We start from the raw sequence: 109,493 nt of genomic DNA on the forward strand, positions 1-109,493 counted from the left end.
CGCCACGGTCCAGCACCGCCGCCTCGACCTCGCTCAGCGCCCAGCAGCTCGCGTAACGCGGCTCGCCGTCGAACATCGACATCTCGCCCAGCACCGCGCCCGTGCGCAACACCGCCAGCCGCGTGTTGTCGCCGCGGACCTCGCGTTCGGCTTCCGGCCCGACGCGCTTGCCCACGTCCACCGTGCCGCGCAGCAGCAGCATCATCCAGTCGTCGGCGGCGCCCTCGACGATCAGCATCTGGCCCGGCTTGGCACGCACGTGCAGCATCAGCGCACCGAGCGCGTCGACTTCGGCGGCCGCGAAGTCCTGCAGCAGCACGCTGTGCTCCACCAGCCCTTGCCATTGCGACAGGCGCTCGCAGTGGCCCAGCACCTCGAGGCCGGCGGCCTGCATGCGTTCCTCGAGGGTGCCGCTGTGCATGGCGCGCTCAGCGTCCGCGCAACCACGCGGCGAGTTCCTGCGCCAGGGCGTCGGAGGCCGCGGCCATCGCCCGCACGCCGCCCGCTGCATCGGGCGTGGGCGCGGGCCGCTCGACCTGGAAACTGCGCTGCGCCACCAGCCGCTCGCCGCCCCCGGTGCTTTCCAGCAGCGTGCAGCGCACGCGCACCACGCCGCGGCTGGCCGTCGGCGAATCGAACACCTGGCTGAATTCCTCCAGCTCCACGCGCAGCACCGGCGGCGGCGTTGCGCCGCGGCGCGTGAGCGCTGCGGATGCCGCGGAATCCAGCACGGGCCGGTCGCGGCCCAGCACGTCGCGCAGGCGCTGGCGCAGCAGCTCGCCCGGCTCCGCCGACCAGCGCGCGAAGGCATAGGGCCGCAGCCGGTTCACGTCCTCGTAGGCCAGGCGATACAGCAGCGCCGAGGTTTCGAGGATGCCGGTGACCTGCACGTCGGGCAGCTGCAGCGGCAAGCCGGTGGCCGCACCCGACACGGGCGTCGTGGTCGCCGGCCCGAAGTCGTACATGGTCTGCTCCGTCGGCTTGTCCGGCAGCGACTGGCAGCCGGCCACGGCCATCGCAGCGGCGAGCAGGGTGAGGCGCAGCGCGTTCACCGGCGCACCCCCGGCGCGCGGAAGCCCGGCTCACCGGGGCCCGGAGAGATGCCGCCCTCGCCGTAGATCAGCATCTGCGGGTTGTCCAGCAGTTCGGTGAAGGCGCGGTCGACGGTGCGCATGGTGCGGTTGGTGGTGTCCATCGCGCGGTTGAAGCGCGGCAGGGCGGTGGCGTTCAGGTTCTCGGCAGCGGCAGCGAAGGCATCGGTGCCCTCGCCGACGCGGTCCAGCGCGCCGCCCGGGCCATTGAGGCGCTGCGCGGTCAGGCTGAACTGGTTGGCGGCGGCACCCACCTGATCGGCGGCGCGCTGCGCGCTCTTCATCGTGACGGTCACTTCGGCGATCGCCGGGTCGATGCGTTGCGTGACCGTGTGGTCGATGCGCTTCGCGAGCTGGCTGGTGCTGCCGGCGGCCTCGCCGATGTTGTCCAGGGCGGTCGCCAGGCGGCGCTGGTTCTCGTCGCTCAGGAGCTTGTTGACGCGCTCGGCGACCTGCTGCACCTGGTCGATGATGACCTCGCCCTTCTCCTCCAGGCGCGACAGCAGGCCGGGACGCAGCGGGATGCGCGGCGGGACTTCGTCGTTCGGGGCCAGGCGCGGTGCCGGCTTGCCGTCGTCGGCCAGCTGGATGAAGGCCAGCCCGGTCACGCCCTGGTAGCTGAGGGTCGCGAAGGTGTCGCGGGTGAGCGGCGTGTCGCGGTCGATCTCCATGCGCACCAGCACGCTGCCCTGCGCCTTGGGATCGAAGCCGATGCCGGACACCTTGCCGACGTCGACGCCGCGAAAGCGCACCGGCGCCTGCTCCTGCAGGCCGGTGACGGTTTCCTTCGTCGAGATCTCGTAGGTGTCGCGCACGCCGGTGTCGCGCGTCAGCCAGGCGGCCAGCGCCAGCACCAGGGCCGTGATCAGCGCGACGAAGATGCCGGCGGCCAGGGCATGGGACTTGTTTTCCATGTGGTGTTTGTACCCTCTCTAGATCGCGAAGGGATATTCACGGAGCAGCTCCATTGCGCGCTGCCCCCGCTCGCCGAGGAAGAAGTCCTCGATGAAGGGATGGCGGAAGGCGATGACCTCCCGCGGCTTGTCGTTGACGATCACGCGCTGGTCGGCCAGCACCGCGATGCGCGTGGACAGTTCGAACAGCGTGTCCAGGTCGTGCGTGACCATGATCACGGTCAGCTGCAGGTCGCGGTGCAGCGAGCGCAGCAGGTTGACGAAGCCGTCGGAGCTGTCCGGGTCCAGCCCGGCGGTGGGCTCGTCGAGCAGCAGCAGCGGCGGGTCCATGATGAGGGCGCGCGCCAGCGCCGCGCGCTTGACCATGCCACCCGACAGCTCGGACGGCATCTTGTCGGCGTCGCCCGGCTTCAGTCCCACCATCTGCAGCTTGACCATCGCGGCTTCGAGGACCACCCGCGACGGCAGCGTCTTGAGCTCGCGCAGCGGGAAGGCGATGTTCTCCAGCACGGTGAACGCGGAGAACAGCGCGCCGTGCTGGAACAGCATGCCCACGCGGCTGGAGGCACCGCGGCGCGACAGCGCCTGCAACGGCTGCCCCATCAGCCGCACTTCGCCGGCGGCGGGCTGCTCCAGGCCGAGGATCTGCCGCAGCAGCACGGTCTTGCCCGAGCCGGAGCCGCCCACGATGGACTGCACCTCGCCGGGCCGCACGGTGAGGTCGAGGTCCTTGTGGATCACCACGCGCCGGTCCGGCATGTCGAAGGCGGACCACAGCTTGCGGATGTCGACCACGGGTTCGTCGGGCCGCACGACCGGCACGGCAGCTTCCCCCATCACATGCCCACCTGGCTGAACAGGATCGCGAACAGCGCGTCCACCAGGATCACGACCGTGATCGCCGTGACCACGGAAGCGGTGGTGCCCTGCCCCAGGCTCTGCGTGTTCGGCTGCACGCGCAGGCCGAAATGGCAGCCGATCAGCGCGATGAGGATGCCGAACACCACCGACTTGCTCATGCCGAGGACCAGGTTGGGCAGGCTCACCGCACCGGGCAAGGCGTTGAGGAAGAAGGTGGGGCTGATGCCCAGCGACAGGTCGGCGGCGACCATGCCGCCGGCGAGGCCCGCGACCGTGGTCCAGCCGGCGATCAGGGGCATGGCGATGGACAGCGCCATGGCGCGAGGCATCACCAGCCGGTAGGTGTGCGAGATGCCCATCACGCGCATGGCATCGAGTTCGTCGGTCACGCGCATCACGCCGATCTGCGCCGTGATCGCGGAACCGGAGCGGCCGGCGATCAGGATCGCGGCGAGCATCGGGCCGAGCTCGCGCACCAGCGCGATGCCGAGGATGTCGACGATGTACGCGTCGGCGCCGAACTGCCGCAGCTGCTGCGCGGTGAGATAGGCCAGCACCACGCCGATCAGGCTGCCGACCAGCGCGGTGATCGGCAAGGCGGTCGCGCCGATGCGATACAGGTGCCCCGAGAAGTCGCGCCACGGCCCATGGTGCGGCGCCCGGGCCAGTTCGCGCAGGTCCAGCGTGAGCTGGCCCACCAGGCGCAGGAAGCCCCCCAGGTTGGCCATGAAGCGCAGCAGGGCCGCGCCGAAGCCGAGGTAAAGCGTCCACAGGCTGCCGCGCGGTCGTGCCGGCCGCTGGCTGGTGAACTGCGCGACGCGCTCGAGGATGGTGCGCTGCGTCGGCAGCAACTCCACGTTCTCGGGCCAGCGCTGGCCCCAGTGGTCCCACAGCACCTGCGCGCCCACGTGGTCCAGGACGGCCGTGCGCAGGTCCCAGGGCCGGTGTGACTCCGCCGGAGGCAGGCGCTGCAGCAGTTCGCGGAACAGGCGCGGGCGGCCGAACTGCGCCGCCGTCCACTCGCCCAGCAGGCGGACGGCGTGGCCGGGCGGCGCGGGCGCTTGTTCGAAGCGGGGCGTGGCGTCGGTCATGGGGCGGATTTCGGGGCCGCCCATCGTAACGGTTGAGCCTGCTGCTGTCGTGTAGGAGAAGGGGCCATGGCCGGCCGCGGCGGTATAACGGGCGCCAAGGAGACACCCATGAGCAGCACGACGCCCGGCCGCACGATCCGCATCGGCGGCGCCTCGGGTTTCTGGGGCGACAGCAGCGTGGGCGCGCCCCAGCTGGTGAGCGAGCGCAACCTCGACTTCCTGGTGTTCGACTATCTGGCCGAACTCACGATGTCGATCCTGGCGGCCGCGCGGGCCAGGGACCCCCAGATGGGGTATGCGACCGATTTCGTGGCGGTCACCATGAAATCGGTGTTGCACGACGTCGCCGCCAAGGGCATCCGCGTGATCAGCAACGCCGGTGGCGTGAACCCGCAGGCCTGCGCCCGCGCGCTGGAGGCGCTGGCCGCCGAGCAGGGCGTCCACCTGAAGATCGCCGTGGTCACCGGGGACGACGTGCTGCCGCTGCTGCCGCAATTGCGCGAACAGGGCGTGCGCGAGCTGCAGACGGGGGCGCCGCTGCCCGAACGCCTGCTCACCGCGAATGCCTACCTTGGCGCGCTGCCGATCCGGGCTGCGCTGGACGCGGGCGCCGACGTCGTCATCACCGGCCGCTGCGTCGACAGCGCGGTCACGCTGGGTGCCTTGATGCACGCCTTCGGCTGGGCAGCGGACGACTACGACCGGCTGGCGCAGGGCAGCCTGGCCGGCCACATCATCGAATGCGGTTGCCAGGCCACCGGCGGGCTGCACACCGACTGGGAATCCGTGCCCGGCTGGGCGCACATCGGCTACCCGGTCATCGAGTGCCAGGCCGACGGCAGCTTCGTCGTGACCAAGCCGGAGGGCACGGGGGGCCTCGTGAACCCCGCGGTGGTCGCCGAGCAGGTGCTCTACGAGATCGGCGATCCGCGCCGCTACCTGCTGCCGGACGTGACGTGCGACTTCACGGACGTACGGCTGGAGCCCCTGGGCACGCATCGGGTCGGCGTCACCGGCGCGCGGGGCCTGCCGCCCGGCCCCGCGTACAAGGTCTCGGCCACGTACATGGACGGCTACCGCTGCACCGCGCAGCTCACCGTGATCGGCGTGGACGCGGCGCGCAAGGCGCGGCGCACCGGCGAGGCGATCCTGGAGCGCACCCGTGCGCTGCTGGTGCAGAAGCGCTGGCTGCCGTTTTCCCGCACGAACATCGAGGTGCTCGGTTCCGAGCAGGCATATTTCGGGCCGCAGGCACGCACGGCCGCCGTGCGCGAGGCCGTGCTGCAGGTCGCCGTGATGCATCCGCAGAAGGAGGCGCTGGAACTGTTCGCGCGGGAGATCGCGCCGGCCGGTACCAGCTGGTCACCGGGAACCACGGGCGCGGCCGGCCGGCCCAGCCCCGCGCCCGCCGTCCGCCAGTTCGCCTTCCTGGTCGAGAAGTCGCGGCTCGCACCGCAGGTGAACTTCGGCGACGCGGTGCTGCCGGTGACCGTGCCCGCCGGCCAGTCGCCGGTGCCGCCGCCGGACCCGACGCCGGCGGTGGATGAGCAGATGCCGGCCGGCGATCTCGTCGAAGTCCCGCTGGTGGAACTGGCCTGGGCCCGCAGCGGCGACAAGGGCGACCATTCCAACATCGGCGTCATCGCGCGCCGCCCCGAGTGGCTGCCCTGGCTGCGGGCGCAGGTCACGGAGCAGCGGGTGAAGGCCTGGCTGTCGCACCTGGTCGCCGGCCAGGTCACGCGCTACGACCTGCCGGGCCTGAACGCGATGAACTTCCTCTGCACCGAGGCGCTGGACGGCGGCGGCATGGCCTCCCTGCGCAACGACCCGCTGGGCAAGGGCATGGCGCAGATCCTCCTCGCCATGCCCGTCCAGGTGCCCCGCGACTGGCGGCGGTAGACTGCCGTTTCATCCCGGAGCATTTGCCATGAACGCACCCGACAAGAACCGTCCGGCCGCCGCGCTGTCGTCCATCGAACACTGGATCAACGGCAAGGTCGTGCCTGGCCAGAGCGGCCGCCGCGCCGACGTCTTCAACCCCGCCACCGGCCAGGTCAGCGGGCAGGTCGCTATGGCCAATACGGCCGAAGTGGCACAGGCCGTGGCCGCCGCGCAGGCGGCCTTCCCGGCCTGGGCCGACACGCCGCCGATCCGGCGTGCGCGCGTGATGTTCAAGTTCCTCGAGCTGCTGAACCAGCACCGCGACGCGCTGGCGCACATGATCACCGCCGAGCACGGCAAGGTCTTCACCGACGCCCAGGGCGAGGTCACGCGCGGCATCGACATCGTCGAATTCGCCTGCGGCATCCCTCAGCTGCTGAAAGGCGACTACACCGACCAGGTGTCCACCGGCATCGACAACTGGACGCTGCGCCAGCCGCTCGGCGTGGTGGCGGGCATCACGCCCTTCAACTTCCCGGTGATGGTGCCGATGTGGATGTACCCGGTGGCGATCGCCGCGGGCAACTGCTTCATCCTCAAGCCGAGCCCGATCGACCCGAGCGCGTCCATCCGCATGGCCGAACTGCTGAAGGAAGCGGGCCTGCCCGACGGCGTGTTCAACGTCGTGCAGGGCGACAAGGACGCCGTCGATGCGCTGCTGGAGCATCCGGACGTGAAGGCGGTCTCGTTCGTCGGCTCCACGCCCATCGCGCAGAAGATCTACGAGACGGGCGCGAAGCACGGCAAGCGGGTGCAGGCACTCGGCGGCGCCAAGAACCACATGGTGGTGATGCCCGATGCCGACCTCGACCAGGCGGTCGACGCCCTCATCGGTTCCGCCTTCGGTTCCGCCGGCGAACGCTGCATGGCGATCTCGGTCGGCATCCTGGTGGGCGACGCCGCGGACCAGATCGTTCCGATGCTGGCCAAGCGCACCCAGGAACTGAAGGTCAAGAACGGCGTCGAGCTGGACGCCGAGATGGGCCCGATCGTCAGCAGGGTGGCGCAGGACCGCATCACCGGCTACATCGGCCACGGCGAGACCGAGGGCGCGAAGCTGGTCGTGGACGGCCGCAAGTTCCAGGGCGCCAGGGCGGGCGCCGGCTGCGACAACGGCTTCTGGATCGGCGGCACGCTGTTCGACGACGTGAAGCCGGACATGAAGATCTACAAGGAAGAGATCTTCGGCCCGGTGCTCGGGTGCGTGCGCGTGAAGGACCTCAAGGAAGCCGTGGACCTGGTCAATGCGCACGAGTTCGGCAACGGCGTGTCGCTCTTCACCCGCGACGGCAACACCGCACGCGAGTTCTCCCGCCGCGTGCAGGTCGGCATGGTGGGCGTGAACGTGCCGATCCCGGTGCCGATGGCATGGCACGGCTTCGGCGGCTGGAAGAAGAGCCTGTTCGGCGACATGCACGCGTATGGCGAGGAAGGCGTGCGCTTCTACACCAAGCAGAAATCGATCATGCAGCGCTGGCCGGAGTCGATCGGCAAGGGCGCCGAGTTCGTGATGCCCACGGCCAAGTGAGCGACACCACCTTCGACTACGTGATCATCGGCGCGGGCACCGCGGGGTGCCTCCTCGCCAACCGCCTCTCGAAGGATCCATCGAAACGCGTGCTGCTGATCGAGGCGGGACGGCGCGACGACTACCACTGGATCCACATCCCGGTGGGCTACCTGTACTGCATCGGCAACGCGCGAACCGACTGGCTGTACTACACCGAGGAAGACGCCGGCCTCAACGGGCGCAAGCTGCGCTACCCGCGCGGCAAGACGCTGGGCGGCTGCTCCAGCATCAACGGCATGATCTACATGCGCGGGCAGGCACGCGACTACGACGGCTGGGCGCGCGCGGTCGGCGACGCGTCCTGGAGCTGGGAGAACTGCCTGCCCTACTTCAAAAAGCACGAGGATTACTACAAGGGCGCCGATGCCGTCCACGGCAGCGGCGGCGAATGGCGCGTGGAACGCCAGCGCCTGCGCTGGGACGTGCTGGATGCGTTCGCCAAGGCGGCCCAGGAAGCCGGCATCCCGCACAGCGAGGACTTCAACCGCGGCGACAACGAAGGCGTCGGCTACTTCCAGGTGAACCAGAAGGACGGCTGGCGCTGGAATACCGCCAAGGCCTTCCTGCGGCCGATCTGCTACGGGCGCCCGAATTTCGAGCTGTGGACGAACGCGCACGTCTCGCGGCTGCTGTTCGAGACGCGCCCCGACGGATCCCGCCGCTGCACCGGCGCGGAAGTGTGGACGGGCGAACAGATGGTGCAGGTGGAGGCCACCCGCGAGACGCTGCTGTGCGCCGGCAGCATCGGCTCCCCGCAGATCCTGCAGCTTTCGGGCATCGGGCCGGCGGACCTGCTGCGGCAGCACGGCATCGACGTCGTGCAGGACCTGCCGGGCGTCGGCGCCAACCTGCAGGACCACCTGCAGATCCGCGCCGTCTTCAAGGTCGACGGCGTGGCCACGCTCAACACGCTGGCCAACAGCTGGTGGGGCAAGCTGAAGATCGGCATGGAATACGCGTTGAGGCGCAGCGGGCCCATGAGCATGGCCCCGTCGCAGCTGGGCGCCTTCACGCGCAGCTCGCCGGAGCAGCCGTATCCGAATATCGAGTACCACGTGCAGCCGCTCAGCCTGGATGCTTTCGGCGAGCCCCTGCACAGCTTCAACGCCTTCACGGCCAGCGTCTGCAACCTGAACCCCACGAGCCGGGGCTGGGTGCGCATCCGCAGCAACCGCTTCGGCGATGCGCCGGCGATCGCGACGAACTACCTGTGCACGCCGGAAGACCGGCAGGTCGCGGCGGATTCGCTGCGCGTCACGCGCCGCATCGCGGCGCAGCCCGCCCTGGCCGCGTACCAACCGCAGGAGTGGCGGCCGGGCACGCAGTACCAGAGCGACGAGGACCTGGCGCGGCTGGCGGGCGACATCGCCACCACCATCTTCCATCCGGTCGGCACCACGAAGATGGGGGCCGATGACGACCCCCTGGCGGTGCTGGATGCGCGCCTGCGCGTGCGCGGCATCGCGGGCCTGCGCGTCGTCGACGCGGGGGCCATGCCCACCATCACCAGCGGCAACACGAACTCGCCGACGCTGATGATGGCGGAGAAGGCCGCCGAGTGGATCGTGCAGGAGGCGCGGGGCTAGTCCCCGCGCCCTGGGCTTCAGAAGAACACGAAGACGTTCAGGAACAGGTCGTCACGCGTGAGCCCCTCGACCGTGTCGTCGATGGTGCCGTCGCCCTTGTCGTCGCGCTGCAGCTTGAAAAGGCCTTCATTGGCGACGGTGATGATCAGCGTGGTGCTGGCCGCACCGACGATCTTGTACTGGCCGGCGGTGTATTCGCCCGTCTCGCGGTCGTACTTCAGCGGCTGGGTCGTGGCCACGTAGTAGATCGCGGTTTCGCCGAACTGGTCCGTTTCGACCGTGGCCTGGTTGGTGATCTCGTAGTAGTAGGTGTCTTCGTTGCTCGCGATCGCCTGGCGATAGTCGATCAGCGTGAACGTCCGCGGCTTCGCCGCGGCATCCACCTCCTCCGGGCCTTCGCCTTCCAGCGCCTCGCCGAAGCCCGTCACGCTGAACCGCTTGCCGGTCACGATCAGGCCTTCCTCATTGCTGTCCATGTGCATGTCACCGTCCAGGCCGAACTCGTACTGCTCCGTCTTGACCGAATAGGCCGTGGCCAGGATGTCGACCGTCAACGTGTTGGTTTCCTCGGCCTCGTCGGTGCGCTCGACCCAGGTGTACTCGAGCTTGCCGTTGAGCAGGGCGGCGGCGTCGCGCAGGTCGGTCTGGCAGTTCTGCAGGTTTGCGACCACCTTGCGCGAGTAGAAGTTGTCTTCCTCCGTGTACGTGGTGGTCACGGTGCCGGTCCCGGAGGTGCACTCCACGTTGTACGTCTCGGTCTCGGTGGCGGCGGGCACGGCCGCGGCCCGCAGGCGGGAAGGCGCCTTCGGCGGCAGGAACTTGCGCACCGATTCGGCGAGCGCGGCGGCCGGCGTGTCCACCGGGGCGGCGGCCTTCGGCGCCGCGGAGCGCTGCGCCAGTTCGATCCGCGGCTCCGGGATCATGATCTGCGTGAACAGGTAGGCGACGGGCCCCATGAGGGACGCGGCCGCGCCTGCTTGCGCGGCAACTTCCGCCTGGTTCTCGGCGGTGATCACCACGCGCTTGACCGCGGGCGGCGGGTTCTCGACCGGGGGCGGCTGCTCGCCCGGCGATTGCGAGATCGTGTCGACGCCGCCACCGCCGCAGGCAGCAAGGAGAAGGGCGGACGACAAGGCGAGCACGCGCAGCGCGCCGACGCGGGGAACAGGAAACTGGTAATGCATGGCTGGGTGGATGTGGGACAAGGGGGCGGGATCGCCGTACGTACGACTCATCGGAACGATGGCGGACGCGCGGATGATCGATTTGCCCCCCGGCAGCCACAAGTGACCGAGGTCATGCAGGGAGGTGCGGAACCCCCCGCCGGCGTGACAGACTTCCTGGCAAGCCGGAAAACCTTCGTGAAGAGGGCGCGGGGCGAGGCCCGCGCTTCTCCTCAGAAGATGAAGAACAGGTTCAGGCCGAGGTCTTCGTCCGAGAGGCCGGTGACGGTGGCCTCGACGGAACCGTCGCCCTTCTCGTCGCGTTCGAGCTTGAACGTGCCTTCGCCGTCGGCGGTGATGGTCAGCGTGGTGTTGCCCGCGCCGACGATCTTGTACTGGCCGGACAGGACGTTGCCGCTTTCGAAGTCGTACTTCAGCGTCTGCGTCGTCGCGACCTCGTAGATCGCCAATTCACCGAACTGGTTGGTCTCGATCACGGCGCGGCTGGTGATCTCGTAGCCCGTTTCCACGTGCTTGATCTCCTGGTGGAAGTCGATCATCGTGACCGTCTGGGCCTGCGCGGGGGCTTCTTCTTCCTCTCCCATGACGGCGGCGAGGCCGGTCAGGCTGAAGCGCGCGCCGGAGGAGATGTAGCTGCCGTCGTCGAAAGCCATGTGCAGGTCGCCGTCCATGCCGACTTCGAACCCTTCCACCTTGACCGTGTACTTCACGGCCAGGATGTCGGCGGTCTGGGTGCCGGTGTCCGTTTGCGGGTCGTAGGTCTCGGCCATCGTGAAGTCGAGCTTGCCGTCGATCAGCGCCGTGCTTTCCTGCAACTGGGTCTGGCAGTTCTGCAGGTTGGCCGATGCCTTGCGGATGTACGAGTTTTCCGTCTCGGTGTACGTCCACGTCACGGTGCCCGTGCCGGAGCTGCACTCGACGTTGTACGTCTCGGACTCGGACGGGGCCGCCGCCGACAGCAGGTTGGAAGGGGCCTTCGGCGGCACGAACTTGCGCAGGGACTCGGCCAGGGCCGCGGCGGGGCTGCCCACCGGACCGGCGACGCGCGGCGTGGCGGAACCCTGGAGGTTCATGACCGGCGGCTGCGGGATCAGGATCTGCCCGAAGAAGATGGCCACCGGCCCGATGCCGGACATCGAGGCGCCGGCTTGCGCGGCGACTTCCAGCTGGTTGTCGGCCGTGATCGTGACGCGCTTCTGTTCGGGAGGCGCCACCACCACCGGGTCGGGCTGCTGGGTCACGGGCACCGTGTCGCTGCCGCCACCGCCGCACGCCGCAAGGACGAGGGCCGAAGACAGGGTCAGCAGGCGCAAGGCGCGGGCGCCGGGGGCGCAGGACAGATCGAGCATGGACATCACCAATCAAGCAAAGGAAGAGCTGATCGTAACTGTTTGCGTTCGTCGTTACGAGACGTCTAATGGGCTAATGCTGAAGTGCTAGCACCGTGCGGACGCGCCGCGTCGGGGCGCATGCCCGGCAGCCGGGAAATCCCCGATGCACCAGCTCGGCGCATCCCGTTACAGTGGCCCCACTCGCGTCGGCCCCCGGGCTGGCAGGACGAGGGACCGAGGAGACAAACCCCGTACAGAATTCAAAGACCCGTTGACCGGCCATGCCGGGCCTCTCGAGCGCCGCCGATGCGGCGCTTTTTTCTGGGCGGGCGGATTGCGGCCGAGCTGTCGCGCCGCGATGCCACAATCGCCCCGATGGAGTTGCTGCTGGTGTCGCTGGCCTCGGTGCTGGCCGGGTTCGTCGATGCGATCGTGGGGGGCGGAGGCCTCATCCTGGTGCCGGCGCTGTTCGCGGTCTTTCCCACCACCCACCCCGCCACCCTCTTCGGCATCAACAAGAGCGCCTCGGTCTGGGGCACGGCCATCGCCGCCGCGCAGTACAGCCGGCGGGTCGACCTGGCGTGGCGGACCTTGCTGCCGGCCGCGGCCGCCGGCTTCACCGGCAGTTTCGTCGGCGCCTGGGCGGTGACCATCCTGCCATCGGAATTCCTGCGCAAGCTGCTGCCCATCGTGCTGGTGGGTGTCCTGGCGTACACGCTGGCCCGCAAGGAACTCGGCCGCGAGCATGCGCCCAGGCTGCACGGACGCACCCAGGTGCTCGTCGCCAGCACCATCGGCCTGGTGCTCGGCTTCTACGACGGCTTCTTCGGGCCCGGCACGGGCAGCTTCTTCGTCTTCCTGTTCGTCCGCGTGCTGGGCTACGACTTCCTGAACGCCTCCGCGTCGGCGAAGCTGTTGAACACCGCCACCAACCTGGCCGCGCTGATCCTGTTCGCGCTGAAGGGGCACGTGTGGTGGCACTACGCCCTGACCCTCGCGGTGGCCAACATCGTGGGCAGCCTGCTGGGCACGCACCTGGCGCTGAAGCACGGCGCGTCGTTCGTGCGCGTCGTGTTCATCCTCGTGGTGAGCGCGCTGATCCTGAAGACGGGCTACGACGCCTTCCTGCGCTGAGCCCCGCCGCCGGCGTCCGCGGCCGATAATGGCCGGGATGGACGACATCGTTCGGCAGGCGATGGCCAAGTGGCCCAACGTCCCCCACTGCTACGGCTGGCTGGGGCTGGACGAGCGCGGCAACTGGTTCATGCGCGACGACCGCGTGCAGGCCGCGGGCCCCTTCCCCCAGGCCAAGGGCTCGCTGCTGAAGCACGAGAAGCTGGTCGACTTCATCCACCGCAACTACGACCGCGACGCGCAGGGCCAGTGGTACTTCCAGAACGGGCCGCAGCGCGTGTACGTGGAGCTGCAGGCGACGCCCTGGATCTGGCGCGTGGCGTCGGCCGACCAGGTCGCGAGCCACACGGGACGGCCCGCGCAAGCCGAGGCCGCCTTCACCGACGAAGCCGGGCGCCTCTACCTGCAGACCGACCTGGGTTTCGGCCTCGTGCACACGCAGGACATCGTGCAGGCTTCCGACGCCGTCGAATCCGGCCGCTGGACGCCGCAGGAACTGCAGGCGGCGGACCTGCCGCGGCGCTTCGGCTACGTGATGAGCCCGGCGCGGCTGGCGCAGGCGCAGCCGCACTGAGGCCGGACGGCCGGGTCAGGGCGGCAGCAGCAGCTTGCCGGTGCGCACGCGCTGGGGATGGTTGCCCACCGGCACGCTGGCGATCTCGCGGCCTTCGGCGAAGGAGATGACCGAGACCCGGTCCTGCTCGCTCACCGACACGTAGCAGTGCCTGCCGTCGGCGCTCTCGGTGGCCCAGTACGGCTTGGCCTCCAGCGGGTTGTCCGACAGCTTGATGATCGAAGGCCTGAAGGTGGCGCGGTCGACGATCGCGGCGTACCCCGACATGGTGGCCGCCACGCACAGCTTGGTGCCTTCGGCGTTGATCGCGAGGCCATGGTGCGCCGAGTTGAGCAGGTACTTGCGGTGCGGCAGCTTCGCGATCGCGTCCGGCACGGGCAGTTCGGCGATGCGCGTGACCTTGTCCTTCTCCAGGTCGTACTCGACGAAGCCGTGGAACAGGGACACCTGCATGTAGACCTGCTTCTCGTCCGGCGCCACGGCCATCGGGCGGATCGCCTTGTCCACCCAGGGGCGGCCGAACTCCTCCAGCTTGCGGCCCATGTCGACGCGCTTGAGGACCGCCCAGCTCTTCGCGTCCACCACCTGGAACCAGCGGTCGCCCTTGACCCAGTCGAGCCAGCTGGCGCTGGTCGGCACGAACACGCGGCCGATGCTCGCGTGGTAGATGCGCCCGCCATCCTTCGAATAGTTGTTCTCGTGCGGCTGGTCGCCGGAGGGGAAGCCGCCGACGATGCGGCCCGTCGCCGTGTCGATCGCATGCACCTTGCGCGCGGTGGAGGCGGAGACGAGGAAGGTCTTCCCGTCCGGGGACAGCGCGGCGTGGTCCGCGCGCACGCCTTCGACGGGGGTGCGCCACACGATGGCGCCCGACTGCACGTCGATCGCCACCACGTCGGCGAAACTCGGGCGCGACAGGTAGAGGAAGCGGCCGTCCTTCGAAGGGAACAGGTCGTCGACCAGCTGGTCGTTGCCCTCGCCGATCAGGTGCCGGATCGCATGGAACATCACGCGCCGCACGACGCCCGCGCCCTCGATCTCCTTCATGCGCTCGGCGCGGTCCGGCACGACGTTGATGCGCTTGAGGACCTTGAAGGTCTGGGCGTCGAAGATCTCCGCGGTGCCCTCCCAGTTGCTGCCGACCACGACGACGTCGCGCAGCACGGCCGCCTGCGCCGCGGCGCTGGTCGGCCACGAGGCGACGCAGGCCAGCGCCAGTGCCGCGAGAAGGTGGGTGGCGGATGCGGGAATGGTCGGGCTTCGCATGGGGCGCATTGTCACTCCAGTCGCGGCATGAAAAAAGCCGGCACGTGGCCGGCTCTTCTGGACTGCGCGAAGCGCTTACTTCGACGCGTTCACCATGTACTGCACCGCGGCGGCCACTTCGCTGTCGGGCGCGGCGCTGCCGCCCTTGGGCGGCATGGCGCCCTTGCCCTTGATGGCGCTATTCACCAGCACCGGCAGGCCCTGGGCGATGCGCGGGGCCCAGGCGGCCTTGTCGCCGACCTTCGGCGCACCGGCGACGCCGGCGGCGTGGCAGGCCAGGCACGCCTGCTTGTACAGGGCCTCGCCGTTGCCGGATGCGGCGACTTGCGTGGCGGGCGCAGCGGCAGCAGCCGCGGCCGGCGCGGGAGCCGGGGTTGCGGCGGCAGCGGCGGCGGGGGCAGCAGCAGGAGCAGCCGCGGCGGCGGGAGCGGCGGGAGCGACACCGGCGGCCGGAGTGGCGGCGGTGGTGGCCGGCGCCGCGGGGGCCGCCGGCTCGGCGAACTTGCCGCCGCCGGAGTTGGCCAGGAAGGCGACGGCGCGGGCGATCTCGGTGTCGCTGAAGTCACCGCCGGCCTGCGGCGGCATGGCGCCCTTGCCCTTCAGCGCGGAATTCACCAGGGCATCGAAGCCTTGCGCCAGGCGGTTGGCCCAGGCGGCGGTGTCGCCCTGCTTGGGCGCGCCGGCGGCACCGGTGGTGTGGCAGGCGGCGCACTGCGCATTGAAGACGGTCTGGCCGTTGGCCAGCGGGCGATTGGCGTCGCGGATCTCGACGACGCCCACCTTGCGGATGCGCTCGGCCACGCCACGCTCGAGGTCCTGCGCTGTCACGCCGCCCAGGACGTACTTCTCGATGTCGTTGGAGCCGGCCGGCTTGCTGTCCGACGCGACGTACATCACGAGGGCAATGATCGCGAAGACGGGGACCACGAAGGAGAACAGCACCGCGATCAGCAGTTGCTTGGGGGTCTTGATCGGGCCGGTGTGGGCTTCTTCCAGCGGGCTGTCGCTCATGGCGTCCTCAATGAATGCGCGTTTTTCGAATCAACCGGCGATTATATCCAGCGGTCCGTGGCCGCCCTGGCGCGGCGCTGGCGGCAGGGCAGGAGCCGACAATCGCCCCATGTCCAACCCGCCCCTCCTGTCCTGGCTGCTGATCGGCGTGGAGGCCGGCGCCACCCTCGCCTTCGCCCTGTCCGGCCTGCTGGAGGCCGCGCGCAAGAAGCTCGACCCGGTCGGTGTCTGCCTGGTCGCCGGCCTCGCGGCCTTCGGCGGCGGCACCCTGCGCGACGTGCTGCTCGACCGGCGGCCCCTGGTCTGGGTCGCCAACCCGGAGTGGCTGTGGGCACTGCTCGCGCTGTGCATCGCCGCCATGGCCTTCCTGCGCGCGCGCCACTTCGCGCCAACCGAGAAAGCCATGCAGTGGCCGGATGCCCTGGGCCTGGGCCTCTTCAGCGCCAGCGGCACGCAGCTGGCGCTGGCACAGGACCTGCCGGCGCTCGTCGCCGTTCTGATGGGCGTGATCACCGCCACCTTCGGCGGCGTGCTGCGCGACATCGTGTGCAACGAGATCCCGACCGCGTTGCGCGACCACCGCCCGTACGCGGTCTGCGCCTTCGCCGGCGGCTGGGTGATGGTGCTGGCCCAGCTGGGCGGCGTGCCGGACGCGCTCTCGCTGGTGCTGGCCGCCGCTTGCGCCACCGGCTTGCGCGTGCTGGCGCTGGTGACCGGCTTCACCTTGCCGCGCTGGTCTTCGTGAGTTCACGCGCCGTACGCGCCGGCGCGGCGAGGTGGCCCGGTACAATGGCGGCACGCGGCTGTAGCTCAGTGGATAGAGTATTGGCCTCCGAAGCCAAGGGTCGTGGGTTCGATCCCCGCCAGCCGCGCCACTTTCCGGCCGCCGTTCAGGTCGGCCGCCCCTCCGCCAGCAACACGCGCCGCAGGAATGCGGCCTGGTCCGCTGCCACCTCTTCGAACCGCGCGCCGTGGTACAGGTCGAAGTGCCCGCCCGGGTACTCGCGGACTTCGCTGCGCGGCGATTCCGCGGCCACGTCCCGGATGAAGGCCGCGGACACCTCGACGTCGTCGTCCGCCAGCGTGAACAGGACAGGCGCCGCCATCCGGCCCAGCGTGCCGGCGCGGTAGCGCGGCGCCTGCAGCAGGAAGCGCGCGGCCACCCGGTTGCGCCAGGTCGGCGCGCCTGCCTCCGCCGCGCGGAAGCGCTCCGCCAGCGCCGGATCGGTGAAGAACGCGCGGCCCGGGTCCCCGTACACCGCCAGGTAACGCGGCGCCGCGTCGTAGGCGCCGCGCACCGCGTCCCACAGTGCCGCCGCCAGGAGGCGCAGGCTCGTCCGCGCCAGCGGCGCGCGGCCCATTCCCGCGCGCGCCAGCTTGGCCTGGACGTTCGCGCCGCGCAGCGCATCCAGCGCGGGCATGTTGCAGACCACCGCGGCGATGCCGCTGTCCGCCGCGGCCACTTCCACCACGTGGCTTCCGCCCAGCGAGGTGCCCCACAGCGCGATGCGGCCGGGATCCAGCGCGGGATGGCGGCGGCAGAAGGCAATGGCGGCGCGCAAGTCCTCGCGCTGCCGGCGCACGTCGACCAGCTGGCGCGGTTCGCCGGGGCTCTGCCCCAGGTGCCGGTAGTCGAACACCAGGGCGGCGATGCCGGCGTCCGCGAAGCGCGCGGCGAAATCCGGGACGATCCAGTCCATGGTGCCGGAGAAGCCGTTGGCGAGGACGACGCAGGGCAGGTTTCGGGACGCGAGGGAAGGCAGGAAGAGGCGGGCCGCGCAGAAGGCATCGCCCGAGGGAAAAGTCAGCAGCGGGGCTGCATCGGCAAGGGCATCGGCCATCGCGCCGAGCTTAGCGCGCGCCCCGCTGGTGAGCGCTTCGGCACGGAAGTTGGGCTGGAACGGCACTCAAATGCATCAGAACGGCGCCTAGACTTCCACATCCACACCCCGAAAGGAGAGAAAGTGTTCAACCACGTCATGCTCGGGACCAACGACATCGAGCGCTCCCGCAGGTTCTACGATGCGCTGCTGCGCGTGCTCGGCGCCGATGCCGCGGCGGCGACGAGCACCGCGGCCTCCGGCCACCAGCGCCTTTTCTACCGCCACGGGGGCAACACCCTGGCCCTCAGCCAACCCATCAACGACGAACCCGCCACGCCCGGCAACGGCAGCACGCTCGCCTTCCTCTGCGACTCACCGGAGCGCGTGCATGCCTTCCACGACGCGGCGCTCGCCCACGGCGGCGTCTCCATCGAGAACCCGCCCGGCCTGCGCACGCTGGGTGCCCGCGCCTACTACCTCGCATACGTTCGCGACCCGGACGGGAACAAGCTTTGCGCCCTGCATCGCGTCCCGCAGTAGCGCCGCGGGCATCCGCCCGCACCGCCGCGCCGGCGGCCACGCGGTCGCTGGAGGCGCGCACCGGCGTGGGCTTCACCGCGAACGTGGTCCAGCACACCACCCTGCGCATCAGCCAGGTGGCCGTCGAACGCGCCGCGCTCATCTCGCTGCGGCAAGGCCGGAAGACGCTGAAGTCGGGCTCGCGGCGGTGGACGGCGCACGGCGGCGATGTCGTCGTCGTGGCCGGCGGCCAGGTGCTCGACGTCCTCAACGAACGGTCGCCGGAGGGCCTCTTCGAGGCCCTCTGGGTGGTCTGGGACGACGCGGTCCTCCGGCAGGCGGGCACCGCTGCTCGCACGAAAGCCATCGAGGGCGTCGCCGTGCTCAAGGAGGTCGGCGACGGCTTCCGCTGCGCCCTGGAGCGCGCCGTGCATGCCATCCACGCTGCCGCCGACGTGCCCGAGGCCGTTGCCCGGCACCGGCTGGCCGAACTGCTCGTGTGGCTCGCGGAACATGGACTGGCTTTTCCGGCACAGCGCGAGCCGACCTTGGTGGCCAGGCTGCGGAACCTCTGCGCCGGCGCCCTCTCGGAACCCTGGACGGCCGCGCTGGCGGCCGAGCGCCTCGCGATGAGCGAAGCGACCCTGCGCCGCCGCCTGGGCGTGGAAGGAACGACCTTCGGCCAGGTGCTGGCGGATGCGCGGATGGCGCAGGCCATGACGCTGCTGCAGTCGACCGATCGCGCGGTTTCCCACATCGCCTGGGACGTCGGGTACGCCTCGGCCTCCCGGTTCTCGGTGCGGCTCCGCGACCGGTTCGGCTTCGCGCCCTCGGCCGTGCGCGGCCATCGCCGCTAGCCGCGATGCCGGGCGGACTGCCATCCAGCGCAAGGCCTCCGAGCCGCAGGGAAGCCGATCTTCGAGTACACATCGACGCGGAGTGAGCGCCGCGCGGCTATGCTGCGGTCATCGCCGAAGGGGAACCCCGATGACCGCTCGCATGCCCGCCGCCTTCGTGGGCCATGGCACGCCCATGAACACGCTGGAGGTGAACCGCTTCACCCGCCAGTGGCGCGACCTGGGGCAGCGCCTGCCCCGCCCCCGCGCCATCCTCTGCATCTCCGCCCACTGGTACATCCACGGCAGCGCGGTCACCGCCATGCCGCAGCCGCGGGTGATCCACGACTTCTACGGCTTCCCGCGCGAACTGTTCACGTACGACTATCCGGCGCCCGGCAGCCCCGAGGTGGCGGCGGAAGTCGCGGAGGTCGTGAAGCCCTCGTACGTGGGCCTCGACAAGGACAGCTGGGGCCTGGACCACGGCACGTGGTCGGTGCTCGCGCACCTGTTCCCCGCCGCGGACATCCCCGTGCTGCAGTTGTCCATCAACGGCGGGGAGCCGATGGAATACCACGTCGAACTCGGCGCCGCGCTCGCGCCGCTGCGCGAGCGCGGCGTGTTCATCCTGGGCAGCGGCAACGTGGTGCACAACCTGCGCCTGATGGACCGCGCGCGGGCGGACAGCGCCTACGATTGGGGCGACAGCTTCGACGCCGAGGTGCGGCGCGTGATGACCACCGAGCCCGGCGCGCTGCCGACCGTGCAGCGGCACGCCGCCTATGCGATGGCCGTGCCGACCCCCGAGCACTTCCTGCCGCTCGCCTACCTCGCGGGCCTGTGCCAGGCCGCGGGCCAGCCGGCGCAACCGTTCGCCGAGGGCGGCACCATGGGATCCCTCACCATGACCAGCTACACGCTGGGGCTCGATGCGCCGCAAGAGCGCGCGGGCAACGGCAGCGACGGCAGCTCCATGCCGGACCCGGCGCGCGTACCGCCGGAACAGACCAACATCTAGCGCCCTTCGATGCAGACCTTCGACGCCTTGGCGACCGAGGCCGCGCTGCCGTTCGACCGGCTCGTGCCCGCGCTCCAGGCGCTGTTCGCACGCGGCTGCGAGGTGCCGACGCGGCACGTGCACGAACTGCCCGTGCCCGGCGGCCCTTCCATCACGTCGCTGGTCATGCCCGCGTGGATCCCGGGGAGCTACTACGGGCTGAAGACGATCAACATCGCGCCCGGCAACGCGGCGCGCGGCCTGCCGGGGCTGCATGCCACCTACACGCTCTTCGACGGCGCCACCGGCGTGCCGCTCGCCGGCATGGAGGGCAATGCGATCACGGCCCGCCGCACGGCCGCCGCTTCGGCGCTCGCCGCGGGCTGGCTGGCCCGCAAGGATGCACGGCACCTGCTGGTGGTGGGCGCCGGACGCATCGCCGCCCTGCTGCCCGAGGCCTACCGGGTGGTGCGCGACATCGACCGTGTCAGCGTGTGGGCGCGCTCGCCGGAGAAGGCCGAAGCACTGGCCGCGCGGTGGCGCGCGGGCGGCTGGGCCGCGCAGGCCGTCGGCGACCTGGCCGCGGCCTGCGGCCAGGCGGACATCGTGAGCTGCGCCACGCTCGCGACGCAGCCGGTCGTGCGGGGCCGCTGGCTGCGCCCCGGCACGCACCTCGACCTGATCGGCAGCTTCACGCCCGCCATGCGCGAAGCCGACGACGACTGCTTCGCGGGCGCCTCGCTCTACGTCGACACCGAGGAGGCGTTGAAGAAGAGCGGCGAACTGCTCGGGCCGATGGAGCGCGGCGTGTTCCGGCCGGCGGACGTGCGCGGCACCCTGGCGGGCCTGTCGCGCGGCACGTCGGCGGGGCGCGGAAGCGCGCAGGAGCGCACCGTCTTCAAGTCCGTGGGCACCGCGCTGGAGGATCTCGCCGCCGCCATCCTGGTCTACGAGCACCGTGGGCGGACCACCGCCCCGGCATAGGACGCGTCCTATGCCCCCTCGGGCGGGAACCGTCCCTGCGACAGGATTGCGGCCGAGCCTGGCTGGCTGTGCCGGCCTATGCCGCCGGGCGGGCGCGTCGCCCATAGTGGAACCAAGGCAGAAGGCCAGTGCTTCCACCGCATCCAGGAGACGCGCCATGAACCAGTCCAACCCCTCCCGCGACCACCAGCTGTGCTTCCGCTCGCTGTTCCACAGCGGGCGCGGTTACGCCTTCCCCTGCGACCCGCAAGGCCAGGTCGACCTGGATGGCATGAGCGAGCAGGCCCGCAACAATTACTTCTATGCGCGCGCCATGGTCGGCCGCGAACTGTCCGCCCCGGCCGTCGAGCCCACCCTGCACTGACCCCCACCCGCATCCCCCTGCCCGCCGGCGGCAGCGTCTCCGCGCTGCTCGACGGCCACGCAGGCGCCCGCGCCGGCTTTGTGCTGGCCCACGGCGCCGGCGCCGGCATGGACCACCCGTTCCTCGCGGCCATCGCCGAGGGCCTTGCGCAGCGCGGCATCGCGGTGCTGCGCTTCCAGTTCCCGTACGTCGAGCAGGGCAGCCGCCGTCCGGACCCGCCCGCGGTGGCACAGGCGGCCGTCCGCGCCGCCGTCGCGCATGCCGCCGCCCTCTGGCCGGGCCTGCCGCTGTTCGCCGGGGGCAAGTCCTTCGGCGGCCGCATGACCTCGCAGGCCCAGGCCGTGCAAGCCCTGCCCGGCGTGCGCGGCCTCGCCTTCCTCGGCTTCCCGCTGCACCTCGCCGGCAAGCCGTCGATCACGCGGGCCGCGCATCTGGCGGACGTGGACCTTCCGATGCTGTTCCTGCAGGGCACGCGCGACGCGCTGGCCGAGCTGCCGCTGGTGCGCGACGCGATCGCGCGGCTGGGCGGACGTGCCACGCTGCACGTGGTCGACGGCGCCGACCACGCGTTCCATGTCCTCGTGCGCTCCGGCCGCACCGATGCGCACGTCCGCGCCGAGCTGCTGCACACGCTGGCGGCGTGGATCGCCGATCGGGCCTGACGCTAGATGTAGGGCACGGCCGGTGCCGGCACCTTGCGCAGGTGCAGCGACACGTCGAGCGCCGCCATGTGGTTGGCGTTGCGCCCGAGGATCGCGTTGGCGAGGGGAAGGAACTCCTGTTCCTCGAACGCGGCGTGTCCCGCATAGGCCTCCGCCAGCGCCTGCACCTGCGCGTCGAAGGCGGGGTCGTTCTGCGGCTTGCCGGCGGCCACGAGCACCACGGCCGGGCGCAGGCGCGCCCACATGGCCTCGATGCGGCGGTGGTCGGCCAGCAGGCGGTCCACGAGGCTGCGCAACCGGTGCGCCTCCTGCGCGTTGCCGCAGCTGCGCTGCACGGACGTGAAGAGCTCCTGCTCCTCTTCCGCGTGGTGTTCGCGCACCCGCAGGTCGAACAGCACCAGCGTCGCCGCCGCCGCCTCCCGCGCCCGGGCGAGCAGCTCGGCGAGCGCGGGCAGCTCGCGCAGCTGCACGAGGCCGTCGGTGATGCCGGCATGCGCGCCATGGAAGTGGCGGATCGGCTCCTGCAACGGGGCGCGGACGGGCTGGTTCATGGCGGCCTCCTGGGCGGATCAGGCCCCCAGTCTCGCCGCGCGGGCCGGCGCCGCGTTGATCCGCGTCAAGCCTCGTGCGCCTACGCGGCCGCGCCCTGCTGCTCGCACCAGGCGACCAGGCTTTCCATCTCGAAGGCCTTGTCGAACACCGCGTCCGCGCCGGCCAGGCGAGCGTGCTCGCGGACGGGGTCGCGGGTGTAGTTCGACAGCACGACCGCCCGCTGTCCCGGCTGCCGCTGGCGGCAGTACCGCAGCACCTCGAAGCCATGGCCGGCGGCGAGGAACAGGTCGATCACGGCGACATCCCAGGCATCGGGGTTCGCGCTGAGCCAGGCGCGCGCGTCCTCGGCCGTGGCAACCACCCGCACGATCTCCAGTTCGGGAACGGCTTCCAGCGCATCCCTCAGGTTCTGCAGTGCGCGGGCGTTGTCTTCGACGACGAACAACTTCATTTGCGGGGTCCTTGCCTCGTCCGCATTGTCCGGCTGCTGCGCGCCTCGCCTTGTAGGAACGCGCTGATTGCGGTGCGCACGCGCGCCGCGGACGGCGCGCAGCACCGTGCACGAGCGTTCACCGTCGCCGGAGCGGCTCCAGCAGGTGCTTCAGGCCGTTGTGGTCGATCTCGTGGGCCAGCGCCAGCAGCCGACCGAGCTCGCCGCGGGGAAAGCCCTCCCGGGCGAACCAGTTCAGGTAGTTGCCCGGCAGGTCGGCGATCGGCGTGCCCTGGTACTTGCCGTAGGGCATCTCGACCTCGAGCAGCCGCAGCAGCGGGTCCGCCTCGTTCGTCATGGCGCCATTGTCGGTCCGCGGCGCTTCGTCGGCGGCGCTGCGACAATCCCGGCATGCAGCTGGACGACGCCTTGCGCGAGCAGGTCCGCGCCCGTCTCGCCGGCTTCGCCGTGCAGCGCGCGCCGCACGGACCCGAGCACGCGGCGGCCGTGGCGGTGGCGCTCGCCGAGGAAGGCGACGGCGCCGAGGTCGACGGCCTGGCGCGACCGGCCGCATGGAGCCCTGCCGCGGCGCTGCTGCTCACGCGCCGGTCCGCCCACCTGAACAACCATGCGGGCCAATGGGCACTGCCCGGCGGCCGCATCGATGCCGGCGAGACGGCGGAAGCGGCGGCGCTGCGCGAACTGCAAGAAGAGATCGGGCTGCAGCTCGGCGCCGACAGCGTGCTGGGCACGCTCGACGACTTCGTCACGCGTTCCGGCTTCGTGATCACGCCGGTGGTGGTGTGGGCCGGCGCGGCCCGCGGGCTGGTGCCGAACCCGGACGAGGTCGCGGCAGTGCACCGCATCCGCGTCGAGGAATTCATGCGCACGGACGCGCCGCTGCTGGAACCCTCCGAAGACCCGGGCCGCGAGATCCTGCGCATGCCGGTCGGCCGCAGCTGGATCGCCGCGCCGACGGCCGCCGTCCTCTACCAGTTCCGCGAGGTCTGCATCGCCGGCCGCGCCACGCGGGTCGCCCACTTCGACCAGCCGCTGTTCGCGCGGCGCTGAAGCCCTGGACTACGATCGCCGCATGAAACGAAGCGCATTCACCCTGCTGGCGGGCCTGCTGTTCGCCGGCGCGCCGCACGCGCAGCCGACCGAGGAGGTCCCCTTCATCACCTCGCCGGACAACGTCACGCTGGAAATGCTGGGTCTGGCCAGGGTCGGTCCGAGCGACCACGTGATCGACCTCGGCTCGGGCGACGGCCGCATCGTGATCACCGCGGCGCGGCGCTTCGGCGCCTCCGGCCTCGGCGTGGAGATCGTGCCCGACCTCGTGCAGCAGAGCCAGCGCAACGCGCGCGAGGCGGGCGTCGCGGACCGCGTGGCGTTCCGCGAGCAGGACCTCTTCCGGACCGACCTCGCGCCGGCCACCGTCATCACGATGTACCTGCTGCCCGAGGTGAACCTGCAGTTGCGGCCCGCGCTGCTGGCGCTCAAGCCCGGCACCCGCGTCGTCTCGCACGACTGGGACATGGGCGACTGGAAACCGGACCGGACGACGGTGGTGCCGGTGCCGGACAAGAAGGTGGGGCTGGAGAAATCGAGCAAGGTGCACCTGTGGGTGGTGCCCGCGCGCGTCGACGGCCTCTGGTGCGCGCCGCCGCTGCTGGGAGGCGGCTCGCTGGAGTTCACGCAGTCGTTCCAGCAGGTGCAGGGACGCCTGGCGCGGCGCGGCCGCGTGCGCGAAGGCACCGGCCGGCTGGATGGCACGCTGCTGCACCTGGAAACCACCGGCGACCGCGCCATGCTGCTGGAGGTGGCCGGCGACACGCTGCGGCTGGCCGACACATCGCAGCCGCTGCCCGCCGGGACCGTGCTTTTCACACGCGCGCGCAGCGGCAGTTGCTGAATGCGCCGCCGCGGATGTAACGCCTGCGCACGGACCCTTGCAGACGCGGCACGCGCTACCAAGTAGGCTGCGCACGGGCCGCTGGGGTGCCCGTTCGTGAAGGAAGTGCCATGTTCAAACGCCTCGCCCTGCTCTGGACCGTCGTTCGCGGGGACGCACGGCAGCTGTGGTTCGCGCTGCGGCACCCGGCCGCGCCCGGCTGGCTGAAGCTGGGCACGGCGCTGATCGCGCTCTACCTCTTCTCGCCGATCGACCTGCTGCCGGACTTCATCCCGGGCATCGGCATCGTGGACGACATCGTGCTGGTGCCCCTGGCCATCCGCTGGCTGCTCAAGCGGCTGCCCGCCGAGATCACGCGCTCCGCGTCGGCGCGGCGCTGATCGTCACGGCCGCCGCCGGGCGGCCGCATCCACCTCTTCCTGCTGGCGCCGGATCTCGCGCGGCCACTGCGCCTTGATCCAGGACAGCACCGCGACGATCTCGGTGTCGCTCAGCACGCCTTCGTAGGCGGGCATCGCGGACACGTGGTCCTTCAGGTTGGCGGCACGCGCGACGCCGTACTTCGTGATGCGGAACAGCACCTCGTCCGGGTGGTGCCAGGTGTGGCCGCTCGCGTCGTGCGGCGGCGCCGGCAACCGGCCGGTGGCGTCGCGCTCGCGCCAGTTCGGCTGGCCCTCGAGCTTCGCTCCATGGCAGGCAGCGCAATGCGTCGCGTAGATCCGCGCACCGGCCGCGGTGACCGGGGCGTCGTCGGGGCGCAGCGCGTGCGGTGACGGCGGAGGTCCGGGGTCGCAGCCGGCGAGCAGCAGTGCGGAGAGCGGCAGGGCGAGGTGGGAGGGACGCATGGCGGCTGTGCGCCACCTTACCGCATCGCGCTCACGAGGCCAGCAGGCCGGGCGTCGTGGGTGCGTAGCCGATGGCCGGCAGGGGTCCGTCCGCAGCCGTCGCCGCCGGTTCGAACGCTGCCGCCGTGGCGCCGTGCAGCCGGAAGCGCTCCACCAGGCGCAGCAGGGCGCCCGCTTCGTCCTTCATCGACTGCGTCGCCGCGCTCGCCTCTTCCACCAGCGCCGCATTCTGCTGCACCACCTGCCCCATCTGCGCGACGGCACTGTTCACCTGGCGCAGGCCGGCGCTCTGTTCGCGGCTGGCGCTGGCGATCTCCGCGATCAGCGCGTTCACGCGCTGCACCGATGCGACCACCCTGCGCATCGTGGCGCCGGCGTCCCCGGCGATGGTGTGTCCCGCATCCACGCGGTGCACGGAATCTTCCACCAGGTCCTTCACCTGGCGCGCCGCGGCGGCGCTGCGCTGGGCCAGCGCGCGCACTTCGGAGGCGACGACGGCGAAGCCACGGCCCTGCTCGCCGGCACGCGCGGCCTCCACCGCCGCGTTCAGTGCAAGGATGTTGGTCTGGAAGGCGATGCCGTCGATGACGGCGATGATCTCGCCGATGCGGCGCGCGGCGGCGGCGATGCCATCCATGGTCTGCACCATCCGGCCCACCGCCGCCGCGCCCTGCTCCGCCACGCCGGACGCCTCGGTGGCGAGGCCGCTCGCCTGCATCGCGTTCTGCGCGTTCTGCTCCACCGTCTGCGACAGCTGCAGCATCGCGCCGGCGGTTTCCTCCAGCGTGCTCGCCTGCTCCTCGGTGCGCTGCGACAGGTCCAGGTTGCCTTGCGCGATCTGGGCGCTGGTGTCGGCCACCGCATGGGCGCCGGTCGCCACGTCGCCGACCAGCGCGCGCAGCTGGCGCGACATGTGGTCGAGCGCGCGGAGCAGGTCCGCCGTCTCGTCGCGGCCCGTCACGCGCACGTCCGCCGTGAGGTCGCCCTCGGCGATGCGGCCCGCGCTGGCGATCGCGCTGCGCAGCGGCCGCACGATCCGGCGGCTGGCCAGGACGGCGGCGGCGAGCGAGACGAGCACCGCCACCAGCGTGATCGCCAGCAGCAGGTTGGCGGCCTGCTGCGCGGCCTCCAGCGTGGCCTCCTGGCTCGCCTCGGTCAGTTGCTTTTCGAGGGCGACGAGGGCCTGCAATTCGCGGCCGATCGCGGCGTGGGTGGCGTCGGCGCCCTGCATGAGGGAGGCCGCCGTGGCGGCGTCGGTGCTCTGCTCGATCGCCTGCTGCAGTTCACCGCGATAGCGCGACAGCCGCGGCAGCACCGCATCGATGTGCGCGCGCTCGGCCGCGCTCACCTGCGGTTGCGCGCGCATGCCCTGCAGCAAGCCCGCAAGCAGGTCCAGCTGGTCCAGCAGTTCTCCCGAGGTCTTCTTCACCTGTTCTTCGCTGATGGCGGAACGCCAGGTGAACAGGCGGTAGGCGCCGGATTGCACCGCGCCGACGGACTGCAGCGCGCCGGTGGCCGCTTCCACGGCGGACTGCCGCGCGCCCGCGAGTTCGCCGATGGCCTGCTTCTGCTGCTCCATCACCACGTACGCGATGCCGCCGAAGGCAAGCAGGAACACGATGGCGAGCGCGGGCGCGCACAGGACCTTGGCCAGGATCTTCATGGAGGTTCCCTCGACGACTCGTTCTTGCGGGCGGGCCCGTACGGCCCGCGCACGGCATGCACGCAGGAATTGTGCCGGAAGGCCCGGGGTGCTCAGCGCCCGCGCAGGCGGGACAACAGGCCGGCCGTCGAGGCGTCGAGTCCCTCGATGTCACCGTTCTCCAGCCGCCGGGCCAGGTCGCCCGCGAGGACCTTGCCGAGCTCCACGCCCCACTGGTCGAAGCTGTCGATGCCCCACAACGCGCCGCTGGTGAACACCCGATGCTCGTACAGCGCCAGCAAGGCGCCCAGCGCCGCGGGCGTCAACGCCTCCAGGACGAAGAAGGTGGAAGGACGGTTGCCGCCGAAGTGGCGGTGCCCGCCGGCGTCCGCCTTGCCCTGCATCAGGGCCTGCGCCTGCGCCAGTGCGTTGGCGAGCAGCAGCGCGTGGTGCCCCGGCAGGTCGTGCGCGGGCTGCCGCACGGCGATGAACTCCACCGGCACGCGTTCGGTGCCCTGGTGCAGCATCTGGAAGTACGCGTGCTGGCCGTTGGTGCCCGGCTCGCCCCACAGCACCGGCGAGGTGGCGAAGGGCAGCGGCTGTCCCTGCGCATCGACGCCCTTCCCGTTGCTCTCCATCTCCAGCTGCTGCAGGTAGGCCGGCAGGCGCCGCAAGGCGCTGTGGTACGGCGCGATGCTGCGGCTGCCGAACCCGTGGAAGTTGCGGTACCAGACGTCGAGGAGGCCCAGCCGGGCGGGCAGGTTGCGTTCGAGCGGCGCTTCGCGGAAGTGCCGGTCCATCGCATGCGCGCCCGCCAGCAGCTCGCGGAAGCCTTCCGGCCCGATCGCGATGGCCAGCGGCAGTCCGATGGCCGACCAGAGCGAGTAGCGGCCGCCGACCCAGTCCCAGAAGCCGAAGGTCGTCGCGATGCCGAACCCGCGCGCGGCCTCGACGTTGGTGGTGAGCGCGGCGAAATGGCGCGCGATGTCGCGGCCGCCCTGCTGTTCGAACCACGCTTTCGCCGAGCGCGCGTTGGTCATCGTCTCCAGCGTGGTGAAGGTCTTGGACGCGACCAGGAACAGCGTGGATTCCGGGCGCAGCCGCTGCAGCACCGCCGCGAGTTCATGGCCGTCGACGTTGGAGACGAAGTGGAAGCGCTTGCCGGCGATGCACGCGCTTTCCAGCGCCGCCACGGCCATCTGCGGGCCGAGGTCGGAGCCGCCGATCCCGATGTTCACGACGTCGGTGATCGCCGCGTCGTCCCGCACGCGTTGCGCGAAGGACAGCATCGCGTCCAGCGTCTCGTGGACGGCGACGGAGTCCGGGTCCCGCGCATCGCGGGGAGCACGCAGCAGCCAGTGCTTGACGGCGCGGTCTTCGGTGTTGTTGATGCGCTCGCCGGCGAACATCGCGTCGCGGTACGCCTCGAGGCCGCATTCGCGCGCCAGCGCGAAGAGCTCGCCCTGCACCTCGGCGTCGATGAGGTTCTTCGACAGGTCCGCGAAGACGTGCGGCGCGTCCTGGCTGAAGGCTTCGGCGCGCTTGAGGTCGTGCACGAAGGCCTGGCACAGGTCGAAGCCCGCGCCGACGGTGCGGTGGCGTTCCTGCAGGCGCCGCCACGCGGCGGCCTGGTCGCAGCGGATCCTGGCCATCCGCTCAGGCCGCCTGCATCAGTTTCTCGAGCTTCACCGCATCCACGGCGAAGGCGCGGATGCCCTCGGCGAGCTTCTCGGTGGCCATGGCGTCCTCGTTGAGCGCCCAGCGGAACTGCGCCTCGTCGTAGTTCACGGCGGCGATGTCCGCGCCCTTCGCCTGCGCCGGGTCCAGGGCGCGCGGCACCTCGCCCTGTTTCGCGGCCAGTTCGCCGAGCAGTTCCGGACTGATGGTGAGCAGGTCGCAGCCGGCCAGCGCGAGGATCTGGCCGGTGTTGCGGAAGCTCGCGCCCATCACCTCCGTCGCGATGCCGAAGTGCTTGTAGTACTGGTAGATCTGGCGCACCGACTTCACGCCGGGGTCGTTGGCGCCGGAACTCGCCGCCTCGTCCCACGCGCCGCCGGCGCTCTTCTTGTACCAGTCGTAGATGCGGCCGACGAAGGGCGAGATCAGCTTGACCTTCGCCTGGCCGCAGGCCACCGCCTGGCAGAACGAGAACAGCAGCGTCAGGTTGGTGTTGATGCCGCGCTGCTGCAGGCGCGCGGCCGCCTGGATGCCTTCCCAGGTGCTGGCCACCTTGATCAGCACGCGGTCCGCCGGCACGCCTTCGGCCTGGTACAGCTCGATCAGGCGTTCGCCGCGCGTGAAGGTCGCGTCCGCGTCGAAGCTCAGGCGCGCATCGACCTCGGTGGAAACGCGGCCCGGGATGGTGCGCAGGATCTCGGTGCCGAAGCGCACCAGCAGCCGGTCGATCTGCTCGTCCAGCGGCTTCGCGCGGAAGCGTTGCACCGTTTCCTTGAGCAAGGGCGCGTAGTCCGCCTTCTGCACCGCCTTCAGGATCAGCGACGGGTTGGTGGTGGCGTCCTGCGGCTGGTACTGCGCCAGCTGGCGGAAGTCGCCGGTGTCGGCGACGACGGTGGTGTACTGCTTGAGCGCTTCCAGTTGGTTCATGGCCCGGATTATCCGGCGTCGGGGACGTCCGCGGAGGGCCGCCTCCTGCCGCGCCGAAACTAAGTTACAGTGATCCGAAGCCCCCCAGAACAAGACCATGAGCTTCGACCTCGTCCTTTTCGGCGGTACCGGCGACCTCGCATGGCGCAAGCTGATGCCGGCGCTGTTCCAGGCCTTCCGCCACGGCAGCCTCCCGTCGGGGGGCCGCATCATCGGCATCGCGCGCGACGACCTTTCCGATGCCGCGTACCGCGAGCTGATCCGCTCGCGCTTCGACGACGTCGAGCTGGCCAAGCGCCCCAGCCCGGAGGAGTTCGACCGCTTCGCCGGCCTGCTGCACTACCTGCGCGTCGACCTGTCGCAGCCGGCCGACTACCGCCGGCTGGCGGAGATGCTGCGCGAACGCCATGCCGAGACCGTGGTGATGTACCTCGCCACGGCACCGAACCTGTTCACCGTGGCATGCCAGCAGCTGGCGGCCGCGGGACTGAACCGGCCGAACACGCGGCTGGTGCTGGAGAAGCCGCTCGGCCACGACCTCGCCTCCAACCGGGACATCAACGAAGCCGTCGGCAAGGTGTTCCAGGAACGGCAGATCTTCCGCATCGACCACTACCTCGGCAAGCCCGCGGTGCAGAACCTGTTCGCGATGCGCTTCGGCAATGCGCTGTTCGAGCCGGTCTGGCGCCGCGAGCACATCTCCAACATCCAGATCACGATCGCCGAGGACATCGGCGTGGAGAAGCGGGGCGCGTTCTACGACCAGACCGGCGCGCTGCGCGACATGGTGCAGAACCACGCGCTGCAGCTGCTGTGCGCGCTGGCGATGGAGCCGCCCATCAACGCGCACGCCGACGCGATCCGCGACGAGAAGCTGAAGGTGCTGCGCTCGCTGCAGCGGTGGACGCCGCGCACGCTGGACCAGCACGTGGTGCGCGGGCAATACGCGGGCGGCGCCGCCAACGGCCGCGAGGTGCCCGGCTATCGCGAGGAGCCGGGGGTCGACCCGCACAGCCGCACCGAGACCTTCGTCGCCCTGCGGGCCGAGATCGCCAGCTGGCGCTGGGCCGGGGTGCCCTTCTACATCCGCACCGGCAAGCGGCTGGCGGCGCGCGAGGCCCACATCGTCGTCAACTTCCACGAGGCGCCGCATGCGATCTACGAAGCACCGCCCGGCAGCTGGAACCGCCTGGTGATCAACCTGCAGCCGCGCGACGGGCTGCAGATGCACCTGCTGGCCCAGGGGCAGGAGAACCGCCGCGACGCACCCGTGCTCGCGCCCGTGCACCTGGACCTGGATTTCGACAAGCGCTTCGGCTCCGAGCGCGTGGGCGCCTATGAACGCCTGCTGCTCGACGTCATCGCCGGCCGGCTGAACCTGTTCGTGCGCAGCGACGAACAGGAAGCGGCCTGGCGCTGGATCGAGCCGCTGATCGACTACGCGCGCAACGACGAGCGCGGCCCGCGTCCCTACGCCGCGGGCAGCTGGGGCCCGAGCGCCTCCAGCGCCATGATCGCCCGCGACGGCTTCTGCTGGTCCGAGGAATGCTAGCCCCCACGCTTGACTCCTTCGGTGCGGCGCTGCCCCCCGAGGGGGCGGTCGCCTCTTGGGGCGGCCCGGCGAGGCTCCAATGCTAGACCGCATCAAGGCGTCCATGCCCTCGCTCGCTCCCGCGGAGCAGCGGGTGGCGAAGCTGGTGCTGGCGGACCCGCGCGCGTTCGCGAACCTGCCGGTGAGTGAACTCGCCGACCGGTCGCACGTGAGCAAGCCGACGGTCGTGCGCTTCTGCCGCAGCATGGGCTACGACGGCCTCTCGGACTTCAAGCTGAAGCTCGCCGGCAGCGTGAGCGAAGGCGTGCCCTTCATCCACCGCAGCGTGGACGCCGACGACAAGACCGGCGACGTGCTGGTGAAGGTGATCGACAACGCCGTCGCGGCCTTCCTCAAGTACCGCAACGATGCCTCGACGTACGCGATCGAGCGCGCGGTCGAAGTGCTGGCGGGAACGTACAAGACGGGCCGCCGCATCGAGTTCTACGGCGTCGGCAACTCGGGCGTCGTGGCGCTCGACGCGCAGCACAAGTTCTTCCGCCTGGGCGTGCACACCATCGCCCACAGCGACGGCCACATGCAGGTGATGAGCGCCACGCTGCTCGGTCCGGGCGACTGCGTGGTGGTGATCTCCAACTCCGGCCGCACCCGCGACCTGATGGACGCCTGCGACATCGCCCGGCGCAACGGCGCGACCACCATCGTCATCACCGCCACCGGCTCGCCGCTGGCCTCCGCCGGGCAGATCCACCTGGCCGCCGACCACCCGGAGGGCTACGACCGCTACAGCCCCATGGTGTCCCGGCTGCTGCACCTGATGATCATCGACGTGCTGGCGACCGCCGTGGCGCTGCGCATCGGCGGCGGGCGGCTGCAGCCGCTGCTCCGCGAGATGAAGAACAACCTGCGGACCAAGCGCTACGCCTGAAGCGGAAGGCGTCATTCCCGCGCAGGCGGGAATCCGGGGCGTCCGGCCCAGAAGAAAGGCCCGCGGTGCGGCGGGCCTTCTAGGGAAGCTCTGGATCCCCTGCGCGGGGATGACGGGATGCGTTCAGATCCGCCCCTCCTCCACCGCGTGGCAGGCCACGCGGGCGCCGTCGAACTCCAGCAAGGCCGGCCGCTCGACGCGGCAACGCTCGTTCGCGAACGGGCAGCGCGGGTTGAAGGCGCAGCCGGTCGGCGGGTTCAGCGGGTTGGGCACTTCGCCCTGCACCGGCGTGCGGGCGCGGCCGGTGTCGTGCATCTTCGGGATCGCGTCCAGCAGCATGCGCGTGTACGGATGCCGCGGCTGCGAGAACAGCTGGTTCTTGCCCGCCACCTCCACCAGGCGCCCGAGGTACATCACGCCGACCTGGTCGCTCACGTGGCGCACGACCGCGAGGTTGTGCGAGATGAACAGGTAGGTCAGGCCCTGCTTGCGCTGCAGGTCCTTCATGATGTTGAGCACCTGCGCCTGCACGCTCACGTCGAGCGCCGAGGTGGGTTCGTCGCAGACCAGGAACTCGGGCTGGGTCGCGAGCGCCCGCGCGATCGAGATGCGCTGGCGCTGGCCGCCGGAGAACTGGTGCGGGTACTTGACCATGTCCAGCGGGCTCAGGCCCACGGACTGCAGCAGTTCGCCCACGCGGTCCTTCAGCTGCTTCGCGTCCGTGATGAGGCCGTGCTCGCGCAGCGGCTCGCCGACGATGTCCTCCACCTTCCAGCGCGGGTTCAGGCTGGCATAGGGGTCCTGGAAGATCATCTGGATGCGGCGGCGCAGCTTGCGGCCTTCGGCGGTCTTGAAGGCGGCGTGCGCGTCCTCCCCGTCGAAGGTGAATCCGCCGCGCGTGGGGTGGTACAGGCCCACCAGCAGCCGCGCGACCGTGCTCTTGCCGCAGCCCGATTCGCCCACCAGCGCCAGCGTCTGGCCTTTCTCGATGGAGAAGCTCACGCCGTCGACCGCATGCAGCAGCTGGCGCGGGCGGCGTTCGATCACGCGGTTCAGCCAGGGCACGGAGACGTCGAAGGTCTTGGCCAGGTCGTGGGCCTGCACCAGGGGTGCGGCGCCGGACGCGGCCGGCGTGCGCACCACCGCGCGCTCGCCGCCCGGCATCGCCATCGGCACATCGAGGGATTGGGTCAGGACAGTGCTCATGCCAGGGCCTCCGCGTTGGCGTCGTGCAGCCAGCATGCGGCGCGGGTGGCGCCGGCATGCAGCAGGTCCGGCCGCTCGCGCAGGCAGCGGTCGAAGGCGCGCGGGCAGCGCGGGTTGTAGGCGCAGCCCGGCGGGATGGCGTTCAGGCGCGGCATGGCGCCGTCGATCTGGTTCAGGCGCTCGCGGTCCACGGCGATGTCCGGGATCGCAGCCATGAGGCCCATCGTGTAGGGGTGCGCCGGCTGGTGGATCACTTCGTGCACCGGCCCGATCTCGGCGATGCGGCCCGCGTACATCACGGCGACGCGGTCGCAGGTCTCGGCGATCACGCCCATGTCGTGCGTGATCAGCATGACGGCGGCGCCGCGGTCCTTGCAGATGCGCTTGAGCAGCTGGATGATCTGCGCCTGGATCGACACGTCGAGCGCGGTGGTCGGCTCGTCGGCGACGATCAGCTTCGGTTCGGCGGCCAACGCCAGCGCGATCACCACGCGTTGGCGCATGCCGCCGGAGAACTGGTGCGGGAAGTGGTCGATGCGTTCGGCCGCCGCCGGGATGCCGGTGTCCTCGAGCAGCTTGATGGCGCGCAGCCGCGCTTCTTCCGCGTTGACCGGCAGGTGCGCCTGGATCGTCTCGGTCAGCTGGCGGCCGATGGTGTACAGCGGGTTCAGCGACGTCAGCGGGTCCTGGAAGATCGCGCCGATCTTGCGGCCGCGGATGTGCCGCATGCGGTCGAACGGCAGGTTGTCGATGCGCTCGCCTTCCAGCAGGATGCGGCCCGAGGCGATGCGCCCGGGCGGCTCCAGCAGGCCGATGATGGCCGCGCCGGTCAGCGACTTGCCGGCGCCGGACTCGCCGACCACGCCGAGGATCTCGCCCGGCGCGATCTCGAAGGAGATGTTGTCCAGCGCGCGCAGCGTGCCCCGCCGCGTGGGGAATTCCACGACGAGGTCTTGGACTTGGAGGAGGCTCATGTTGGTCCGATCAGCGCAGGCGCGGGTTGAGCGCATCGCGCAGCCAGTCGCCCAGCAGGTTCACCGACAGGGCGATCAGGATCAGCATCAGGCCCGGGAAGATGGTGATCCACCATTCGCCCGAGAAGAGGTAGTCGTTGCCCACGCGGATCAGCGTGCCCAGCGACGGCGAGGTCGGCGGCACGCCGACGCCCAGGAAGGACAGCGTGGCCTCCGTGATGATGGCGGTTGCCACGTGGATGGTGGCCAGCACCAGCACCGGCCCCATCACGTTGGGCAGCACGTGCCGCCGCATGATGCGGAACGGCGCGACGCCGGTCACGCGCGCGGCCTGCACGTATTCCTTGTTGCGCTCCACCATCGTGGAGCCGCGCACCGTGCGCGCGTACTGCACCCAGCCGGTCAGCGTGATGGAGAGGATCAGCACGCCGAAGGCGACGGTGTCGTGCGCGTTCGGGAACAGGGCGCGGCCGACGCCCGCGATCAGCAGCGCCACCAGGATCGGCGGAAAGCTGAGCATCACGTCGCACACGCGCATCAGGAAGCCGTCGACCCAGCCGCCGCGGAAGCCGGCGAGCAGGCCGAGGCCGACGCCGATCAACATGGACAGCAGCACGGACACCACGCCCACGACGAGCGAGATGCGCGCGCCGTAGATCAGGGCGGACAGGATGTCGCGCCCCTGGTCGTCGGTGCCCAGCAGGTACTTGGACGTGCCTTCGGTGTCCCACGCCGGGGGCTTGCGCGCGTCGCTCAGTTCCAGGGTGGTGAGGTCGAAGGGGTTGTGCGGCGCCACGAGGCCGGCGAAGACGGCGCAGAAGATGCAGACGGCCGCGATCGCCGCCGCGACGATCGCCGTCGGCGAATGGCGGAAGCTGTAGCCGATGTCGCTGTCGATCCAGCGCAGGAGGGCTTGTTTCATGGAGGAGGCAGGTGGCGGCCGCGGGGCACGGGCCCCGCGGCGCTCAGGCGCTTACTTCTTGACGGTGATCCACTTGAAGAACATGAAGTTGTCGGCCAGCTGGGCGACGTCCACGTTCTTCGAGATGCCCCAGGCGAGCGACTGCTGGTGCAGCGGCACGTGGCCGATGTCGGCGCTGTGCACTTCGAACGCTTCCTTGATCATGGCATTGCGCTTGGCCTTGTCGGTTTCCGACTGGATGCTGCGCGTGAGCTGGTCCACCTTCGGGTTGCAGTAGCTGCCCAGGTTGAACTGGCCCGTGCCCTTGTCGTCGGGGCAGGCCATCAGCGCGTTCAGCGCGTTGTGCGCGTCGTAGGTGCCGGGGGTCCAGCCCAGCATGTAGAAGCTGGTGTCGCGGCGCAGGATCTTGGGGAAGTAGGTGCCCTTGGTCTCCGCGGCCAGGTTGATCTTGACGCCGATGCGCGAGAGGTTCGCCGCCACGGTCTGGCAGATCCGCGCGTCGTTGACGTAGCGGTCGTTGGGGCAGTTCATCGTGACTTCGAAGCCCTGCGGATAGCCGGCGTCGGCCAGCAGCTTCTTGGCGCCTTCCGGGTCGTAGGGCAGGCGCTTGTTCTGGCCGGCATCGAAGCCGTTGATGCCGGGGCCGACCATCAGGGCCGTCGGCTTGGAGGCGCCGCGCATCACCGTCTTCTGGATGCCCTCGATGTCGATGGCCTGGTAGAAGGCCTGGCGCACGCGCTTGTCCTTGAAGGGGTTCTTGCCCTTCACGCTGGAATACAGCAGTTCGTTGCGCGACTGGTCCATGCCCAGGAAGATGGTGCGCAGCTCGGGGCCGACCATCACCTTGGCATTGGCGGAGCCGTTGACGCGGTCGATGTCCTGCACCGGCACCGGTTCCATCAGGTCCACTTCACCGGACAGCAGGGCGGCCACGCGGGTGGCGTCATTGCCGATCGGCGTGAACACGACTTCCTGCACGTTCCCTTCGATCTTGCCCCAGTAGTTGCCGTTGCGCACGAAGGTCGAGCGCACGTTCGGCTGGCGCTCGCGCAGGCGGTACGGGCCCGTGCCGTTGGCGCGGAACGAAGCCGCGTTCTCGATGCCCTTGCGGCGGTCGACGGGGCGCGTGGCCTGGTTCGTTTCCGCCCACTTCTTGCTCATCACGTACACGAGGGAGATCACGTCCGGCAGGATGGGGAACGGTGCCTTCGTCTCGATCTCGACCGCGTGGTCGTTGATCTTGCGCACTTCCTTGACGTCGTTGGTGTAGCTCTTCATGTCGGAGCCGTCCACCTGCGTGCGGGCGAAGGAGAAGAGCACGTCGTCCGCCGTGAACGGGGTGCCGTCGTGGAACTGCACGCCCTTGCGCAGTTCGAAGCGCCACACCGTCGGGGACGTCTGCCGCCAGGACGTGGCCAGCAGCGGCGTGAGCGAGAGGTCCTTGTTGCGGCCGACCAGGCCTTCGTAGATGTTGCCCGTGACGGACAGCTGCAGCGACTCATTGAGCGAGTGCGGGTCCATCGACAGCGAATCGCCCTGGTTGGCGATGCGCACGGTCTGGGCCTGGACGCCGGCGGCGGCCGCGCACAGCACGGCGGCGGCGATCAGGTGGGTCTTGAGTTGCATGGTCGGAACTCCTTTTGGAAGTGATGTCCTCGGGGACTCGGCGTCAGCCCGCGGCCTGGTGGCCCGCGAGCGGCATGGCTTGCTCCACCAGGCTGGCGTGCAATGCCGAGCCGAGCGGAAGGATCTCGTCGTTGAAGTCGTAGCGGCTCATGTGCAGCATGCAGCTGCCTTCGCCGCCCTGGCCGATGCGCATGTACGCGCCCGGCTTGGCCTGCAGCATGAAGGAGAAGTCCTCCGCGCCCATGCTCGGCTCCATGTTGCGCACCACGTTCTCGGAGCCGACCAGCGCCTCGGCCACGTCGGCCGCGAACTCGGTTTCGCGCGGCGTGTTGATGGTGGCGGGATAGATGCGCTCGTAGTGGACCGTCGCGGTGGCGCCGAAGCCCAGGGCGACCGCGCTGCACAACTCGTTCAGGCGGCGCTCGATCATGTCCTGCACTTCCGGCCGGAAGGTGCGCACGGTGCCCACCAAGGTCGCCTTGCCGGGGATGACGCTCATCGCGTGCAGGTCGCCGGCGTGCATCGCGCACAGGCTGATGACCGCGCCGTCCACGGCCTTGGTGTTGCGCGAGACGATGCTCTGCACCGCGGTGATGATGTGCGCGGCGACCAGCACCGGGTCCACCGCCAGGTAGGGGTGCGCGCCGTGCCCGCCCTTGCCGGTGATCTCGATCGTCACGCGGTCGGCCGAGGCCATCATGGCCTGGTGGCGGATGCCGAAGCAGCCGGGCTTGAGGCCCGGCCAGTTGTGCATGGCGTACACGGCGTCGACCGGGAAGCGCTGGAACAGGCCGTCCTCGATCATCGCCTTGGCGCCGGCGAAGCCTTCCTCGCCGGGCTGGAAGATCAGCACCGCGGTGCCGTCGAAGTTGCGCGTCTCGGCGAGGTAGCGGGCGGCCCCCACCAGCATGGCGGTGTGGCCGTCGTGGCCGCAGCCGTGCATCATCCCCGAGCGCGTCGACTTCCAGGGGAACTCGTTGCTCTCGGTCATCGTGAGCGCGTCCATGTCGGCGCGCAGGCCCAGCATGCGGCCCGAGGTGTTGGCCCGGCCGCGGACGATGCCGACGACGCCGGTCTTGCCGATGCCGGCGTGCACTTCGTCCACGCCGCACAGCTTCAGCGCTTCCTGCACGCGGCCGGCGGTGTAGACCTCCTCGAAGCCGAGTTCGGGGTGGGCGTGCAGGTCGCGGCGGAAGGCGGTGAGCTCCGGGTGGTACTGCGCGATGTGCGTGAAGGCACGGCCGTGCGCGTTCAGCCGCCGGGCGGCTTCCGCGGTGAGCATCAGTGGCCTCCCACCGTGCCCACGCGCAGCCGGGGATCGACCGCGAAGTACAGCAGGTCGACCACCAGGTTGATCACGACGAAGATCAAGGCGATCAGGCACAGGTAGGCGGCCATGACGGGGATGTCCGCGAAGGTGACCGCCTGGATGAACAGGAGGCCCATGCCGGGCCACTGGAACACCGTCTCGGTGATGATGGCGAAGGCGATCAGGCCGCCGAGCTGCAGGCCGGTGATGGTCATCACCGGCACCAGCGTGTTCTTCAGCGCATGGCCGAAGTGGATCGCACGGTTGGACAGGCCGCGGGCCCGCGCGAACTTGATGTAGTCGGTGCGCAGCACCTCCAGCATCTCGGCCCGCACCAGCCGCATGATCAGCGTGAGCTGGAAGATGGCGAGCGTCAGCGCCGGCAGCACGATGTGGTGCCAGCCCTTGGGCGTGAGCAGGCCGCTGCTCCACCAGCCGACCTGCACGGTCTCCCCGCGCCCGAAGCTCGGGAACCAGCCGAGCGTGACGGCGAAGATCAGGATCAGCAGGATGCCGATGAAGAAGGTGGGCAGCGACACGCCCAGCAGCGACACGGTCATGAAGACCTGGCTGAGGAAGTTGCCGCGGCGCAGCGCCGCATAGACACCCATCGGGATGCCGAGCGCCAGTGCGAGGAAGGCGGCGACGAAGGCGAGTTCGAGCGTGGCCGGGAAGCGTTCCGCGATGAGCCTCGAAACCTTGGCGCCCTGGCGCAGGCTGAGGCCGAATTCCCCTTGCGCGGCGTTCGCGAGGAAGTGCCAGAACTGGACGAAGAACGGCTTGTCGAGCCCCAGGTCGGCGCGCAGTTCGCGGATCTGTTCGGGGGTGGCGTCCTGCCCGAGCAGGAAGACGACGGGATCGCCCACGTACTGGAACAGCAGGAAGGCGATGAAGGCGACCGTGACCATGACCACCATGGCCTGGATCAGGCGGCGCAGGATGAAGGCGAACATTCGGTGTAGCGCAGAGGGGGTGCCGATGCTAGCAGAGCAAGGTACGTGCCGGCACCGGGGTTTCCTTTAGGCCTAAACAATTGGGGCGGCCTCTCCAAAGAGAGGCCGCCCCTCGGGCAAGGCGTCAGTTCACCTTGATCAGGCGCCAGTCGAGCCGGTTGTCCGGGCGGTGCACCACGTCGATGTTCTTCTTCATCGCCCACGGGATCACCTGGTTGTGCAGCGGCAGGTGCGACACGTCCTCGTTGCTGATCTTCCAGGCGTCGGTGAGCAGGCGGTTGCGCACCAGCAGGTCGGTCTCGACCTTGGCGCGGTCGATCACGGCGTCCAGCTTCGGGTTGCTGTAGCGGCCGACGTTGTAGTTGCCGTCACCGTCGGTGCCGGTGGTGCGGACCAGCGACTGCAGGCTGTACATGGAGTCGAAGGTCGGGACGCCCCAGCCCAGCATGTAGATGCTGGCCTCGAAGCGCTGGATCATCGGGAAGTACGTGACCAGCGGCAGCGTGCGCAGCTTGGCCTTCACGCCGACGCGCGACCACATGGCGGTCACGGCCTGGCAGATCTCCTCGTCGTTGATGTAGCGGTTGTTCGGGCAGGCGAAGTCGACTTCGAAGCCTTGCGGATAGCCGGCGTCGGCCAGCAGCTTCTTCGCGGCGTCCTGGCTGTAGGGGAAGCGCTTGTGGATCTCTTCCGTCCAGCCGGTGACCTGCGGGGCCACCAGCGCGCCGGTGGGCTGGCCCAGGCCGCGCATGGTGACCTTCATCAGGGTCTCGATGTCGATCGCCTGGTACAGCGCCTTGCGCACGCGCTGGTCCTTCAGCGGGTTCTTGCCCTTCACGTTGGAGCCGGGCAGTTCGTCGCGGTGCTGGTCCATGCCGAAGAAGATCGTGCGGCTTTCCACGCCGTCGACGACCTTCAGGTTCGGGTTGGCGCGCAGGCGGCCCAGGTCCTGCGGGCTGGGGTCAAGCACGAAGTCGACTTCACCCGAGAGCATGGCGGCCACGCGGGTGGCTTCGGACTTGATCGGGGTGTAGATGATCTCGGTGACGTTGCCTTCGAGCTTGCCCCACCACGCCGGGTTGGCGGCCAGGTGCAGGCGCTGGTCGGGCACCCACTGCTTCATGGTGAACGGGCCCGTCCCCATGGCATTGCGGTTGGCGAACGTCTCCTGGGTGACGTTCTTGATGTCCTTGGGGTCGACGGAGTTGTTCTTCTCGGCCCAGGCCTTGCTCATCATGCGCAGCTCGGTCAGCTGGTTCAGCAACACCGGGTTGGGGCGCTTGGTGATGATGTCGATGGTGTTCGCGTTCACCTTCACGACGCGGTCGATGCCGGCCGTGTACGGGGTGAAGTTGGAGGTGGGCTTCATCGCACGGGTGAGCGAGTACACCGCGTCGTCCGCCGTGAAGTCGGTGCCGTCGTGGAACTTCACGCCCTGGCGCAGGTTGACGCGCAGCTGGGTCGGGGACACCTGGGTCCAGGACGTCGCCAGCACGGGCTCGATCTTGAAGGTGCGGCTGTTGTAGTAGACCAGCGACTCGTACACGGCGGCGTGGATGCCGTTCTGCAGCGCATTGTTCTGCGAGTGGATGTCCCAGGTGGCGATGTCCGACGCGCTGGCCCAGCGGAATGTCTTCGCGTGCACCGGCGAACCGGCGGCGGCAAACACGGCGGCCGCAAGCAATGCGTACTTGATCCTCATTCGACTCTCTCCAATTTTGAAAGTGCAGACTATGCAGCAGTCGTGCCAGCCCGGTCAAAAGGGGTTTCCCGGGAGGGCGTGACGCCGGTCACGCGGCGCCTCACCGGCTGGCGGGCAGGAAGCGCACCGGGCCGTACCAGGCTTCGGCCAGGCTTTGCGTGTTGTCCGTGTCCGTCATCAGGGCGACCCCCACCAGTGCGCCGGGCGGTTCGCCGAAGGCCCGCTCGTAGTCGGCGCGGATGTCGCGCTCGTAATCCAGCCACCGGTTTAGGCTCCCGGGGCCGCTCTCGACCACCAGCTTGCGGATGCGGTCCGTGCGCGTGTTGCGGATCACGGTGCCGGGCGCGCGCTGGTTGCACCAAACGTACATCAGCGTCGCATAGGGCATCTCTTCCCCGGTGAGGGCGCGCACCAGTTCCGACAGGGCGGCATCGCGGGGCGAGAAGCGGGAACGGTCGCCTTCGAAGGCGAGGACGATGCGCACGGGTGCGTCGGCCTTGTCGCGGGAGGCCAGGTCGGCACCGGCGATCAGCGCGGACACCTTCCACGAGAAGCGCACCTGTCCGAGCTGCTGCGGTTCGATGCGCAGGCTTTGCCGCAACAGGCTCGCCGAAGCGTCGGCCTGCACGGCGACGGCGTCGCGCCCGAGGTGGCGTTCGTACTGGAAACGGGTCGCGGCCTTGCCTGGCAGCGGCTTGTGCGTCCAGGGGCCCGCATCGGAGGCCGCCGTCCCGGACTGGATGGCCCACGGCGAGTCCGAGATGCCGGGGGGCACCGGCGCGGAAGCGCATCCCGCGAGCAGCAGGGCGAAGCCGGCGGCAAGCAGCCGCGGGGAGCGGGGTGATGTGACTGGCGTCATGGCGTGGCCTGCACAAAAAAAGGCCGCCCGAAGGCGGCCTTTTCAAGTTTCTTTTTTTCTGCACCGGCCTCGCGGCCGGTTCGAAAATTAGAAGCTGTGGCGGATGCCGATGTCGTAGCCGGTGGAGGAACCGTTGACGGTACCAGCGGCGAAGGACGAGGCGCCCAGGGCGAAGCGCGGGCCACCCACGAAGCCATCGCTGTTGCGAATGCGGGCGATGGTCGCGTACACGGCGGTGCGCTTGGACAGGTTGTGCACGTAGCCAACCGCGAACTTGCGAGCGCGGGGTTCCGGAGCGCCGGCGACGTTGAAGTCGAAACGGTACTCGCTGTAGGACGCGCGCACTTCGCCGGCGCCGACCGGCACCAGGGCACCGATCAGCCAGCCGCGGCCGTCGACGCCGGTGGCGCCGCCAGCGGCGCCTTCGTCACGACCGTACTGGGCCATGACCTTGGCCATGCCGAAGTCCCACTGGCCACCCAGGTTCCAGCTACGGAAGTCGTCCAGACCGGCGCCTTCGTAGTTGGTACGCTGCCAGCCCAGGGCCACGTTGAACGGGCCTTGGCCGTAGCCGATGCGCAGGCCGAAGCCGGAGCCGTTGTCTTCGCCAACGCCCAGGGCGTCGTCGTTCTCACCCATCCAGTACTGGGCTTGGCCGTAGAAGCCGCCCAGGTTCGGGGGCAGGAAGTAGCCGATGGTGTTGGAAGCGCGGACGGCAACGCCGGAGGTGCCCGACGGAGCCAGGGTCGCGGCGCCCAGCAGCATGGTGTTGGTGCCAACGCCGTTCGTGCCGAACGGATCGAACACGGTCAGGTTCCAGAAGGAGGCGGTGTAGTCACGGCCCAGGCGCAGTTCACCCCAGCCGCCCGCGAGGGAGACCGTGGAACGGCGGTTGAAGTTCAGGCCGGTGTTGCCGGCGACCGTCGTGGCTTGGTTGCCCGCGGGGATGCCACCGCCAGCACGACCGTCGTCGTTGCTGATGCCGGCTTCCAGCCAGAAGGAAGCGGACATGCCGCCACCCAGGTCTTCCGTGCCACGGAAGCCGAGGCGCGAGCTGTTGTAGCCGGAGTTGGTCAGCTGGGTCACGCGGCTGCCACCATCGGCACGGCCGTGGTTGAAGGTCGCGTCGACGATGCCGAACAGCGTGACCGACGACTGGGCGGAAGCCGCACCAGCAGCGGCCATCACAGCCAGCGCAATCAGGGACTTTTTCATGCAAGTTTCTCCAAGGTTAAACATAGGGCTCCGGTTACGCATGGGACGCAAATGCAGGCACGTTCGCGTCTCACCGGATCCCCGGGCCAACCTCCTTTTGGGAAGTTGACGCTATTCCACCAGACGGTCTTTTCCGACGCAAAGTATTTAGCCGTCCTGACTGCGTTTCGTTGTGGACCGGCAACAAGGATTCCAAGGCCGAGTACACCTGGCACAACACCTGGCGCCAGCTTTTCGCATCCCGGAAAAACGAGCGGTCGGCCGTCGCGGACGAAGGGTCGCCGCCGTGCGATTTTTTCGGGGCGTACACTGCCGCCATGGACCGGATCCTCGGCGCCCTCGACCAGGCCTTGCGCACCCTTTTCGCCACCCCGCGCGGCACCCGGCCCTGCCCCGTGGTGCCGGCGGAATCGACCCACCTCGGCGCCCAGGAACGGCAGCATGCCGGCGCCCTGATGCGCGTCAACCATGTCGGCGAGGTCTGCGCCCAGGCGCTTTACACGGCGCAGGCCCTGGCCACGCGGGACGACGCCCTGCGCGCGCAGCTGGAACAGGCGGCGCGCGAGGAAACCGACCACCTGGCCTGGACCCAGCAGCGGCTGGAGGAGCTGGGCTCGCGGCCGTCGCTGCTCAATCCGCTCTGGTACGCGGGCGCCTTCGGCCTGGGGCTGGTCGCGGGCCGCATCGGCGACCGGGTGAGCCTGGGCTTCATCGTCGAGACCGAACGCCAGGTCGAAGCCCACCTGCAGGGGCACCTGGACCGGCTGCCGCAGGGCGACCATGCGTCGCGCGCCATCGTGGCGCAGATGAAGGCCGACGAAATGGCGCATGCCAACCATGCGCAAAGCATGGGCGCGGCCGAACTGCCGGAGGCGGTGAAGCTCGCGATGCGAACGGCGGCCAAGGTGATGACCACCACCGCGCACTACATCTGAGCGCCTCAGGCGGCCGCGTCGTCCTCGACGATCTCGAAGCTGGTCGTCATCTCCGCGGTCTTCGCCAGCATCGCGCTCGCCGAGCAGTACTTCTCGTGGCTCATGGCGATGGCGCGCTCCACCGCCTGCGCCGGCAGCTTGCGCCCGCGCACCGTGAAATGCATGTGGATCTTCGTGAACACCTTGGGGTCGGCCGGCGCGCGGTGCGCCTCCAGCTTCACCGAGCAGCCGCGCACGTCGTGGCGGCCGCGCTTGAGGATCAGCACCACGTCATAGGCCGTGCAGCCGCCGGTGCCGGCCAGGACGGTTTCCATCGGACGCGGCGCCAGGTTGCGCCCGCCGTTCTCGGGCCGCGCCTCGTCGGGCGCGCCGTCCATCACCAGCACGTGGCCGCTGCCGGTTTCCGCGAGGAAACCCATCCCCGAACGGGCGCCCGTCGCGCCCGTCCATGTCACCGTGCATTCCATGTTCTTCCTCCTGCGGGCCGGGCAAGTGCCAAAAAGTTGCGGCGGCCCCGATGCGCGCGCGAGACACTCTTGTGCATCGCAGCAAAGTTGTGGCTATACTGAACCCACAGCATAGCGATTCCGCTAAGCCCGCCCGGCGAAGCAGCCCGCGCGAACCTGGTTCCCGCCCCTGCGCCGCCGGCGTCCCGGTTGTCTCCTCCACCCTCCGAAAAGGTGGATTCAGCCCCCGGACCGCAAGGCCCGGGGGCTTTTTTCCGCCTGCGGCGCCCCTGCCGTGCCGCCTTATGATTTCCGGCTCATGAAGAAACACCTGCAGCCGGAGGACTACCTCAAGAAGATCCTCACGGCGCGCGTCTACGACGTGGCCGTCGAGACGCCGCTCGAGCCCGCGCGCAACCTGTCCCGGCGCCTCCACAACAAGGTGCTGCTCAAGCGCGAGGACCAGCAGCCGGTCTTCAGCTTCAAGCTGCGCGGCGCCTACAACAAGATGGCGCACCTGGCGCCGGAGCAGCTCAAGCGCGGGGTGATCTGCGCCTCCGCCGGCAACCACGCGCAGGGCGTGGCGCTGGCGGCGCACAAGCTCGGGTCGCGTGCGGTGATCGTCATGCCGGTGACCACGCCGCAGCTCAAGGTCGAGGCCGTCAAGGCGCTGGGCGGCGAGGTCGTGCTGCACGGCGACAGCTACTCGGACGCTGCCACGCACGCCTACGCGCTGTGCGAGCAGGAGCAGCTCACCTTCGTGCACCCTTTCGACGACCCGGACGTGATCGCCGGCCAGGGCACCATCGCGATGGAGATCCTGCGCCAGCACCAGGGGCCGCTCGACGCCGTGTTCGTCGCCATCGGCGGCGGCGGCCTGATCTCCGGGGTGGCCAGCTACATCAAGGCCGTGCGGCCCGAGGTGAAGGTGATCGGCGTGCAGATGAGCGATTCGGACGCCATGGCGCGTTCGGTCGCCGCGAGCAAGCGCGTGACGCTCGCGGACGTCGGCCTGTTTTCCGACGGCACCGCGGTGAAGCTGGTGGGCGAGGAGACGTTCCGGCTGGCGAGCCAGCTGGTGGACGAGTTCATGCTGGTCGACACCGACGCCGTCTGCGCGGCCATCAAGGACGTGTTCGTCGACACGCGCAGCATCGTGGAGCCGGCCGGCGCGCTGGCCGTCGCCGCCATCAAGCAGTACGTCGCCGGGCACAAGCGGCGCGGCGAGACCTACGCGGCGATCCTCTGCGGCGCCAACATGAACTTCGACCGCCTGCGCTTCGTGGCCGAGCGGGCGGAGGTCGGTGAGGAGCGCGAGGCGCTGTTCGCCGTGACCATCCCGGAGGAACGCGGCAGCTTCCGCCGCTTCTGCGAGGTGATCGGCACCCTGCCCGGCGGCGCGCGCAACGTCACGGAATTCAACTACCGCATCGGCGACGCCGAGCAGGCGCACGTCTTCGTCGGGCTGACCACGCACGGCAAGGGCGAGTCGGGACGCATCGCCGCGAACTTCACGCGGCATGGCTTCGAAGCGCTCGACCTCACCCACGACGAACTCGCCAAGGAGCACGTGCGGCACATGGTGGGCGGGCCCTCGCCGCTGGCCGGCGACGAGCGCCTGCTGCGGTTCATCTTCCCGGAGCGGCCCGGCGCCCTGATGAAGTTCCTGTCGCAGATGCGCCCCGGCTGGAACATCTCCCTGTTCCATTACCGCAACCAGGGCGCCGACTACGGCCGCATCCTGGTCGGCCTGCAGGTGCCGCGCAGCGACGAGAAGACCTTCCAGGCCTTCCTCGAGGAACTGGGCTATCCGTACGTGGACGAGACCGCCAATCCGGTCTACCGCCTGTTCCTGCGCAGCCGGGCCCCCGGAAACGCCACGGCTGGGTAGCATCGGCGGGTGCCAGGCTTTCGCGACACCCTCCACCTCTTCGGCCGCCGCTTCGCGCTGGCGCTGCAATCCTCCACCCGCGTGCGGGCACCCGTGGAGGCGCCCGTCGAGGACGACCTGCTGCAATCCAGCACCGGCCACATCCCCGGCGCGGGCTGGCTCGTCGGGCTGGCCGCCTGCCTCGTTTTCGCCCTGACCTCGCTGCTGGTCGGGCAGGCGACCGCCGCGGCGATCGCCTGCACCGTGGCGACCGTGCTGCTCACCGGTGCCCAGAACGAAAGCGGGCTGTTCCGCTTCGCCGACCGCATGGGCCGGCGCGACGCGGGCTGGGGCGCGCTGGCCCTGTTTCTGGTGCTGGGGGGCAAGCTCGCCCTGCTCGCGGCCCTGGCCGACCGGGCGGAAGCGGCGGTGATCACGGCCCTGTTCGCCGGCCAGGTGGTCTCGCGGTTCGCGCCGCTGGTGGCGGCGCACTGGCTGGACACCCGCGAGGCGGCGCTGCGCACGCTGCGCGTGGGAGCCCTGTGGTGCGTGGTCCCGCTGGCGCTGCTGGCCTTCGCGGGCGGGGTGGCCTTCCTCGTGGCGGCCCTGCTGGCGTGCGCGCTGGCGGGCTTCGCGCTGGTGCGCTTCACCGCCCCGCCCGAAGGGGCGCGTGCCGAGCGGACCGGCGCCGTGCAGCAGGTCTGCGAAGTCGCCTTCTACTTCGGCGCGGCCATCGCCGCCTGATTCACTGCTGCCGCAGCGGCGGCAGTTCCAGCACCAGCAGCGGCGGGCCATCGCGCTGCGCGGCGATGGTGGCCTTGCGGCCCTGGACCGATTGCAGCACGAGCCCTTCGTCGAGCGACGTGCCGACACGGTAGGGCCGCGCGGGCTTGCCGTCGACGGAGATGACGGCGGCACCCGCGCCGGACGTGGCGCCGGCGGCGACGCCCACCAGCTGGAAACGGCTGGCCAGCGTGGCGACAGGGGCCGGCGCGGCCGCGGTCGCGGGCGTGCTGCCCAGCAGCCGCGCGATGGCGGCGGGATCGGCGGCGGCCACCGCGCGCGGCGGCGCGACGCGGGCGCTGGCCGGCGGCGTCCCGCCCGCCACTTTCAGCGCCCAGTACAACGCGCTCAGCCCGACCAGAGCCCACAGGCCGAAGGTCGTGCCGCGAACCGTCCAGGAAGCGGGGGCCGTGGTCAACATGGCGCGATTATCATTGAACGGATGCGTTCCTCCCCTGCATTCCACCGCCGCGCCGCCCTGCGCGCGAAGCAGCTGGCCTCGGCCGGCTTCACCCTCATCGAGCTGATGGTGGTGCTGGTCATCATCGGCGTGCTCGCCGCGCTGATCGTGCCGAACGTGCTGGACCGCGCGGACGACGCCCGGGTCACCGCTGCGCGCACCGACGTCAACAACCTCATGCAGGCGCTCAAGCTGTACCGGCTGGACAACCAGCGCTATCCCACCGGCGAACAGGGCCTGCAGGCGCTCATCGCGCGGCCGACCGCGGCGCCGGTGCCGCCCAACTGGAAGCCCTACCTGGAAAAGCTGCCCAACGACCCGTGGGGCCGGCCGTACCAGTACCTCAATCCCGGCGTCAAAGGCGAGATCGACGTGATGTCCTTCGGCGCCGACGGCCAGCCGGGCGGCGAGGGCAAGAATGCCGACGTCGGCTCCTGGTAGGGAGCGCGCGGTCCCGCGCCGGCACGCCGCCGGCTTCACCCTGCTCGAACTGCTGGTGGTGATCTCCATCATCGCCATCGCTTCCGCAGGGGTCTCCTTCGCCCTGCGCGACGCCGCCGGCGCACCGCTGGAACGCGACGCGCAGCGGCTGGCCGCCCTGCTGGAGTCGGCCCGCGCGCGTTCGCGGCTGACCGGCCAGCCCGTGCGCTGGGTCGCGACCGAGCAGGGGTTCCGCTTCGAGGGGCTCCCCGCGGGCACGCTGCCGGAGCAGTGGCTCAGCGCCGACACGCGCGTCGCCTCGCGCGGCGTGCTGGTGCTGGGCCCCGAACCGGTGATCGGCCCGCAGGCGGTGGACCTCGCGAGCGCGGACCAGCCCGGGCAGAACATCCGCGTCGCCACCGACGGCCTGCGGCCTTTCGCCATCGCGGCGCCGCAGCCGTGAGGCGCCTGCACGGCTTCACGCTGATCGAGGTGCTGGTCGCCCTCGGCATCGTGTCGATCGCGCTGGTCGCGGGCCTGCAGGCCACCGCCGCGCTTACCAACAATGCCCAGCGCCAATCCGACGTGCTGCTCGCCCACCTGTGCGCCGAGAACGAATTGGGCCGGCTCCGGTTGGCGCGCCAGTTGCCCGCGGTGGGCGACGCCGAGGTCGCCTGCGAGCAGGCCGGCCAGGCCTTCAGCGTGCGCGTGAAGGTCTCGCCCACGCCGAACCCGAGCTTCCGCCGCGTGGACGCCCAGGTCCTTGCCGGCGGAACGCCCATCCTGCGGATCTCCACCGTGCAGGGGCGCTACTGACATGCGGCAGCGCGGCTTCACCCTGGTCGAACTGCTGGTGTCGCTGTTCGCGCTGGCGCTGCTCGCCGCCCTGAGCTGGCGGGGCCTCGACGGCATGGTGCGGACGCGGCAGATGACGGAAGCGCGTGCCGACGAGGTCCTCGCTCTGCAGACCGGCCTGGCGCAATGGACCGCGGACCTGGAGGCGATCGCCGAATTCCCGCCGGCGGCGGCCCTCGAATGGAACGGGCGCGTGCTGCGCCTCACGCGCCGCAGCAGCCTGTCGCCCGCCGACGGCGTGCGGGTGGTGGCCTGGACGCACCGTGAAGGCCAGTGGCTGCGCTGGGAGTCGCCGCCGGTGGCCACCAAGGGCGACCTCGAGACGGCGTGGCTGCAGGCGGAGCTGTGGGCCCAGAACCCGAGCGACGCCATGCGCCAGCAGCAGGTGGCGATCACGCCGCTGCAGGACTGGCGCATCTTCTACTACCGCGAGGACAGCTGGACCAACCCGCAGTCGAGCGCCGCGAGCAACGAGGCGACGCGCCGTTCGCCCTTCGGCGACCGCAGCGGGGGCGGAGGCGGTGCCGCAACTTCGCGCTCGACCCTGCCCGATGGCGTGCGGCTGGTGCTGCAACTGCCGGAAGGCCGCGCCATCAGCGGGCAACTGGTGCGCGACTGGGTCCGCCCCACCGTCGGCGGGAGCACGCCATGAAGCGCGCGGCGCAGGCGGGCGCGGCGCTCCTGGCCGCCATGCTCACGGTCACCCTGGTGGCGACCTTCGCCGCCGCGGCCCTGTGGCAGCAGTGGCGCAGCGTCGAAGTGGAGGCCGCCGACCGCACGCGCGTGCAGTCGTCCTGGATCCTCACGGGGGCGCTCGACTGGGCCCGGCTGATCCTGCGCGAGGACCGCAACCGCTTCGACCACCTGGGGGAGCCCTGGGCCGTTCCGCTGCAGGAGGCGCGCCTCTCGACCTTCCTGGCGGCGGACGCGGCCAACAACGCGGACACCGGCGATGCGGACCAGGTCTTCCTCTCCGGCGAGATCACCGACCTGCAGTCGCGGCTGAACCTGGGCAACCTGGTGCGGGCCGGCAACCTGGACAAGGACTGGGTGGAGGTCGCCCGCCGCCTGTTCGAGGTGCTCGGGCTGCCGCCGTCGCAACTGGCGAACATGGCGGAGAACCTGCGCTTCGCCTCCGACATCGCCGTCGACAACCGCAACGCCTCGCGTGCCGCGCTGACGCCACAACGCCTGGAACAGCTCGCGTGGCTCGGACTGCCGCCGCAGACCATCGCCGTGCTGGAGCCGTACGTCACGCTGCTGCCGACCACCGGCCAGCCCGGAACCGTCCCGACCGTCAACGTGAACACAGCGCCGGCGCAGGTGATCTACGCCGCCGTCCCCGGCATCAGCCTGGCGGACGCGCAGCGCCTCGTCGCCGAACGTGAACGCAAGCCCTTCCAGGCCCTGGCCGACGTCAAGGCCCTGCTGCCGGAAGGCGCCGAGCTCGCCGCCTCCAGGGTCTACGTGGCCACGTCCTTCTTCGAGGTGCGCGGCCGCCTGCGCATGGACGACGTGACCATCGAGGAGCGGTCCATCGTGCAGCGGGTGACGCTGGGGCAGGAGGTCCGCACGCTCCAACGCGAACGGGTGGCACCCTCGCCGCCGACGGCGCCGGCCACGCGCCGCAATCCGTAGTCGTCCTTCGGGCGTTCCCCAAACGCGGTATTGCCGCGGCCCATCGCTACATCTATCGTCGTCAACTTACAACTTCTCACGAGGACGCACGAAATGAAGCAATGGCACAAGGTTCTGGTTTCCCTGGTGGCGGTCGCGGCGCTGGCCGCCTGCGGCGGCGGCGGGGACGACGAGGGCACCGCCGGCACGGACACCGGGACCGGCACCGGCACGGGGACGGGGACCGGCACCGCCGCGGCGGCCGACAAGTACGTGGGCACCTGGGTCCTGGCGTGCAGCGCCTTCAACGCGACCGAGTCCGAAAAGGAAACGCTGGTCGTAACCAAGGCCGGCGACACGTCCCTGAACGTCGCCTTCGCCCTGACGTCCTACGCCAACACCACCTGCGCCGGCGCCGGTACCGTGCAGAACTTCACCGGCACGGCCACGATCGACAGCCAGACCAGCGTGACGTACCAGGGCAACGCCGAGACCTTCGACCGCATCACGGCCAACATCGCGGGCGAAGGCACCCTCAAGTGGCTGGGCACCGTGCGCGCCAACGGCACCCAGATGGTCATCGACTTCGAGGACAACGGCGTCGATTCCGCCGTGATGTACCCGACGAACCCGAACGAGGGCGAATCGGTCTACACCAAGCAATAAGGCCTGCCGCCCGCCAGGATCGCCCGCCTCGCGCGGGCGATCTTCCTTGTGCGCGTGACCCCGCGCCCGGTGCGCCGCGGGAGCCGCCACCTACAATGCGCCCGAATCATGAGTTCCCTGATCGTTTCGCTCCCCCTCGAACCGGCCACGGGCGCGACCGAATGGGCTTATGCGCTGACGCCGGACGGCCGCACGCTCGGCGACCATGGGCACGTGCCCGCGGCGCTGCTGCCGCTGCCCCGGGGGGCCGGTGCCGAGATCGTCGCCGTCGTCCCGGCGCAGGCCATGGGCTGGCACCGGGTGACGCTCCCCAAGGGAATGCAGCCCGGCACCCCGCGCCTGCGCGCCGCGCTCGAGGGCGTGCTCGAGGAAGAACTCCTCGACGAAACGGAAGCCGTGCACCTGGCCCTGCAACCCGGGGCGAAGGCCGGCGAGCCGGCCTGGGTGGCCACCTGCGACCGCGCTTGGCTGCGCCACGCGCTGCAGTTGCTGGAGAACGCCGGGCGCCCGGTCACGCGGATCGTGCCCGAGTTCGCGCCGGAGGGCGCCTCGGCGCTGGTCGTCCTCGGCGATCCGCAGCAGGCCTGGGTGGTGGCGAGCGGCGAACAGGGCGTGCTGGCCTTGCCGCTGACGAACGCCGCGGCCGCGCTGTTGCCCGCGCTGCCGGAGGATGCACCGCGGCTGGCGGAACCCGCCGTCGCCGCCCTGGCGGAGCAGATGCTCCAGCACAAGTTCAGCCTGCAGCAGGCGCCGCAGCGCTGGCTCCAGGCGGCGCGCACGCGCTGGGACCTGGCGCAGTTCGAGTTCGCCAGTTCCTCCCGCACGCGCGCGTTCAAGAAGCTCTCGACGGGCTGGGGCGACGTGCTGCGCAGTCCTTCGTGGCGGCCGGCACGCTGGGCGGCCGCGCTGGTGATCGGGATCAACCTTGCCGGCCTGAACGCGTGGGCCTGGAAGGAACGCGCCAGCCTGGAAGACAAGCGGGACATCGTGCAGCAGACGCTGCGCGAGACCTTCCCGCAGGTGCGCGTGGTCGTCGATGCGCCCGTGCAGATGGAGCGCGAGGTGTCCCTCCTGCGCCAGCAGGCCGGGGTGGCCTCCGCGCGCGACCTGGATGCGCTGCTCGGCGCGCTGGCGACGGTGCTGCCCGCGGGGCGCACGCCTTCGGCCCTGGACTACACCGCAGGCGAACTGCGCGCGCGCGGCCTGGCCTTGTCCGCCGAGGACGTGCGGCGCGTCGCGACGCAGCTGAAGGGCCTGGGCTATTCCGCCGCCGCGTCGGGCGACGTGCTGGTCGTCACCGCGGAGGGCTCCCTGTGAACGTGCAAGACCTGCGCACGCGCTGGGCGGGACTGGCGCCGCGCGAACAGGCGCTCGTGACGGCGGCCGCCGGCCTGGTCGTGCTCGCCCTGCTCTGGTGGATCCTGCTGGGCCCGGCCCTCGCCACCCTCCGGTCCGCCGAGGCGCAACACCGGGTGCTGGACCAGCAGGTGCTGCAGATGCGCCGCTTGCAGGCGCAGGCCCGCACGATGCAGGCCCAGCCGAAGCAGAATCCCGACGAAGCCATGCGCCAGCTGGAAGCGGCGATCCGGCAGCAGCTGGGCGTGAGCGCGCGCTACAGCATCGCCGGCGAACGCGTGACCGTCACGCTGGCCAATGTGCCGGCACCGGCGCTCGCCCAGTGGCTCACGCAGGTGCGCTCCAACGCGCGCGCCATCCCCGGCGAAGCGAAGCTCGCGCGCAACCCTGCCGGCGGCTGGGACGGCACGCTGGTGCTGACGCTGCCGGCGGCGCGCTGACGGCGAACGTGGCGCGCGCACCGCGAGTCCCCCGCGAGATTCCCTGGGCCTGGGCCGCCGGCGGCGCGGCGCTGGGCGTCGTGCTGGCGCTGGTCCTCTTTGCCCCCGCCCGCTGGCTGGCCGCCGGCGTCGAACGCGCGACCGGCGGACAGGTGCTGCTGGCCGACACGCGCGGCACGCTCTGGGGCGGATCCGCGCAGGTGGTGCTGACCGGCGGCCCCGGCAGCTCGGACGCCGCCACGCTGCCCGGCCGCCTGGCCTGGGAACTGCAACCCCGCTGGAACGGCGTCGCCGCCCGCGTGCTCGCGGATTGCTGCATGACCACGCCGGTCGACGCCCGGGCACGCCTGCGCGTCGGCGGGCTCGCCGTGCAGGTCGGCGACAGCACGTCGCACTGGCCCGCCGCCCTGCTCGCCGGCCTCGGCACGCCCTGGAACACTTTGCAATTCGACGGCGACCTGCAGCTGGCGACGCAGGGCCTTTCAGTAGAATGGGCCGAAGGCCGGCCGGTGATCGCCGGGCGGGCCGAGTTGGTGGCGCAGCGCCTCGCGTCGCGCCTGTCTACGCTGAGGCCCATGGGCAGCTACCGCATCACCTTGCAAGGGGGCGCTCCGGCCACGCTGCGGCTGGAAACCCTCGAGGGCAGCCTGCAGCTGTCCGGGACCGGCCAGTGGGTGGGCCGCCGGCTGCGTTTCCGCGGCGAAGCCACCGCCGCGCCCGAACGCGAGGCGGCGCTGGCCAACCTGTTGAACATCATCGGCCGCCGCAGCGGCCCCCGATCCCTCATTTCGATCGGCTGAAAGACTCCATGAATTTCCGTCTTGCCTTCGCCGCATGCACCGCCGCCCTGCTGTTGGGGGGCGCGCCCGGCCTGCTGCACGCCCAGCGCACCGCCGAGCCCATCACGCTGAACTTCGTGAACGCCGAGATCGAGGCGGTGGCCCGCACGATGGCCGCCATCACCGGGCGCAACATCGTGGTCGATCCGCGCGTGAAGGGCACCATCACGCTGGCGACCGACCGCCCGGTGCCGCCGGCCGCGGCCTTCAACCAGTTCGTCGCGACGCTGCGCCTGTCCGGCTATACCGTGGTGGAGTCGGGCGGGCTGTTGAAGGTGGTGCCGGAGGCGGAGGCCAAGCTGCAGGGCGGCGCCGTCTCGGTCGACGGCAGCGTGAGCGGCAGCCAGATCGTGACGCAGATCTTCCGCCTGAATTTCGAGAACGCCGCCAACCTGGTGCCGATCCTGCGGCCGCTGATCAGCCCCAACAACACGATCAACGTGAACCCCGGCAACAACTCGCTGGTGATCACGGACTACGCCGACAACCTGCAGCGCCTCGGCCGCATCATCGCTGCCCTCGACGTCTCCAACGCCACCGACGTGGAGGTGATCAACCTGCGCCACGCCCTCGCCGTGGACTTGGCGCCCGTGGTGCAGCGGCTGGTGGACTCCTCCGGCGGCCCGGCGACCGGCGCCGCGCCCGCGGCGCAGGGCCAGGCGGACAACGCCTTCCGCACCACCGTGATCGCCGAGCCGCGGAGCAATTCGCTGGTCGTGCGCGCCGCGAACCCCGCGCGCCTCGGCCTGGTGCGCTCGGTGGTGGGCCGCCTGGACGTGCCCGGTGCCGGCGGCGCGGCGGGCAACATCCACGTCGTCTACCTGCGCAACGCCGAAGCCACGAAACTGGCAGTGGTCCTGCGTGCCGCGCTGGCCAGCATGGCCCCGCAAGGCGCGCCGGGCGCGGTGGGTGCGCCGGCCGCCGTCAATCAGCAGTCGCCCGTGGTGACCAGCGGCCTGAGCGGCGCCGGCAACGCCACCGGCACCAGCGCGGCCAACGCGCCCATCGCGCCGTCGGCGCAGCCGTCCACCGGCGGCCAGATCCAGGCGGACCCCGCCACCAATTCCCTGATCATCACCGCGCCGGAGCCGCAGTACCGCCAGTTGCGCGCCGTGATCGACCAGCTCGATGGCCGCCGCGCGCAGGTGCTGGTGGAAAGCCTGATCGTCGAAGTGAACGCCGAGAAGGCGGCGGAGTTCGGCATCCAGTGGCAGAACATCCTGGGCAACACCAACAGCAGCACGATCGGATTCCTGGGCTCCAATTTCCGCACCGGCACGAGCACCAACATCATCGACCTGGCGATCGGCGCGGCCACCGGCGCTGCGATCCCGTCCACCGGCTTCAACATCGGCGCGGTGCGCAACATCGACGGCAACTACGTGCTGGGCCTGCTGGCGCGCTTCCTCGAGAGCAAGACCGACGCGAACATCCTGTCGACGCCCAACCTGCTGACGCTGGACAACGAGGAAGCGAAGATCGTCATCGGCGAGAACGTGCCCTTCATCACTGGCCAGTACACCAACGCCAGCTCCGGCAACAGCAACGGCAGCGTGAACCCGTTCCAGACCATCGAGCGCAAGGACGTCGGCCTGACGCTGCGCGTGAAGCCGCAGATCGCCGAGAACGGCACCGTGCGCCTGACGATCTACCAGGAGGTCTCCAGCGTCGACCCCGCCACGCGCAACGCGCTCAACGGCCCGACCACGCGCAAGCGCACCATCGAGTCGAACGTCGTGGTGGACGACGGCTCGGTGATCGTGCTCGGCGGCCTGCTCGAGGACCGCTACGGCGGCACGGCCGACAAGGTGCCGGGCGCCGGCGACGTGCCGCTGTTCGGCAACCTGTTCCGCAGCGAGGCGCGCAGCCGCGCCAAGAACAACCTGATGGTGTTCCTGCGCCCGGTGGTGATCCGCGACACGACGCAGACCGAGGCGCTGTCGATCGACCGCTACGACCTGATGCGCACCAAGCAGCAGAACGCGCAGCCGACGCCCAGCGTGCTGGCGCCGGTGAACGACGCGCCCATCCTGCCGGAAGTGACGCGTCCCGCCCCGCCGATCGACACCTGGCGGCCGCTGTCGCCGCCGCCCGCGACCTCCGCGCCTTCCGCGCGCTGACCGCCATGCGCTACCCGCTGCCCTACGGCTTCGCGCGCAGCCAGCAGCTGCTGCTGGAGGACGACGGCGACCAGTTGGTGCTGTGGCACGCCGGCACCCCCGCGCCGGCGTGGACGGAAGTCCTGCGCAAGTACCGCGTGGGCGCGCTGCAGCGGCTGGAGGCCGAGGCGCTGGCCCAGCGCATCAGCGCGGCGTATGCGCAGGGCGAATCGAGCGCCGCCACCGTGGTGAGCGAAGTGCAGAACGACGCCGACCTGTCGCGCATCATGCAGGAGCTGCCGGCGGTGGAAGACCTGCTGGAAGCCAGCGACGACGCGCCCATCATCCGCATGCTCAACGCGCTGCTCACGCAGGCGGCGCGCGACGGCGCGAGCGACATCCACATCGAGCCCTACGAGCGCCATTCCAGCGTGCGCTTCCGCGTCGACGGCGCGCTGCGCGAAGTGGTGCAGCCCAATCGCGCACTGCACGCGGCGCTGATCTCGCGCCTGAAGATCATGGCGGAGCTGGACATCGCCGAGAAGCGCCTGCCGCAGGACGGCCGGATCTCGCTGCGCATCGGCACCCGCGCGGTCGACGTGCGCGTGTCGACGCTGCCCAGCGCGCACGGCGAACGCGCGGTGCTGCGGCTGCTGGACAAGTCCGAGAGCCGCATCAGCCTGGAGTCGGTGGGCATGACCGGCGACACGCTGCGCCGCCTGGTCGAGCTGATCGGGCAGCCGCACGGGATCATCCTGGTGACCGGCCCGACCGGCTCGGGCAAGACGACGACGCTGTACGCGGCGCTCAGCCGGCTGGACGCCACCACCAGCAACATCATGACGGTGGAAGACCCGATCGAGTACGAGCTGCCCGGCATCGGCCAGACGCAGGTCAACGCCAAGATCGACCTCGACTTCGCCAAGGCGCTGCGCGCGATCCTGCGGCAGGACCCCGACGTCATCATGATCGGCGAGATCCGCGACTACGAGACCGCGCAGATCGCGATCCAGGCCTCGCTGACCGGCCACCTCGTGCTCGCGACGCTGCACACGAACGACGCAGCCAGCGCGGTGACCCGCCTGACCGACATGGGCGTGGAGCCATTCCTCCTGAGTTCCTCCCTGCTGGGCGTGCTGGCGCAGCGCCTGGTGCGCAAGTTGTGCGAGTACTGCAAGGTCGAAGTGGAAGGCGTGGCGCGCGGGTGCCAGCACTGCGGCTACACCGGCTACCACGGCCGCACCGGCATCTTCGAGCTGATGACGGCCGACGAGCGCATGCGCGCCCTGATCCACAACCGGGCATCGGAAGCGGAGATCCGGGAGGCGGCGCTTTCCGCGGGCATGCGCCTGATGCGGGACGACGGCGAGCGCCTGGTGCGCGAGGGGGTCACCTCGCGCGAGGAAGTGCTGCGCGTGACGCGCGACTAGGCGAGCTCGCGCACGCGCTCCGGCGGGTTCGCCGGACCGGGTTCCTTGATCGGGTATTGCGGCCCGCGTTCCTTTTCGATCGGGGGCGCCTCCGGCTCGTCCTGGCGGGGATGCGGCGGCACCGGCTGGGGCTGCTGCTGTTGCTGCGCCGCGCGCGGCTTGTCGCCCGACGGCTTGTCGTTCGCCGATGGCTTGTCGCCGCCCGCCGCCATCGGCCTGAACTTCGCCTTGAACATCACCATGACGGGTCCTTCAATCCGGCTGCTGGACGAAGTCGTCCTTGCCACCGACGCCGGGCTGCGGCTTCTGGTCGGTGGTGCGGTGCGGCACCAGCTCGCGCGGATCCTCGTCCGCCTGGGGCTTCGGTTGCGGGATCTGCCCGCGCTCCGGCTGCGGATGCGCGAGCCCGTGGTCGATGGGGGTGCGATCTTCAGGCATGGGCTTTCCTCGGTTCATTGCATGGTGCGGCGGACCGTGGCGCGCCCGCCTAGGCCAAGCGCGTGCCGGCGTTTCGGCCAAGCCCGCGCGGAACTGTCGGTGCCTGACTACGCGGCCGTAGGGCCGTCGATTCAGCAGCCGAGCTGGTCGGCGAGGTCGAGCAGATCGCGGCTGTGCAGGTCATTGCCCGGCTGGGGCGACACGTCCTTCGGCCGCCGCGCGCCGAATTCGATCTCCCGCTCCACGTAGGCCGTCCGCAAACCGCACGCACGCGCGCCGGCCAGGTCATCATGGTGCGCCGCGACCAGCATCACGCGCTGCGGCGGCAAGTCGAACACCTTCGCCACGCCGAGGTAGGTCGCGGGATCCGGCTTGTAGGCACGGAAGACCTCGGCGGACAGCACGCAGTCCCAGGGCAGGCCCGCGCGCTTGGCCATGTTCGTGAGCAGGCCGAGATTGCCGTTGGAGAGCGTGCAGATCGTGTACCTGCGCTTGAGCCGCTGCAGGCCCTCGACCACATCCGGCCACGGGGCGAGCCGGTGCCACGCGCGATTGAGCTGCCGCCGCGCGGCTTCGTCGAGATGCCCGAGACCGAAGCGCGGCAGGATCGCATCCAGGATCATGCGGTGCAGGTCGTCGATCAGCGTCCAGCCCAGTTCGCCGGACATCACGCGCGCCATCGCCGGGCGGTAGCCCTCGCGCCAGGCGAGCGCGAAGGCATCGGCGTCGACCTGCGGATGCAGCGCCGCGATCTCGCGGGCGATGCTGCCGTGCCAGTCGACGACGGTGCCGAAGATGTCGAAGGCGAGGACGTCGACCTCGCCGGCGAGGCGGTGCGCGGAGGTGGAAGGCATGCGCGCCAGTGTAGGCGCGGCGGGCCCTTCGCCGGCTAGGCCTGCGCGACGCCTTGCGGCTGCCGCCAGAGCGCCGCCAGCAGCAGGGCCACGGAAACCAGCAACCCGAGCGATGAGGTGATCGCCACCACCTTCAGCGCACCGGCCAGCGCCGATGCGCCCCCTGCGCTCCGCAGCGCGACCAGCATCCCGGCGAGAGCCAGCAGGCTCGCGGGCATCGCGACGTTGTAGATCCAGACGAAGCCGCGGAAACGCCAGTCGCGTTGCAGGTAGGGATAGACGCGCAGGATCAGCGCCGCCACCGCGAGCACGGCCCATCCCAGCAGGTTGACGTGCGCATGCACGGGGCGCAGCGTGAAGTCGCCGGAGGCGCCCATGCCGACGCCCAGGAGCATGCCGGCGAGCAGGTAGACGAAGGAAAGGCGCAGGAGGTTCAGGTGCATGGGGGTCTCGTTCAGGGAGCGGCGGAGTCTGCGGCAGGGGCCGCGGCTTGTCTTGCATCGGGACGACATCCGGGCTCGCCGGTGGCTTCGACGCGGAACACGGTGCTGCGTCCGCCCACGACGAGGCGCGCCTGCGCCTCGCACTCGCCCGGTGCGAGACGCACGCGCATGCGCACCACGGAGCCGGGCCACACCATGCCGGCAGCCGCCGTGAACGGCCGGCCGTTGATCGAGTACTCGCCGTTGACACCGACGATCTGCTGCACGCGTGCGCTGTGCAGCAGGGTCACGGGCTCGGAGATGGCGTGCGTTGCGCCGCGCGGCACGGCCTTGGGCTGGAAGCGCGCCGGACGCGCGATGCCCAGGAGGTCCGCGGGGACCGCGTCAGGCGCATCGAGCGAAAGCGTCGAGAGCCAGCCGACCGAAGCCCAGAGGACGGCGGTGACGAGGATCGCGATCCACAGGGGTGCCGCGAGCCAGGGGATGTCGGCGGACCGGACCGCCGGGGCCGGTTCCACGTGCAGGCCGTGGACCATGGAGACGTTGCGGGAGAAAGCCATTGCAGGGAAGCGCGGAGGTGGACCCGCCCGGAAGGCAAGCGAATCTCGCGCGCAGGTTCGTTTCGGAGGCGGTGATGTTCCGTTCCGCGACCCTGCAGGGTCTTGCATGGCTGCGACAAGATCGTGAGCGCATGCTTCAGCGAGCAGGCGCCCGCGCCGCTACGCTGGCGCGTGGCAGACCGCCTCGATGTTGTGCCCGTCCGGGTCGCGCACGAACGCGCCGTAGTAGTCCGGGTGGTAGTGCGGCCGCAGCCCCGGCTTGCCGTTGTCGGTGCCGCCTGCGGCCATGGCGGCGGCGTAGAAGGCGTCGACGAGCGCGCGTGTCGGCACGCGGAAGGCGATGTGCACCGGGGGCTGGTTGGGCGTTCCGCTGTGGATCCAGAAATCGGGCTTGGGCGGTTCGCCGAAGCCCGCGACGTCGGTGTGGCCCGTCACCGAAGCGGGGATCTCCGCCATCAACACATAGCCGATCGGCGCCAGGGCCCGGACGTAGAACGCCTTGCTCTTGCCGAAATCGCTGACGACGATGCCTGTGTGGTCGATCATTGCTCGCCTTTCGTGCCGGCCAATGAAAAAGGGGCCCGCGAGGAGCCCCTTCTTGCACGAGTCCCCGGAGAACAGGGAACCCGTTTGACTGGTGGCCTGGGGCGGAATCGAACCACCGACACGCGGATTTTCAATCCGCTGCTCTACCAACTGAGCTACCGGGCCGTGAGCCGGAAATTATATCAGAGGGGAAAGCCCCCTCTCTCTTCGCGCCGCGCGTCAGGCGGCGTTGCTGCTGCTGTTGCGCTTGCCGCGCGACAAGTCCACGCCCAGCTGCTTGAGCTTGCGGTACAGGTGGGTGCGCTCCAGGCCCGTCTTCTCGGCCACGCGCGTCATCGAGCCGCCTTCCTTGGCCAGGTGGAACTCGAAGTAGCACTTCTCGAATTCGTCGCGCGCATCGCGCAGCGGCTTGTCCAGTTCGAACATCTGGCGCGCCTGCGGGCCCATCTCCACCACCGCCGGGATCGCCTGGCCGCCGGTCATGGCGGCTTCGACGGTGAGCTCGGTCACCTGCATCGGCATCACGCCCGCCATGCCCGGCTTGCGCATCGGCACGGCCGCTGCCGCACCCGCCGGCGCGTTGCGGGCCAGGCCGGCTTCGACCGCCTTCAACAGCTTCTGCATGGTGATCGGCTTCTCGAGGAACGAGTGGGCGCCGATCTTGGTGGCCTCCACGGCCGTCTCGATGGTCGCGTGGCCGGACATCATCACCACCGGCATGCTGAGCAAGCCGGTCGTGGACCATTCCTTCAGCAGCGTGACGCCGTCCGTGTCCGGCATCCAGATATCGAGCAGCACGAGATCCGGCCGCATGCGCTGGCGCGCCGCCCGGGCCTGCGCCGCGTTCTCCGCGAGTTCGACGGTGTGTCCTTCGTCGTTGAGGATCTCGGACAGGAGGTCCCGGATCCCGAGCTCGTCGTCCACCACCAGAATGTTTGCCATCGGATCTCTTTGTCGGCGTTGCTAACTCGCAACTCCAAATGATAACGACACTTGGGCCCCCTGGATGACACCCCCATCGACCCGGTTCTTCAGATCGATGCGGGCGCCATGCTCATCCGCGATTTTTTTCACGACGGCCAATCCGAGGCCCGTGCCCTTGGCCTTGGTCGTGACGTAGGGCTCGAACGCGCGCTTGAGGATGTGGTCCGGAAAGCCGCTGCCGGTGTCCTGGACCACGAGGCGGACGCGCCGGGATGCTTCGTTGTACTGGGTGCGCAGGAGCACCTCGCGCAGCTCGCGGCCCTCCGTGGCGTCCTGGGCGTTCTGCAGCAGGTTGTGGATCACCTGGCGCAGCTGCTGGGCGTCGCCCAGGATGCGCGGGCAGGCCGGATCCAGTTCCACCCGCACCGGCACCTGCGACGCGCTGCGCGCCGGATCGCCTTCGCGCGCGTACAGGTGCAGCACGTCGTTCACCAGCCCGTTGAGATCGACGGGCTTCAGCTCGGCCGCCGGCAGCCGGGCGTAGTCGCGGAATTCGTTGACCAGCCGCTGCATGGCGTCGACCTGGTCGACGATGGTGTGCACCGACTTGGCCAGGATCGCGCGGTCGGCGTCTTCCAGCTTGGCGGAGAGCCTGCGCTCCAGGCGCTCGGCCGACAGCTGGATCGGCGTCAGCGGGTTCTTGATCTCGTGCGCCAGCCGCCGCGCGACCTCGCCCCAGGCCTGCGCGCGCTGGGCCGAGACGATCTCGGAGATGTCGTCCAGCACCAGCAGGCGCGATTCGCCGGGCAACTGCGCGCCGCGGGCCACGAGGGTGATGACGTTCGCCCGCGTGTCGCCCGGCCGTTCCGGGTTCAGCTCGAAGGGCTGCTGCCAATGGTCCACCACCTGCGTCTCGGTCATGAACTCGTCGAAACGCTGCTGCACCGCCGACCCGAACTCTTCGAGGCCCGGCACCTCCGCCAGCGGCCGTCCCTGGTGTTCGAACAGCGCCTGCTGCAGGATGCGGGCCGCGCCCGGGTTGGAGGTCTGGATGCGGCCCTGCGCGTCCAGCACGATGACACCCGCGGTGAGGTTGTCCAGGATGGTCTGCAGGTTGGCGCGCGCCGCGCTCACCTCGTACATGCTCTTTTCCACCGCCGCGCGGGCGTCGAAGAGCTGCTGCGTCATGGCGGCGAAGGACCGCGTCAGGCCGCCGAGTTCGTCCTTGCCTTGCAGCGCGGGCTTGGGCGAGAGGTCGCCGGCCGCTACCTCGCTCACGCCGGCGGCCAGCAACAGCAGCGGCCGCGCGAGCTGGTTGCCCAGGATCACCGCCAGCAGGATCGATCCGAACACCGCGAGGAACAGGCTCAGGGTCAGCGTGCCGATGTACATGCGCCGCAGGCCGTCGCGTGCCAGCGCGCGCTCCTGGTACTCGCGGTTGGCTTCCTGCACTGCGATCGCGTTGGCGACGAGCGCTGGCGGGATGGTGACCGTCGCCTGCAGGAAGCGCGTGTCGCTGAGCAGGCCCACCGACGGTTGCGGCACCAGCACGATCGCCTTGATGCGCGCGCCGCTCGTCGACGCCGTGGCGGGATCGTCCAGCCCCTCGACCATGGTGAACGCCCTTTGCGTCCGTACCGTGCGCAGCTGCTGCGTCGTGGGACGTTCGGGATTGAGCTGGAAGCGCGACTGGCCGGAGCTGGCGATCATCTGCCCGTTGCCGCCCCACAGGACGACGTCGACGGCGTCGAGCTGTTCCCGGATGCGCTCCAGCGCGAGGCCTGCCGACGCGTCGCCGACCTGCGCCAGCTGGCCGGCGGCGCCGCGGGTCTTGCTCGCGAGATCCGAAGAGAGCGCGTCGAGCGTGGTCCGCCCCAGGTTCAGCCCCGCATCCAGCGCGCCTTCTACCTTCACGTCGAACCAGCTCTCGATGGAGCGCGCGACGAACTGGTACGACACCACGTAGATCAGGAGGCCCGGCACGAAGCCGACCAGCGCGAAGATCATCGCCAGCTTGATCAGCAGGCGGCTGCCGAACTTGCCGCGCCGCAGGCGCGAGGCCAGCCGCACGAACACCCAGAGGATCACGGCGAGCAGCACGCCGGCCACCACCATGTTCAGCGCGAACAGGCGGCCGTAGTTGCGTTCGTAGAGCTCGCGGTTGTTCGTGGCCTGCGTCAGCAGGAACATCAGCACGATGCCGATGGCGATGGCCACGGCGATGCCCACGGCCAGGGCCCAGCGCCAGGCGCGCGAACCTTGCACCAGCCGGCGCGCGGGTCCCTCGGGCGCGCGCGGGCGGTTCATCGCGCCACGTCCTGCGGCAGCCGCTGGTTGCGGATGGCGATGATGTTCCATTCGCTCTGGCCGACGGCGCCGATCTGGAACGGCCGGGGCAGCTGCGAGACGTCCAGCCGGAAGCGGAAGTCGACGTTGTGCTCCGACGCCGGGTCGATCTCGCCGGGTTCGGCGATGCGCCAGCGCGAGAGGCGCTGCACCGCGGCAAGCGCCTCCTCGCGCGTGTCGAAGCTCTGCCCCAGCGCCAGCCCCGACTGGCCCACGGGACCGGACGACACCTGCAGGCGCCAGCGGCGCGTGAGCGGCTGGTAGGACAGGCGCATGTGGCGCGTGGCCGTGGTCACGCGCTTGTCGTACCAGTACCAGCGGTCACGGTAGATGGAGGCCTCCGCCACGAAGAACATGGGGATGCCCTTGGCCAGCGCGTCCTCCACCGCGTGCGGCAGCTCGAAGCGCACGGTCGCGCTGAGCAGGACGCCCTCCTCGGTGCGCTCCACCTGCATCTGGGTGACTTCGGCGGCCGAAGGCTGCGCCCAGGCGCTCACGCCGGCGCAGAGGAGGAAGAAGGCGCAGAGCCAGGACCAGGCGCTGCGCTCAAGCATCCTGGCGGGCCGGTGCATCCAGTGCACTCTTTTGCAGCACCGCGTAGAAGAAGCCGTCGTGGTCACTCGGCTGATTGTCCGGGAGCCCCTCGGCCCGGGCCCGGTTGCGGGGCAATAAATGGCCAGGGCCGGGCCGCAAAACGGCTTCGCTGTTGTGTGCAAGAAACGCCGCCACCTGCGCGTCACCCTCCGCCCGGAACACGGAACAGGTGCAATAGACGAGGCGACCCCCAGGTTTCAGCAGGGGCCAGAGCGCAGTGAGCAGACGCTTCTGTTGCGCGGCGAGCTGCGCGACGTCGCTCTCGCGGCGCAACCATCGCACATCCGGGTGGCGCCGGACGATGCCGGAAGCGGTACACGGCGCATCCAGCAGGATGGCGTCGAACAGGGTGCCGTCCCACCACGTGGCCGGCTCGGCGGCGTCGGCGGCCCGGACCTGCGCCGGCAGGCCGAGCCGCTGCAGGTTCTGGTGGATGCGCTCGCAGCGCGTGGGGTCGACGTCCAGTGCCAGGACCTCGGCCCGGGAGAGCTCGCACAGGTGCGCCGTCTTGCCGCCCGGGGCCGCGCAGGCGTCGAGGATCCGCAGGCCGGCACCGTCGGCCAAGCCGTCGAGCACCAGCGGCGCAGCGAGCTGGGCTCCGGCGTCCTGCACGGACAGCAGCCCGTCGCCGAAACCGGAGATCGCATCGACGGGCAGCGGCTGCGCGAGCACGAGACCGTGCTCGGCGATGGGTTCGGCCGCGATACCGGCCGCGGCAAGTCGGTCCTGCATCTCGGCCACCGTCGCCTTGCGCGTGTTCACGCGCAATGTCATGGGCGCCGGGGCGTTGTTGGCTCCCAGAATCTGCTCCCACTGCGCGGGGTGGTCCTGCCGCAGGCGGGCGATCCACCACTTCGGGTGGTTCCAGCGGGCGACCGGGTCCGCGTCGGTCGCGGCCACCAGCGCCTCGCGTTCGCGCAGGAAGCGGCGCAGGCAGGCGTTGACGAACGCCTGTTGCGCGCGAGTCTCGGGTGCGCGCTTGGCGGCTTCGACCGCCTGGTCCACCAGCGTGAAGGCAGGGTACGGCGCGCCCTCTTCCCGCCATGCGAGCGCCAGCGCGGTGCAAAGCAGCGCGTCGGTTTCGGGCGGCGGCGGCCGTTTGGCCAGTTGCTTGCGCAGGGCCTCCGCGCGGCCGAGATGGCGCAGCGCGTGGTACGCCAGCGCCTGGGCGGCCGGCCGCAGCTCGGAAGGGACGCGCGCCAGGCCCGTGCTGGTGGACTCGCCGCGCCGCACCCCCGCCAAAACGGAAGCGGCAGCCTGAAGCTGCCGCCAGAGGGGTGGGGCCGGACTCGTCATCCGGCCATTTTGGCACCCGTTCAGGCCAGGCTGTCGGCCCAGATGTTCTGGGCCCAGTTCCAGGCGTACACGCCTTCGGTCTCGTTCGGCGCCGGGCTCAGGCCGCCGGAGCCCGCCACCGTCTTGAAGGTCTTCTCCGCCGCCACGTACTCGTGCACGCTCGCGACGTGGATCACGTTGCGGTTGTCGACGTAGCTGTAGCAGGTGTTGGTGAGCATGGGCGCCGGGTTCACCGCCCAGCCCGCCAGTTGCGCCACCACCGCGGCCGCCGCGACCTTGCCATGCGCATTGGCCATGTGGCCGCTCTTGGGCATGGCGGGCGCGATCTGGATCGAGTCGCCGATCACGTGCACGTCGCGAGCGGCGGTCGATTCGAAGGTCTGGTAGTCGACCCCGCACCAGCGGTTGTTGGCGACGTTGGACAGGCCGGCCTGCTGCGCGATGGTGCCGGCACGCATGGGCGGCAGCACGTTGAGCACCTGGGCCTTCACGTCCTCCTGCACCTCGAACTTGATGAGGCCGTCGCGCGGGTCGACCGCCAGCACCTTGTGCTGCGGCCGGTATTCGACGATGCCGCCGTACTGCTCGGCCCACACCTTCTTGAACAGCGCGCCCTTCGACGTGACGTCGGGGTTGGCATCGAGCACCAGCACCTTGCTGCGCGGCTTCGCGGTCTTGAAGTACCAGGCGACCTGGCAGGCGCGCTCGTACGGGCCGGGCGGGCAACGGTAGGGCTGCTCGGGGATGGTGATCGCGTAGACGCCGCCGTCCGGCATCGCTTCGAGCTGCCGGCGCAGCGCCACGGTTTCGGAGCCGGCCTTCCAGGCCTGCAGGATACGCCCGGAGGCGTTGGCGGCCTGCAGGTTCTCGATGGCGCCGAACTGCAGGTCAACCCCGGGCGACACGATCAGCTTGTCGTAGCCGATGGTGCCGCCGCGCGCGAGCGTGACGACCTTGCGCTGGGTGTCCACCGACGCCGCCATGTCGCGCACCACCTGGACGCCATGGGTGCGGGCGAGACCGGTGTAGGGCGTGGTGATCTCGGCGATCTGGCGGCTGCCGCCGATCACCAGGTTCGACATCGGGCAGGATACGAAGGCTTCGTTCGGCTCGATGAGCACGACGTTGACCTTGTGGTCCGACAGCAGCCGCACGTACTTCGCGGCGGTGGCGCCGCCGTAGCCGCCGCCGATCACGACGACCTGTGCCCGCGAAGGGACGCCGGTAGTGGCGCAGCCGGCCAGGCCCAGGAGGCCGAGAGCGGAGGAAGACTGGAGGAAGGATCGTCTTTGCATGGTCGTCCTCACTTGGGCTGGGCGGCGAAGTAGCCGGCGATCTGCTGCAGCTGCGCCGGCGTGAAGCCCTTCGTGATCTGGTGCATCACGGTGGCGGGACGGGTGCCGTCGCGGAAGGCCTGCAGCTGCTGCAGCATGTAGTCGCGCGGCATGCCGGCCAGCCCGGGAACGGCCGACCCCTCGGCCGTGCGGCCGTTGGTGCCATGGCAATTGGAGCAGTTGGCGGCCAGGCTGCGCACGTAGAGCGCGTCGGCCGATTGCGCCTGCGCGCCCAGCGATGCGATGGCCGCGGCGGCCATCAGGACGTTCTTCATCTTCACGGTTGCCTCCTCGTTCTCAGCCGCGACTATACGAAGCATCGGCGCCGCCCGCAAAGAACTTGCGGCTATGACGTCATGGGCGGGTGCGCAGCCCGCGGGCCGGCTCGAAGCCGAACAGCCAGGCGAGCAGGATCGCGGGGAACTGCCCGATGCCCTCGTTGTAGCGGGTGACCGCCTGGTTGAACTGCTCCGTGGCGGCCTGCGCCATGCGCACCAGCTGGACCCGTTCGCTGCTCGTGTTCTCCGGCAGCCGCGGGCCGGCCAGGTCATGGGCGTCGTCGCGCTCGGCACGTTCCCATGCGGTGCCCAGCACTTCCTGCGCCGCCCCGAGCGCGGCGATCCGCTCGGGGTCGAGCGGCTTGACCTTGGCCGCCGCCAGCGATGCGGCGAGCTGCGCGCCGGCGCCCTGCAGACCGCCCCAGAAGGCGCTGCCGCCCGAGAACTGCGAGTCCTGCTGCTCGTCCTCGGGCGGGATGCAGGCCTGCACCAGCTGCACCTGCTTCAGCAGCTCGGTCTCGAGTGCGCCGAAGGCGGACTTCGCCTCGGAGCGCAGCCGCACCAGCCGGTTGTACGCGCCCACCGCCCAGAACAGGGCGACGGCCGCGACGATCCAGGGAAGGAAGGTGGACGAGGACATCGGTCGTGGAAAAGAAAAAAAGCGCCACCGCCCAGCCGGGCAGTGGCGCTCCAGTTTAGGGGAACCGGGCTTATTCGGCCGCGGTCGTGCCCTCGTTCGTCTCCGTGCCGGCACCTTCCGTCACGGCGGCCAGTTCGGCCGCTTCGGCGTCGGCGATGGCGCGGCGCTCGGCCTCGTCCATCTGGTCCTTCGCCTTGCGCGCGACGTGGTACGCCATGCCGGTGCCCGCAGGGATCAGGCGGCCGACGATGACGTTTTCCTTCAGGCCGCGCAACTCGTCGCGCTTGCCCATGATCGCCGCCTCGGTCAGCACCCGCGTCGTTTCCTGGAAGGAAGCGGCGGAGATGAACGAGTCGGTCGACAGCGAGGCCTTGGTGATACCGAGCAGCAGGTTGCTGTAGGTCGCGGTGATCTTGCCTTCGCTGCGCAGCCGGTCGTTGGTGTCCAGGATCTCCGAACGCTCGACCTGTTCGCCGGCGATGTAGTCGGAGTCGCCCACGTTCTCGATGATCACGCGGCGCAGCATCTGGCGGACGATCACCTCGATGTGCTTGTCGTTGATCTTCACGCCCTGGAGGCGGTAGACGTCCTGCACTTCGTCGACGATGTAGCGCGCCAGTTCTTCCATGCCCAGCAGGCGCAGGATGTCCTGCGGATCGGCCGGGCCGTCGACCACGGACTCGCCCTTGTTCACCACCTGGCCTTCGTGCACCAGGATGTTCTTCTCCTTCGGGACGAGCTCCTCGTGCACGCCGCCTTCCGGATCGGTGATCTGCAGGCGGATCTTGCCCTTGGTCTCCTTGCCGAACGACACGGTGCCGGTCATCTCGGCCAGCACGCCCTTGTCCTTGGGCGAACGGGCTTCGAACAGCTCCGCCACGCGCGGCAGGCCGCCCGTGATGTCGCGGGTCTTCTGCCCTTCGACCGGGATGCGGGCCAGCACTTCGCCGGGGCCCACGTCCTGGCCGTCGCGCACCTGGACGAGCGAGCCGACCTGGAAGGCGATCGTCACCGAGTGGTCGGTGCCGGGGATCTTCACCTCGTTGCCGGCCGGGTCGACCAGCTTCACCTGCGGGCGCACCACCTTGGCGGAGCCGCGGCGCTTCGGGTCGATCACGACCAGCGTCGACAGGCCCGTGACCTCGTCGACCTGCTTGGCGACCGTCAGGCCCTCTTCCACGTTCTCGAACTTCACCTTGCCGGCGAATTCCGTGATGATGGGTCGGGTCAACGGGTCCCAGTTGGCCAGGATCGTGCCGGCCTTGATCGTCTGGTCGGCCTTCACCGCCAGGATCGCGCCGTACGGCACCTTGTGGCGCTCGCGCTCGCGGCCGTGCTCGTCATGGATGACGATCTCGCCGGAACGCGAGATGACGACCAGCTCGCCCTTGCTGTTGGTCACGTAGCGCATGGTGGTGTTGAAGCCCACCGAGCCGGCGGACTTCGCATCCACGCTGGACGCCACCGCGGCGCGCGACGCCGCGCCACCGATGTGGAACGTGCGCATCGTCAGCTGCGTGCCGGGTTCGCCGATGGACTGCGCGGCGATCACGCCGACCGCCTCACCCACGTTCACCAGGCCGCCGCGGCCAAGGTCGCGGCCGTAGCACTTCGCGCACAGGCCGAAGCGCGTGGCGCAATTCAGCGCCGTGCGGACCTTGACCTCGTCGACGCCGGCTGCTTCCAGCTCGTCGATCAGGTCTTCGTCCAGCATCGTCGCGGCGCTCACCATCACCGCACGCGTTTCCGGGTGCAGCACGTCCTCCGCGGCCACGCGGCCCAGGATGCGGTCGCGCAGCGACTCGATGACTTCGCCGCCCTCGACGATGGCGCGCATCAGCGAGCCGTCGGCGGTGCCGCAATCGTCCTCGGTCACCACCAGGTCCTGCGTCACGTCGACCAGGCGGCGCGTCAGGTAGCCGGAGTTCGCCGTCTTCAGCGCCGTGTCCGCGAGACCCTTCCGGGCGCCGTGGGTGGAGATGAAGTACTGCAGCACGTTCAGGCCTTCGCGGAAGTTGGCCGTGATGGGCGTCTCGATGATCGAGCCGTCCGGCTTGGCCATCAGGCCCCGCATGCCCGCCAGCTGGCGGATCTGCGCGGCGGAACCGCGGGCGCCGGAGTCGGCCATCATGTAGATGGAGTTGAAGGACTCCTGCTCCACTTCCTTGCCGTGGCGGTCGGTGACCTTTTCCTTGGCAAGCTGGGCCATCATCACCTTCGACACTTCGTCGCCGGCCTTGCCCCAGATGTCGACCACCTTGTTGTAGCGCTCGCCGGCGGTCACGAGGCCGGACACGTACTGCTGTTCGATCTCCTTCACTTCCTTCTCGGAGCGCTCGATGATCGCGGCCTTCTCCGGCGGCACGAGCATGTCGTCCACCGCGATGGAGATACCGGCCTTGGTGGCCAGGCGGAAGCCGTTCTGCAGCAGCTTGTCAGCGAAGACCACCGTTTCCTTCAGGCCGCACTTGCGGAAGGAGATGTTGATCAGCTTGCTGATCTCCTTCTTCTTCAGCGCCTTGTTCAGCACGCTGAACGGCAGGCCCTTCGGCAGGATCTCGGACAGGATGGCGCGGCCGACCGTCGTGTCGTGCAGGCGCACGGACGGCACGAATTCGCCGCTGTCCTTGTCCTTGTTCCACTCGGTCAGGCGCACGGAGATCTTGGAGGTCAGTTCGACCACGCCCATCTCCAGCGCGCGCAGCACTTCGGACACGTCGGCGAAAACCATGCCTTCGCCCTTGCCGTTGGTGCGCTCGCGCGTCGTGTAGTACAGGCCCAGCACGACGTCCTGCGACGGCACGATGGAGGGCTCGCCGTTGGCGGGGAACAGCACGTTGTTGGAGGCCAGCATCAGCGTGCGGGCTTCCATCTGCGCTTCCACCGACAGCGGGACGTGCACGGCCATCTGGTCGCCGTCGAAGTCGGCGTTGAACGCCGCGCAGACCAGCGGGTGCAGCTGGATCGCCTTGCCTTCGATCAGGATCGGCTCGAAGGCCTGGATGCCCAGGCGGTGCAGCGTGGGAGCGCGGTTCAGCAGGACCGGGTGCTCCTTGATGACCTCTTCCAGGATGTCCCACACCACCGGCGTGCCGGCTTCGACTTCCTTCTTCGCCGCCTTGATGGTGGTGGCGATGCCCATGGCTTCCAGGCGCGAGAAGATGAAGGGCTTGAACAGTTCCAGCGCCATCAGCTTCGGCAGGCCGCACTGGTGCAGCTTCAGGGTCGGGCCCACGGTGATGACCGAACGGCCCGAGTAGTCGACGCGCTTGCCCAGCAGGTTCTGGCGGAAGCGGCCGCTCTTGCCCTTGATCATGTCGGCCAGCGACTTCAGGGCACGCTTGTTGGCGCCGGTCATCGCCTTGCCGCGACGGCCGTTGTCCAGCAGCGAATCCACCGCTTCCTGCAGCATGCGCTTCTCGTTGCGCGCGATGATCTCGGGCGCCTTCAGCTCCAGCAGGCGCTTCAGCCGCGAGTTGCGGTTGATGACGCGGCGGTACAGGTCGTTCAGGTCGGAGGTCGCGAACCGGCCGCCGTCCAGCGGCACCAGCGGACGCAGGTCCGGCGGCAGCACGGGCAGGACGTCCATGACCATCCAGTTCGGCTTCATGCCGGACTTCTTGAAGGCCTCGAGGACCTTCAGGCGCTTGGCGTTCTTCTTGACCTTGACCTCGGAGCCGGTCAGGTCGCCGCGCAGCTTCTCGATCTCGATGTCGAGGTCGATGCCTTCCAGCAGGTCCTTGATGCCCTCGGCGCCCATCTTGGCGACGAACTCGTCACCGTATTCCTTGCGCTTGGCGTCGTAGTCGTCCTCGGACATGATGCCGAACTTCTTCAGCGGGGTCATGCCGGGGTCGGTGATGACGTAGGCCTCGAAGTACAGCACGCGCTCGATGTCGCGCAGCGTCATGTCGAGCACCAGGCCCAGGCGCGACGGCAGCGACTTCAGGAACCAGATGTGCGCGCAGGGCGCGGCCAGGTCGATGTGGCCCATGCGCTCGCGGCGCACCTTGGTCTGGGTCACTTCGACGCCGCACTTCTCGCAGATCACGCCGCGGTGCTTCAGGCGCTTGTACTTGCCGCACAGGCACTCGTAGTCCTTGATCGGGCCGAAGATCTTGGCGCAGAACAGGCCGTCGCGTTCCGGCTTGAAGGTGCGGTAGTTGATCGTCTCGGGCTTCTTGACTTCACCGAAGGACCACGAGCGGATCTTCTCGGGCGAGGCGATCCCGATGCGGATGGCATCGAAATGCTCGTCCGGCGTGAACTGCTTGAACAGGTCGAGTAGCGATTTCATGTAACTCTGTCCTTCCTTTTACGAACGCTCGAGCTCGATGTCGATACCGAGCGATCGGATTTCCTTCACCAGCACGTTGAACGACTCCGGCATGCCGGCATCGATCGCGTGCTCGCCCTTGACGATGGACTCGTACACCTTGGTGCGGCCCTGCACGTCGTCGGACTTCACGGTCAGCATTTCCTGCAGCGTGTAGGAAGCGCCGTAGGCTTCCAGCGCCCACACTTCCATCTCGCCGAAACGCTGGCCGCCGAACTGCGCCTTGCCGCCCAGCGGCTGCTGCGTGACCAGCGAGTACGGGCCGGTCGAGCGGGCGTGCATCTTGTCGTCCACCAGGTGGTGCAGCTTCAGCACGTGCATGTAGCCGACGGTCACCGGGCGCTCGAACTGGTCGCCGGTGCGGCCGTCGCACAGCCAGGCCTGCGTGCGGGTGGCCGTGAGGCCCTTGCGCTTGGCGACGTCCTCCGGGAAGGCCATCTTCAGCATGCCGCGGATCTCGTCCTCGGAGGCGCCGTCGAACACCGGCGTCGCGAAGGGGATGCCCTTGGCCAGCTGGCCGGCCATCTCGATCACGTCGGTGTCGGACAGCTCGTTGAGCGCTTCCTTCTTGCCCGACTTGTTGTACAGCTCGTCGAGGAAGGAGCGCACTTCGGCCACCGCGGATTCCTGCTGCAGCAGGTCGCCGATGCGCTGGCCGATGCCCTTGCCGGCCCAGCCCAGGTGCACTTCCAGAACCTGGCCCACGTTCATGCGCGAAGGCACGCCCAGCGGGTTCAGCACGATGTCGCACGGCGTGCCGTCGGCCATGTAGGGCATGTCCTCGACCGGGACGATCTTGGACACGACACCCTTGTTGCCGTGGCGGCCGGCCATCTTGTCGCCGGGTTGCAGGCGGCGCTTGACGGCCAGGTAGACCTTGACCATCTTCAGCACGCCCGCCGGCAGCTCGTCGCCCTGCGTGAGCTTCTTGCGCTTCTCTTCGAAAGCTAGGTCGAAGCTGTGGCGCGTCTGCTCCAGCGAGTTCTTGATCGACTCCAGCTGCGAGGCGATCTCCTCGTCGGCCGGGCGGATGTCGAACCAGTGGTACTTCTCGACGGAAGCCAGGTAGGCCTTGTCGATCTTGGTGCCCTTGGCCAGCTTCTGCGGGCCGCCGTTGGCCTCGCGGCCGTTCAGCAGCTTCTCGATCCGGTCGAAGGCGTCGGCTTCGACGATGCGCAGCTGGTCGTTCAGGTCCAGGCGGAAGCGCTTCAGCTCGTCGTCGATGATCTGCTGGGCGCGCTTGTCGCGCTGGATGCCTTCGCGGGTGAAGACCTGCACGTCGATGACGGTGCCCTGCGAGCCCTGGTCGACGCGCAGCGACGTGTCCTTCACGTCGGAAGCCTTCTCGCCGAAGATCGCGCGCAGCAGCTTCTCTTCCGGCGTCAGCGTGGTCTCGCCCTTCGGCGTGACCTTGCCCACCAGCACGTCGCCCGGCTGCACTTCGGCGCCGACGTAGATGATGCCGGACTCGTCCAGGCGGTTCAGCTGCTGCTCGGACAGGTTCGGGATGTCGCGGGTGATTTCTTCCGGGCCCAGCTTGGTGTCGCGGGCCATCACCACCAGTTCCTCGATGTGGATCGAGGTGTAGCGGTCGTCGGCGACGACGCGCTCGCTGATCAGGATCGAGTCCTCGAAGTTGTAGCCGTTCCAGGGCATGAACGCGACCAGCATGTTCTGGCCGAGCGCGAGCTCGCCCAGGTCGGTCGACGCGCCGTCGGCGATCACGTCGCCCTTGGCGATCTTGTCGCCGCGCTGGACGATCGGACGCTGGTGGATGTTCGTGTTCTGGTTGGAACGCTGGTACTTGATCAGGTTGTAGATGTCCACGCCGACTTCACCGGCCTGGGCTTCCGCGTCGTTCACGCGCACCACGATGCGGGTGGCGTCGACGTAGTCGACCACGCCGCCGCGGTTGGCGGTGACGACGGTGCCGGAGTCGACCGCGGAGACGCGCTCGATGCCGGTGCCGACGAAGGCCTTTTCCGGACGCAGCACCGGCACGGCCTGGCGCTGCATGTTGGCGCCCATCAGCGCGCGGTTCGCGTCGTCGTGCTCGAGGAACGGCACCAGCGAGGCGGCCACCGAGACGATCTGCGCCGGCGACACGTCCATGTACTGGATGCGGTCGGCGGACACCAGGATCGATTCGCCCTTCTCGCGCGCGGACACCAGGTCGCCGGTCAGGCGGCCTTCGGCGTCCAGGATTGCGTTCGCCTGGGCGATGACGTACTTGCCTTCCTCGATGGCGGACAGGTAGTCGATGTCCATCGTGACCTTGCCGTCGCGCACGCGGCGGTACGGCGTCTCGATGAAGCCGTACTCGTTCAGGCGGGCGTACAAGGCCAGCGAGTTGATCAGGCCGATGTTCGGGCCTTCCGGCGTCTCGATCGGGCAGACGCGGCCGTAGTGCGTGACGTGCACGTCGCGCACTTCGAAGCCGGCGCGCTCGCGCGTCAGGCCGCCCGGGCCCAGGGCCGAGACGCGGCGCTTGTGCGTGATCTCGGACAGCGGGTTGGTCTGGTCCATGAACTGCGACAGCTGCGACGCGCCGAAGAACTCCTTGAGCGCCGCGGAGATCGGCTTGGAGTTGATCAGGTCGTGCGGCATCAGCGGCTCTTGCTCGGCCTGGCCGAGGCGCTCCTTGACGGCCTTCTCGATGCGGGCCAGGCCGGTGCGGTACTGGTTCTCGGCCAGTTCGCCGACGCAGCGCACGCGGCGGTTGCCCAGGTGGTCGATGTCGTCGACTTCGCCGCGGCCGTTGCGCAGGTCCACCAGGATCTTGACCACGGCGAGGATGTCGTCGTTGGTCAGGACCATCGGGCCGGTGCTCTCGTCGCGGCCGACCTTGGCGTTGAACTTCATGCGGCCCACGCGCGACAGGTCGTACGTGTCCGGGTTGTAGAACAGGCGCTGGAACAGGGCCTGCACCGCGTCCTCGGTCGGCGGCTCGCCGGGGCGCATCATGCGGTAGATGGCCACGCGCGCGGCGAACTCGTCGACGGTCTCGTCGATGCGCAGGGTCTGGCTGATGTACGGACCCTGGTCCAGTTCGTTCGTGTAGATCGCCTGGATGTCCTGGATGCCGGCCGTGCGCAGCTTCTTCAGCAGCGCTTCCGTCAGCTCGTCGTTGGCCTTGGCGATGATCTCGCCCGTGTCCGGGTCGATGATGTTGCGGGCGACCACGCGGCCGACCAGGAAGTCTTCGGGCACGCTGATGTGCGTGGTGCCGGACTGCTCCAGCTCGCGCGTGTGGCGGGCCGTGACGCGCTTGTCCTTCGGCACCACGACCTTTCCCGACTTGTCGGTGATGTCGAAGCGGGCGACTTCACCGCGCAGGCGCTCGGAGACGAACTCCAGCTGCGCGCCGCTGTCCATCAGGCGGAAGTTGTCGTTGACGAAGAAGTTCGCCAGGATGGTTTCCGGCGTCAGGCCGATGGCCTTGAGCAGGATCGTGACCGGCATCTTGCGGCGGCGGTCGACGCGGAAGTACAGCACGTCCTTCGGGTCGAACTCGAAGTCGAGCCAGGAGCCGCGGTACGGGATGATCCGCGCGGAGAACAGCAGCTTGCCCGAGCTGTGCGTCTTGCCCTTGTCGTGCTCGAAGAACACGCCGGGCGAACGGTGCAGCTGGGACACGATGACACGCTCGGTGCCGTTGATGATGAACGAGCCCTTGTCGGTCATGAGCGGCACTTCGCCCATGTAGACCTCCTGCTCCTTCACTTCCTTGACGACCTTGGAACCCGGAGTCGAGGACTCGCGGTCATAGATGATCAGCTGCACCTTGGCGCGCACGGCCGAGGCGTAGGTCAGGCCACGCGTCTGGCACTCGCGCACGTCGAAGGCGGGCTTGGCCAGGTTGTATTCGATGAACTTCATCTCCACGAACCCGTTGTGCGACACGATCGGGAAGGCGGAGTCGAACGCGGCTTGCAGGCCTTCGATGGTCCGCTTCTGCGGCGCCACGTCGGCTTGGAGGAAGGCGGTGTACGCATCCTTCTGCATCTGCAGCAGGTACGGGACTTCGAGCACGCTGTCGCGTTTGCCGAAGCTCTTGCGGATGCGCTTGCGTTCGGTATAGGAATAGGCCATGAGATCTCCGGGTCAGGTCTCGCAACTGTCGCGCCCCAGGCGGGGGGCAGTCTTGGCGGGTTGGCCACTACCAACCTTGGCGGACGGCACCGCATTGCACGGCGCCCGAACCAAGCAGTTCTTTGCAGTCGGATCAAAGAACACTAAAAAAACTCCCGCCAACGGGTGTCTTTTTGCTGCTCTCTACAAGCGGCAAAGGCTGGAGGCCCTTTCGGACACTCCAGCCTCGGCGCGGGATCGAATTACTTGAGTTCGACCTTGGCGCCGGCTTCTTCCAGCTTCTTCTTCGCGGCTTCGGCGTCGGCCTTGTTCATGCCTTCCTTGACGGGCTTCGGAGCGCCGTCGACCAGGTCCTTGGCTTCCTTGAGGCCCAGGCCCGTGATCTCGCGCACGGCCTTGATGACGGAAACCTTCTGCGCGCCGGCTTCCATCAGCTGCACCGTGAACTCGGTCTTCTCTTCCGCGGCCGGGGCGGCAGCGCCACCGGCGCCGCCGGCGGCCGGAGCGGCCATCGCGGCGGCGGACACGCCGAACTTCTCTTCAATGGCCTTGACCAGGTCATTGAGTTCCATGACGGACATGCTGTCGAGCGCCGTCAGAAAATCGTCTTTGTTGAATGCCATTTTGAACTTTCCTGAATAAGTTGGTGGACCGTAGGGACGCTTCGCTTAGGCAGCGGCAGCGGCGCCTTCTTCCTTTTTCTTCGCCAGAGCGCCCAGCACCACCGCGGTGCGGGAAATGGGCGACTTCAGCAGGCCGCAAAGCTGCGCCAGCAGAACTTCCTTCGGGGGAATGCTCGCCAGCTGCTTCACGCCGTTGACGTCCAGGGACTTGCCCGCGAAAGCGCCGCCGCGAATGACCAGCTTGTCGTTGGTCTTCGCGAAGTCGGCCACCACCTTGGCGGCGGCCACAGCGTCCACGGAGAAGCCGTAGATCAGCGGACCGGTCATCTGGTCACCCGCCACTTCGAACGGGCTGCCTGCCACAGCACGGCGGGCCAGGGTGTTCTTCAGAACACTCAGGTTCACACCGTTGCTGCGCGCGGCAACGCGCAGTTTCGTCATGTCGGCGACCGTGATGCCGCGGTATTCCGCCATCACCAGCGTTTGAGCTTTGGCGGCGAGAGCGGTCACTTCTTCGACGACCGCTTGCTTCTCACTGCGATTCAGACTCAAGGTCTACTCCTTCCATTGCGCTCCGGTTGCCCTTCGCGCGCCTGTTTAAGCGACCAACTGTCTTCGGAAATCTCTCGAATTCGTCTGTCAGCGGGATCGCCATCTGCGTTGGCTGGCGGATTAAGAACCTCGCGGTTCGCCAACGGTCTCGGATGGCCCGCCGGATCTGCTTTCGCGGGCCCGGCGGCCCACCACACCGGCCGGCTGCTCGCGCAACCGGCCCATTCACTGCCGGCCTTACTGCTGGCCGGACTGCGCGTTGACGGTCTGCGTGTCCACGCGGACGCCCAGGCCCATCGTGGAGGACACCGCCACCTTGCGCAGGTACACGCCCTTGCTGCTGGCCGGCTTGGCCTTGTTCAACGCCTCGATCAGCGCGACCAGGTTGCCCTGCAGCTTCTCGGCGTCGAACGAACGGCGGCCGATGGAGGCGTGGATGATGCCGGCCTTGTCGGCGCGGAACTGCACCTGGCCCGCCTTGGCGTTCTTCACCGCGGTGGCGACGTCGGGCGTGACGGTGCCGACCTTCGGGTTCGGCATCAGGCCGCGCGGGCCGAGGATCTGGCCCAGCGTACCGACCACGCGCATGGCGTCCGGCGCGGCGATCACCACGTCGAAGGGCATGTCGCCGGCCTTGACCTTGGCGGCCAGGTCGTCCATGCCGACGATGTCGGCACCGGCGGCCTTGGCTTCCTCGGCCTTCGCGCCTTGGGCGAACACGGCGACGCGCTTGGTCTTGCCGGTGCCGTTGGGCATCACGACCGCGCCGCGGACGACCTGGTCGGACTTCTTCGGGTCGATGCCCAGCTGCACGGCCACGTCGATGGACTCATCGAACTTGGCGGTGGCGGCTTCCTGGACGATGCGGAACGCGTCGGCCAGCGGGTACAGCTTGGTGCTGTCGACCTTGCCCTCGAGGGCTTTCTGCTTCTTCGTGAGCTTGGCCATTTAGACGCCCTCCACCGTGATGCCCATGGAGCGGGCCGAGCCCGCCAGGGTCTTGATCGCGCCGTCGATGTCGGCGGCGTTCATGTCCTTGAGCTTGGTCTTGGCGATCTCTTCCAGCTGCGCGCGGGTGATCTTGCCGACCTTGTCCTTCAGCGGGTTGGCGGAGCCCTTGTCCAGCTTGACGGCCTTCTTGATCAGGACGGTCGCGGGCGGCGTCTTGATGATGAAGGTGAAGCTCTTGTCCGCGAACGCGGTGATCACCACCGGCAGCGGCAGACCGGGTTCGACGCCCTGGGTCTGGGCGTTGAACGCCTTGCAGAACTCCATGATGTTCAGGCCGCGCTGGCCCAGCGCGGGACCGATCGGGGGCGACGGGTTCGCCTTTCCGGCCGGCACTTGCAGCTTCACGAAGCCGACAATCTTCTTTGCCATTTGATTTCCTTGCGGGTGCTAGCGCCTTGCGGCTCCCCGGGGTTGCGGCTCGTTGGTTCGCGTCGAGCCTTTTGACGCGTTGCCTCAGGTCTTTTCGACCTGGGAGAACTCGAGTTCGACCGGCGTCGCACGACCGAAGATCGTGACGGACACGCGGACCTTGCTCTTCTCGTAGTTGACTTCCTCGACGGTGCCGTTGAAGTCCGTGAACGGGCCGTCCTTGACGCGCACGTACTCGCCCACGACGAATTCGACCTTGTGGCGCGGCTTCTCGGTGCCCTCTTCCATCTGGCCCATGATCTTGGCGACGTCCTCGTCGGAGATCGGGGCCGGGCGGTTCTTGGCGCCGCCCACGAAACCGGTGACCTTGTTGGTGTGCTTCACCAGGTGCCAGGTCTCGTCGTTCATGATCATCTGGACCAGCACGTAGCCCGGATAGAAGCGGCGCTCGGAAGTGCGCTTCTGGCCGTTCTTGATCTCGACGACTTCCTCGGTGGGCACCAGGATCTCGCCGAACATGTCCTGCATGCCCGCGCGGTTGATGCGCTCGCGGATGTTGCGCTCGACCGCCTTCTCCATCCCGGAGTAGGCGTGCACCACGTACCAGCGCAGGTCCGGGTTGACCGGCTTGGCCGGGACTTCGGGCGCCTGCTGGCCGTCGGCGGCGGCGTTTTCGATCTCGCTCATTGCTTCCATCCCAGGATCAGGTCGTAGAACACCCACTCGAGGGTCTTGTCGGTCAGCCACAGGAACAGGGCCATCACCACGACGAAGCCGAACACGTACAGCGTCATCTGGATGGCTTCCTTGCGCGTCGGCCACACGACCTTGCGCGTTTCCTTCCAGGCGTCGCGGCCGAAGCCGACGAATTCCTTGCCGGGCAGCGAGGTGAAGAACACGGCCACCGCCGCCGCCAGGCCCACCACCAGCGCACCCCACTGGGCGATCTGCCCCTGGCGCGCCAGGAGGTAGAAACCGGCCAGGGAAGCGATCACCAGCGCGATGGCTGCGCCCACCTTGGCCTTGTCGGCCCCGGAGGTGACGGTTTCAACTTGCTGCGTGGACGATGCCATTCCTGCTCTCAATGGGGGTGTCTTTGAAGACACCAAACCCGCCATGGGGCGGGTCGGGTTTTTTTCGGGTGCCACTCAGGTGGCAGGGGCAGTAGGAATCGAACCTACAACCTTCGGTTTTGGAGACCGACGCTCTGCCAATTGAGCTATACCCCTCCGGTCGGTTTCGGGGAACCCGGCATTATGGCCGGGTTCCGAAAACCCTGCTAGTTACTCCATGATCTTGGCAACGACGCCGGCGCCGACGGTCTTGCCGCCTTCGCGGATGGCGAAGCGCAGGCCTTCTTCCATGGCGATCGGGGCGATCAGCTTGACGGTGATCGTCACGTTGTCGCCGGGCATGACCATTTCCTTGTCCTTGGGCAGCTCGATCGCGCCGGTCACGTCCGTGGTGCGGAAGTAGAACTGCGGGCGGTAGTTGTTGAAGAACGGCGTGTGGCGGCCGCCTTCGTCCTTGGACAGCACGTAGATCTCGGCCGTGAAGTGCGTGTGCGGCTTGACCGAACCGGGCTTGCACAGCACCTGGCCGCGCTGGACTTCCTCGCGCTTGGTGCCGCGCAGCAGGATGCCCACGTTGTCGCCGGCCTGGCCCTGGTCCAGCAGCTTGCGGAACATTTCCACGCCGGTGCAGGTGGTCTTGAGCGTCGGCGCCAGGCCCACGATCTCGATTTCCTCGCCGACCTTGACCACACCACGCTCGACGCGGCCGGTCACCACGGTGCCGCGGCCGGAGATGGAGAACACGTCTTCCACCGGCATCAGGAACGCGCCTTCGACGGCACGCTGCGGCGTGGGGATGTAGCTGTCCAGCGCCTCGGCCAGGCGCATGATGGCCTGCTCGCCCAGGTCGCCCTTGTCGCCTTCGAGCGCCAGCTTGGCCGAGCCCTTGACGATCGGGGTGTCGTCGCCGGGGAAGTCGTACTTGCTCAGCAGCTCGCGCACTTCCATCTCGACCAGCTCCAGCAGCTCGGCGTCATCGACCATGTCGCACTTGTTCAGGAACACGATGATGTAGGGCACGCCCACCTGGCGGGCCAGCAGGATGTGCTCGCGCGTCTGGGGCATCGGGCCGTCGGCCGCGGACACCACCAGGATCGCGCCGTCCATCTGGGCGGCGCCGGTGATCATGTTCTTCACGTAGTCGGCGTGGCCGGGGCAGTCGACGTGCGCGTAGTGGCGGTTGGCCGTCTCGTACTCGACGTGGGCGGTGTTGATCGTGATGCCGCGGGCCTTTTCTTCGGGAGCCGCGTCGATCTGGTCGTACGCCTTGGCTTCGCCGCCGAACTTGGACGCCAGCACGGTGGCGATGGCCGCCGTCAGGGTCGTCTTGCCATGGTCCACGTGGCCGATGGTGCCCACGTTGACGTGAGGCTTGGTCCGCTCAAACTTGCCTTTTGCCATTTTTTTCGACTCCGAAAAAAGTAACGATCACAACCAGATCTTTGGTGCCCTTGGCGGGAATCGGACCCGCGACCTCTCCCTTACCAAGGGAGTGCTCTACCACTGAGCCACAAGGGCGAAATTCGCTCGCCTGCGCAAGACGGATGACTGGAGCGGGTGGCGGGAATCGAACCCGCGTCATTAGCTTGGAAGGCTAAGGTTCTACCATTGAACTACACCCGCGGCGGGCGCACTTCGGGACCCCGGCGGACTTCCTGGCCGCTACCACTCAACCGTTTCGCATTCGCCGGGTTCCTTCAAAAGAAAACCTGGTGGAGGAGGCTGGATTCGAACCAGCGTACGCGTAAGCGGGCAGATTTACAGTCTGCTGCCTTTAACCACTCGGCCACCCCTCCGGCGAACCGCAGACTATAGCACGATTCCTGCGCACGATCGGCCGGTTCTCCCACGCTCCCCATTGGGGAAACGGTCCCGCCGCCGCTGCCGTGTCACACGCCCGCGGGATGGAACTTGCTACCGTGCGGGCATGCGCATGCTCAACCTGGCCCTGCAGGGCGGCGGCTCCCACGGCGCCTTCACCTGGGGCGTGCTCGATGCGCTCCTGGAAGACGGCCGTGTCGGCCTAGAAGGACTCAGCGGCACCAGTGCCGGTGCGGTGAACGCCGTCGCGCTGGCCAGCGGCTGGGCCGCGGCCCGCGCGGCCCGGCGCGACCCGCGCGAAGGCGCCCGGACGCAGCTGGCCGCCGTGTGGAACGCGGTCGGTGCGCTCGGCAGCCTGGGCAGCCTGCAGCAGCAGTTCATCCGGCTGCTCTGGAGTGGCTGGGCGCCGGAAGTGCGGCAGGCCTGGACAGGCGCGGGCTGGCGCGGCCTCGTCTCGCCGTACCAATCCAATCCGCTCGGGCTGAACCCACTGCGCGACCTGCTGGAGCGGCAGATCGACTTCGGCCTGCTGCAGGCGCAACGCGAGCTGAAGGTCTTCGTGTCCGCCACGCACGTGCCCACCGGAAAGGCCGTGGTGTTCGGCGGCGCGAAACTCCGGCTCGACGCCGTGCTCGCATCGACCTGCCTGCCGATGCTGTTCCAGGCCGTCGAGATCGACGGCGAACCCTACTGGGATGGCGGCTACTCGGTGAACCCGCCGCTCTCGCCCCTCATCCAGGAATGCAGCAGCGCCGACCTTGCGGTCGTCCAGCTGAATCCGCTGCGGCGTCCGGGCGTGCCGCGCACGGCCGAAGAGATCCAGGACCGGGTGGGCGAGATCACCTTCAACGCCAGCCTGCTCACCCAGATGCGCGCGGTCGACTTCATCAACCGGCTGGTGTCCGAGGGCGTCGTGCCACCGGAGCACGCCAAGAGCATCCGGGTGCACCGCATCGACGGCGAGGGCGTGCTCGGCGAGCTGCCGGCGTCCAGCCGGGTGTCGGCGGATCCCGCCATGATCACGCAGCTCTTCGAAGCAGGGCGCGCGGCGGGGCGGTCGTGGCTGGCGGCGCACCACGACGCGATCGGGCAGCGCGGCACGGTCGACATCGGGCGGGACTACCTCGACGACAGCCGGTTGCACCTGCAGTCGGCGCCGCCATTGCGCATGCGTTCGGTGGGCGGCGGCTTCCGCAGCTGGCTCGGCCGGCTTTGGCGCAAGCCCTAGAACACGCCCGTGACACCGCGCTCGGCGAGCCACTCGCGCGCCTGGCGGAAGCACCCGGAACCGAGGAAGGGCACCGGCGGCCGCGCCGCCGACAGCGGCGAGGGATGGTTCGTCTGCAGCACCAGGATGTCGCGGCCGTGGCGTGCGGCCGCCTGCTCGATCAAGGCGGACTTGGCCTGCGCGTGGGCGCCCCAGAGCAGGTAGACGCAGGGCGACGCGGTCGCAGCGACACGGGCCAGCAGCCGGTCGGTCAGTGCCTCCCAGCCCTTCTTCGCGTGGCTGGCGGACTGCCCGTCTTCCACCGTCAGGCTGGCATTGAGCAGCAGCACGCCGGAGCGTGCCCATTCGACCAGCGACCCCGAGGCGGGCGACGTGCCGAGCTCCTTGAAGATGTTCCGCAGCGAGGGCGGAAGCTTGACGCCCTCCGCGACCGAGAAGGCGAGGCCGTGCGCCTGGCCCGGCCCGTGGTACGGGTCCTGGCCCAGCACCACCGCGTGCACGCCGGCCAGCGGCGTCAGCTCCAGTGCCCGCAGCGGATGCGGCGGATAGATCACGGCGCCCTGCGCGATGCGCGAGCGCATGAAGTCCGCGAGGCGCAGGCCCTCTTCGCTGGCCAGGAAGTCCTGGACCACGTCCTCCCAACCGGCAGCCACCGGCCAGTCTTCGGGGGCCCATGCCTGCAGGCGGCGCGGCGCCGCGCCGGGCTCCGGCTCCGCCCAGGGCAGGTCGGCTTGCGGCTTGGCCACGGCTCCGTCAGTCGCCGAACAGCTCCGCCAAGGCGGCGCCCGGGTCGGCGGCGCGCATGAACGCCTCGCCCACCAGGAAAGCGTGCACGCCGGCGGCACGCATCCGCTGCACGTCGGCGCGCTGCAGGATGCCGGATTCGGTCACCAGCAGGCGGTCCGCCGGCACGTCGCCCAGCAGGCCGAGCGTGGTGTCGAGGCTGACCTCGAAGGTGCGCAGGTTGCGGTTGTTGATGCCGACCAGGCGCGTGCGCAGCTTCAGCGCGCGCTGCAGTTCCGGCCCGTCGTGCACCTCCACCAGCACCGCCATGTCGAGGCTGCGCGCCACCGCTTCCAGCTCCGCCATCTGGGCATCGGACAGCGAGGCTGCGATCAGCAGGATGCAGTCCGCCCCCATCACGCGCGACTCGTACACCTGGTACGGGTCGATGATGAAGTCCTTGCGCAGCACCGGCAGGTCGCACGAGGCGCGCGCCTGCTTCAGGAAGTCGGCGCTGCCCTGGAAGAACTGGCGGTCGGTCAGGACCGACAGGCACGCGGCGCCGTTCTCCGCATAGCTCTGGGCGATGTCGGCGGGGATGAAATCCTCGCGCAGCACGCCCTTGCTGGGACTGGCCTTCTTCACTTCGGCGATCACCGCCGCGCGGCCGGCGGCGACCTTCGCGCGCAGCGCGCCTTCGAAATCGCGGGTCAGCACGCGGCCGAACGCATCCTCGCGCACCGCCTCCAGCGATTTCTTCTTCTTCGCGGCGGCGACTTCCTCGCGCTTGACCGCATTGATCTGGTCCAGGATGTCGCTCATCTCAACCCGCCAGCGACTTGGAGACGCGCACCAGCTGCTCCAGCTTGTCGCGTGCAGCGCCCGACTCGAGCACAGCGCGCGCCCGGGCGATGCCCTCGCGGATGTCGGCGACGACGTTGGCCGCATACAGCGCCGCGCCGGCGTTGAGCACCACGATGTCGCGCGCCGCGCCGGGCTGGTTGTCCAGCACCTGGCGCATCACGGCGAGGGACTCCTGCGGCGTGCCGACCTTGAAGGCGCGGTTGCTCGCCATGGTCATGCCGAAATCCTCGGGGTGCACCTCGTACTCCCGGATCTCGCCGTCCTTCAGCTCGCCCACCAGGGTGGCGGCCCCCAGGCTCACTTCGTCCATGCCGTCGCGCCCGTACACCACCAGTGCGTGCTCGGCGCCCAGGCGTTGCAGCGCGCGCACCTGGATGCCGACCAGGTCCGGGTGGAACACGCCCATCAGGATGTTGGGCGCGCTCGCCGGGTTGGTCAGCGGCCCGAGGATGTTGAAAATCGTGCGGACGCCCATTTCCTTGCGCACCGGCGCAACGTTCTTCATCGCCGGGTGGTGATTGGGGGCGAACATGAACCCGATGCCCGTCTCGGCGATGCACCTGGCGATGGCATCGGGCGACAGCGCGAGGCTGACGCCCAGCGCCTCCATCACGTCGGCGCTGCCGCTCTTGCTGGAGACGCTGCGGCCGCCGTGCTTGCTCACCTTCGCCCCGGCCGCCGCCGCGACGAACATCGAGCAGGTCGAGATGTTGAACGTGTGGGAGCCGTCGCCGCCGGTCCCGACGATGTCGACCAGGTGGGTCTTGTCCGCCACGTGCACCTTGGTGGAGAACTCGCGCATCACCTGCGCGGCGGCGGTGATCTCGCCGATCGTTTCCTTCTTCACGCGCAGGCCCGTCACGATGGCCGCCGTCATCACCGGCGACAGCTCGCCGCTCATGATCAGCCGCATCACGTGCAGCATCTCGTCGTGGAAGATCTCGCGGTGTTCGATCGTGCGCTGCAGCGCTTCCTGCGGGGTGATGGGCATGGCGTTGCTCCTCGGGATGCGGTTATCGGGTGGGATTCTCGGCCATGGCCAGCCGCAGGCCGAAGCCCACGAACAGGAGGCCGGCGGCGCGGTCGAGCCAGTGCATCGCGCGTTGCACCGCCGCCCGCCGGGCCATCCACGCCGCGGCGACGGCCCAGCCCGCATTCACCGCGATGGCGTTGACGTTGAACAGGGTGCCCAGCGCGAGGAAGGCCAGCGCCTCGTGGCCGGTGCCGGGCGCGATGAACTGCGGCACGAAGGCGAGGAAGAAGATCGCCACCTTGGGGTTGAGCACGTTGGTCAGGAAGCCCCCGCGGAACACCGTCCAGAGGTCGGCAGGCGCCTGCGAACGCGCGAGCGCCTCCAGGTCCGGCTGCGCCTGGGGGGTCCGGGCGAACAGCAGCTTCAGCCCGACCCACACGAGGTACGCCGCGCCGATCCATTTCAGCACGGTGAAGGCCGTGGCCGACGCTGCCAGCAGCGCACTGACGCCGGCGGCGGCGGCGAAGATGTGGACGAAGCAGCCGGCGGTGATCCCCAGGCCGGCGACCACGCCGGCACGGACGCCGGCCCGCAGCGCATGGCTGACGATGTAGAGGACGTCCGGCCCCGGCGTGAGGTTCAGCAGGAGGCCGGCGGCGATGAACAGGACGAGGTGCTGGGCGTCGGGCATGGCGGCCTCAGGCGTGGAAGAAGGAACGGATCGCCGCGATCGCGCGGTCCACGCCCGCGGCGTCGACGTCGAGGTGAGTGACGAAGCGCAGGCGGTAGAGGCCGGTCGCCAGCACGCCTTGCCGCTGCAGGTACGGCAGCAGTTCGGCCGAGCGCTCGCGTGCGGGACCCACCAGGTCGACGAAGAGGATGTTGGTTTGCGGCGGCTCGACCTGCAAGCCTTCGATGCCTTGCAGGCCATCGGCCAGGCGCCGGGCCAGCGCGTGATCGTCCGCGAGCCGGTCCACCTGCTGCTCGAGCGCGTACGCGGCCGCCGCGGCCAGCACGCCCGACTGCCGCATGGCGCCGCCCGCCATCTTGCGGATGCGGCGGGCGCGCGCGACCAGGTCCTTGCTGCCGCACAGGGCGGACCCGACCGGCGCGCCAAGCCCCTTGCTGAAACACACCGACACGCTGTCGAACAGGCCGGCGATGCGCCGCGCCTCGGTGCGGGGATCGCTGCCCACGTGGGCCGCTTGCGCCACGGAGGCATTGAACAGCCGCGCGCCGTCCAGGTGCGTGGCCAGGCCCTTGCTGCGCGCGAGGGCGGTCGCGCGTTGCAGGTAGTCGAAGGGCAGCAGCTTGCCGCCCAGCGTGTTCTCCAGCGCCAGCAGGCGCGTGCGCGCGAAATGCGGATCGTCCGGCTTGATGGCCGCCTCGATCGCGGCGAGCGCAAGGCTGCCGTCCGGCTCGTGTTCGAGTGGCTGCGGCTGCACGCTGCCGAACACCGCCGCGCCGCCGCCCTCCCAGCGGTAGGCGTGCTGCATCTGCCCGACGATGTATTCGTCGCCTCGCTGGCAATGCGACAGGATGCCGCACAGGTTGCCCTGGGTGCCGGTCGGCACGAACAGCGCCGCCTCGAAGCCCAGCAGGCCGGCCACCTGCTCCTGCAGGGCGTTGACGCTGGGGTCGTCGCCGAACACGTCGTCGCCCAGCGGCGCCGCGGCCATGGCGGCCCGCATGCCGGGCGTCGGTTGCGTGACGGTGTCGCTGCGCAGGTCGACGGGCTTCACCTGGCTTGCTCCAGGAAGTTCTTCAGCATGGCGTGGCCGTGCTCCGTGAGGATGGATTCGGGGTGGAACTGGACGCCCTCGAGCGGCAGCGCCTGGTGGCGCACGCCCATGATCTCGCCGTCGGCCGTCCAGGCGGTCACCTTCAGTTCGGCAGGGCAGCTGGCCCGTTCGATGGACAGCGAGTGGTAGCGGTTGACCGTGAACTTCTGCGGCAGGCCGGCGAACACGCCCTCCTGTGTCGTCGTGATCTCGCTCGTCTTTCCGTGCATCAGCTGCTGCGCCCGCACGATCTTGCCGCCCAGCGCCGCGCCGATCGCCTGGTGGCCCAGGCACACGCCGAGGATTGGCAGCCTGCCGGCGAAATGGCGGATCGCCTCGACCGAGATCCCGGCCTCGGCGGGCGAGCAGGGGCCGGGCGAGATCACCAGGCGGTCGGGCCGGCGCTGCGCGATCTCTTCCACCGTGATCTCGTCGTTGCGGAACACCTCGACTTCGGCCCCGAGCTCGCCGAAATACTGCACCAGGTTGAAGGTGAAGCTGTCGTAGTTGTCGACCATGAGGAGCTTCATTCCAGGCCCTCCTCGACGAGCTCGGACGCCCGCAGGATCGCACGCGCCTTCGCCTCGGTTTCCTTCCATTCCAGCTCCGGCACCGAGTCCGCCACGACGCCGGCCGCGGCCTGCACGTACAAGGTCTGGTTCTTGACGATGCCCGTGCGGATCGCGATGGCGACGTCCATGTCGCCCGCGTAGCTCAGGTAGCCGCAGGCGCCGCCGTACAGGCCGCGCTTGTTCGGCTCGAGCTGGTCGATCAGCTCCATCGCATGCACCTTGGGCGCGCCGGTCAGCGTGCCGGCGGGGAAGGTCGCGCGCAGCACGTCCATGTTCGTCATCCCTTCGTTCAGGATGCCTTCCACATTGCTCACGATGTGCATCACGTGGCTGTAGCGTTCCACGGCGAAGGCTTCTGTGACCTTCACGCTGCCGGTCTTCGCGATGCGGCCGATGTCGTTGCGGGCCAGGTCGATCAGCATCACGTGCTCGGCGCGTTCCTTCTCGTCGTTCAGCAGCTCCTGCTCCACGGCCTTGTCGACTTCGGGCGTGGCACCGCGCGGACGCGTGCCGGCCAGGGGGCGGATCGTGATCTTCTGGCCGGCATCGGTGTTCTCCTGCCGGACCAGGATTTCCGGCGAGGCGCCGACCACGTGGAAGTCGCTGCCCTCCGCGTCCGCCCCGCTGAAGTTGTAGAAATACATGTAGGGGCTCGGGTTCAGCGAACGCAGCGCGCGGTACAGCGACAGCGGCGACTCGGTGTAGCGCTTCTTGATGCGCTGCCCCACCTGCACCTGCATGAAGTCGCCGGCGGCGATCAGCTCCTTCGCACGGTCGACCGCCTTGAGGTAGTCGGCCTTGGCGAACTCACGCTCGGCCGGGAAGGTCTCGGTCTGCCGCACCGTGGGCGCGCTCACCGAGTACTTCAGCTGGTCCTTCAGCTCGCGCAGCCGCCGCTTGCCGCCGCCGTAGGCCTCCGGCTTCGACGGATCGACGTACACGATCAGGTAGAGCTTGCCGGACAGGTTGTCGATGACGGCCAGCTCCTCGCATTGCAGCAGCAGGATGTCCGGGCAGTGCAGCGTGTCGGTGGGGCAGCTCTTTTCCAGCTTCTTCTCGATGTGCCGCACGGTGTCGTAGCCGAAGTACCCCGCGAGCCCGCCGCAGAAACGCGGCAGGCCGGGCCGCAGCGCCACCTTGAAGCGCGCCTGGTAGCCCTCGATGAAGTCCAGCGGGTTGCCGCCGGCCGTCTCCACCACCTCGCCGTCGGTCACGACCTCCGTGCGGGCGTCCGGGCCGAAGCCGCTCGCGCGCAACAGGGTCCGCGCCGGCAGGCCGATGAAGCTGTAGCGGCCGAAGCGCTCGCCGCCGACGACGGACTCGAGCAGGAAGCTCAGCCGGCCGCCGCCCCGGGCGTGGGCCAGCTTCAGGTAGAGCGACAGGGGGGTTTCGAGGTCCGCGAAGGCTTCCGCGATGAGCGGAATGCGGTTGTAGCCCTGCAAAGCAAGGCTCTTGAATTCCAGTTCGGTGATCAAGGGTGAGCCTCCACAAGCTCGGTGGCCGCCGCGCGGCCAGGGGGATCGGTGTGCCTCGGGTGAGGCGCGGGGGCACGGGCTGCCCCGTGCGATCAGGTGCGCACTGGATCAGGCTTGCGCCAGGGCCAGGCTCCCCGGTCGCTGCAACCTGTGATCGTCGTGCGGTGGATGAACATGCGGGCCAGTGTAGCAAAGGCTTCGCCGCACGCTGTCAACGGCAGTGCGACCGGGCGCCGCCGGGAAGAACCCTGTTGCACAGCCGCCCGCCGTTTGCGACAATTTGTAAATTAGCACGAACGTTCGGTTTATGCTTCCGACGAGGAGACTCCCGATGAAACACGCCCTGGCCACCCTGGTCGCAGCCGTCCTGCTCCCGCTGGCATCGCATGCGCAGCTCACCGTCCACGGCGTGAAGTACGAGGAGGCGGCGGAAGTGCGTGGCACGAAGCTGGTGCTCAATGGCGCCGGCACGCGCTACAAGGGCCCGTTCAAGGTCTATGCCGCCGGGCTGTACATGACCCGCAAGGCGGGTTCGCCGGAGGAGGTGTTCGGGACCGCGGGCCCCAAGCGCATGTCGGTCACGATGCTGCGCGACATCGATGCCTCGGAACTGGGCAGGCTGTTCACGCGCGGCGTGGAGGACAACATGGACCGGGCGTCCATGGTGAAGCTGATTCCGGGGCTGATGCGCATGAGCCAGATCTTCAGCGACCACAAGCAGCTCAAGACCGGCGACAACTTCGTGCTCGAGTGGGTGCCCGGCGTGGGCACCATCGTCTACGTGCGCGGCCTCGCCCAGGGAGAGCCCTTCAAGGAGCCGGAATTCTTCAATGCGCTCATGCGCATCTGGCTGGGCCCCAACCCCGCGGACTGGCGGCTCAAGGACAGCCTCCTCGGCAAGGCCGCGTGATTCAGGCGGCGAGCACGCGGCCGATCTCCGCCAGCGACCCGACATAGGCATCGGCATCCACGGAGTGCACCGGCTCGCCGTGGTTGTAGCCGTAGGTGACCAGCACCACGGGGCAGCCGGCGGCGCGCGCCGCGGCGGCATCGTTGCGTGAGTCGCCCACCATCAGCACCTGGGCCGGCGCCAGGCCGAGCGCCTCGCAGGTCTTCAGCAGCGGCAGCGGATCGGGCTTCTTGCGGGCGAAGGCGTCCCCGCCGAACACCAGCTCGAACTGGCTGGCCAACCCTTTCGCCGCCAGCAACTCACGGGCGAATTCCCCCGGCTTGTTCGTGAGGCAGGCGAGCTGCAATCCAGCCCGCCGCAGCTGCGCCAGGCCCTCGCTGACCCCCGGATACACCATGGACCAGCGGCCGTTGAGCCTGCGGTAGGCCGCCTGGTAGTGCTCCCAGGCCTGCGCGTAGAGGGAGGCCGGTGCGCCCAGGTGTCCGAGCGTCGCCCGGATCAGGTGCTCCGAGCCCTTGCCGATGAAGCGGGCCACGACGGCCCTCTCGATGGCCGGCAAGCGCAACGCCCCAAGCATTTCGTTGAGCGCCGCATGGAAGTCGCCGAGCGTGTCCACGAGGGTGCCGTCGAGGTCGACGATCGCGGCGCGCAAGGGCATCGTGGCAGGCGGGAGCATGGGGCGAGCATAGCCGCGGCGCCCAAAGAAAAAGCCAGGGCCGCGGCCCTGGCTTGCGGGAGGAGAGCGGCCGTCCTAGCCGCGCCGGCTGCTGCCGCCTTCGTAGTTGCCCGTGTCGCGTTCCGGCTGCGCCCGCATCCAGTCCGTCTGGAAAGGACGCGTGGGCCGCGCCGGTGCGCGCAGCGCGCTGCCACGGAAGCTCTCGGTGACGATCTCCCGCTGCCGTTCCGGGTCCATGGACGCGAAGCCGCGTCCCGTGCTGCCGGTGCGCGTGCGGAAGGTCTGGTCGCTGAAAGCCATCGTGGAACTCCTGGGGCATGGCATGGCCGGACGTCGGCCGTTCGATGCATTGGGCCGCGCGGGCAGCTGCCGCGCCGTCGGACCACCTGACATCGCGCCGTAGGACAAATCCCACGGCCGCCCGGGCGATCCGCTCAGGCTGGAACCTGCTCGATCTGCCCGCGCGACCAGTGCCGGTGCCTGCCGATCGCCGCGATGAAGTCCTGCGCCATCTGCAGCCGGGTCGTCGGTTCGTTGGTGCCGACGATCACGCCCGCGGCCGGCGGCGCGTCCGCTTGCGCCAATCCGACCAGCCGCAGCACCTCCACCGACTCGCCGATCAGGCACAGCGGCTTGCAGTGCTTGTACGCCTCCAGGATGAAGTGGACCGCGGCACCGTCCTTGAGCAGGGCCTGCGCGGCGGCCGCGCCGCCGGGCACCAGCACGGCATCGAACATCACTGAGGGCATGGCCAGGAAGGTGTGGTCCACCGGCACCTGCTGGCCGGAGGAGGAAGCCACCGTCCCCAGGTGCGCGGCCACCACCTTCGTCGTCGCGCCGGCATCCAGCAGCGCCTGCTGGATCACCTTGAACGCGCCCAGTTCGGCGCCGGGCACCATCACCACCGCCACCCGCCGTGTCTGGATGCCGGACCCGTTGGCTTCCATGCTCAGCGAAGGCGCGGATTCCAGCGCCGGCCTGCCGCGCGGTTCGCGGAAGCCGGCCTGCCCGGCGGCCGCCCGCGCATCCGGCGGGCCGATGCCCAGGGGCTCGGCGATCTTGCGGGCCAGCTTCGCATCGACGTGCGCGAGGTTGTCCACCATGCGCTGCCGCACGGCCGGCGTCTCCACCCGCGAGAGTTCGTACTGGAAGGCGGCGATGATGTGTTCCCTCTCCGCCGCGCTCTGGCTGTTCCAGAACAGCGTGGCCTGGCTGAAGTGGTCGTCGAAGCTCGGGCTGCGACGCCGCAGCTTCGGCGACTCGACGTCGTCCGGGTGGCTCTGGAATCCCTGCTCGCCGCCGTCGACGCGGAACTCGGAGCCGCTCGCCAGCGTGTTCGGCTCGTACGAGACGCGGCCTTTCGGGATGCCGATCCGGTGCGCGCCGCCCCGCTGGAAGTTGTGCATGGGGCACACGCCCCGGTTGATCGGCAGTTCGTGGTGGTTCGGACCGCCCAGCCGCGCGAGCTGCGCGTCGGTGTACGAGAACAGGCGTCCCTGCAGCAGGGGATCGTTGGTGAAATCGATGCCGGGCACCACGTGGCCCGGATGGAAGGCCACCTGCTCCGTCTCGGAGAAGTAGTTGTCCGGGTTGCGGTTCAGCACCAGCCGCCCCGCCCAGAGGATCGGCACGAGTTCCTCGGGCAGCAGCTTGGTCGCGTCCAGCAGGTCCAGCCCGAGTTTCCCGGCGCGGTCCTCGTCGACGATCTGCAGGCCGAGCTCCCACTCGGGGCAGTCGCCGCGCTCGATCGCGTCCCAGAGGTCGCGCCGCAGGAAGTCGGGGTCCTTGCCGGCGATCCGCTGCGCCTCGTCCCACGCGAGCGCATGTTTCCCGAGCTTGGGCCGCCAGTGGAACTTGACGAAGCAGGAGCCGCCGCGGGTGTTGATGAAGCGGAACGTGTGGACGCCGAAGCCTTCCATCATGCGGTAGCTGCGCGGCAGCCCGCGGTCCGACATCAGCCACATCAGCGCATGCGAGCTTTCCGGCATCAGGGACATGAAGTCCCAGAAGGTGTCGTGCGCGCTGGAGGCCTGCGGCATCTCGTGGTGCGGCTCCGGCTTCATCGCGTGGACGAGGTCGGGGAACTTCATCGCGTCCTGCACGAAGGCCACCGGCATGCTGTTGCCGACCAGGTCGTAGTTGCCTTCCCGCGTGTAGAACTTGACGGCGAAGCCGCGCACGTCGCGCACGGTGTCGGCCGAGCCGCGGGCGCCGAGCAGGTTGGAGAAGCGCACGAACACCGGGGTGCGGCTGCCGACCTCCTGCAGGAAATCGGCCTTGGTGTACTCCACCAGCGGCCGCGTCACCTCGAAATAGCCGTGTGCGGCGGCACCGCGCGCGTAGACCACGCGTTCGGGGATGCGCTCGCGATCGAAGTGCGTGAGCTTCTCGCGCAGGATGAAGTCCTGCAGCAGGCTTGGCCCGCGCAGTCCCGCCTTCAGCGAGTTGTGGTTGTCGGGCAGCACCACCCCCTGGTTGGTGGTGAGCAGGTTCTCCGGCCCCTGCGTGAAGGCTTCGAGCTGTTTCTGGCGGTTGGCGACCGCATCGGCCGCTTTCGACTTGCGCGAGCCCTCCGTACGGGAAGAGGCCATGTATTTCACTCCTGGGTGGCCGGACAGCAAACGGGCAGCGGCGCCGCGGGCGCCGCAAGGGGAAGGCGAAGGATCAGCTCGGATCGAGGTCGAGCACGGCCTCGAGCATGCGCGCGAGGGCGGTCACCGCCCCCATGCCCACGCCGCCGGCGGCGATCCAGGTCAGCCACGCGGGCACCACAGGTTCGATTCCCATCCGCTTCTCCCTTCCGCATCTTTCGCGGTCCCGCATTGCACCAAGCCTCAGCCGGAGGGACCGTAGCCCTTCAGCGGGCCAATTTGTGGGGCGCTGCCGTCACCGCCCGTAGGAGCGTTCCCACACGCCCTCGGGTGTCTTGCCGTCCTCCGCGCAACGCGGTCCGCGCTTGGCGGGACGCCGTCCTACCGCCGGGCCGCCCGCCCTGCCGCAGCATGGGGCACCAGGAGAACACCATGAGCCGGATCAAGGAAGAACGCGACACGGAGGTGGCCCGCCCCTCCGAAGGCAACACGGTCACCGCGCAGGGCGAGAACCAGGCCCCCAAGGCGCGCATGCCGCACGAGCGCGACGAATCGTCGGACAGCCAGGCGGCCGACGACTCCACGGCGAGGCGCATGGGACAGATCGCGCACGATGCGGTCGTCGACGGCGAACAGGACACGAGCAAGGCCCGCGAGACGGACGCCACCTACCACCGGCTGCGCGAGGACGCGGACAAGCCGCGCGGGCGCTGACCGGGGTCAGCCGCGCAGCTGCGCGCGCATGCCGTCGATGACGCCGCGATAGTCCGGCTTGCCGAAGATCGCGCTGCCGGCCACGAACGTGTCGGCACCCGCGGCGGCCACGCGCGCGATGTTGTCCGTCTTGATGCCGCCGTCGACTTCCAGCCGGATGTCGCGGCCGCTCGCGTCGATGCGCTTGCGGGCCTGCTCGATCTTGCGCAGCGCCGAATCGATGAAGCCCTGGCCGCCGAAGCCCGGGTTCACGCTCATGATCAGCACGAGGTCGATGTCGTCGATCACCCAGTCCAGCACGTCCAGCGACGCCGCCGGATTGAAGGTGAGGCCCGCCTTGCAGCCCGCCGCCTTGATCGCCTGCACGCTGCGGTGCACATGCGTCGATGCATCGGGATGGAAGCTGATGTAGTCGGCCCCCGCCTTCGCGAACGACTCGGCGAGCGCATCCACCGGCTGAACCATCAGGTGCACGTCGATCGGCACCGCGCTGCCGTCGGCCTTCTTCGCGTGCGGCTTCAGCGCCGAACAGATCATCGGGCCGAAGGTGAGGTTCGGCACGTAGTGGTTGTCCATCACGTCGAAGTGGATCCAGTCGGCGCCGGCGGCGATGACGTTGCGGACCTCTTCGCCCAGGCGGGCGAAGTCGGCGGAGAGGATCGACGGGGCGATGCGGAAGGTGCGCGTACTCATGTCACGTATTGTCGCCGACGGGCCCGGCGCCGCTGGGGTTAGCATTGCCCCCCATGCCCCGCTATGCCTTCGAGGTCGAAGTCCAGCCGCGCTACCTGCCGGAGCAGTCCGCTCCCGAGCAGCGCGTGTGGAGCTTCGCGTACACCATCACCATCCGCAACGCCGGCGACGTGCCGGCGCAGCTGATTTCCCGCCACTGGGTCATCACCAACGAGCTCGGCGAGACCGAGGAGGTGAAAGGCCTCGGCGTCGTCGGCCAGCAACCGCTGCTGAAGCCGGGCGAGTCCTTCGAGTACACCAGCGGCTGCCGGCTGCGCACCGCCAGCGGCAGCATGCAGGGCAGCTACTTCTGCGTGGCCGAGGACGGCGAGCGCTTCGACGTGGAGATCCCCGCGTTCACCCTCGATGACGGCAGCCGCCGCGTGCTGCATTGAAGGGCCGCGCGCATGGATGAAGTGATGGCCGTCTGGGCGGAATGGGTCAAGCCCTCCGCCGGCCTTCCCACCGTGCAATGGTCGCTGCTGCTCGCGCTCGCGGCGGCGGCCGGCCACCTGCTGCAACGGCACACCGGCCTGCCCAAGGTCGTGGGCTACTCGCTGGTCGGCACCATCGCGGGCCTGCTCGGCTTCTCCGGCGCGGCCTGGCCGCTGCAGGGGGTCGCGCTGTTCCTGCTGGAACTCGGCGTCGCCGTCGTCCTGTTCGAGTCCGGCGGCCGCATCGCGCTGCGCTGGTTCCGCCACAACCCCATGGTGCTGCTGCAAAGCCTGCTCGAGTCGGTGCTGACGGCGGTGGCGGTCTATTACGTGCTGCGCTTCATGGACGTGCGCGCGAGCGTGGCGGAGGGCGTGGCGCTGATCGCGATGGCGGCCTCGCCGGCAGTGCTCAGCCGCGTCATCATGGACACGCGCGCCGCCGGGCCCGTCACCGAACGCGCCATGGTCCTTTCGACCCTCAGCACCTTCTATGCGCTGACGCTGGTGAGCGCGCGGGCCGGCACTCTGCACCGCGAGGAGACCGGGCTCTACGCCGCGCTCTATCCGGTGGCCGTCATCCTGGGCGTGTCGTTCGTGGTCGGCGCGCTGGTCGCCCTGGCACTGCGTTCCGCGCTGCGGGTGATGAGCCCCACTTCGGAAAACACCTCCATCCTGCTGATCGCGCTGATCGCCGCCGGCACCGCGCTGGCCGCGCACTTCGGCGGCTCCGCCCCGCTCGCGGCGCTGATCGGCGGGCTGATGCTCAAGCAGCTGCACCCGCGGCCCTGGGCCTGGACCAAGCAGCTCGGCACCGCGGCATCGCTGCTGACGATGCTGATGTTCGTGCTCGTGTCGGTGGTGGCGGCCAAGGCGGACTGGAACCCCGCCGTCGTCGGGATGGTGCTGGCCGTGGTCGCCGCGCGCTTCCTCGCCAAGGTGCTCGGCGTCTCGGCGGCCAACTGGGGCAGCGGCACCAGCTGGAAGCAGGCTTTCTGGACCGGCTGCGCCATGACGCCGATGTCGTCCATCGCACTGCTGCTCGTGTCGCAGTTCGTCGCCTCGTCGCTGACCCTGGGCCCGCGCATCGCCAGCATCGCCCTGCCGGCGATCCTCCTGATGGAGATCGTCGGCGCGATCATCGCCACTTTCGCCATCTACCGCGCCGGCGAAAGCCTCAAGCCCTGGCAGCCGCAGGTCACCGGGCTGCCGGCGGGAGAAGCCCGTGGATAGGCTCGATCCCGTGATCTCGGTTCCGCCGGCCGACGCAGCGCCGCCGGCGCTCGAGCCCTTCCAGCAGTCCAAGGCGCTGTCGCTCGGCGTCGAACTCGAGCTGCAGCTGGTGAACACGCACGACTACGACCTGGCGCCGTACTCGGACGAGATGCTGCGGCTCATGTCGAAGATCCCGCTGCCGGGTTCGGTGGTGCCCGAGATGACCTCGAGCATGATCGAGATCTCCACCGGCATCTGCCATTCCAGCGCCGAGGTGCTGGGCCAGCTCTCGCAGATCCGCGACGCGCTGGTGCGCTGCGCCGACAAGCTGAACATCGCCTGCGTGGGCGGCGGCACGCACCCGTTCCAGATGTGGCACGACCAGCGCATCTACGACAAGCCGCGCTTTCGCCAGCTGTCCGAGCTGTACGGCTACCTGTCCAAGCAGTTCACCATCTTCGGACAGCACGTGCACATCGGCTGCCCTTCGCCCGACGACGCGCTGCTGATGCTGCACCGGATGTCGCGCTACATCCCGCACTTCATCGCGCTGTCGGCGAGTTCGCCGTACGTGCAGGGGCATGACACGCAGTTCGATTCCGCCCGCCTGAACTCGGTGTTCGCCTTCCCCATGTCGGGCCGGGCGCCGTTCACCCTCAGCTGGGACAAGTTCGGCGAGTTCTTCGCCAAGACCACGCGCACCGGCGTGGTCAAGAGCATGAAGGACTTCTACTGGGACATCCGGCCCAAGCCGGAGTTCGGCACCATCGAGATCCGCGTCTTCGACACGCCGCTCACCATCGAGCGCGCCGCCGCCCTCGCCGGCTTCGTGCAGTCCCTGGGCGCCTGGTTCCTCGAGGAACAGCCTTTCGTGCCCCAGGAGGACGACTACATGGTCTACACCTACAACCGCTTCCAGGCCTGCCGCTTCGGGCTGGAGGCGGTGTACGTGGAGCCGGCGACCGGCGAACACCTGCCGCTGCGCGAACACATCGTGCGCACCTGCAACCAGATCGAACCGCACGCGCGGCGGCTCGGTGCCGCGGCGGCCATCGACATGCTGCGGCAGTGCGCCGACCACGGGTCGAACGACGCCCGCTGGCTGCGCGAGACGCATGCGCACGAACGGCTGCTGGCCGAGATGGTGCGGCAGGCCGCCGAGCGTTTCCGCGGGCGGCCCGCCCGCGCGTGAGCTGCCGCGCATGGGCGAATTCGACCTCATCGCGCGCTACTTCACGCGGCCGGTGCGCCGCAACCCGCTGGGCGTCGGCGACGACTGCGCGCTGCTGCAGCCCGCGCCCGGCATGCAGCTGGCCGTGTCCACCGACCTGCTGGTCGAGGGCCGGCACTTCCTGTCCACCGTGGACCCGGAGCGCCTGGGCCACAAGGCGCTGGCGGTGAACCTGAGCGACCTGGCCGCCTGCGGCGCGCAACCGCTCGCGTTCACGCTGTCGCTCTCGTTGCCGCAGGTCGACGAGCGCTGGCTGGCGGGATTCGCCCGAGGCCTGTTCGCGCTGGCCGACACGCATGCCTGCGAGCTGGTCGGCGGCGACACGACGCGCGGCCCGCTGTGCATCAACATCACGGTGTTTGGCGAAGTGCCGGCCGGACAGGCGCTGTTGCGCTCCGGAGCGCGCGCCGGCGACGATCTCTGGGTGAGCGGGACGCTGGGCGACGCACGGCTGGCGCTCGAGGCGTTCCGCGGCACGGTGTCGCTGCCGCAGGACGTTTTCGAAGCGGCCCGCCGGCGCCTGGAACAGCCCCAGCCCCGCGTGGCGCTGGGGCTCGCGCTGCGGGGCCTGGCGACCGCCGCGATCGACCTGAGCGACGGGCTCGCGGGCGACCTCGGCCACGTCCTGCGCGCGTCGCGCGTCGGGGCGGCCATCGAGGGCACCGCCGCCGCGGGCTTGTTCGCGGCCGGACGCGGCGGGTTCCGGCTGCCCGAGGCACAGGTCCAGGACCTGGTGTTCGCCGGCGGCGACGACTACGAACTCGCCTTCACCGCGCCGGCCGGCCGGCGCGCTGGCGTGGAAGCGGCCGCCATGCGCGCAGGCGCGCCCGTCACCCGCATCGGCCGGGTCCGGGCGGAACCCGGCCTCGTCGTGGTGGACGCGCAAGGCGTCGCGCGACCGGTGGATCCCGCCGGCTTCGACCACTTCGGCGGCCCATGAGGGGCTGGATCCTCGCGGCCTGCATCGTGGCGGCGCCGGCGCTGCAGGCGGCCACCTTCCACGGCCTGGTGACGCACGTCACCGATGGCGACACCATCTGGGTCCGACCGAACGGCGGCGGCGCGCCGGTGGAGCTCCGGCTGGTGGACATCGACGCCCCCGAGGGCTGCCAGCCGCACGGCGCCGAAGCGAAGCGCGCGCTGCGCGAACGGCTGCTGCGCGAACCGGTGCGCGTGCAGACGCAGGGGACCGACACCTTCGACCGCCAGCTGGCCCGGGTGCAGCACCGCCGGCAGGACATCGGTGCCTGGATGGTGCGCAATGGCCACGCATGGTCGTCCAGCTTCCAGGGCAAGGCCGGGCCGCATGCGCGGCTCGAGCGCCTGGCGCGCCAGGAGCGCAAGGGCTTGTGGTCCGTGCCGGGCGCGCTGGAGCCCCGCAGCTTCCGCAAGCGCTTCGGCCGCTGCCAGTAGTCGCGATCCGGCTACCATCGCGGCTCATGCGTGACGGCCTCCTCCTCCCCGACGCGGACCGCGTGCTGCCTCCCCGGCGCCCGACGGTCGCGTTCATGCTGTCGCATCCCGCCCATCTCGTGGCGCTCGGCTTCGGCAGCGGGCTGGCGCGCGTCGCGCCCGGCACCTGGGGCACGCTCTGGGCCTGGGCGGCATTCGCCGCGATGCAGCAATGGCTGCCGCCCGCGCGCATCGCGGAGGTCGTCCTGCTCTCGCTGCCCATCGGCTGGTGGGCCGTCACGGTCACTTCGCGCAACCTCCGCGTCGCGGACCCGGCCGCGATCGTCTGGGACGAGATCGTGTGTTTCTGGATCGTGCTGTGGCTGCTCACGCCGGCCGGCTTCCTCGGCCAGCTGTGCGCCTTCGGCCTGTTCCGCTTCTTCGACGCGGTCAAGCCCGGGCCCATGGGCTGGGCCGACCGCACCTTCAAGGGCGAGGGCTGGAAGGGCGGCTTCGGCATCCTGGCCGACGACCTGCTCGCGGCGTTCTGCACGCTCCTCGTGCTGGCCCTGTGGAAGCGGTGGTGGTGAGCACCCGCGCGCTCTGCGAGGACCTCGCCCGCGCGCTGCTGGCGCGGGGCTGGATGCTCGCCACCGCCGAAAGCTGCACCGGCGGGATGATCGCGGCGGCCTGCACCGACCTCGCGGGTTCCAGCCAATGGTTCGAGCGGGGTTTCGTCACCTACTCGAACGCGGCGAAGTCGGAGCTGCTCGGGGTGGATGCGGCGCTGATCGAACAGCACGGCGCCGTCAGCGAGGTGGTCGCGCGGGCAATGGCTTTCGGCGCGGTCCGGCAGTCGCGCGCGCAGGTCAGCGTCGCCGTCACCGGGGTGGCGGGCCCGTCGGGAGGCAGTGCGCAAAAGCCCGTCGGCACGGTCTGGTTCGGGTTCTCGGTCGACGGCCAGCTCACCAGCGAAACCAGGCGCTTCGAAGGCGATCGCGCTGCGGTACGGCAGGCCACGGTGGACCACGCCCTGCGGCGACTGCTGGAACTGCTGCCCGCCTGAGACGTCAGTCGTGGGCGCGCGACCGGTGCCCGGCGCGCGCCCGGCGATTGGCCAGGCGCGGCAGCAGGAAAGTCCGGCGCAGCCCCTCGGCCGCGCAAGCGGCGGTCGATTTCATGTCGTGCCCCAGTGCGGCCAGCTCCGCGTCGATCTCCTCGATGCGGTCGTCCCAGCGGCCGGTCTGCATCTGGTCGAGCGACAGCACCATGCGCAAGGCGAGCAGGTTGCGCACCAGGCGGGCGTTGCGGTCTCGGAGGGTGTCGTGGTCGGTCACTGGGTCGGTCTCGTCGGGCTGGAGACAGCTTCCCATGTGGCCCGAGCGCAGGGTGTCGGAGTGCAGCGGTTGTGACATTGACCTGCGCCTACCCGCCGCGTAGTACTCAAGCCCGTGGCTGTGCCGTCCGGCCGCTGCCGCGGCACTGGAGGCAGGACAGGTACAACAGGCCAGGCGCGGGATCGAGCGACGGCTCGTACCGGAACCAGCCGCCGGAGCCCACGCATTCCTCGCACGTGGCCTGCGGCTGCACGGTGGCGGGACGCGCGTGGTCCCCGGTCTCGGTCGCGGGAGCGCTCAGGGTGAAGTCGGACATGGTGCCTTCTGCGAAGTGTTGGCGCAGAAGGTACTGCGGCGGCGCGCGGCCGCTGTCGGCACCGGCGGGGGACCGGCGTAGGAGGCGGACGATACCTGCGGTTACGGCTCGAGGCGCCGTGTTGCAAGCACGTGGAGCTGCGCCAGGCGCTTCTTCATCCGCAGCACTTCGTCGTCCTTGCTCAGCAGCGTGCAGCGGTGCGCCACCGCGAGGTCGATGAACTTCTGGTCGTCGGGGTCGCCGCAGGTCACCGGCGCCTTGGCGGGGGTGTCGACGAGGGCCGCGTGCCGGTCGAAGTCCGCCAGCACGGCCGCGCTGCCGCCCCGGTGGAACATCACGCGCGGTGCCAGCTTCGGGTAGTCGAGGACCCGCGCCAGCTCCTCGCGCATGGCCGCGGTGGCGAGCCAGCCCAGCGTGCCGGCCCGCAAGCCTTCGGACAGCGGCCGGGCCTGCGGGTCCGAGAAGACCAGCAGGTCCAGCACGATGTTGGTGTCAAGAACCAGCTGCATCGCGCGTCCGCGCCGAACCGGCGACCATGTCGAACCGGAACAGGCGGCATTCGATCGGGCCGTTCCACATCGGGATTCGGCGGGATTCCTTCAGGCGCATGCGCCCCGGAAGCTTGGCGTCGGGCGACAGCACCCAGGCCGTCCAGCCGGCATAGTTGCGCTTCCAGTGCGACGCGAGCTGCGCGAAGAAATCGCCGGCCTGCTCCATCTGCGCCTGCTCGCGGCCGCCGCGGCCCGGCCGCGCGATGCCGCCGGCCTCGATGCGTTCACCGTAGGGCGGGTTGAGCAGCATGACCCCGCCGCCCTCCACCGGCGGCATGCGCTGCAGGGCATCGCCGCCGCGCAGCTGCAGCGCGTGCGCCACGCCCGCGCGTTCGGCATTGCGCTGCGCGAAGTCGACCATCCGGAAGGCCACGTCGCTGCCGAACACCGGGGCGGTCGGCGCGCGCCGCCCCGCGTTCGCTTCGGCCTTGAAGGCCGCCCAGTCGGCCGCCACGTGCGGGCGCAGCCGCTCGAAGCCGAAGCGCCGCAGCAGCCCCGGCGGGATGTTGCACGCCACCTGCGCCGCCTCGATAGCGATCGTGCCGCTGCCGCAGCACGGGTCGTACAGGGGCACGGTGGCATCCCAGCCGCTGGCGGCGATCATGGCGGCGGCCAGCGTCTCCTTCAACGGCGCCTCGCCCTTGTCCTCGCGCCAGCCGCGCTTGAACAGGGGCTCGCCAGAGGTGTCCACGTACAGCGTGGCTGCGTCCGCGCCCAGGTGGACGAACACCCGCACCGCCGGCCGCTGCGTGTCCACGTCGGGACGCACGCCGCCGCGCTCGCGAAACCGGTCGGCCACCGCATCCTTGATGCGCAAGGCGGCGAAGTTCAGGCTCTTGAGGGGACTCTGGTGCGCCGTCAGTTCGATCTTGAAGCTCTCGCGCGGCGTGAACCAGTCTTCCCAGGGCACCGCATGGGCCGCGGCGTAAAGGTCGTCCTCGCCGCGGTAGGGCCCGTGCGCCACCTGCACCAGCACCCGCTGCGCCAGCCGGCTGTGCAGGTTCAGGCGCAGCACCGCGTCCCAGCCGGCGCGCAGGCGCACGCCGCCGCGCAGGGTCTCGGGTGCCGTGCCGGTGACGCGCTGCACCTCGTCGGCGAGCCAGGATTCGACGCCGGCGGCGCACGGAAGGAACAGCGGGAGCGGGGACATAGGGCGAAGCATAAGGGGAGGCTCAGATCGGCCGGCGTCCGGCCGCGAGCCGGCGGCGCATGTCGCGCAGCACGAGGGCGGCAGGCAGGTGCCGCAACCACCGCGGCAGGCTCCAGTAGAAGCGCGGCCCAAACCGCAGGAAGCGCTCCCAGCGGCGCTGGTCGCGTGCGGTCCAGGGCAGGCCGAAGGCCGAGCGCAGCGCCGGCGGCAGCAGGGCGCGGGTGAAGAAGCGCTGCAGCGGCATCAGGCCCCGCAGCCACCAGGGAACGGCGCCGCCATCCAGCAGCGCATCGACGAACCGCTGCACGGTGGGTTCGACCTGCAGCCGCGCCAGCGTGCGCTCCCAATAGACCTCGAACGCGGCCCGGTCCGCCGGCCACAGCGACGCCGGCATCTGCAGCGTCGTGCCATAGATCGCCGCGTGCCGGTACATGGCTTCGGCTTCCTCGGCCGGCAGGGGGCCATGGAAGATCTCCGCCAGCGTGGCTCCGCCGCGGTAGAGCGTGGCGGCGACCCACAGCTGCAGTTCGGGGTCGAAGGCGTCGTAGCGATCGGAGCGCACCGGGCCGTGCGCCCGGTTGACGCCCTGCGCGACGGCGCGCCGCTCGGCCTCGGTGCCGAGCGTCAGCGCATAGATGTACGTCATGGTGGCGCGCAGGCGGTCGAGCGGGCGCGTGAGCGTCGCGCTGTGTTCCGCGACGCCGAGTCCCACGGCGGGGTGCGCCAGCTGCATCAGCACGGCTGCGCCGGCGCCGAGGAAGATGAAGGATTCGCGGGGAATGTCGCCGAGGGGCCCCGGCGCGGGCGCGAGGCGACCCACGCGCTCAGAGGGCCTTGCGCAGGTTGGCCGGCGCGATGCGCAGCGCCTCGCGGTACTTGGCCACGGTGCGGCGCGCGCATTCGATGCCCTGCTCCTTGAGCATCTCGGAGATCTGGCTGTCCGACAGCGGCTTCTTCGTGTCCTCGGCGGCGACGAACTGCTTGATCAGCGCGCGGACCGCGGTGCTGGAGGCGTTGCCGCCGGTTTCGGTGCCCAGCGCGGAGCCGAAGAAGTACTTCAGCTCGAAGGTGCCGAAGGGCGTCGACATGTACTTCGCCGTCGTCACCCGGGAGATGGTGGATTCGTGCAGGCCGAGTTCGTCGGCGATCTCGCGCAGCACCAGCGGCCGCATCGCCAGTTCACCGTGGATGAAGAAGTTGCGCTGCCGCTCCACGATGGCGCCCGAGACGCGCAGGATGGTGTCGAAGCGCTGCTGGATGTTCTTGATGAACCAGCGGGCCTCCTGCAGCCGCTGCTGCAGCGCCTGGTGCCCTTCGCCGCGGTGCGCCTTGAGGGCACCCGCATAGACGTCGTGCACGCGCAGCCGCGGCATCACGTCGGGATTGAGCTGCACGCGGAAGTTGGCGCGGGGGCCGCGCCCGACCTGCGTGACGATCACGTCGGGGATCACGATGTTGCGCTCGACGTCGACGAAGCGCCGGCCCGGCTTCGGCTCCAGCCGCGTGATCATGGCGATGGCGTTCTTCACCTGCTGCTCGCCGTCGCCGCACAGCTGCACCAGCCGCTTCACGTCGCGCTTGGCCAGCAGGTCGATCGGCTGCTGGCACACCCGGATGGCGATGGGGCAGACCTCGTCGCCGGGGTCGTCCTGCTGCATCGACCGCAGCTGCAGCATCAGGCATTCGGTGAGGTTGCGCGCGCCGACGCCCGGCGGGTCCAGGCTTTGCAGCAGGCGCAGGGCCACGGTGAAACGGTGGACCAGTTCTTCCTGCTGCTCGAGGTCGTCCGGCGCCAGGCCGGCGGCGAGCGATTCCAGCGTGTCTTCCAGGTAGCCGTCGTCGTTGAGCGACTCGACCAGGTAGCGCAGCGCGGCGCGGTCCTCCTCGGACAGCCGCAGGGCGAGCGCCTGGCGGTGCAGCCACGATTGCAGCGATTCGTTGCCGCGCGCGAGGTCCGTCGCGTCGACCTCGTCGTCCTCGCCGAGCGTATTGCGGCGGGCCGCCGGCGCCTCGCCGCCCCATTCGCCGTCGTCGGGGACGGTCTCGGTCGTGCCGTCGCCTTCCCAGCTGGTTTCGCCTTCCTCCGAGTACTCCGCCGCGGGCTCGGCTTCGGCTGCGGCCGCCGCGGACGAATCGGGCACCGACACGGGCGCCTCGTACGATCCCTCGCCCTCCTCTCCGAGCCGCGGCTCCGGGGGGGCCGTGCCGATCTCCTCGTGCACGTCGTCCACCTGCATCTCGAGGAAGGGGTTGTCGTCCAGCATCTGCTGGATCTCCTGCCCCAGTTCCAGCGTCGAGAGCTGGAGGAGCCGGATGGACTGCTGCAGCTGGGGCGTGAGCGCCAGGTGCTGCGAGACGCGGAGCGAAAGTCCCTGCTTCATACTGACAGCAGCCTGTTCATTACATTCGGAAGTGCTCGCCGAGATAGACCCGGCGCACGTCGGCGTTGTTGACGATCTCCGCGGGCGTGCCCTGCGCCAGCACGTGCCCCTCGCTGATGATGTACGCGTGGTCGCAGATGCCCAGCGTCTCGCGCACGTTGTGGTCCGTGATCAGCACGCCGATGCCGCGCGACTTGAGGAAGCCGATGATCCGCTGGATCTCGATCACGGCGATCGGGTCGATGCCGGCGAAGGGCTCGTCCAGCAGGATGAAGCGCGGCTGCGTCGCCAGGGCACGGGCGATCTCGACGCGCCGGCGCTCGCCGCCCGACAGCGCCAGCGCCGGCGAGTCGCGCAGGTGGTCCACCCGCAGGTCCTGCAGCAGCGAGGTGAGGCGCTGCTCGATCTCCTGCGCCGACAGCGGCCGGCCGTCCGGATGGCGCTGCAGTTCGAGCACGGCCCGCACGTTCTCCTGCACGTTGAGCTTGCGGAAGATCGATGCTTCCTGCGGCAGGTAGGACAGGCCCAGCCGCGAGCGCCGGTGGATCGGCATGTGCTCCACGGGCTGGCCGTCGATGGCGATCTCGCCGCCGTCGGCACGGACCAGGCCGACGATCATGTAGAAGGAGGTGGTCTTGCCGGCGCCGTTGGGGCCGAGCAGCCCGACCACTTCACCCTTGGCCACGGCCAGCGAGACGTCCTGCACGACCTGGCGCCCACCATAGGACTTGCGCAGGTGCCGGGCCTCGAGGCGGCTTTGCACCGCGGTGTCCGCGGGAGCGGCCAGCGCCTCGGCGTCGCCCATCAGCGGACCTCCTGGCGGATCGTGGTGGAGGGCCGCAGCCGGGCGGGCGGCGCCGACGCCGCAGCCGCCGGCGGCGTGGCCGTCGCCGCCGAGTTGCGGGGCGCCAGCGTGGCGCGGACCCGGCCGCCGGGGTTGGCCGGTGTGGCCGCGGAGCCCCCGCCGTCGACCGCGAACTGGTCGTTGGTGTTGTCGTAGGTGATGACCGAGCCGCTGGTCTCGTCGGCGATCGTCGTCCCGCGCAGGCGGCGCATCTCCGCACGGCCGATGAACTTCACCTTGTCGGCGCGGCCGTCGTATTCAATCGTCTCGCCTTCGCCCTCGATGTACTCGTCGACGCCGTCGCGCTTCTGGCGGAAGAAGGCCAGCTTGCCCGGCTCGGCCGTGACGGTGCCGGACTGGTAGCCCTCCGGGTCCTGCTTGACCGTCATCTTCGCCCCGCGGATGACGATCGTCCCCTTGGTCACGACCACCCGGCCGGTGAAGACGCTGGTCTGCTGCACGTCGTCGTAGCGCAGAGCGTCCGCCTCCACGTTCATGGGCTTGGCGCGGTCGGCTTTCTCGGCGATCGCCGGGGCGGCGGCGAGGACGACGGCCGCGGCGACGGCCAGGGAGGCGAAGTTGTTTTTCATAAAGGCACGAATCTTGCTCGGATTGTAGCGGGCCGCAACGAAAAAGCCCGCGCGGGCGGGCTTTCGGAGGGGCATTGCACGGCGGGCGTGCGGCGGGCGCGCGACTTATTTCGCCTTGCGCGCCTCGGCGATCAGGTGGTCGGCGACCACCAGCGCGCGGTCCATGTTGCCCGTCATCGTGCCGTCGGTGTACCAGCGGCCCGCGATGCCGAGCGCCGGCACGCCGTCCACCTCGTACTGGTTCTGCAGCTGCTTGGCGCGCTGCGCCTTCGAGGCCACGCCGAAGGAGTTGTACAGCTCCTGGAACTTGGCCTTGTCCAGCCCGTTCTTCTCGGCGAAGGCGAGGATGCCATCTTCGCGGTTCGTCGGCTGCTTGTCGTTGTGGATCGCGTGGAACACCTTGGGGTGGATGTCGTCGACGCGGCCCATGGCCTCGAGCACGTAGTACAGGCGCTGCTGCGGCAGGAAATCGTCGCGGAAGGCCACGGGCACGCGGCGCAGCACGACGTCCGGCGGCAGCTTCTTGCTCCAGGCGACCAGCTTGGGCTCGAAAGCGTTGCAGTGCGGGCAGCTGTACCAGAAGAACTCCACCACCTCGATCTTGCCGCCCGCGGCATCCACCGGCGCCGCCTTGGCCAGCGCCCGGAAGTCCTTGCCTTCCTGCAGCCGCTGCTGGGCGAAGGCCCCCACCGGCAAGCCCAGGGCCGCGGTCCCCAGCACACCCGCCGCGGCGGTCGAAAATTCGCGTCGATCCATCTGACTGTTTCTCCTTGAAGAGGCTCAGAGCGGCCGCGGCGGCGGATGGTTCCTCCGCCGGGCGGTGCCGCGCTACCGCTGGACGCGCACCAGGGCGGTTTCGAAACCGCCGGCGTCGAGCTTGTCCTTGTGGCGGTCGGCTTCGTCCTTGTTGGTGAAGGGACCCACGCGCACGCGGTAGACCTGCCGGCCGGCCTGTTCGCGCTCGGTCACCCGGGCCTCGATGCCCATCAGGGACAGCTTGGCCCGCTGCGCCTCGGCGTCGTCCGCCGTGCGGAAGGCACCGGCCTGCACGAAATAGAGGAAGGGGTCGCCGCCGGCGCTGCCACGGGCCGCGGCCAGGTCGCCCAGCGGGTCGGCCGGTGCGGGCCGCCCGGTCACGGCGGGGGCTTCCGGCGGCTTTTCGGCGCCGGCGGCCGGCGGCGCCTTGGCGGTGGCGTTCGGGTTGGGCGGCGGCGCGACGCCCGGGGCGGGCGGCAGCGGCTTGGCCGGGTTCTTGCCGTACAGGGGCGCGTTCGGGTCCCAGTTCTGGTTCTTGCGGGATTCGGCGGCGTCCTGCTCCGCCGAGCGGCTCGGGCCCTTCTGCAGGAAGGGGACCGGCACCTTGGTCACGTAGACGGCAACCGCCAGGGCGGCGGCCAGCCCCAGCACGATGCCGATGATGATGCCGACGATGACGTTGCCGTGTTGCTTGTGTTTCATGCTCACATCTTCTGCGGGGCGCCCACGCCCAGCACAGCCAGCCCATTGTGCAATACCTGCGCGCAGGCGGCCACCAGCGCCAGGCGCGCGGCCTTCAGCTTCTCGTCGTCCACCAGGATGCGCTCGCTGTCGTAGTAGCTGTGGTACGCCGCGGCCAGCTCGCGCAGGTAGAACGTGACGTCGTGCGGGGCGAAGTCGTTCGCGGCCGCCGACAGCACCTCGGGGTAGCGCGCCAGCTGCAGCATCAGGTTCTGCGCCGCGGCGCTCTCGAGCACCGAGAGGTCGGCGCCGACCAGCGACGCGCGGTCGCCGCCCCAGGCCGCCAGCACGGAGCAGATGCGGGCGTGCGCATACTGCACGTAGTACACCGGGTTGTCGTTGTTCTGCGCCACCGCCAGGTCGACGTCGAACGTGTATTCCGTGTCGGGCTTGCGCGACAGCAGGAAGAAGCGCACCGCGTCCTTGCTGGTCCACTCGATCAGGTCGCGCAGCGTCACGTAGCTGCCGGCGCGCTTGGAGATCTTCACCTCCTGGCCGCCGCGCACCACGCGCACCATGGTGTGCAGGACGTAGTCCGGATAGCCCTCGGGGATGCCGACGCCGGCGGCCTGCAAGCCGGCGCGCACCCGCGCGATCGTGCCGTGGTGGTCCGTCCCCTGGATGTTCACGACCTTGGTGAAGCCGCGTTCCCACTTGCTGATGTGGTACGCGACGTCCGGCACGAAGTAGGTGTAGCCGCCGTCCGTCTTGCGCATCACGCGGTCCTTGTCGTCGCCGTAGTCGGTGGACTTCAGCCACAGCGCGCCGTCCTGCTCGTAGGTCTTGCCCGCGTCCTTCAGGCGCTGCACGGTCGCCTCGACCTTGCCGCTGGTGTACAGGCTGGACTCGAGGTAGTAGTTGTCGAACCGCACGGCGAAAGCGCGCAGGTCCAGGTCCTGCTCGTGCCGCAGGTAGGCGACGGCGAACTGGCGGATGCCGTCGAGGTCCTCGACGTCGCCGCTGGCGGTGAAGGCACGGTCGTCGGCCGCCACCGTCTTCTTCGCCACGAAGTCGTCGGCGATGTCCTGGATGTAGTCGCCGTTGTACGCCGCCTCGGGCCAGCCCGCGTCGCCCGGCTTCACGCCCTTGGCCCGCAGCTGGGTGGAGCGCGCGAGCGTCTCGATCTGCACGCCGGCGTCGTTGTAGTAGAACTCGCGCCAGACGTTCCAGCCCTGCGTGGCGTACAGGTTGCACAAGGCGTCGCCCAGCGCGGCCTGGCGGCCGTGGCCGACGTGCAGCGGCCCGGTGGGGTTGGCGGAGACGAACTCGACGAGGATGCGGCGGCCATGCGCCGGTTGCTGCCCGAAGCCCTCGCCGGCGGCGAGCACCTCGCGCACGACCTCCTGCTTGGCGGCGGGCTTCAGGCGGATGTTCAGGAAGCCGGGTCCCGCGATCTCGATGGCGTCGACCCAGCGCTGGAAGGCCGCGGAGGCGAGGAGGCTCTCGCGCAGGCCTTCGGCCACCTGGCGCGGATTGCGCTTGAGGGGCTTGGCCAGCTGCATGGCGGCCGTGCAGGCGAGGTCGCCGTGCGCGGCGACCTTGGGCAGCTCGAAAGCGGCCTTGTCGCCGGCACCGGGCGACAGCTGTTCCAGCCCGGCTGCGAGCGCAGCGAGCAGTTCTTGTTTCGCTTGGAGCATCCCCCGATTTTACGAGGGGGACCGTGCCGGCCCTTCGCGGGCCTCAGCCGCGCCCGCCGAAGCCCCGCGCCAGGAAGGCGGCCGCCAGCGGGATGAAGGGGATGATGTGCGCCTGCACCATCACCAGCTTGCGCACCGCCCGCACCTCCTCGGCCGGCGGCAGCGTGCCGTTGGCGCGCAGCGCGCGCTTCCAGCGCGCGAAGCGGATCGTCGGCTTGATCGACAGGAGCGCGACCAGCACGAACAGCGCGAACTTCGTGTGCAGCAGCCAGTTGCTCCAGTACCAGTCCTCGCCCTTCACGCCCAGGTAGATGCGCAGCACGCCCGTGGCCAGCACCGCCAGCGCGGCGATGCCATAGATGC

General features: G+C 69.7%; 115 protein-coding genes and 6 tRNA genes (2 of these 121 cut by a window edge). 42 read left to right on the top strand and 79 right to left on the bottom strand.

The features are described 5' to 3' along the window. The 5 genes in view from IM787_RS03965 to IM787_RS03985 are tightly spaced (at most 18 nt apart) and all read right to left on the bottom strand, a layout consistent with a single transcriptional unit that may run on beyond the window. Positions 1–421: the 5' portion of a cyclic nucleotide-binding domain-containing protein gene (locus IM787_RS03965; RefSeq protein WP_193675321.1), read on the bottom strand. It extends 134 nt beyond the left edge of the window; only the first 421 of its 555 coding nucleotides appear in the window; the start codon lies at positions 419–421; the stop codon falls past the left edge of the window. Between the two features lie 7 nt (positions 422–428). Continuing rightward, a complete protein-coding gene (locus IM787_RS03970; protein WP_354004342.1) occupies positions 429–1,052 on the bottom strand; it encodes an ABC-type transport auxiliary lipoprotein family protein in 624 nt (207 codons plus the stop codon). Further along, complete coding sequence (locus tag IM787_RS03975) at positions 1,049–2,005, bottom strand: MlaD family protein (protein ID WP_193675322.1); 957 nt, start codon at positions 2,003–2,005, stop codon at positions 1,049–1,051. The genes IM787_RS03970 and IM787_RS03975 overlap by 4 nt, the downstream gene beginning before the upstream one ends. Positions 2,006–2,023: 18 nt before the next feature. Further along, positions 2,024–2,842 carry an ABC transporter ATP-binding protein gene (locus tag IM787_RS03980; protein WP_193675323.1) on the bottom strand — a complete coding sequence of 273 codons (819 nt, stop codon included), beginning with the start codon at positions 2,840–2,842 and terminating at the stop codon, positions 2,024–2,026. Further along, complete coding sequence (locus tag IM787_RS03985) at positions 2,842–3,957, bottom strand: MlaE family ABC transporter permease (protein WP_193675324.1); 1,116 nt, start codon at positions 3,955–3,957, stop codon at positions 2,842–2,844. The genes IM787_RS03980 and IM787_RS03985 overlap by 1 nt, the downstream gene beginning before the upstream one ends. A gap of 108 nt (positions 3,958–4,065) precedes the next feature. Here IM787_RS03985 and IM787_RS03990 point away from each other — a divergent pair, with 108 nt between their 5' ends. The 3 genes from IM787_RS03990 to IM787_RS04000 are packed head-to-tail and all read left to right on the top strand — an operon-like array spanning position 4,066 to position 9,054. Then, positions 4,066–5,856 carry an acyclic terpene utilization AtuA family protein gene (locus IM787_RS03990; protein WP_193675325.1) on the top strand — a complete coding sequence of 597 codons (1,791 nt, stop codon included), beginning with the start codon at positions 4,066–4,068 and terminating at the stop codon, positions 5,854–5,856. 28 nt (positions 5,857–5,884) lie between these two features. Then, complete coding sequence (locus tag IM787_RS03995) at positions 5,885–7,426, top strand: CoA-acylating methylmalonate-semialdehyde dehydrogenase (RefSeq protein ID WP_290427328.1); 1,542 nt, start codon at positions 5,885–5,887, stop codon at positions 7,424–7,426. Next, a complete protein-coding gene (locus IM787_RS04000; RefSeq protein ID WP_193675326.1) occupies positions 7,423–9,054 on the top strand; it encodes a GMC family oxidoreductase in 1,632 nt (543 codons plus the stop codon). Before IM787_RS03995 ends, IM787_RS04000 begins: the two co-directional genes overlap by 4 nt. 17 nt (positions 9,055–9,071) lie before the next feature. Here IM787_RS04000 and IM787_RS04005 read toward each other — a convergent pair whose 3' ends face one another. After that, complete coding sequence (locus IM787_RS04005; RefSeq protein WP_193675327.1) at positions 9,072–10,238, bottom strand: hypothetical protein; 1,167 nt, start codon at positions 10,236–10,238, stop codon at positions 9,072–9,074. Between the two features lie 212 nt (positions 10,239–10,450). After that, positions 10,451–11,593, bottom strand: coding sequence for a hypothetical protein (locus IM787_RS04010; protein ID WP_193675328.1), 1,143 nt, complete (start codon positions 11,591–11,593; stop codon positions 10,451–10,453). Positions 11,594–11,944: 351 nt separating this feature from the next. On the opposite strand from IM787_RS04010, the gene IM787_RS04015 reads away from it, so the two are divergent. Together IM787_RS04015 and IM787_RS04020 are read left to right on the top strand one after the other, a co-directional pair. Beyond that, positions 11,945–12,703, top strand: coding sequence for a sulfite exporter TauE/SafE family protein (locus IM787_RS04015; RefSeq protein WP_193675329.1), 759 nt, complete (start codon positions 11,945–11,947; stop codon positions 12,701–12,703). A 37-nt stretch (positions 12,704–12,740) separates the two neighbouring features. Beyond that, positions 12,741–13,277: a DUF2946 family protein gene (locus IM787_RS04020; protein WP_193675330.1), complete on the top strand. Its 537-nt coding sequence runs from the start codon at positions 12,741–12,743 to the stop codon at positions 13,275–13,277. 15 nt (positions 13,278–13,292) lie between these two features. Here the strand turns inward: IM787_RS04020 and IM787_RS04025 are convergent, their stop codons facing one another. Together IM787_RS04025 and IM787_RS04030 are read right to left on the bottom strand one after the other, a co-directional pair. Next, positions 13,293–14,543: a YncE family protein gene (locus tag IM787_RS04025; protein ID WP_193675331.1), complete on the bottom strand. Its 1,251-nt coding sequence runs from the start codon at positions 14,541–14,543 to the stop codon at positions 13,293–13,295. A gap of 75 nt (positions 14,544–14,618) precedes the next feature. Further along, positions 14,619–15,554 carry a c-type cytochrome gene (locus IM787_RS04030; protein ID WP_193675332.1) on the bottom strand — a complete coding sequence of 312 codons (936 nt, stop codon included), beginning with the start codon at positions 15,552–15,554 and terminating at the stop codon, positions 14,619–14,621. A gap of 109 nt (positions 15,555–15,663) precedes the next feature. Between IM787_RS04030 and IM787_RS04035 the strand changes: the two genes are divergently transcribed. Both IM787_RS04035 and IM787_RS04040 read left to right on the top strand, forming a co-directional pair. Then, the gene (locus tag IM787_RS04035; protein ID WP_193675333.1) at positions 15,664–16,299 is read left to right on the top strand and encodes a trimeric intracellular cation channel family protein; all 636 of its coding nucleotides are present in this window, start codon (positions 15,664–15,666) and stop codon (positions 16,297–16,299) included. A 54-nt stretch (positions 16,300–16,353) separates the two neighbouring features. Further along, a tRNA-Arg gene (locus tag IM787_RS04040) sits at positions 16,354–16,429 on the top strand. Between the two features lie 15 nt (positions 16,430–16,444). Here the strand turns inward: IM787_RS04040 and IM787_RS04045 are convergent. Beyond that, positions 16,445–17,461 (bottom strand): alpha/beta hydrolase, encoded by a 1,017-nt coding sequence (locus tag IM787_RS04045; RefSeq protein ID WP_354004343.1) that lies wholly within the window; start codon positions 17,459–17,461, stop codon positions 16,445–16,447. Between the two features lie 57 nt (positions 17,462–17,518). Here IM787_RS04045 and IM787_RS04050 point away from each other — a divergent pair, with 57 nt between their 5' ends. The 6 genes from IM787_RS04050 (at position 17,519) to IM787_RS04075 (ending at position 21,739) form a co-directional block, all read left to right on the top strand. Then, positions 17,519–17,917 (top strand): VOC family protein, encoded by a 399-nt coding sequence (locus tag IM787_RS04050; protein ID WP_193675334.1) that lies wholly within the window; start codon positions 17,519–17,521, stop codon positions 17,915–17,917. 65 nt (positions 17,918–17,982) lie between these two features. Then, positions 17,983–18,753 (top strand): helix-turn-helix transcriptional regulator, encoded by a 771-nt coding sequence (locus IM787_RS21745; RefSeq protein ID WP_193675335.1) that lies wholly within the window; start codon positions 17,983–17,985, stop codon positions 18,751–18,753. Between the two features lie 130 nt (positions 18,754–18,883). Beyond that, positions 18,884–19,750 carry a 4,5-DOPA-extradiol-dioxygenase gene (gene ygiD / locus IM787_RS04060; protein ID WP_227494054.1) on the top strand — a complete coding sequence of 289 codons (867 nt, stop codon included), beginning with the start codon at positions 18,884–18,886 and terminating at the stop codon, positions 19,748–19,750. A gap of 9 nt (positions 19,751–19,759) precedes the next feature. Further along, positions 19,760–20,713, top strand: coding sequence for a bifunctional Delta(1)-pyrroline-2-carboxylate/Delta(1)-piperideine-2-carboxylate reductase (gene lhpI / locus IM787_RS04065; RefSeq protein ID WP_193675336.1), 954 nt, complete (start codon positions 19,760–19,762; stop codon positions 20,711–20,713). A gap of 157 nt (positions 20,714–20,870) precedes the next feature. Next, on the top strand, positions 20,871–21,077 hold the full coding sequence (locus IM787_RS04070; protein WP_193675337.1) for a hypothetical protein: 207 nt from the start codon (positions 20,871–20,873) through the stop codon (positions 21,075–21,077). A gap of 44 nt (positions 21,078–21,121) precedes the next feature. Beyond that, the gene (locus tag IM787_RS04075) at positions 21,122–21,739 is read left to right on the top strand and encodes an alpha/beta hydrolase family protein (protein ID WP_354004351.1); all 618 of its coding nucleotides are present in this window, start codon (positions 21,122–21,124) and stop codon (positions 21,737–21,739) included. 2 nt (positions 21,740–21,741) lie between these two features. On the opposite strand, the gene IM787_RS04080 is transcribed toward IM787_RS04075, so the two are convergent. From IM787_RS04080 to IM787_RS04090, 3 genes are all read right to left on the bottom strand, one after another. Further along, complete coding sequence (locus tag IM787_RS04080; protein WP_193675338.1) at positions 21,742–22,290, bottom strand: hemerythrin domain-containing protein; 549 nt, start codon at positions 22,288–22,290, stop codon at positions 21,742–21,744. Positions 22,291–22,370: 80 nt separating this feature from the next. Next, a complete protein-coding gene (locus IM787_RS04085; protein ID WP_193675339.1) occupies positions 22,371–22,742 on the bottom strand; it encodes a response regulator in 372 nt (123 codons plus the stop codon). Between the two features lie 118 nt (positions 22,743–22,860). Further along, a complete protein-coding gene (locus IM787_RS04090) occupies positions 22,861–23,079 on the bottom strand; it encodes a DUF3820 family protein (RefSeq protein ID WP_193675340.1) in 219 nt (72 codons plus the stop codon). A 53-nt stretch (positions 23,080–23,132) separates the two neighbouring features. Here IM787_RS04090 and IM787_RS04095 point away from each other — a divergent pair, with 53 nt between their 5' ends. From IM787_RS04095 to IM787_RS04105, 3 genes are all read left to right on the top strand, one after another. After that, positions 23,133–23,792 (top strand): NUDIX hydrolase, encoded by a 660-nt coding sequence (locus IM787_RS04095; protein ID WP_193675341.1) that lies wholly within the window; start codon positions 23,133–23,135, stop codon positions 23,790–23,792. A 22-nt stretch (positions 23,793–23,814) separates the two neighbouring features. Next, on the top strand, positions 23,815–24,636 hold the full coding sequence (locus IM787_RS04100) for an SAM-dependent methyltransferase (protein ID WP_193675342.1): 822 nt from the start codon (positions 23,815–23,817) through the stop codon (positions 24,634–24,636). A gap of 110 nt (positions 24,637–24,746) precedes the next feature. Beyond that, a complete protein-coding gene (locus IM787_RS04105) occupies positions 24,747–25,016 on the top strand; it encodes a YkvA family protein (RefSeq protein WP_193675343.1) in 270 nt (89 codons plus the stop codon). A gap of 3 nt (positions 25,017–25,019) precedes the next feature. On the opposite strand, the gene IM787_RS04110 is transcribed toward IM787_RS04105, so the two are convergent. From IM787_RS04110 to tal, 4 genes are all read right to left on the bottom strand, one after another. After that, a complete protein-coding gene (locus IM787_RS04110) occupies positions 25,020–25,481 on the bottom strand; it encodes a c-type cytochrome (protein WP_193675344.1) in 462 nt (153 codons plus the stop codon). Between the two features lie 31 nt (positions 25,482–25,512). Further along, a complete protein-coding gene (locus IM787_RS04115; RefSeq protein WP_193675345.1) occupies positions 25,513–27,144 on the bottom strand; it encodes a methyl-accepting chemotaxis protein in 1,632 nt (543 codons plus the stop codon). A gap of 92 nt (positions 27,145–27,236) precedes the next feature. Then, positions 27,237–28,775 carry a glucose-6-phosphate isomerase gene (gene pgi, locus IM787_RS04120; RefSeq protein ID WP_193675346.1) on the bottom strand — a complete coding sequence of 513 codons (1,539 nt, stop codon included), beginning with the start codon at positions 28,773–28,775 and terminating at the stop codon, positions 27,237–27,239. Between the two features lie 4 nt (positions 28,776–28,779). Continuing rightward, entirely contained in the window at positions 28,780–29,727 is a 948-nt protein-coding gene (tal, locus tag IM787_RS04125) for a transaldolase (RefSeq protein WP_193675347.1), read from the bottom strand. A 97-nt stretch (positions 29,728–29,824) separates the two neighbouring features. On the opposite strand from tal, the gene zwf reads away from it, so the two are divergent. Together zwf and IM787_RS04135 are read left to right on the top strand one after the other, a co-directional pair. Beyond that, the gene (zwf, locus tag IM787_RS04130; RefSeq protein ID WP_193675348.1) at positions 29,825–31,279 is read left to right on the top strand and encodes a glucose-6-phosphate dehydrogenase; all 1,455 of its coding nucleotides are present in this window, start codon (positions 29,825–29,827) and stop codon (positions 31,277–31,279) included. A gap of 79 nt (positions 31,280–31,358) precedes the next feature. Continuing rightward, the gene (locus tag IM787_RS04135) at positions 31,359–32,207 is read left to right on the top strand and encodes a MurR/RpiR family transcriptional regulator (protein WP_193675349.1); all 849 of its coding nucleotides are present in this window, start codon (positions 31,359–31,361) and stop codon (positions 32,205–32,207) included. A gap of 123 nt (positions 32,208–32,330) precedes the next feature. On the opposite strand, the gene IM787_RS04140 is transcribed toward IM787_RS04135, so the two are convergent. The 9 genes from IM787_RS04140 to IM787_RS04180 form a co-directional block, all read right to left on the bottom strand. Continuing rightward, complete coding sequence (locus IM787_RS04140) at positions 32,331–33,371, bottom strand: ABC transporter ATP-binding protein (protein ID WP_193675519.1); 1,041 nt, start codon at positions 33,369–33,371, stop codon at positions 32,331–32,333. 38 nt (positions 33,372–33,409) lie between these two features. Beyond that, positions 33,410–34,387, bottom strand: coding sequence for an ABC transporter ATP-binding protein (locus tag IM787_RS04145; protein WP_193675350.1), 978 nt, complete (start codon positions 34,385–34,387; stop codon positions 33,410–33,412). Positions 34,388–34,397: 10 nt separating this feature from the next. After that, complete coding sequence (locus tag IM787_RS04150) at positions 34,398–35,309, bottom strand: ABC transporter permease (protein ID WP_193675351.1); 912 nt, start codon at positions 35,307–35,309, stop codon at positions 34,398–34,400. Positions 35,310–35,360: 51 nt separating this feature from the next. Further along, on the bottom strand, positions 35,361–36,935 hold the full coding sequence (locus IM787_RS04155; protein ID WP_193675352.1) for an ABC transporter substrate-binding protein: 1,575 nt from the start codon (positions 36,933–36,935) through the stop codon (positions 35,361–35,363). A 43-nt stretch (positions 36,936–36,978) separates the two neighbouring features. Further along, positions 36,979–38,217, bottom strand: a complete 1,239-nt coding sequence (locus tag IM787_RS04160) for a M20 aminoacylase family protein (protein WP_193675353.1) — start codon at positions 38,215–38,217, stop codon at positions 36,979–36,981. Continuing rightward, complete coding sequence (locus IM787_RS04165; protein ID WP_193675354.1) at positions 38,217–39,197, bottom strand: ABC transporter permease; 981 nt, start codon at positions 39,195–39,197, stop codon at positions 38,217–38,219. The genes IM787_RS04160 and IM787_RS04165 overlap by 1 nt, the downstream gene beginning before the upstream one ends. Before the next feature lie 124 nt (positions 39,198–39,321). After that, the gene (locus IM787_RS04170; RefSeq protein WP_193675355.1) at positions 39,322–40,899 is read right to left on the bottom strand and encodes an ABC transporter substrate-binding protein; all 1,578 of its coding nucleotides are present in this window, start codon (positions 40,897–40,899) and stop codon (positions 39,322–39,324) included. A 100-nt stretch (positions 40,900–40,999) separates the two neighbouring features. Next, entirely contained in the window at positions 41,000–41,758 is a 759-nt protein-coding gene (locus IM787_RS04175) for a DUF3047 domain-containing protein (RefSeq protein WP_193675356.1), read from the bottom strand. 87 nt (positions 41,759–41,845) lie between these two features. Next, positions 41,846–42,973, bottom strand: a complete 1,128-nt coding sequence (locus IM787_RS04180; protein ID WP_193675357.1) for a porin — start codon at positions 42,971–42,973, stop codon at positions 41,846–41,848. A gap of 317 nt (positions 42,974–43,290) precedes the next feature. Between IM787_RS04180 and coq7 the strand changes: the two genes are divergently transcribed. Continuing rightward, positions 43,291–43,908 (top strand): 2-polyprenyl-3-methyl-6-methoxy-1,4-benzoquinone monooxygenase, encoded by a 618-nt coding sequence (gene coq7, locus IM787_RS04185; RefSeq protein ID WP_193675358.1) that lies wholly within the window; start codon positions 43,291–43,293, stop codon positions 43,906–43,908. 5 nt (positions 43,909–43,913) lie between these two features. Here coq7 and IM787_RS04190 read toward each other — a convergent pair whose 3' ends face one another. Beyond that, complete coding sequence (locus tag IM787_RS04190; RefSeq protein ID WP_193675359.1) at positions 43,914–44,375, bottom strand: OsmC family protein; 462 nt, start codon at positions 44,373–44,375, stop codon at positions 43,914–43,916. Between the two features lie 298 nt (positions 44,376–44,673). On the opposite strand from IM787_RS04190, the gene ilvA reads away from it, so the two are divergent. Both ilvA and IM787_RS04200 read left to right on the top strand, forming a co-directional pair. Beyond that, entirely contained in the window at positions 44,674–46,245 is a 1,572-nt protein-coding gene (gene ilvA / locus IM787_RS04195) for a threonine ammonia-lyase, biosynthetic (RefSeq protein WP_193675360.1), read from the top strand. Positions 46,246–46,254: 9 nt separating this feature from the next. After that, entirely contained in the window at positions 46,255–46,968 is a 714-nt protein-coding gene (locus tag IM787_RS04200) for an adenosylcobinamide-GDP ribazoletransferase (RefSeq protein ID WP_193675361.1), read from the top strand. A 1-nt stretch (position 46,969) separates the two neighbouring features. On the opposite strand, the gene IM787_RS04205 is transcribed toward IM787_RS04200, so the two are convergent. Beyond that, complete coding sequence (locus tag IM787_RS04205) at positions 46,970–47,428, bottom strand: type II secretion system protein N (protein ID WP_193675362.1); 459 nt, start codon at positions 47,426–47,428, stop codon at positions 46,970–46,972. Between the two features lie 21 nt (positions 47,429–47,449). Between IM787_RS04205 and gspG the strand changes: the two genes are divergently transcribed. The 11 genes from gspG (at position 47,450) to gspE (ending at position 57,189) form a co-directional block, all read left to right on the top strand. Further along, a complete protein-coding gene (gene gspG / locus IM787_RS04210) occupies positions 47,450–47,908 on the top strand; it encodes a type II secretion system major pseudopilin GspG (protein WP_193675363.1) in 459 nt (152 codons plus the stop codon). Next, on the top strand, positions 47,886–48,350 hold the full coding sequence (locus IM787_RS04215; protein WP_193675364.1) for a prepilin-type N-terminal cleavage/methylation domain-containing protein: 465 nt from the start codon (positions 47,886–47,888) through the stop codon (positions 48,348–48,350). The genes gspG and IM787_RS04215 overlap by 23 nt, the downstream gene beginning before the upstream one ends. Further along, a complete protein-coding gene (gene gspI / locus IM787_RS04220) occupies positions 48,347–48,703 on the top strand; it encodes a type II secretion system minor pseudopilin GspI (protein ID WP_193675365.1) in 357 nt (118 codons plus the stop codon). Before IM787_RS04215 ends, gspI begins: the two co-directional genes overlap by 4 nt. A 1-nt stretch (position 48,704) precedes the next feature. Continuing rightward, entirely contained in the window at positions 48,705–49,394 is a 690-nt protein-coding gene (locus IM787_RS04225) for a PulJ/GspJ family protein (RefSeq protein WP_193675366.1), read from the top strand. Then, on the top strand, positions 49,391–50,380 hold the full coding sequence (gene gspK, locus IM787_RS04230; RefSeq protein ID WP_193675367.1) for a type II secretion system minor pseudopilin GspK: 990 nt from the start codon (positions 49,391–49,393) through the stop codon (positions 50,378–50,380). Before IM787_RS04225 ends, gspK begins: the two co-directional genes overlap by 4 nt. Positions 50,381–50,473: 93 nt before the next feature. Next, positions 50,474–51,025 (top strand): hypothetical protein, encoded by a 552-nt coding sequence (locus IM787_RS04235; protein ID WP_193675368.1) that lies wholly within the window; start codon positions 50,474–50,476, stop codon positions 51,023–51,025. Positions 51,026–51,133: 108 nt separating this feature from the next. Beyond that, on the top strand, positions 51,134–52,342 hold the full coding sequence (gene gspL / locus IM787_RS04240; RefSeq protein WP_193675369.1) for a type II secretion system protein GspL: 1,209 nt from the start codon (positions 51,134–51,136) through the stop codon (positions 52,340–52,342). Further along, a complete protein-coding gene (locus IM787_RS04245; RefSeq protein ID WP_193675370.1) occupies positions 52,339–52,821 on the top strand; it encodes a type II secretion system protein M in 483 nt (160 codons plus the stop codon). The genes gspL and IM787_RS04245 overlap by 4 nt, the downstream gene beginning before the upstream one ends. Before the next feature lie 8 nt (positions 52,822–52,829). Beyond that, complete coding sequence (gspN, locus tag IM787_RS04250) at positions 52,830–53,621, top strand: type II secretion system protein N (RefSeq protein ID WP_354004344.1); 792 nt, start codon at positions 52,830–52,832, stop codon at positions 53,619–53,621. Positions 53,622–53,629: 8 nt separating this feature from the next. After that, the gene (gene gspD, locus IM787_RS04255; protein WP_193675371.1) at positions 53,630–55,780 is read left to right on the top strand and encodes a type II secretion system secretin GspD; all 2,151 of its coding nucleotides are present in this window, start codon (positions 53,630–53,632) and stop codon (positions 55,778–55,780) included. Positions 55,781–55,785: 5 nt separating this feature from the next. Beyond that, the gene (gene gspE / locus IM787_RS04260; protein WP_193675372.1) at positions 55,786–57,189 is read left to right on the top strand and encodes a type II secretion system ATPase GspE; all 1,404 of its coding nucleotides are present in this window, start codon (positions 55,786–55,788) and stop codon (positions 57,187–57,189) included. Here gspE and IM787_RS04265 read toward each other — a convergent pair. From IM787_RS04265 to IM787_RS04395, 27 genes are all read right to left on the bottom strand, one after another. After that, a complete protein-coding gene (locus IM787_RS04265) occupies positions 57,186–57,431 on the bottom strand; it encodes a hypothetical protein (protein WP_193675373.1) in 246 nt (81 codons plus the stop codon). The genes gspE and IM787_RS04265 overlap by 4 nt on opposite strands. Before the next feature lie 10 nt (positions 57,432–57,441). Then, positions 57,442–57,627, bottom strand: coding sequence for a hypothetical protein (locus IM787_RS04270; RefSeq protein ID WP_193675374.1), 186 nt, complete (start codon positions 57,625–57,627; stop codon positions 57,442–57,444). Between the two features lie 131 nt (positions 57,628–57,758). Further along, entirely contained in the window at positions 57,759–58,481 is a 723-nt protein-coding gene (locus tag IM787_RS04275; protein WP_193675375.1) for a haloacid dehalogenase type II, read from the bottom strand. 35 nt (positions 58,482–58,516) lie between these two features. After that, positions 58,517–58,924 (bottom strand): DUF2871 family protein, encoded by a 408-nt coding sequence (locus tag IM787_RS04280; protein WP_193675376.1) that lies wholly within the window; start codon positions 58,922–58,924, stop codon positions 58,517–58,519. 11 nt (positions 58,925–58,935) lie between these two features. Continuing rightward, positions 58,936–59,484, bottom strand: a complete 549-nt coding sequence (locus IM787_RS04285) for a hypothetical protein (protein ID WP_193675377.1) — start codon at positions 59,482–59,484, stop codon at positions 58,936–58,938. A 159-nt stretch (positions 59,485–59,643) separates the two neighbouring features. Beyond that, a complete protein-coding gene (locus IM787_RS04290; RefSeq protein WP_193675378.1) occupies positions 59,644–60,030 on the bottom strand; it encodes a VOC family protein in 387 nt (128 codons plus the stop codon). An 89-nt stretch (positions 60,031–60,119) separates the two neighbouring features. Further along, positions 60,120–60,195: transfer RNA gene (locus IM787_RS04295), tRNA-Phe, on the bottom strand. A 54-nt stretch (positions 60,196–60,249) separates the two neighbouring features. Continuing rightward, positions 60,250–60,972, bottom strand: a complete 723-nt coding sequence (locus tag IM787_RS04300; RefSeq protein WP_193675379.1) for a response regulator — start codon at positions 60,970–60,972, stop codon at positions 60,250–60,252. A gap of 21 nt (positions 60,973–60,993) precedes the next feature. Then, positions 60,994–63,261 carry an ATP-binding protein gene (locus IM787_RS04305; RefSeq protein ID WP_193675380.1) on the bottom strand — a complete coding sequence of 756 codons (2,268 nt, stop codon included), beginning with the start codon at positions 63,259–63,261 and terminating at the stop codon, positions 60,994–60,996. Further along, positions 63,258–63,854 (bottom strand): DUF4390 domain-containing protein, encoded by a 597-nt coding sequence (locus IM787_RS04310; protein ID WP_193675381.1) that lies wholly within the window; start codon positions 63,852–63,854, stop codon positions 63,258–63,260. The genes IM787_RS04305 and IM787_RS04310 overlap by 4 nt, the downstream gene beginning before the upstream one ends. Then, entirely contained in the window at positions 63,847–65,190 is a 1,344-nt protein-coding gene (rsmB, locus tag IM787_RS04315) for a 16S rRNA (cytosine(967)-C(5))-methyltransferase RsmB (RefSeq protein ID WP_193675382.1), read from the bottom strand. Before rsmB ends, IM787_RS04310 begins: the two co-directional genes overlap by 8 nt. 20 nt (positions 65,191–65,210) lie before the next feature. Beyond that, on the bottom strand, positions 65,211–66,485 hold the full coding sequence (locus IM787_RS04320) for an NAD(P)/FAD-dependent oxidoreductase (protein ID WP_193675383.1): 1,275 nt from the start codon (positions 66,483–66,485) through the stop codon (positions 65,211–65,213). An 8-nt stretch (positions 66,486–66,493) separates the two neighbouring features. Continuing rightward, entirely contained in the window at positions 66,494–66,799 is a 306-nt protein-coding gene (locus IM787_RS04325) for a c-type cytochrome (protein WP_193675521.1), read from the bottom strand. A 79-nt stretch (positions 66,800–66,878) separates the two neighbouring features. Then, positions 66,879–67,442, bottom strand: a complete 564-nt coding sequence (locus IM787_RS04330; protein ID WP_193675384.1) for a LemA family protein — start codon at positions 67,440–67,442, stop codon at positions 66,879–66,881. A 70-nt stretch (positions 67,443–67,512) separates the two neighbouring features. Beyond that, complete coding sequence (gene rpoC, locus IM787_RS04335) at positions 67,513–71,739, bottom strand: DNA-directed RNA polymerase subunit beta' (RefSeq protein ID WP_193675385.1); 4,227 nt, start codon at positions 71,737–71,739, stop codon at positions 67,513–67,515. A gap of 18 nt (positions 71,740–71,757) precedes the next feature. Further along, positions 71,758–75,870 carry a DNA-directed RNA polymerase subunit beta gene (gene rpoB, locus IM787_RS04340; RefSeq protein ID WP_193675386.1) on the bottom strand — a complete coding sequence of 1,371 codons (4,113 nt, stop codon included), beginning with the start codon at positions 75,868–75,870 and terminating at the stop codon, positions 71,758–71,760. Between the two features lie 242 nt (positions 75,871–76,112). Beyond that, the gene (gene rplL, locus IM787_RS04345; protein ID WP_193675387.1) at positions 76,113–76,493 is read right to left on the bottom strand and encodes a 50S ribosomal protein L7/L12; all 381 of its coding nucleotides are present in this window, start codon (positions 76,491–76,493) and stop codon (positions 76,113–76,115) included. A 45-nt stretch (positions 76,494–76,538) separates the two neighbouring features. After that, positions 76,539–77,045 (bottom strand): 50S ribosomal protein L10, encoded by a 507-nt coding sequence (rplJ, locus tag IM787_RS04350; RefSeq protein ID WP_193675388.1) that lies wholly within the window; start codon positions 77,043–77,045, stop codon positions 76,539–76,541. A gap of 237 nt (positions 77,046–77,282) precedes the next feature. Continuing rightward, positions 77,283–77,993, bottom strand: a complete 711-nt coding sequence (rplA, locus tag IM787_RS04355; protein WP_193675389.1) for a 50S ribosomal protein L1 — start codon at positions 77,991–77,993, stop codon at positions 77,283–77,285. Continuing rightward, entirely contained in the window at positions 77,994–78,425 is a 432-nt protein-coding gene (gene rplK, locus IM787_RS04360; RefSeq protein ID WP_193675390.1) for a 50S ribosomal protein L11, read from the bottom strand. It lies immediately after the preceding gene. Between the two features lie 84 nt (positions 78,426–78,509). Next, on the bottom strand, positions 78,510–79,112 hold the full coding sequence (nusG, locus tag IM787_RS04365; RefSeq protein WP_193675391.1) for a transcription termination/antitermination protein NusG: 603 nt from the start codon (positions 79,110–79,112) through the stop codon (positions 78,510–78,512). Then, a complete protein-coding gene (secE, locus tag IM787_RS04370) occupies positions 79,109–79,498 on the bottom strand; it encodes a preprotein translocase subunit SecE (RefSeq protein WP_193675392.1) in 390 nt (129 codons plus the stop codon). Before secE ends, nusG begins: the two co-directional genes overlap by 4 nt. Positions 79,499–79,578: 80 nt before the next feature. Continuing rightward, positions 79,579–79,654 (bottom strand) — tRNA-Trp (locus IM787_RS04375). A gap of 54 nt (positions 79,655–79,708) precedes the next feature. Beyond that, a complete protein-coding gene (gene tuf / locus IM787_RS04380; RefSeq protein ID WP_193675393.1) occupies positions 79,709–80,899 on the bottom strand; it encodes an elongation factor Tu in 1,191 nt (396 codons plus the stop codon). A gap of 42 nt (positions 80,900–80,941) precedes the next feature. Beyond that, positions 80,942–81,016 (bottom strand) — tRNA-Thr (locus IM787_RS04385). Between the two features lie 31 nt (positions 81,017–81,047). Continuing rightward, a tRNA-Gly gene (locus tag IM787_RS04390) sits at positions 81,048–81,121 on the bottom strand. An 87-nt stretch (positions 81,122–81,208) separates the two neighbouring features. After that, positions 81,209–81,294, bottom strand: a tRNA-Tyr gene (locus IM787_RS04395). 131 nt (positions 81,295–81,425) lie between these two features. Here IM787_RS04395 and IM787_RS04400 point away from each other — a divergent pair. Next, positions 81,426–82,547, top strand: a complete 1,122-nt coding sequence (locus IM787_RS04400; RefSeq protein WP_193675394.1) for a patatin-like phospholipase family protein — start codon at positions 81,426–81,428, stop codon at positions 82,545–82,547. Here the strand turns inward: IM787_RS04400 and IM787_RS04405 are convergent. The 7 genes from IM787_RS04405 to IM787_RS04435 are packed head-to-tail and all read right to left on the bottom strand — an operon-like array spanning position 82,544 to position 88,935. Then, the gene (locus tag IM787_RS04405) at positions 82,544–83,293 is read right to left on the bottom strand and encodes a uracil-DNA glycosylase (RefSeq protein ID WP_354004345.1); all 750 of its coding nucleotides are present in this window, start codon (positions 83,291–83,293) and stop codon (positions 82,544–82,546) included. The genes IM787_RS04400 and IM787_RS04405 overlap by 4 nt on opposite strands. A gap of 7 nt (positions 83,294–83,300) precedes the next feature. Continuing rightward, positions 83,301–84,092 (bottom strand): indole-3-glycerol phosphate synthase TrpC, encoded by a 792-nt coding sequence (gene trpC / locus IM787_RS04410; RefSeq protein ID WP_193675395.1) that lies wholly within the window; start codon positions 84,090–84,092, stop codon positions 83,301–83,303. 1 nt (position 84,093) lies between these two features. Beyond that, on the bottom strand, positions 84,094–85,125 hold the full coding sequence (gene trpD / locus IM787_RS04415) for an anthranilate phosphoribosyltransferase (RefSeq protein ID WP_193675396.1): 1,032 nt from the start codon (positions 85,123–85,125) through the stop codon (positions 84,094–84,096). Positions 85,126–85,147: 22 nt separating this feature from the next. Beyond that, on the bottom strand, positions 85,148–85,798 hold the full coding sequence (locus tag IM787_RS04420) for a LysE family translocator (protein ID WP_193675397.1): 651 nt from the start codon (positions 85,796–85,798) through the stop codon (positions 85,148–85,150). Positions 85,799–85,805: 7 nt separating this feature from the next. Continuing rightward, positions 85,806–86,849: a low-specificity L-threonine aldolase gene (gene ltaE, locus IM787_RS04425; RefSeq protein WP_193675398.1), complete on the bottom strand. Its 1,044-nt coding sequence runs from the start codon at positions 86,847–86,849 to the stop codon at positions 85,806–85,808. Next, positions 86,846–87,418 (bottom strand): anthranilate synthase component II, encoded by a 573-nt coding sequence (locus IM787_RS04430; RefSeq protein WP_193675399.1) that lies wholly within the window; start codon positions 87,416–87,418, stop codon positions 86,846–86,848. Before IM787_RS04430 ends, ltaE begins: the two co-directional genes overlap by 4 nt. Then, positions 87,415–88,935 carry an anthranilate synthase component I family protein gene (locus tag IM787_RS04435; protein WP_193675400.1) on the bottom strand — a complete coding sequence of 507 codons (1,521 nt, stop codon included), beginning with the start codon at positions 88,933–88,935 and terminating at the stop codon, positions 87,415–87,417. The genes IM787_RS04430 and IM787_RS04435 overlap by 4 nt, the downstream gene beginning before the upstream one ends. A gap of 331 nt (positions 88,936–89,266) precedes the next feature. Here IM787_RS04435 and IM787_RS04440 point away from each other — a divergent pair, with 331 nt between their 5' ends. Beyond that, positions 89,267–89,845 (top strand): chalcone isomerase family protein, encoded by a 579-nt coding sequence (locus IM787_RS04440; RefSeq protein WP_193675401.1) that lies wholly within the window; start codon positions 89,267–89,269, stop codon positions 89,843–89,845. 1 nt (position 89,846) lies between these two features. Here IM787_RS04440 and IM787_RS04445 read toward each other — a convergent pair whose 3' ends face one another. The 4 genes from IM787_RS04445 to IM787_RS21645 form a co-directional block, all read right to left on the bottom strand. Beyond that, the gene (locus IM787_RS04445; RefSeq protein WP_193675402.1) at positions 89,847–90,521 is read right to left on the bottom strand and encodes a phosphoglycolate phosphatase; all 675 of its coding nucleotides are present in this window, start codon (positions 90,519–90,521) and stop codon (positions 89,847–89,849) included. A 75-nt stretch (positions 90,522–90,596) separates the two neighbouring features. Further along, positions 90,597–90,821 carry a KGG domain-containing protein gene (locus IM787_RS04450; RefSeq protein ID WP_193675403.1) on the bottom strand — a complete coding sequence of 75 codons (225 nt, stop codon included), beginning with the start codon at positions 90,819–90,821 and terminating at the stop codon, positions 90,597–90,599. A gap of 134 nt (positions 90,822–90,955) precedes the next feature. Next, positions 90,956–93,112: a catalase gene (locus IM787_RS04455; protein WP_193675404.1), complete on the bottom strand. Its 2,157-nt coding sequence runs from the start codon at positions 93,110–93,112 to the stop codon at positions 90,956–90,958. A 73-nt stretch (positions 93,113–93,185) separates the two neighbouring features. Continuing rightward, the gene (locus tag IM787_RS21645; protein ID WP_255528509.1) at positions 93,186–93,308 is read right to left on the bottom strand and encodes a hypothetical protein; all 123 of its coding nucleotides are present in this window, start codon (positions 93,306–93,308) and stop codon (positions 93,186–93,188) included. A 236-nt stretch (positions 93,309–93,544) separates the two neighbouring features. On the opposite strand from IM787_RS21645, the gene IM787_RS04460 reads away from it, so the two are divergent. Next, a complete protein-coding gene (locus IM787_RS04460) occupies positions 93,545–93,826 on the top strand; it encodes a hypothetical protein (RefSeq protein ID WP_193675531.1) in 282 nt (93 codons plus the stop codon). Positions 93,827–93,832: 6 nt separating this feature from the next. Here IM787_RS04460 and rpe read toward each other — a convergent pair whose 3' ends face one another. Then, a complete protein-coding gene (gene rpe, locus IM787_RS04465; protein WP_193675405.1) occupies positions 93,833–94,519 on the bottom strand; it encodes a ribulose-phosphate 3-epimerase in 687 nt (228 codons plus the stop codon). Positions 94,520–94,572: 53 nt separating this feature from the next. On the opposite strand from rpe, the gene apaG reads away from it, so the two are divergent. The 7 genes from apaG to IM787_RS04500 are packed head-to-tail and all read left to right on the top strand — an operon-like array spanning position 94,573 to position 99,893. Further along, positions 94,573–94,953, top strand: coding sequence for a Co2+/Mg2+ efflux facilitator ApaG/CorD (apaG, locus tag IM787_RS04470; RefSeq protein WP_193675406.1), 381 nt, complete (start codon positions 94,573–94,575; stop codon positions 94,951–94,953). 12 nt (positions 94,954–94,965) lie between these two features. Beyond that, positions 94,966–96,222: a cation:proton antiporter gene (locus IM787_RS04475; protein ID WP_193675407.1), complete on the top strand. Its 1,257-nt coding sequence runs from the start codon at positions 94,966–94,968 to the stop codon at positions 96,220–96,222. Beyond that, positions 96,215–97,396 (top strand): YbdK family carboxylate-amine ligase, encoded by a 1,182-nt coding sequence (locus IM787_RS04480; protein ID WP_435531138.1) that lies wholly within the window; start codon positions 96,215–96,217, stop codon positions 97,394–97,396. The genes IM787_RS04475 and IM787_RS04480 overlap by 8 nt, the downstream gene beginning before the upstream one ends. 10 nt (positions 97,397–97,406) lie before the next feature. After that, on the top strand, positions 97,407–98,375 hold the full coding sequence (gene thiL / locus IM787_RS04485) for a thiamine-phosphate kinase (protein ID WP_193675408.1): 969 nt from the start codon (positions 97,407–97,409) through the stop codon (positions 98,373–98,375). Further along, positions 98,372–98,848 (top strand): thermonuclease family protein, encoded by a 477-nt coding sequence (locus IM787_RS04490; RefSeq protein ID WP_193675409.1) that lies wholly within the window; start codon positions 98,372–98,374, stop codon positions 98,846–98,848. The genes thiL and IM787_RS04490 overlap by 4 nt, the downstream gene beginning before the upstream one ends. Before the next feature lie 26 nt (positions 98,849–98,874). Then, entirely contained in the window at positions 98,875–99,417 is a 543-nt protein-coding gene (locus tag IM787_RS04495) for a phosphatidylglycerophosphatase A family protein (RefSeq protein ID WP_193675410.1), read from the top strand. Further along, positions 99,414–99,893, top strand: coding sequence for a CinA family protein (locus tag IM787_RS04500; RefSeq protein ID WP_354004346.1), 480 nt, complete (start codon positions 99,414–99,416; stop codon positions 99,891–99,893). Before IM787_RS04495 ends, IM787_RS04500 begins: the two co-directional genes overlap by 4 nt. A 4-nt stretch (positions 99,894–99,897) precedes the next feature. Here the strand turns inward: IM787_RS04500 and IM787_RS04505 are convergent, their stop codons facing one another. The 12 genes from IM787_RS04505 to IM787_RS04560 all read right to left on the bottom strand — a co-directional run. Then, entirely contained in the window at positions 99,898–100,200 is a 303-nt protein-coding gene (locus tag IM787_RS04505) for a hypothetical protein (protein ID WP_193675411.1), read from the bottom strand. 70 nt (positions 100,201–100,270) lie between these two features. Continuing rightward, a complete protein-coding gene (locus IM787_RS04510; RefSeq protein WP_193675412.1) occupies positions 100,271–100,480 on the bottom strand; it encodes a hypothetical protein in 210 nt (69 codons plus the stop codon). A 101-nt stretch (positions 100,481–100,581) separates the two neighbouring features. After that, entirely contained in the window at positions 100,582–100,989 is a 408-nt protein-coding gene (locus IM787_RS04515; RefSeq protein WP_193675413.1) for a PIN domain-containing protein, read from the bottom strand. Next, entirely contained in the window at positions 100,973–102,181 is a 1,209-nt protein-coding gene (locus IM787_RS04520; protein ID WP_193675414.1) for a THUMP domain-containing class I SAM-dependent RNA methyltransferase, read from the bottom strand. Before IM787_RS04520 ends, IM787_RS04515 begins: the two co-directional genes overlap by 17 nt. 22 nt (positions 102,182–102,203) lie before the next feature. Further along, positions 102,204–103,001 carry an oxygenase MpaB family protein gene (locus tag IM787_RS04525; protein WP_354004347.1) on the bottom strand — a complete coding sequence of 266 codons (798 nt, stop codon included), beginning with the start codon at positions 102,999–103,001 and terminating at the stop codon, positions 102,204–102,206. Between the two features lie 4 nt (positions 103,002–103,005). Further along, positions 103,006–104,562 (bottom strand): RNA polymerase factor sigma-54, encoded by a 1,557-nt coding sequence (locus IM787_RS04530; RefSeq protein ID WP_193675415.1) that lies wholly within the window; start codon positions 104,560–104,562, stop codon positions 103,006–103,008. Between the two features lie 19 nt (positions 104,563–104,581). Further along, entirely contained in the window at positions 104,582–105,367 is a 786-nt protein-coding gene (gene lptB / locus IM787_RS04535) for an LPS export ABC transporter ATP-binding protein (protein WP_193675416.1), read from the bottom strand. Next, entirely contained in the window at positions 105,367–105,996 is a 630-nt protein-coding gene (gene lptA / locus IM787_RS04540; protein ID WP_193675417.1) for a lipopolysaccharide transport periplasmic protein LptA, read from the bottom strand. The genes lptB and lptA overlap by 1 nt, the downstream gene beginning before the upstream one ends. Before the next feature lie 105 nt (positions 105,997–106,101). Next, complete coding sequence (locus tag IM787_RS04545) at positions 106,102–106,752, bottom strand: thiol:disulfide interchange protein DsbA/DsbL (protein WP_193675418.1); 651 nt, start codon at positions 106,750–106,752, stop codon at positions 106,102–106,104. 72 nt (positions 106,753–106,824) lie between these two features. After that, positions 106,825–107,454 (bottom strand): SPOR domain-containing protein, encoded by a 630-nt coding sequence (locus tag IM787_RS04550; protein ID WP_193675419.1) that lies wholly within the window; start codon positions 107,452–107,454, stop codon positions 106,825–106,827. A 2-nt stretch (positions 107,455–107,456) separates the two neighbouring features. Next, a complete protein-coding gene (gene argS / locus IM787_RS04555) occupies positions 107,457–109,130 on the bottom strand; it encodes an arginine--tRNA ligase (RefSeq protein ID WP_193675420.1) in 1,674 nt (557 codons plus the stop codon). Between the two features lie 43 nt (positions 109,131–109,173). Continuing rightward, positions 109,174–109,493, bottom strand: the 3' portion of a protein-coding gene (locus IM787_RS04560; protein ID WP_193675421.1) for a DUF2214 family protein. Its footprint extends 139 nt past the window's final position; 320 of the gene's 459 nt are visible here — the last part of the coding sequence; the start codon falls outside the window, past its right edge; the stop codon is at positions 109,174–109,176.

Origin of the sequence: Ramlibacter pallidus, assembly GCF_015070875.1 — a bacterium.
Taxonomy (GTDB): Bacteria; Pseudomonadota; Gammaproteobacteria; order Burkholderiales; family Burkholderiaceae_C; genus Ramlibacter; species Ramlibacter pallidus.

What these genes read in the sequence shown, in the direction of transcription:
- IM787_RS03975 (WP_193675322.1), bottom strand. Translation starts at nt 2,005, where the DNA reads ATGGAAAACAAGTCCCATGCCCTGGCCGCCGGCATCTTCGTCGCGCTG.
- IM787_RS03980 (WP_193675323.1), bottom strand. Translation starts at nt 2,842, where the DNA reads ATGGGGGAAGCTGCCGTGCCGGTCGTGCGGCCCGACGAACCCGTGGTC.
- IM787_RS03985 (WP_193675324.1), bottom strand. Translation starts at nt 3,957, where the DNA reads ATGACCGACGCCACGCCCCGCTTCGAACAAGCGCCCGCGCCGCCCGGC.
- IM787_RS03990 (WP_193675325.1), top strand. Translation starts at nt 4,066, where the DNA reads ATGAGCAGCACGACGCCCGGCCGCACGATCCGCATCGGCGGCGCCTCG.
- IM787_RS03995 (WP_290427328.1), top strand. Translation starts at nt 5,885, where the DNA reads ATGAACGCACCCGACAAGAACCGTCCGGCCGCCGCGCTGTCGTCCATC.
- IM787_RS04005 (WP_193675327.1), bottom strand. Translation starts at nt 10,238, where the DNA reads ATGCATTACCAGTTTCCTGTTCCCCGCGTCGGCGCGCTGCGCGTGCTC.
- IM787_RS04010 (WP_193675328.1), bottom strand. Translation starts at nt 11,593, where the DNA reads ATGTCCATGCTCGATCTGTCCTGCGCCCCCGGCGCCCGCGCCTTGCGC.
- IM787_RS04015 (WP_193675329.1), top strand. Translation starts at nt 11,945, where the DNA reads ATGGAGTTGCTGCTGGTGTCGCTGGCCTCGGTGCTGGCCGGGTTCGTC.
- IM787_RS04020 (WP_193675330.1), top strand. Translation starts at nt 12,741, where the DNA reads ATGGACGACATCGTTCGGCAGGCGATGGCCAAGTGGCCCAACGTCCCC.
- IM787_RS04025 (WP_193675331.1), bottom strand. Translation starts at nt 14,543, where the DNA reads ATGCGAAGCCCGACCATTCCCGCATCCGCCACCCACCTTCTCGCGGCA.
- IM787_RS04030 (WP_193675332.1), bottom strand. Translation starts at nt 15,554, where the DNA reads ATGAGCGACAGCCCGCTGGAAGAAGCCCACACCGGCCCGATCAAGACC.
- IM787_RS04035 (WP_193675333.1), top strand. Translation starts at nt 15,664, where the DNA reads ATGTCCAACCCGCCCCTCCTGTCCTGGCTGCTGATCGGCGTGGAGGCC.
- ygiD (WP_227494054.1), top strand. Translation starts at nt 18,884, where the DNA reads ATGACCGCTCGCATGCCCGCCGCCTTCGTGGGCCATGGCACGCCCATG.
- lhpI (WP_193675336.1), top strand. Translation starts at nt 19,760, where the DNA reads ATGCAGACCTTCGACGCCTTGGCGACCGAGGCCGCGCTGCCGTTCGAC.
- IM787_RS04070 (WP_193675337.1), top strand. Translation starts at nt 20,871, where the DNA reads ATGAACCAGTCCAACCCCTCCCGCGACCACCAGCTGTGCTTCCGCTCG.
- IM787_RS04080 (WP_193675338.1), bottom strand. Translation starts at nt 22,290, where the DNA reads ATGAACCAGCCCGTCCGCGCCCCGTTGCAGGAGCCGATCCGCCACTTC.
- IM787_RS04085 (WP_193675339.1), bottom strand. Translation starts at nt 22,742, where the DNA reads ATGAAGTTGTTCGTCGTCGAAGACAACGCCCGCGCACTGCAGAACCTG.
- IM787_RS04090 (WP_193675340.1), bottom strand. Translation starts at nt 23,079, where the DNA reads ATGACGAACGAGGCGGACCCGCTGCTGCGGCTGCTCGAGGTCGAGATG.
- IM787_RS04095 (WP_193675341.1), top strand. Translation starts at nt 23,133, where the DNA reads ATGCAGCTGGACGACGCCTTGCGCGAGCAGGTCCGCGCCCGTCTCGCC.
- IM787_RS04100 (WP_193675342.1), top strand. Translation starts at nt 23,815, where the DNA reads ATGAAACGAAGCGCATTCACCCTGCTGGCGGGCCTGCTGTTCGCCGGC.
- IM787_RS04105 (WP_193675343.1), top strand. Translation starts at nt 24,747, where the DNA reads ATGTTCAAACGCCTCGCCCTGCTCTGGACCGTCGTTCGCGGGGACGCA.
- IM787_RS04110 (WP_193675344.1), bottom strand. Translation starts at nt 25,481, where the DNA reads ATGCGTCCCTCCCACCTCGCCCTGCCGCTCTCCGCACTGCTGCTCGCC.
- IM787_RS04115 (WP_193675345.1), bottom strand. Translation starts at nt 27,144, where the DNA reads ATGAAGATCCTGGCCAAGGTCCTGTGCGCGCCCGCGCTCGCCATCGTG.
- pgi (WP_193675346.1), bottom strand. Translation starts at nt 28,775, where the DNA reads ATGGCCAGGATCCGCTGCGACCAGGCCGCCGCGTGGCGGCGCCTGCAG.
- tal (WP_193675347.1), bottom strand. Translation starts at nt 29,727, where the DNA reads ATGAACCAACTGGAAGCGCTCAAGCAGTACACCACCGTCGTCGCCGAC.
- zwf (WP_193675348.1), top strand. Translation starts at nt 29,825, where the DNA reads ATGAGCTTCGACCTCGTCCTTTTCGGCGGTACCGGCGACCTCGCATGG.
- IM787_RS04135 (WP_193675349.1), top strand. Translation starts at nt 31,359, where the DNA reads ATGCTAGACCGCATCAAGGCGTCCATGCCCTCGCTCGCTCCCGCGGAG.
- IM787_RS04140 (WP_193675519.1), bottom strand. Translation starts at nt 33,371, where the DNA reads ATGCCGGGCGGCGAGCGCGCGGTGGTGCGCACGCCGGCCGCGTCCGGC.
- IM787_RS04145 (WP_193675350.1), bottom strand. Translation starts at nt 34,387, where the DNA reads ATGAGCCTCCTCCAAGTCCAAGACCTCGTCGTGGAATTCCCCACGCGG.
- IM787_RS04150 (WP_193675351.1), bottom strand. Translation starts at nt 35,309, where the DNA reads ATGAAACAAGCCCTCCTGCGCTGGATCGACAGCGACATCGGCTACAGC.
- IM787_RS04155 (WP_193675352.1), bottom strand. Translation starts at nt 36,935, where the DNA reads ATGCAACTCAAGACCCACCTGATCGCCGCCGCCGTGCTGTGCGCGGCC.
- IM787_RS04160 (WP_193675353.1), bottom strand. Translation starts at nt 38,217, where the DNA reads ATGCTCACCGCGGAAGCCGCCCGGCGGCTGAACGCGCACGGCCGTGCC.
- IM787_RS04165 (WP_193675354.1), bottom strand. Translation starts at nt 39,197, where the DNA reads ATGTTCGCCTTCATCCTGCGCCGCCTGATCCAGGCCATGGTGGTCATG.
- IM787_RS04170 (WP_193675355.1), bottom strand. Translation starts at nt 40,899, where the DNA reads ATGAGGATCAAGTACGCATTGCTTGCGGCCGCCGTGTTTGCCGCCGCC.
- IM787_RS04175 (WP_193675356.1), bottom strand. Translation starts at nt 41,758, where the DNA reads ATGACGCCAGTCACATCACCCCGCTCCCCGCGGCTGCTTGCCGCCGGC.
- IM787_RS04180 (WP_193675357.1), bottom strand. Translation starts at nt 42,973, where the DNA reads ATGAAAAAGTCCCTGATTGCGCTGGCTGTGATGGCCGCTGCTGGTGCG.
- coq7 (WP_193675358.1), top strand. Translation starts at nt 43,291, where the DNA reads ATGGACCGGATCCTCGGCGCCCTCGACCAGGCCTTGCGCACCCTTTTC.
- IM787_RS04190 (WP_193675359.1), bottom strand. Translation starts at nt 44,375, where the DNA reads ATGGAATGCACGGTGACATGGACGGGCGCGACGGGCGCCCGTTCGGGG.
- ilvA (WP_193675360.1), top strand. Translation starts at nt 44,674, where the DNA reads ATGAAGAAACACCTGCAGCCGGAGGACTACCTCAAGAAGATCCTCACG.
- IM787_RS04205 (WP_193675362.1), bottom strand. Translation starts at nt 47,428, where the DNA reads ATGTTGACCACGGCCCCCGCTTCCTGGACGGTTCGCGGCACGACCTTC.
- gspG (WP_193675363.1), top strand. Translation starts at nt 47,450, where the DNA reads ATGCGTTCCTCCCCTGCATTCCACCGCCGCGCCGCCCTGCGCGCGAAG.
- IM787_RS04215 (WP_193675364.1), top strand. Translation starts at nt 47,886, where the DNA reads ATGCCGACGTCGGCTCCTGGTAGGGAGCGCGCGGTCCCGCGCCGGCAC.
- IM787_RS04225 (WP_193675366.1), top strand. Translation starts at nt 48,705, where the DNA reads ATGCGGCAGCGCGGCTTCACCCTGGTCGAACTGCTGGTGTCGCTGTTC.
- gspK (WP_193675367.1), top strand. Translation starts at nt 49,391, where the DNA reads ATGAAGCGCGCGGCGCAGGCGGGCGCGGCGCTCCTGGCCGCCATGCTC.
- IM787_RS04235 (WP_193675368.1), top strand. Translation starts at nt 50,474, where the DNA reads ATGAAGCAATGGCACAAGGTTCTGGTTTCCCTGGTGGCGGTCGCGGCG.
- gspL (WP_193675369.1), top strand. Translation starts at nt 51,134, where the DNA reads ATGAGTTCCCTGATCGTTTCGCTCCCCCTCGAACCGGCCACGGGCGCG.
- gspD (WP_193675371.1), top strand. Translation starts at nt 53,630, where the DNA reads ATGAATTTCCGTCTTGCCTTCGCCGCATGCACCGCCGCCCTGCTGTTG.
- gspE (WP_193675372.1), top strand. Translation starts at nt 55,786, where the DNA reads ATGCGCTACCCGCTGCCCTACGGCTTCGCGCGCAGCCAGCAGCTGCTG.
- IM787_RS04265 (WP_193675373.1), bottom strand. Translation starts at nt 57,431, where the DNA reads ATGGTGATGTTCAAGGCGAAGTTCAGGCCGATGGCGGCGGGCGGCGAC.
- IM787_RS04270 (WP_193675374.1), bottom strand. Translation starts at nt 57,627, where the DNA reads ATGCCTGAAGATCGCACCCCCATCGACCACGGGCTCGCGCATCCGCAG.
- IM787_RS04275 (WP_193675375.1), bottom strand. Translation starts at nt 58,481, where the DNA reads ATGCCTTCCACCTCCGCGCACCGCCTCGCCGGCGAGGTCGACGTCCTC.
- IM787_RS04280 (WP_193675376.1), bottom strand. Translation starts at nt 58,924, where the DNA reads ATGCACCTGAACCTCCTGCGCCTTTCCTTCGTCTACCTGCTCGCCGGC.
- IM787_RS04285 (WP_193675377.1), bottom strand. Translation starts at nt 59,484, where the DNA reads ATGGCTTTCTCCCGCAACGTCTCCATGGTCCACGGCCTGCACGTGGAA.
- IM787_RS04290 (WP_193675378.1), bottom strand. Translation starts at nt 60,030, where the DNA reads ATGATCGACCACACAGGCATCGTCGTCAGCGATTTCGGCAAGAGCAAG.
- IM787_RS04300 (WP_193675379.1), bottom strand. Translation starts at nt 60,972, where the DNA reads ATGGCAAACATTCTGGTGGTGGACGACGAGCTCGGGATCCGGGACCTC.
- IM787_RS04305 (WP_193675380.1), bottom strand. Translation starts at nt 63,261, where the DNA reads ATGAACCGCCCGCGCGCGCCCGAGGGACCCGCGCGCCGGCTGGTGCAA.
- IM787_RS04310 (WP_193675381.1), bottom strand. Translation starts at nt 63,854, where the DNA reads ATGCTTGAGCGCAGCGCCTGGTCCTGGCTCTGCGCCTTCTTCCTCCTC.
- rsmB (WP_193675382.1), bottom strand. Translation starts at nt 65,190, where the DNA reads ATGACGAGTCCGGCCCCACCCCTCTGGCGGCAGCTTCAGGCTGCCGCT.
- IM787_RS04320 (WP_193675383.1), bottom strand. Translation starts at nt 66,485, where the DNA reads ATGCAAAGACGATCCTTCCTCCAGTCTTCCTCCGCTCTCGGCCTCCTG.
- IM787_RS04325 (WP_193675521.1), bottom strand. Translation starts at nt 66,799, where the DNA reads ATGAAGAACGTCCTGATGGCCGCCGCGGCCATCGCATCGCTGGGCGCG.
- IM787_RS04330 (WP_193675384.1), bottom strand. Translation starts at nt 67,442, where the DNA reads ATGTCCTCGTCCACCTTCCTTCCCTGGATCGTCGCGGCCGTCGCCCTG.
- rpoC (WP_193675385.1), bottom strand. Translation starts at nt 71,739, where the DNA reads ATGAAATCGCTACTCGACCTGTTCAAGCAGTTCACGCCGGACGAGCAT.
- rpoB (WP_193675386.1), bottom strand. Translation starts at nt 75,870, where the DNA reads ATGGCCTATTCCTATACCGAACGCAAGCGCATCCGCAAGAGCTTCGGC.
- rplL (WP_193675387.1), bottom strand. Translation starts at nt 76,493, where the DNA reads ATGGCATTCAACAAAGACGATTTTCTGACGGCGCTCGACAGCATGTCC.
- rplA (WP_193675389.1), bottom strand. Translation starts at nt 77,993, where the DNA reads ATGGCCAAGCTCACGAAGAAGCAGAAAGCCCTCGAGGGCAAGGTCGAC.
- rplK (WP_193675390.1), bottom strand. Translation starts at nt 78,425, where the DNA reads ATGGCAAAGAAGATTGTCGGCTTCGTGAAGCTGCAAGTGCCGGCCGGA.
- nusG (WP_193675391.1), bottom strand. Translation starts at nt 79,112, where the DNA reads ATGAGCGAGATCGAAAACGCCGCCGCCGACGGCCAGCAGGCGCCCGAA.
- secE (WP_193675392.1), bottom strand. Translation starts at nt 79,498, where the DNA reads ATGGCATCGTCCACGCAGCAAGTTGAAACCGTCACCTCCGGGGCCGAC.
- tuf (WP_193675393.1), bottom strand. Translation starts at nt 80,899, where the DNA reads ATGGCAAAAGGCAAGTTTGAGCGGACCAAGCCTCACGTCAACGTGGGC.
- IM787_RS04400 (WP_193675394.1), top strand. Translation starts at nt 81,426, where the DNA reads ATGCGCATGCTCAACCTGGCCCTGCAGGGCGGCGGCTCCCACGGCGCC.
- trpC (WP_193675395.1), bottom strand. Translation starts at nt 84,092, where the DNA reads ATGAGCGACATCCTGGACCAGATCAATGCGGTCAAGCGCGAGGAAGTC.
- trpD (WP_193675396.1), bottom strand. Translation starts at nt 85,125, where the DNA reads ATGCCCATCACCCCGCAGGAAGCGCTGCAGCGCACGATCGAACACCGC.
- IM787_RS04420 (WP_193675397.1), bottom strand. Translation starts at nt 85,798, where the DNA reads ATGCCCGACGCCCAGCACCTCGTCCTGTTCATCGCCGCCGGCCTCCTG.
- IM787_RS04430 (WP_193675399.1), bottom strand. Translation starts at nt 87,418, where the DNA reads ATGAAGCTCCTCATGGTCGACAACTACGACAGCTTCACCTTCAACCTG.
- IM787_RS04440 (WP_193675401.1), top strand. Translation starts at nt 89,267, where the DNA reads ATGAAACACGCCCTGGCCACCCTGGTCGCAGCCGTCCTGCTCCCGCTG.
- IM787_RS04445 (WP_193675402.1), bottom strand. Translation starts at nt 90,521, where the DNA reads ATGCTCCCGCCTGCCACGATGCCCTTGCGCGCCGCGATCGTCGACCTC.
- IM787_RS04450 (WP_193675403.1), bottom strand. Translation starts at nt 90,821, where the DNA reads ATGGCTTTCAGCGACCAGACCTTCCGCACGCGCACCGGCAGCACGGGA.
- IM787_RS04455 (WP_193675404.1), bottom strand. Translation starts at nt 93,112, where the DNA reads ATGGCCTCTTCCCGTACGGAGGGCTCGCGCAAGTCGAAAGCGGCCGAT.
- IM787_RS21645 (WP_255528509.1), bottom strand. Translation starts at nt 93,308, where the DNA reads ATGGGAATCGAACCTGTGGTGCCCGCGTGGCTGACCTGGATCGCCGCC.
- IM787_RS04460 (WP_193675531.1), top strand. Translation starts at nt 93,545, where the DNA reads ATGAGCCGGATCAAGGAAGAACGCGACACGGAGGTGGCCCGCCCCTCC.
- rpe (WP_193675405.1), bottom strand. Translation starts at nt 94,519, where the DNA reads ATGAGTACGCGCACCTTCCGCATCGCCCCGTCGATCCTCTCCGCCGAC.
- apaG (WP_193675406.1), top strand. Translation starts at nt 94,573, where the DNA reads ATGCCCCGCTATGCCTTCGAGGTCGAAGTCCAGCCGCGCTACCTGCCG.
- IM787_RS04475 (WP_193675407.1), top strand. Translation starts at nt 94,966, where the DNA reads ATGGATGAAGTGATGGCCGTCTGGGCGGAATGGGTCAAGCCCTCCGCC.
- thiL (WP_193675408.1), top strand. Translation starts at nt 97,407, where the DNA reads ATGGGCGAATTCGACCTCATCGCGCGCTACTTCACGCGGCCGGTGCGC.
- IM787_RS04490 (WP_193675409.1), top strand. Translation starts at nt 98,372, where the DNA reads ATGAGGGGCTGGATCCTCGCGGCCTGCATCGTGGCGGCGCCGGCGCTG.
- IM787_RS04495 (WP_193675410.1), top strand. Translation starts at nt 98,875, where the DNA reads ATGCGTGACGGCCTCCTCCTCCCCGACGCGGACCGCGTGCTGCCTCCC.
- IM787_RS04505 (WP_193675411.1), bottom strand. Translation starts at nt 100,200, where the DNA reads ATGGGAAGCTGTCTCCAGCCCGACGAGACCGACCCAGTGACCGACCAC.
- IM787_RS04510 (WP_193675412.1), bottom strand. Translation starts at nt 100,480, where the DNA reads ATGTCCGACTTCACCCTGAGCGCTCCCGCGACCGAGACCGGGGACCAC.
- IM787_RS04515 (WP_193675413.1), bottom strand. Translation starts at nt 100,989, where the DNA reads ATGCAGCTGGTTCTTGACACCAACATCGTGCTGGACCTGCTGGTCTTC.
- IM787_RS04520 (WP_193675414.1), bottom strand. Translation starts at nt 102,181, where the DNA reads ATGTCCCCGCTCCCGCTGTTCCTTCCGTGCGCCGCCGGCGTCGAATCC.
- IM787_RS04530 (WP_193675415.1), bottom strand. Translation starts at nt 104,562, where the DNA reads ATGAAGCAGGGACTTTCGCTCCGCGTCTCGCAGCACCTGGCGCTCACG.
- lptB (WP_193675416.1), bottom strand. Translation starts at nt 105,367, where the DNA reads ATGGGCGACGCCGAGGCGCTGGCCGCTCCCGCGGACACCGCGGTGCAA.
- lptA (WP_193675417.1), bottom strand. Translation starts at nt 105,996, where the DNA reads ATGAAAAACAACTTCGCCTCCCTGGCCGTCGCCGCGGCCGTCGTCCTC.
- IM787_RS04545 (WP_193675418.1), bottom strand. Translation starts at nt 106,752, where the DNA reads ATGGATCGACGCGAATTTTCGACCGCCGCGGCGGGTGTGCTGGGGACC.
- IM787_RS04550 (WP_193675419.1), bottom strand. Translation starts at nt 107,454, where the DNA reads ATGAAACACAAGCAACACGGCAACGTCATCGTCGGCATCATCATCGGC.
- argS (WP_193675420.1), bottom strand. Translation starts at nt 109,130, where the DNA reads ATGCTCCAAGCGAAACAAGAACTGCTCGCTGCGCTCGCAGCCGGGCTG.